This window comes from Spongisporangium articulatum (assembly GCF_044465595.1).
Lineage (GTDB): Bacteria > Actinomycetota > Actinomycetes > Actinomycetales > Kineosporiaceae > Spongisporangium > Spongisporangium articulatum.
In genome coordinates this window covers 456,369-570,784 of record NZ_JBITLV010000003.1, presented here as the reverse complement: position 1 = coordinate 570,784, position 114,416 = coordinate 456,369, and the positions used below count along the sequence as shown (strand labels likewise).

The 114,416-nt window shown below is 73.1% G+C and carries 107 protein-coding genes and 2 tRNA genes (2 of these 109 cut by a window edge); 83 read left to right on the top strand and 26 right to left on the bottom strand.

Annotated features, from left to right (window positions below; all coding sequences use genetic code 11):
• Together glgX and ACIB24_RS12275 are read right to left on the bottom strand one after the other, a co-directional pair.
• Nucleotides 1-805, bottom strand: the beginning of a protein-coding gene (gene glgX / locus ACIB24_RS12280; RefSeq protein WP_398280267.1) for a glycogen debranching protein GlgX. It extends 1,328 nt beyond the left edge of the window; 805 of the gene's 2,133 nt are visible here — the first part of the coding sequence; the start codon lies at nt 803-805; the stop codon falls past the left edge of the window.
• A 116-nt stretch (nt 806-921) separates the two neighbouring features.
• On the bottom strand, nt 922-1,773 hold the full coding sequence (locus ACIB24_RS12275; RefSeq protein WP_398280264.1) for a hypothetical protein: 852 nt from the start codon (nt 1,771-1,773) through the stop codon (nt 922-924).
• 321 nt (nt 1,774-2,094) lie between these two features.
• On the opposite strand from ACIB24_RS12275, the gene ACIB24_RS12270 reads away from it, so the two are divergent.
• From ACIB24_RS12270 to ACIB24_RS12250, 5 genes are all read left to right on the top strand, one after another.
• Nucleotides 2,095-2,553, top strand: a complete 459-nt coding sequence (locus ACIB24_RS12270; protein WP_398280261.1) for a T3SS (YopN, CesT) and YbjN peptide-binding chaperone 1 — start codon at nt 2,095-2,097, stop codon at nt 2,551-2,553.
• 87 nt (nt 2,554-2,640) lie between these two features.
• Complete coding sequence (locus ACIB24_RS12265; RefSeq protein WP_398280258.1) at nt 2,641-3,420, top strand: enoyl-CoA hydratase/isomerase family protein; 780 nt, start codon at nt 2,641-2,643, stop codon at nt 3,418-3,420.
• A gap of 470 nt (nt 3,421-3,890) precedes the next feature.
• The gene (locus ACIB24_RS12260; protein ID WP_398280441.1) at nt 3,891-4,892 is read left to right on the top strand and encodes a class I SAM-dependent methyltransferase; all 1,002 of its coding nucleotides are present in this window, start codon (nt 3,891-3,893) and stop codon (nt 4,890-4,892) included.
• Nucleotides 4,893-5,036: 144 nt separating this feature from the next.
• Entirely contained in the window at nt 5,037-6,038 is a 1,002-nt protein-coding gene (locus ACIB24_RS12255; protein WP_398280255.1) for a hypothetical protein, read from the top strand.
• Nucleotides 6,039-6,060: 22 nt separating this feature from the next.
• Nucleotides 6,061-6,768, top strand: coding sequence for an acyltransferase (locus ACIB24_RS12250; RefSeq protein WP_398280252.1), 708 nt, complete (start codon nt 6,061-6,063; stop codon nt 6,766-6,768).
• 81 nt (nt 6,769-6,849) lie between these two features.
• On the opposite strand, the gene ACIB24_RS12245 is transcribed toward ACIB24_RS12250, so the two are convergent.
• Genes ACIB24_RS12245 through ACIB24_RS12235 form a run of 3 tightly spaced genes read right to left on the bottom strand, consistent with a single transcriptional unit; the run spans nt 6,850 to nt 10,533 of the window.
• Nucleotides 6,850-8,154 (bottom strand): glycosyltransferase family 4 protein, encoded by a 1,305-nt coding sequence (locus tag ACIB24_RS12245; RefSeq protein WP_398280249.1) that lies wholly within the window; start codon nt 8,152-8,154, stop codon nt 6,850-6,852.
• A 13-nt stretch (nt 8,155-8,167) separates the two neighbouring features.
• A complete protein-coding gene (locus ACIB24_RS12240; protein WP_398280247.1) occupies nt 8,168-9,703 on the bottom strand; it encodes a 1,4-alpha-glucan branching protein domain-containing protein in 1,536 nt (511 codons plus the stop codon).
• On the bottom strand, nt 9,700-10,533 hold the full coding sequence (locus ACIB24_RS12235) for a class I SAM-dependent methyltransferase (protein ID WP_398280244.1): 834 nt from the start codon (nt 10,531-10,533) through the stop codon (nt 9,700-9,702). The genes ACIB24_RS12240 and ACIB24_RS12235 overlap by 4 nt, the downstream gene beginning before the upstream one ends.
• A gap of 290 nt (nt 10,534-10,823) precedes the next feature.
• Here ACIB24_RS12235 and ACIB24_RS12230 point away from each other — a divergent pair, with 290 nt between their 5' ends.
• The 5 genes from ACIB24_RS12230 (at nt 10,824) to mnmA (ending at nt 15,794) form a co-directional block, all read left to right on the top strand.
• Nucleotides 10,824-11,597 carry an electron transfer flavoprotein subunit beta/FixA family protein gene (locus ACIB24_RS12230; protein WP_398280241.1) on the top strand — a complete coding sequence of 258 codons (774 nt, stop codon included), beginning with the start codon at nt 10,824-10,826 and terminating at the stop codon, nt 11,595-11,597.
• Nucleotides 11,598-11,627: 30 nt separating this feature from the next.
• Complete coding sequence (locus tag ACIB24_RS12225; protein ID WP_398280238.1) at nt 11,628-12,587, top strand: electron transfer flavoprotein subunit alpha/FixB family protein; 960 nt, start codon at nt 11,628-11,630, stop codon at nt 12,585-12,587.
• Between the two features lie 99 nt (nt 12,588-12,686).
• Complete coding sequence (locus ACIB24_RS12220) at nt 12,687-13,271, top strand: DUF6318 family protein (protein WP_398280235.1); 585 nt, start codon at nt 12,687-12,689, stop codon at nt 13,269-13,271.
• A gap of 304 nt (nt 13,272-13,575) precedes the next feature.
• Entirely contained in the window at nt 13,576-14,733 is a 1,158-nt protein-coding gene (locus ACIB24_RS12215; RefSeq protein WP_398280438.1) for a cysteine desulfurase family protein, read from the top strand.
• Nucleotides 14,730-15,794, top strand: coding sequence for a tRNA 2-thiouridine(34) synthase MnmA (gene mnmA, locus ACIB24_RS12210; protein WP_398280232.1), 1,065 nt, complete (start codon nt 14,730-14,732; stop codon nt 15,792-15,794). The genes ACIB24_RS12215 and mnmA overlap by 4 nt, the downstream gene beginning before the upstream one ends.
• Before the next feature lie 118 nt (nt 15,795-15,912).
• Here the strand turns inward: mnmA and hrpB are convergent, their stop codons facing one another.
• A complete protein-coding gene (gene hrpB / locus ACIB24_RS12205; RefSeq protein ID WP_398280436.1) occupies nt 15,913-18,432 on the bottom strand; it encodes an ATP-dependent helicase HrpB in 2,520 nt (839 codons plus the stop codon).
• 30 nt (nt 18,433-18,462) lie between these two features.
• On the opposite strand from hrpB, the gene ACIB24_RS12200 reads away from it, so the two are divergent.
• Genes ACIB24_RS12200 through ligA form a run of 3 tightly spaced genes read left to right on the top strand, consistent with a single transcriptional unit; the run spans nt 18,463 to nt 21,812 of the window.
• Complete coding sequence (locus ACIB24_RS12200; protein ID WP_398280229.1) at nt 18,463-18,675, top strand: RNA-binding S4 domain-containing protein; 213 nt, start codon at nt 18,463-18,465, stop codon at nt 18,673-18,675.
• Nucleotides 18,676-18,678: 3 nt separating this feature from the next.
• Nucleotides 18,679-19,686, top strand: coding sequence for a methionine synthase (locus ACIB24_RS12195; protein ID WP_398280226.1), 1,008 nt, complete (start codon nt 18,679-18,681; stop codon nt 19,684-19,686).
• Between the two features lie 20 nt (nt 19,687-19,706).
• Nucleotides 19,707-21,812, top strand: coding sequence for an NAD-dependent DNA ligase LigA (ligA, locus tag ACIB24_RS12190; RefSeq protein ID WP_398280223.1), 2,106 nt, complete (start codon nt 19,707-19,709; stop codon nt 21,810-21,812).
• A gap of 72 nt (nt 21,813-21,884) precedes the next feature.
• On the opposite strand, the gene ACIB24_RS12185 is transcribed toward ligA, so the two are convergent.
• A complete protein-coding gene (locus tag ACIB24_RS12185; protein ID WP_398280220.1) occupies nt 21,885-22,619 on the bottom strand; it encodes a DUF559 domain-containing protein in 735 nt (244 codons plus the stop codon).
• Between the two features lie 301 nt (nt 22,620-22,920).
• A complete protein-coding gene (locus tag ACIB24_RS12180) occupies nt 22,921-23,310 on the bottom strand; it encodes a MerR family transcriptional regulator (RefSeq protein WP_398280217.1) in 390 nt (129 codons plus the stop codon).
• 122 nt (nt 23,311-23,432) lie between these two features.
• Between ACIB24_RS12180 and ACIB24_RS12175 the strand changes: the two genes are divergently transcribed.
• A complete protein-coding gene (locus ACIB24_RS12175; protein ID WP_398280214.1) occupies nt 23,433-23,861 on the top strand; it encodes an Hsp20/alpha crystallin family protein in 429 nt (142 codons plus the stop codon).
• A gap of 39 nt (nt 23,862-23,900) precedes the next feature.
• Here ACIB24_RS12175 and ACIB24_RS12170 read toward each other — a convergent pair whose 3' ends face one another.
• Both ACIB24_RS12170 and ACIB24_RS12165 read right to left on the bottom strand, forming a co-directional pair.
• On the bottom strand, nt 23,901-25,157 hold the full coding sequence (locus ACIB24_RS12170; protein WP_398280212.1) for an FAD-binding protein: 1,257 nt from the start codon (nt 25,155-25,157) through the stop codon (nt 23,901-23,903).
• Nucleotides 25,158-25,179: 22 nt separating this feature from the next.
• Nucleotides 25,180-25,770 carry a YdeI family protein gene (locus ACIB24_RS12165; RefSeq protein WP_398280209.1) on the bottom strand — a complete coding sequence of 197 codons (591 nt, stop codon included), beginning with the start codon at nt 25,768-25,770 and terminating at the stop codon, nt 25,180-25,182.
• Nucleotides 25,771-25,821: 51 nt separating this feature from the next.
• Here ACIB24_RS12165 and gatC point away from each other — a divergent pair, with 51 nt between their 5' ends.
• From gatC to ACIB24_RS12145, 4 genes are all read left to right on the top strand, one after another.
• Nucleotides 25,822-26,118 carry an Asp-tRNA(Asn)/Glu-tRNA(Gln) amidotransferase subunit GatC gene (gene gatC / locus ACIB24_RS12160; protein WP_398280206.1) on the top strand — a complete coding sequence of 99 codons (297 nt, stop codon included), beginning with the start codon at nt 25,822-25,824 and terminating at the stop codon, nt 26,116-26,118.
• A 2-nt stretch (nt 26,119-26,120) separates the two neighbouring features.
• Nucleotides 26,121-27,677: an Asp-tRNA(Asn)/Glu-tRNA(Gln) amidotransferase subunit GatA gene (gene gatA, locus ACIB24_RS12155; protein ID WP_398280203.1), complete on the top strand. Its 1,557-nt coding sequence runs from the start codon at nt 26,121-26,123 to the stop codon at nt 27,675-27,677.
• Nucleotides 27,674-29,224 (top strand): Asp-tRNA(Asn)/Glu-tRNA(Gln) amidotransferase subunit GatB, encoded by a 1,551-nt coding sequence (gene gatB / locus ACIB24_RS12150; protein ID WP_398280200.1) that lies wholly within the window; start codon nt 27,674-27,676, stop codon nt 29,222-29,224. Before gatA ends, gatB begins: the two co-directional genes overlap by 4 nt.
• Nucleotides 29,225-29,287: 63 nt before the next feature.
• Complete coding sequence (locus tag ACIB24_RS12145) at nt 29,288-31,753, top strand: putative bifunctional diguanylate cyclase/phosphodiesterase (RefSeq protein ID WP_398280197.1); 2,466 nt, start codon at nt 29,288-29,290, stop codon at nt 31,751-31,753.
• 74 nt (nt 31,754-31,827) lie between these two features.
• Here ACIB24_RS12145 and ACIB24_RS12140 read toward each other — a convergent pair whose 3' ends face one another.
• On the bottom strand, nt 31,828-32,928 hold the full coding sequence (locus tag ACIB24_RS12140; protein ID WP_398280194.1) for a PQQ-dependent sugar dehydrogenase: 1,101 nt from the start codon (nt 32,926-32,928) through the stop codon (nt 31,828-31,830).
• 169 nt (nt 32,929-33,097) lie between these two features.
• Nucleotides 33,098-33,814 carry a sirohydrochlorin chelatase gene (locus ACIB24_RS12135; protein ID WP_398280191.1) on the bottom strand — a complete coding sequence of 239 codons (717 nt, stop codon included), beginning with the start codon at nt 33,812-33,814 and terminating at the stop codon, nt 33,098-33,100.
• 91 nt (nt 33,815-33,905) lie between these two features.
• On the opposite strand from ACIB24_RS12135, the gene ilvD reads away from it, so the two are divergent.
• The 8 genes from ilvD (at nt 33,906) to cimA (ending at nt 46,399) form a co-directional block, all read left to right on the top strand.
• Nucleotides 33,906-35,603 (top strand): dihydroxy-acid dehydratase, encoded by a 1,698-nt coding sequence (ilvD, locus tag ACIB24_RS12130; RefSeq protein ID WP_398280188.1) that lies wholly within the window; start codon nt 33,906-33,908, stop codon nt 35,601-35,603.
• Between the two features lie 48 nt (nt 35,604-35,651).
• Nucleotides 35,652-38,648 (top strand): putative bifunctional diguanylate cyclase/phosphodiesterase, encoded by a 2,997-nt coding sequence (locus ACIB24_RS12125; protein WP_398280185.1) that lies wholly within the window; start codon nt 35,652-35,654, stop codon nt 38,646-38,648.
• Nucleotides 38,649-38,838: 190 nt separating this feature from the next.
• Entirely contained in the window at nt 38,839-40,620 is a 1,782-nt protein-coding gene (locus tag ACIB24_RS12120) for an acetolactate synthase large subunit (RefSeq protein ID WP_398280182.1), read from the top strand.
• A 5-nt stretch (nt 40,621-40,625) separates the two neighbouring features.
• Nucleotides 40,626-41,141 (top strand): acetolactate synthase small subunit, encoded by a 516-nt coding sequence (ilvN, locus tag ACIB24_RS12115; RefSeq protein ID WP_398280179.1) that lies wholly within the window; start codon nt 40,626-40,628, stop codon nt 41,139-41,141.
• 52 nt (nt 41,142-41,193) lie between these two features.
• Nucleotides 41,194-42,225, top strand: coding sequence for a ketol-acid reductoisomerase (gene ilvC / locus ACIB24_RS12110; protein ID WP_398280176.1), 1,032 nt, complete (start codon nt 41,194-41,196; stop codon nt 42,223-42,225).
• A gap of 127 nt (nt 42,226-42,352) precedes the next feature.
• Nucleotides 42,353-43,426 (top strand): 3-isopropylmalate dehydrogenase, encoded by a 1,074-nt coding sequence (locus ACIB24_RS12105; protein ID WP_398280173.1) that lies wholly within the window; start codon nt 42,353-42,355, stop codon nt 43,424-43,426.
• A gap of 114 nt (nt 43,427-43,540) precedes the next feature.
• Nucleotides 43,541-44,620, top strand: coding sequence for a branched-chain amino acid aminotransferase (locus ACIB24_RS12100; RefSeq protein WP_398280170.1), 1,080 nt, complete (start codon nt 43,541-43,543; stop codon nt 44,618-44,620).
• A gap of 195 nt (nt 44,621-44,815) precedes the next feature.
• A complete protein-coding gene (cimA, locus tag ACIB24_RS12095) occupies nt 44,816-46,399 on the top strand; it encodes a citramalate synthase (RefSeq protein WP_398280167.1) in 1,584 nt (527 codons plus the stop codon).
• Here cimA and ACIB24_RS12090 read toward each other — a convergent pair.
• Nucleotides 46,363-47,169 (bottom strand): 3-methyladenine DNA glycosylase, encoded by an 807-nt coding sequence (locus ACIB24_RS12090; protein WP_398280164.1) that lies wholly within the window; start codon nt 47,167-47,169, stop codon nt 46,363-46,365. The genes cimA and ACIB24_RS12090 overlap by 37 nt on opposite strands.
• Before the next feature lie 445 nt (nt 47,170-47,614).
• On the opposite strand from ACIB24_RS12090, the gene ACIB24_RS12085 reads away from it, so the two are divergent.
• From ACIB24_RS12085 to ACIB24_RS12055, 7 genes are all read left to right on the top strand, one after another.
• Nucleotides 47,615-48,010, top strand: coding sequence for a group 1 truncated hemoglobin (locus ACIB24_RS12085; protein ID WP_398280161.1), 396 nt, complete (start codon nt 47,615-47,617; stop codon nt 48,008-48,010).
• 5 nt (nt 48,011-48,015) lie between these two features.
• A complete protein-coding gene (locus tag ACIB24_RS12080) occupies nt 48,016-49,269 on the top strand; it encodes a globin domain-containing protein (RefSeq protein WP_398280433.1) in 1,254 nt (417 codons plus the stop codon).
• Nucleotides 49,266-50,027, top strand: coding sequence for a DivIVA domain-containing protein (locus ACIB24_RS12075; RefSeq protein WP_398280158.1), 762 nt, complete (start codon nt 49,266-49,268; stop codon nt 50,025-50,027). Before ACIB24_RS12080 ends, ACIB24_RS12075 begins: the two co-directional genes overlap by 4 nt.
• An 18-nt stretch (nt 50,028-50,045) precedes the next feature.
• Nucleotides 50,046-50,822, top strand: a complete 777-nt coding sequence (locus tag ACIB24_RS12070; protein WP_398280155.1) for a fumarylacetoacetate hydrolase family protein — start codon at nt 50,046-50,048, stop codon at nt 50,820-50,822.
• Nucleotides 50,823-50,846: 24 nt separating this feature from the next.
• The gene (gltX, locus tag ACIB24_RS12065; RefSeq protein WP_398280152.1) at nt 50,847-52,358 is read left to right on the top strand and encodes a glutamate--tRNA ligase; all 1,512 of its coding nucleotides are present in this window, start codon (nt 50,847-50,849) and stop codon (nt 52,356-52,358) included.
• Between the two features lie 94 nt (nt 52,359-52,452).
• Nucleotides 52,453-52,524 (top strand) — tRNA-Gln (locus tag ACIB24_RS12060).
• A 1-nt stretch (nt 52,525) separates the two neighbouring features.
• A tRNA-Glu gene (locus ACIB24_RS12055) sits at nt 52,526-52,598 on the top strand.
• 136 nt (nt 52,599-52,734) lie between these two features.
• On the opposite strand, the gene ACIB24_RS12050 is transcribed toward ACIB24_RS12055, so the two are convergent.
• Nucleotides 52,735-53,451 (bottom strand): IclR family transcriptional regulator, encoded by a 717-nt coding sequence (locus ACIB24_RS12050; RefSeq protein ID WP_398280149.1) that lies wholly within the window; start codon nt 53,449-53,451, stop codon nt 52,735-52,737.
• Nucleotides 53,452-53,521: 70 nt separating this feature from the next.
• Between ACIB24_RS12050 and leuC the strand changes: the two genes are divergently transcribed.
• The 4 genes from leuC (at nt 53,522) to murA (ending at nt 57,990) form a co-directional block, all read left to right on the top strand.
• Nucleotides 53,522-54,937, top strand: a complete 1,416-nt coding sequence (gene leuC, locus ACIB24_RS12045) for a 3-isopropylmalate dehydratase large subunit (RefSeq protein WP_398280146.1) — start codon at nt 53,522-53,524, stop codon at nt 54,935-54,937.
• 25 nt (nt 54,938-54,962) lie between these two features.
• Nucleotides 54,963-55,559 (top strand): 3-isopropylmalate dehydratase small subunit, encoded by a 597-nt coding sequence (gene leuD / locus ACIB24_RS12040; protein ID WP_398280143.1) that lies wholly within the window; start codon nt 54,963-54,965, stop codon nt 55,557-55,559.
• A 240-nt stretch (nt 55,560-55,799) separates the two neighbouring features.
• A complete protein-coding gene (locus ACIB24_RS12035; RefSeq protein ID WP_398280140.1) occupies nt 55,800-56,501 on the top strand; it encodes an HU family DNA-binding protein in 702 nt (233 codons plus the stop codon).
• 169 nt (nt 56,502-56,670) lie between these two features.
• Nucleotides 56,671-57,990, top strand: coding sequence for a UDP-N-acetylglucosamine 1-carboxyvinyltransferase (gene murA / locus ACIB24_RS12030; protein WP_398280137.1), 1,320 nt, complete (start codon nt 56,671-56,673; stop codon nt 57,988-57,990).
• Between the two features lie 4 nt (nt 57,991-57,994).
• Here murA and ACIB24_RS12025 read toward each other — a convergent pair whose 3' ends face one another.
• The gene (locus ACIB24_RS12025; RefSeq protein ID WP_398280134.1) at nt 57,995-58,207 is read right to left on the bottom strand and encodes a hypothetical protein; all 213 of its coding nucleotides are present in this window, start codon (nt 58,205-58,207) and stop codon (nt 57,995-57,997) included.
• Nucleotides 58,208-58,217: 10 nt separating this feature from the next.
• Entirely contained in the window at nt 58,218-58,811 is a 594-nt protein-coding gene (gene cofC / locus ACIB24_RS12020; RefSeq protein WP_398280131.1) for a 2-phospho-L-lactate guanylyltransferase, read from the bottom strand.
• A 123-nt stretch (nt 58,812-58,934) separates the two neighbouring features.
• Here cofC and ACIB24_RS12015 point away from each other — a divergent pair, with 123 nt between their 5' ends.
• Together ACIB24_RS12015 and ACIB24_RS12010 are read left to right on the top strand one after the other, a co-directional pair.
• The gene (locus ACIB24_RS12015) at nt 58,935-59,708 is read left to right on the top strand and encodes a lysophospholipid acyltransferase family protein (protein ID WP_398280128.1); all 774 of its coding nucleotides are present in this window, start codon (nt 58,935-58,937) and stop codon (nt 59,706-59,708) included.
• Nucleotides 59,705-60,706 (top strand): NAD(P)H-dependent glycerol-3-phosphate dehydrogenase, encoded by a 1,002-nt coding sequence (locus tag ACIB24_RS12010; protein WP_398280126.1) that lies wholly within the window; start codon nt 59,705-59,707, stop codon nt 60,704-60,706. Before ACIB24_RS12015 ends, ACIB24_RS12010 begins: the two co-directional genes overlap by 4 nt.
• Before the next feature lie 24 nt (nt 60,707-60,730).
• Here ACIB24_RS12010 and ACIB24_RS12005 read toward each other — a convergent pair whose 3' ends face one another.
• From ACIB24_RS12005 to ACIB24_RS11995, 3 genes are read right to left on the bottom strand one after another with little or no spacing between them, the layout of a single operon-like run.
• Nucleotides 60,731-61,933 (bottom strand): trans-sulfuration enzyme family protein, encoded by a 1,203-nt coding sequence (locus tag ACIB24_RS12005; RefSeq protein ID WP_398280123.1) that lies wholly within the window; start codon nt 61,931-61,933, stop codon nt 60,731-60,733.
• 55 nt (nt 61,934-61,988) lie between these two features.
• Nucleotides 61,989-62,468, bottom strand: coding sequence for a DUF3515 family protein (locus ACIB24_RS12000; RefSeq protein ID WP_398280120.1), 480 nt, complete (start codon nt 62,466-62,468; stop codon nt 61,989-61,991).
• Nucleotides 62,469-62,473: 5 nt separating this feature from the next.
• The gene (locus ACIB24_RS11995; RefSeq protein ID WP_398280117.1) at nt 62,474-62,710 is read right to left on the bottom strand and encodes an Lrp/AsnC family transcriptional regulator; all 237 of its coding nucleotides are present in this window, start codon (nt 62,708-62,710) and stop codon (nt 62,474-62,476) included.
• A gap of 86 nt (nt 62,711-62,796) precedes the next feature.
• Between ACIB24_RS11995 and ACIB24_RS11990 the strand changes: the two genes are divergently transcribed.
• Nucleotides 62,797-63,798: a thiamine-phosphate kinase gene (locus ACIB24_RS11990; protein WP_398280114.1), complete on the top strand. Its 1,002-nt coding sequence runs from the start codon at nt 62,797-62,799 to the stop codon at nt 63,796-63,798.
• Nucleotides 63,799-64,071: 273 nt separating this feature from the next.
• On the opposite strand, the gene rpmB is transcribed toward ACIB24_RS11990, so the two are convergent.
• Entirely contained in the window at nt 64,072-64,257 is a 186-nt protein-coding gene (rpmB, locus tag ACIB24_RS11985) for a 50S ribosomal protein L28 (RefSeq protein ID WP_398280111.1), read from the bottom strand.
• 229 nt (nt 64,258-64,486) lie between these two features.
• Between rpmB and ACIB24_RS11980 the strand changes: the two genes are divergently transcribed.
• The 10 genes from ACIB24_RS11980 to ACIB24_RS11935 all read left to right on the top strand — a co-directional run bounded on the left by ACIB24_RS11980 (nt 64,487) and on the right by ACIB24_RS11935 (nt 74,126).
• Nucleotides 64,487-66,136 carry a DAK2 domain-containing protein gene (locus tag ACIB24_RS11980; RefSeq protein ID WP_398280108.1) on the top strand — a complete coding sequence of 550 codons (1,650 nt, stop codon included), beginning with the start codon at nt 64,487-64,489 and terminating at the stop codon, nt 66,134-66,136.
• Complete coding sequence (locus ACIB24_RS11975) at nt 66,133-68,385, top strand: ATP-dependent DNA helicase RecG (RefSeq protein ID WP_398280105.1); 2,253 nt, start codon at nt 66,133-66,135, stop codon at nt 68,383-68,385. The genes ACIB24_RS11980 and ACIB24_RS11975 overlap by 4 nt, the downstream gene beginning before the upstream one ends.
• Nucleotides 68,386-68,411: 26 nt before the next feature.
• Nucleotides 68,412-68,972 carry a 16S rRNA (guanine(966)-N(2))-methyltransferase RsmD gene (gene rsmD, locus ACIB24_RS11970; RefSeq protein WP_398280102.1) on the top strand — a complete coding sequence of 187 codons (561 nt, stop codon included), beginning with the start codon at nt 68,412-68,414 and terminating at the stop codon, nt 68,970-68,972.
• The gene (gene coaD / locus ACIB24_RS11965; RefSeq protein WP_398280099.1) at nt 68,969-69,460 is read left to right on the top strand and encodes a pantetheine-phosphate adenylyltransferase; all 492 of its coding nucleotides are present in this window, start codon (nt 68,969-68,971) and stop codon (nt 69,458-69,460) included. Before rsmD ends, coaD begins: the two co-directional genes overlap by 4 nt.
• 65 nt (nt 69,461-69,525) lie before the next feature.
• The gene (locus tag ACIB24_RS11960; RefSeq protein WP_398280096.1) at nt 69,526-70,290 is read left to right on the top strand and encodes a hypothetical protein; all 765 of its coding nucleotides are present in this window, start codon (nt 69,526-69,528) and stop codon (nt 70,288-70,290) included.
• 140 nt (nt 70,291-70,430) lie between these two features.
• Complete coding sequence (locus tag ACIB24_RS11955) at nt 70,431-70,958, top strand: YceD family protein (protein WP_398280093.1); 528 nt, start codon at nt 70,431-70,433, stop codon at nt 70,956-70,958.
• A gap of 4 nt (nt 70,959-70,962) precedes the next feature.
• Nucleotides 70,963-71,166: a 50S ribosomal protein L32 gene (gene rpmF / locus ACIB24_RS11950; protein WP_398280090.1), complete on the top strand. Its 204-nt coding sequence runs from the start codon at nt 70,963-70,965 to the stop codon at nt 71,164-71,166.
• 7 nt (nt 71,167-71,173) lie between these two features.
• On the top strand, nt 71,174-72,004 hold the full coding sequence (gene rnc / locus ACIB24_RS11945) for a ribonuclease III (RefSeq protein ID WP_398280087.1): 831 nt from the start codon (nt 71,174-71,176) through the stop codon (nt 72,002-72,004).
• Nucleotides 71,997-72,914 (top strand): bifunctional DNA-formamidopyrimidine glycosylase/DNA-(apurinic or apyrimidinic site) lyase, encoded by a 918-nt coding sequence (mutM, locus tag ACIB24_RS11940; RefSeq protein WP_398280430.1) that lies wholly within the window; start codon nt 71,997-71,999, stop codon nt 72,912-72,914. The genes rnc and mutM overlap by 8 nt, the downstream gene beginning before the upstream one ends.
• A 258-nt stretch (nt 72,915-73,172) precedes the next feature.
• Entirely contained in the window at nt 73,173-74,126 is a 954-nt protein-coding gene (locus tag ACIB24_RS11935) for a sulfotransferase family protein (protein WP_398280084.1), read from the top strand.
• Nucleotides 74,127-74,222: 96 nt separating this feature from the next.
• On the opposite strand, the gene ACIB24_RS11930 is transcribed toward ACIB24_RS11935, so the two are convergent.
• Entirely contained in the window at nt 74,223-75,161 is a 939-nt protein-coding gene (locus ACIB24_RS11930; RefSeq protein WP_398280081.1) for a hypothetical protein, read from the bottom strand.
• Between the two features lie 114 nt (nt 75,162-75,275).
• Here ACIB24_RS11930 and smc point away from each other — a divergent pair, with 114 nt between their 5' ends.
• The 23 genes from smc to whiG all read left to right on the top strand — a co-directional run bounded on the left by smc (nt 75,276) and on the right by whiG (nt 100,180).
• Nucleotides 75,276-79,043 (top strand): chromosome segregation protein SMC, encoded by a 3,768-nt coding sequence (gene smc, locus ACIB24_RS11925; RefSeq protein ID WP_398280078.1) that lies wholly within the window; start codon nt 75,276-75,278, stop codon nt 79,041-79,043.
• Nucleotides 79,044-79,147: 104 nt separating this feature from the next.
• Nucleotides 79,148-79,555 carry a hypothetical protein gene (locus ACIB24_RS11920; RefSeq protein WP_398280075.1) on the top strand — a complete coding sequence of 136 codons (408 nt, stop codon included), beginning with the start codon at nt 79,148-79,150 and terminating at the stop codon, nt 79,553-79,555.
• 48 nt (nt 79,556-79,603) lie between these two features.
• Complete coding sequence (gene ftsY, locus ACIB24_RS11915) at nt 79,604-80,788, top strand: signal recognition particle-docking protein FtsY (protein ID WP_398280072.1); 1,185 nt, start codon at nt 79,604-79,606, stop codon at nt 80,786-80,788.
• A 191-nt stretch (nt 80,789-80,979) separates the two neighbouring features.
• Nucleotides 80,980-82,314 carry an ammonium transporter gene (locus ACIB24_RS11910; RefSeq protein ID WP_398280069.1) on the top strand — a complete coding sequence of 445 codons (1,335 nt, stop codon included), beginning with the start codon at nt 80,980-80,982 and terminating at the stop codon, nt 82,312-82,314.
• Complete coding sequence (locus tag ACIB24_RS11905) at nt 82,311-82,649, top strand: P-II family nitrogen regulator (protein WP_398280066.1); 339 nt, start codon at nt 82,311-82,313, stop codon at nt 82,647-82,649. The genes ACIB24_RS11910 and ACIB24_RS11905 overlap by 4 nt, the downstream gene beginning before the upstream one ends.
• Before the next feature lie 94 nt (nt 82,650-82,743).
• Nucleotides 82,744-85,251, top strand: coding sequence for a [protein-PII] uridylyltransferase (locus tag ACIB24_RS11900; protein ID WP_398280063.1), 2,508 nt, complete (start codon nt 82,744-82,746; stop codon nt 85,249-85,251).
• Between the two features lie 257 nt (nt 85,252-85,508).
• A complete protein-coding gene (locus ACIB24_RS11895) occupies nt 85,509-86,471 on the top strand; it encodes a type IV toxin-antitoxin system AbiEi family antitoxin domain-containing protein (RefSeq protein ID WP_398280060.1) in 963 nt (320 codons plus the stop codon).
• Between the two features lie 63 nt (nt 86,472-86,534).
• Nucleotides 86,535-88,133 (top strand): signal recognition particle protein, encoded by a 1,599-nt coding sequence (ffh, locus tag ACIB24_RS11890; protein ID WP_398280057.1) that lies wholly within the window; start codon nt 86,535-86,537, stop codon nt 88,131-88,133.
• Nucleotides 88,130-89,206, top strand: coding sequence for an amidohydrolase family protein (locus ACIB24_RS11885; RefSeq protein ID WP_398280054.1), 1,077 nt, complete (start codon nt 88,130-88,132; stop codon nt 89,204-89,206). The genes ffh and ACIB24_RS11885 overlap by 4 nt, the downstream gene beginning before the upstream one ends.
• Before the next feature lie 167 nt (nt 89,207-89,373).
• Entirely contained in the window at nt 89,374-89,880 is a 507-nt protein-coding gene (gene rpsP, locus ACIB24_RS11880) for a 30S ribosomal protein S16 (RefSeq protein ID WP_398280051.1), read from the top strand.
• 2 nt (nt 89,881-89,882) lie between these two features.
• A complete protein-coding gene (locus tag ACIB24_RS11875) occupies nt 89,883-90,125 on the top strand; it encodes an RNA-binding protein (protein ID WP_398280048.1) in 243 nt (80 codons plus the stop codon).
• A gap of 23 nt (nt 90,126-90,148) precedes the next feature.
• Entirely contained in the window at nt 90,149-90,664 is a 516-nt protein-coding gene (gene rimM, locus ACIB24_RS11870) for a ribosome maturation factor RimM (protein ID WP_398280045.1), read from the top strand.
• Nucleotides 90,654-91,451, top strand: coding sequence for a tRNA (guanosine(37)-N1)-methyltransferase TrmD (trmD, locus tag ACIB24_RS11865; RefSeq protein WP_398280042.1), 798 nt, complete (start codon nt 90,654-90,656; stop codon nt 91,449-91,451). The genes rimM and trmD overlap by 11 nt, the downstream gene beginning before the upstream one ends.
• 137 nt (nt 91,452-91,588) lie before the next feature.
• The gene (rplS, locus tag ACIB24_RS11860) at nt 91,589-91,948 is read left to right on the top strand and encodes a 50S ribosomal protein L19 (RefSeq protein WP_398280039.1); all 360 of its coding nucleotides are present in this window, start codon (nt 91,589-91,591) and stop codon (nt 91,946-91,948) included.
• Nucleotides 91,949-92,102: 154 nt separating this feature from the next.
• Nucleotides 92,103-92,843 carry a signal peptidase I gene (gene lepB, locus ACIB24_RS11855; RefSeq protein WP_398280036.1) on the top strand — a complete coding sequence of 247 codons (741 nt, stop codon included), beginning with the start codon at nt 92,103-92,105 and terminating at the stop codon, nt 92,841-92,843.
• On the top strand, nt 92,844-93,626 hold the full coding sequence (gene lepB, locus ACIB24_RS11850; RefSeq protein WP_398280033.1) for a signal peptidase I: 783 nt from the start codon (nt 92,844-92,846) through the stop codon (nt 93,624-93,626).
• Nucleotides 93,627-93,629: 3 nt separating this feature from the next.
• Nucleotides 93,630-94,493 (top strand): ribonuclease HII, encoded by an 864-nt coding sequence (locus ACIB24_RS11845; protein ID WP_398280030.1) that lies wholly within the window; start codon nt 93,630-93,632, stop codon nt 94,491-94,493.
• A 33-nt stretch (nt 94,494-94,526) separates the two neighbouring features.
• Nucleotides 94,527-94,856: a DUF2469 domain-containing protein gene (locus ACIB24_RS11840; RefSeq protein WP_398280027.1), complete on the top strand. Its 330-nt coding sequence runs from the start codon at nt 94,527-94,529 to the stop codon at nt 94,854-94,856.
• 213 nt (nt 94,857-95,069) lie between these two features.
• Entirely contained in the window at nt 95,070-95,456 is a 387-nt protein-coding gene (locus tag ACIB24_RS11835; protein WP_398280024.1) for a YraN family protein, read from the top strand.
• 1 nt (nt 95,457) lies between these two features.
• Nucleotides 95,458-97,053, top strand: coding sequence for a YifB family Mg chelatase-like AAA ATPase (locus ACIB24_RS11830; RefSeq protein WP_398280021.1), 1,596 nt, complete (start codon nt 95,458-95,460; stop codon nt 97,051-97,053).
• A complete protein-coding gene (gene dprA / locus ACIB24_RS11825; protein ID WP_398280018.1) occupies nt 97,050-98,192 on the top strand; it encodes a DNA-processing protein DprA in 1,143 nt (380 codons plus the stop codon). The genes ACIB24_RS11830 and dprA overlap by 4 nt, the downstream gene beginning before the upstream one ends.
• A 115-nt stretch (nt 98,193-98,307) precedes the next feature.
• A complete protein-coding gene (locus ACIB24_RS11820) occupies nt 98,308-99,312 on the top strand; it encodes a tyrosine recombinase XerC (protein ID WP_398280014.1) in 1,005 nt (334 codons plus the stop codon).
• A gap of 97 nt (nt 99,313-99,409) precedes the next feature.
• Nucleotides 99,410-100,180 (top strand): RNA polymerase sigma factor WhiG, encoded by a 771-nt coding sequence (whiG, locus tag ACIB24_RS11815; RefSeq protein ID WP_398280427.1) that lies wholly within the window; start codon nt 99,410-99,412, stop codon nt 100,178-100,180.
• Between the two features lie 67 nt (nt 100,181-100,247).
• Here whiG and ACIB24_RS11810 read toward each other — a convergent pair whose 3' ends face one another.
• The 4 genes from ACIB24_RS11810 to ACIB24_RS11795 all read right to left on the bottom strand — a co-directional run bounded on the left by ACIB24_RS11810 (nt 100,248) and on the right by ACIB24_RS11795 (nt 103,197).
• A complete protein-coding gene (locus tag ACIB24_RS11810) occupies nt 100,248-100,736 on the bottom strand; it encodes a MarR family winged helix-turn-helix transcriptional regulator (protein WP_398280011.1) in 489 nt (162 codons plus the stop codon).
• Nucleotides 100,733-101,374, bottom strand: a complete 642-nt coding sequence (locus ACIB24_RS11805) for a DJ-1/PfpI family protein (protein ID WP_398280008.1) — start codon at nt 101,372-101,374, stop codon at nt 100,733-100,735. Before ACIB24_RS11805 ends, ACIB24_RS11810 begins: the two co-directional genes overlap by 4 nt.
• 39 nt (nt 101,375-101,413) lie before the next feature.
• The gene (locus ACIB24_RS11800; protein ID WP_398280005.1) at nt 101,414-101,890 is read right to left on the bottom strand and encodes a murein hydrolase activator EnvC family protein; all 477 of its coding nucleotides are present in this window, start codon (nt 101,888-101,890) and stop codon (nt 101,414-101,416) included.
• Nucleotides 101,891-101,994: 104 nt separating this feature from the next.
• Nucleotides 101,995-103,197 carry an aminotransferase class I/II-fold pyridoxal phosphate-dependent enzyme gene (locus ACIB24_RS11795; RefSeq protein WP_398280002.1) on the bottom strand — a complete coding sequence of 401 codons (1,203 nt, stop codon included), beginning with the start codon at nt 103,195-103,197 and terminating at the stop codon, nt 101,995-101,997.
• 245 nt (nt 103,198-103,442) lie between these two features.
• On the opposite strand from ACIB24_RS11795, the gene rpsB reads away from it, so the two are divergent.
• From rpsB to ACIB24_RS11745, 10 genes are all read left to right on the top strand, one after another.
• Nucleotides 103,443-104,336: a 30S ribosomal protein S2 gene (rpsB, locus tag ACIB24_RS11790; RefSeq protein WP_398279999.1), complete on the top strand. Its 894-nt coding sequence runs from the start codon at nt 103,443-103,445 to the stop codon at nt 104,334-104,336.
• Nucleotides 104,337-104,388: 52 nt separating this feature from the next.
• A complete protein-coding gene (tsf, locus tag ACIB24_RS11785) occupies nt 104,389-105,216 on the top strand; it encodes a translation elongation factor Ts (protein ID WP_398279996.1) in 828 nt (275 codons plus the stop codon).
• Nucleotides 105,217-105,393: 177 nt separating this feature from the next.
• A complete protein-coding gene (pyrH, locus tag ACIB24_RS11780; protein ID WP_398279993.1) occupies nt 105,394-106,182 on the top strand; it encodes a UMP kinase in 789 nt (262 codons plus the stop codon).
• A 52-nt stretch (nt 106,183-106,234) separates the two neighbouring features.
• On the top strand, nt 106,235-106,792 hold the full coding sequence (gene frr, locus ACIB24_RS11775) for a ribosome recycling factor (RefSeq protein ID WP_398279990.1): 558 nt from the start codon (nt 106,235-106,237) through the stop codon (nt 106,790-106,792).
• A gap of 7 nt (nt 106,793-106,799) precedes the next feature.
• On the top strand, nt 106,800-109,676 hold the full coding sequence (locus tag ACIB24_RS11770; protein WP_398279987.1) for a phosphatidate cytidylyltransferase: 2,877 nt from the start codon (nt 106,800-106,802) through the stop codon (nt 109,674-109,676).
• On the top strand, nt 109,673-110,812 hold the full coding sequence (gene rlmN, locus ACIB24_RS11765) for a 23S rRNA (adenine(2503)-C(2))-methyltransferase RlmN (protein ID WP_398279984.1): 1,140 nt from the start codon (nt 109,673-109,675) through the stop codon (nt 110,810-110,812). The genes ACIB24_RS11770 and rlmN overlap by 4 nt, the downstream gene beginning before the upstream one ends.
• Before the next feature lie 100 nt (nt 110,813-110,912).
• Entirely contained in the window at nt 110,913-111,470 is a 558-nt protein-coding gene (locus tag ACIB24_RS11760; protein ID WP_398279981.1) for a DivIVA domain-containing protein, read from the top strand.
• A 106-nt stretch (nt 111,471-111,576) separates the two neighbouring features.
• Nucleotides 111,577-112,017 carry a hypothetical protein gene (locus tag ACIB24_RS11755; RefSeq protein WP_398279978.1) on the top strand — a complete coding sequence of 147 codons (441 nt, stop codon included), beginning with the start codon at nt 111,577-111,579 and terminating at the stop codon, nt 112,015-112,017.
• A 7-nt stretch (nt 112,018-112,024) separates the two neighbouring features.
• Entirely contained in the window at nt 112,025-113,530 is a 1,506-nt protein-coding gene (locus ACIB24_RS11750) for a multicopper oxidase family protein (protein ID WP_398279975.1), read from the top strand.
• A gap of 98 nt (nt 113,531-113,628) precedes the next feature.
• The gene (locus ACIB24_RS11745) at nt 113,629-114,054 is read left to right on the top strand and encodes a hypothetical protein (protein WP_398279972.1); all 426 of its coding nucleotides are present in this window, start codon (nt 113,629-113,631) and stop codon (nt 114,052-114,054) included.
• Between the two features lie 7 nt (nt 114,055-114,061).
• On the opposite strand, the gene ACIB24_RS11740 is transcribed toward ACIB24_RS11745, so the two are convergent.
• A protein-coding gene (locus tag ACIB24_RS11740) for an aldo/keto reductase (protein WP_398279969.1) crosses the window boundary here: on the bottom strand, nt 114,062-114,416 show its end. It continues 626 nt past the right edge of the window; only the last 355 of its 981 coding nucleotides appear in the window; its start codon lies beyond the right edge, outside the window — the gene reads right to left on this strand; the stop codon is at nt 114,062-114,064.

The following is a 114,416-nucleotide window of genomic DNA, read 5'->3' as shown; positions in this document are numbered from 1 at the left end:
CCGCGTGCAGGGCCTGGACCATGGCCTTGAACTCGTCCAGCACGCCCTGCGGGTCGGTCGCCGCCGCGTAGTTCGGATTCGGGGCGAAGAAGTTCAGCGTCGAGTAGCCCCAGTAGTTCGGCAGGCCGCGGCGGGCCAGGTGGGGTTCGGCCAGGCTGACGTGCACGGGCAGGAGCTCGACGGTCGTGACGCCCAGCCCCTTCAGGTGCTCGAGGGTCGCCTCGTGGGCCAGACCCGCGTACGTGCCCCGCAGCTCCTCGGGTACGTCGGGTAGCCGCTTCGTGAGACCTCGCACGTGGGCCTCGTAGACCACCGTGTCCCGCCACGGCACATGGGGTTTCGTGCTGTGCCGGTGCTTCGGGGCGTTCGTGACGACGCCGTGCGCGGCGAAGGGGGCGCTGTCCCGCTCGTCCATCACGCGGTGGTTGCCCTCGAACTGCTCGTCGACGGTGTGCCCGAACAGTTCCGGGGCCAGCATCGCGGGCGGCACGACGGCCCGGGCGTACGGGTCGAGGAGGAACTTGTGCGGGTTGTGCCGCAGCCCGTGCCGTGGGTCCCACCGGCCGTGCACGCGGAACCCGTAGCGGGCGCCCAGCGGGACGTCCGGTACGAACCCGTGCCACACCCCGTGCGTCCGCCCGGTGAGCTCGACCCGGCGCTCCTTCCACGCCGCCCCGTCGCGCGCTCCGGCCCCGAGCACGCAGAACTCGACGGCGTCGGCGTGCCCGGCGAACACCGCCACGTCCACCCCGCCGTCGCGCGGTCGGACGCCCAGCGGGTGCGGGCGGGTCGGCTGCGTGCTCATCCGGCCATCCTGCCCCACGCCACCGACCGCGTCGCCCTTCCGCGGAGGTGGTGGGGCAGCGCTGGTGGCAGCCACCGCACCATCCGACGGCGCCTGGGCTGCCATCAGCCCTGCCATCACGCTGCCCTCGGAGTGGCGATCACGTCCGGTCGGCCAGTGCGGGCCGCTGACCGGTGGGCGCGTTCGATGCGGGCCAGGCAGCGGTCGGGTTCCCGCTCCACTCGCGCCGGCGTCAGCCGCACGACCGGCACGCTGAACTCCCCGAGCAGCGAATCGCCCATCACGGTTCCGTCCCAGTCGTCGTCGCGGGCGTGGTATCGGCGCGAGTGCAGTTGCACCGCGAGACCGACATCGTCGAACCAGAGATCAGGCGTGGGCAGCCGCAGGCCGTCGAACGAGCAGAGGTCGGCGTTGGGCCACGGTGTCGGCAGGTAGCGGCTGCTCGCGACCAGCGCGATCAGGTCGACCTCGGCGACGGACCAGGCGTTGGTCTCGGCCGTGACGAGTGCGGCGCGGGCGGGTCGGGAGCCGCGGTGCGGGCTGCGTTCCAGTTCGTGCTGCAGGAGCGGCAGGGTGACCAGCCGGCGCTGCACGGCCTCGATCACGATCGCGGTCGCGCCCGCCTCGGAGCCGGTGTCGCGGGCGGCATCGATGACGGCCCGGGCCGGGCTGGCGAACCGGAGCGGCGGCCGCCACCGTGACCCCGGATCCGCGCGCGTCGTGCGGGTGACGACGGCGAAACCGGCTCGACGCGAGCTGCTGGACCGCGGGACGAACAGCCGGACGGGATCCGCCCGGGCCGCCTCCACGCCGTGCCAGGCCGCTGCCGTGGTGGAGCCGATGATCGCCTCCGGCCCGGCGTAGAGCTGCGCGGCGATCAACCGTTGGCGTGGGGTGGGGGCTCCGGTGAAGGTGGCGACCACTCCGGGTAGCGGCGCTCGCCAGTCACGGGCGAGTCGACGCCGCACGACCGCTGCGCCTATGCCCTGTTCCGTCAGCTGACGGCGGGTCACGAGACCTTCCTGGAGGTCCAGCACGGCGCGCAGTCCTGGAGGTATGTGCATGGTGGGAGAGTGCCCGTGTCACCACGGGTTGCCGGACGGCGGACCTGCGGCCTGTGGACACGTCGTCGGTCCTGCCGGGTGGGGGCGGCAGGACCGGCACATCACCGCTGACGGCAGATGTGGTGGCAGCAGAAGTGCTGTTCGCTGACGCGCCGTCTGCCACCACGTCTGCCACCAGTACCGACCACACTGCTGGGACCACGGGTAAGCACTACGGTGGACGACGTGAGCGACCCGACGTCCCTCCCCTCCTTCCCGCCTCCCGAGGACGAGCACCCCCTGCGCGGCCGGGTGCTGGACGCCCTGCTGGACGAGGGTTTCGCCCCGGACATCGACGAGGACGGTGACGTCGCGGTCCGCATCCAGGACCAGCTGGTGTTCGCCCGCTGCCTCGACACCCAGCCCGCGATGATGCGGGTGTTCGGCCAGTGGCTGCTCGACGACTCCCTCGAGGGCGACGAACTCACCCGGCTGCGGGCGGCCAACGCGGTCACCGGGGCGCTGAACCTGGTCAAGGTCACGGTGCACGAGAACCGGCTGGTGGTGGCGGTCGACCTGATCGTGGGGGAGGAGACCGAGCTGCGGTCCCTGCTGATGGCCACGCTGGACGCCGTGCTGGGCTCGGTCCGGACGTGGCACGCGACGGTCACGGAGATCCTCGAGGGTGGCCTGGGCGGCGAGTGAGGCGAGGGACACATGAGCCGCCGGTGGCACGTGCACCCCGCCGAGTAGGCTCACGCGCACAGCGCACCAGGTGAGGGAGCAGAATTCGTGACTGACGTCGTCCGGCTCGAGGTGGAGGCCGGGATCGGGACGATCCGGCTGGCCCGGCCCCCGATGAACGCCCTGGACATCGAGGTGCAGGAGGGCATCCGCGCCGCCGCGCAGGAGGCCGACGCCCGCCGCGATGTCGCCGCCGTGATCGTCTACGGCGGCGAGAAGGTGTTCGCGGCCGGGGCTGACGTCAAGCAGATGTCGACCATGTCCTACACGGAGATGATCGACCGCTCCCGCGCGCTGCAGTCGGCCTTCACGGCGGTCGCCGAGATCGGCAAGCCCACCGTGGCCGCGGTCACCGGGTACGCCCTGGGCGGCGGCTGCGAGCTGGCGCTGTGCTGCGACTTCCGGGTGGCCGGGGACAACGCGAAGCTGGGGCAGCCGGAGATCCTGCTCGGCATCATCCCCGGGGCGGGCGGCACCCAGCGGCTGAGCCGCCTGGTCGGCCCGGCCAAGGCGAAGGACCTGATCTTCAGCGGCCGGTTCGTGGACGCGGCCGAGGCGCTGAGCATCGGGCTGGTCGACGAGGTGGTCGGGGCGGACGACGTGTACGCCGCCGCCCGGCGCCGCGTCGAGCGGTACGTGGGTGGCCCGGCGTACGCGCTCAAGGCCGCCAAGGAAGCCGTCGACCGCGGTCTGGAGACCGACCTGACGACCGGCCTGGAGATCGAGCGCATGCTCTTCGCCGGGCTGTTCGCCACGGAGGACCGCGAGATCGGCATGACCTCATTCGTGAACGACGGGCCCGGCAAGGCCCAGTTCCAGGGACGATGATGAGCGAGAACACCCCGGCCAAGAAGACCGCAGCCAAGAAGGCACCCGCGAAGAAGGCCGCGCCGCCGGCGTTCCAGGAACCGGTGCCGGCTGCGCCGGTGCCCGGCGACGTGGTGCAGCCCGATCCGGAGCGTGCGGAGCAGGTCGCCGCGGTGAAGGCCGCCGCCGACAAGGCCGCCGCGAAGGCGCCGGCCACGAAGGCGCCGGCGAAGAAGGCCACCACCAAGGCGCCGGCGAAGAAGGCCGCTCCGGCCAAGAAGGCGGCTCCCGCGAAGAAGGCGGCGACGAAGAAGGCCGCACCGGCCACGAAGACCGCGCGGACGCCGTCCCGCACCACCCTGGACACCGGCGCCCTCGCCGGCCTCGAGGCCGGCTCCGAGCAGGAGCTGGCCGGTCACGACCTGGAGAACACCATCGACGAGCAGTTGACCGTCGACCCGAGCCACGAGCCGGTCGACGTCGAGGCCGGGATCGCCGCCTTCAGCAGGTCCGTGGGGAAGCGCGAGATCCCGACCAGCGACGGCCCGGCGTCCGCCGACGACGTCGAGAAGGCTTGGAACGACAACACTCTCGCCCAGGTGCTGTACCACGACTGGGAGGCGCAGACCTACGACGAAAAGTGGTCGATCAGCTTCGACGAGCGCTGCATCTCCTACGCCAAGGAGCGGTTCGAGCACCTGCTCGGGCCCGAGATCCTGGCCGCGGAGCCGCACCCGTACGGCAAGAGCCTCGAGATCGGCGGCGGCACGGGCTTCTTCAGCCTGAACCTGAAGCAGGCGGGCATCCTCGACGAGGTCACGGTCACGGACGTGTCCCCGGGCATGGTGGAGGCGGCCAAGGAGAACGCCCGCAAGCTCGGGTTCGAGGTCGAGGGCCAGGCGGCGTTCGCCGAGGACCTGCCCTACCCCGACGACACCTTCGACGTGGTCATCGGGCACGCCGTCATCCACCACATCCCGGACGTGGAGGCCGCGTTCCGCGACGTCCTGCGGGTGCTGAAGCCGGGCGGCCGGTTCGTGATCGCCGGTGAGCCCACGCGGGTGGGCGACTGGTACGCCCGCCGCCTGGGCCGGGTGACCTGGAAGCTGACCACCGCGGTCACGCACACGGCGCCGCTGCGTGAGCGGTGGGCCAAGTCGAAGGAGGAGCTCGACGCGAGTTCCCGCGCGGCGGCCCTGGAGTCGATCGTCGACCTGCACACGTTCGTCCCGGACGAGCTCGAGGCGATGGCCGTGCGGGCCGGGGCGGCCGACGTGAAGACCCAGACCGAGGAGTTCCTCGCGGCGCTGCTGGGCTGGCCGGTGCGCACGTTCGAGGCGGCGGTGAACCCCGAGCGGCTCGGCTGGGGCTGGGCGATGTTCGCCTACAAGTCCTGGCTGCGGCTGTCGGCGGTCGACCGGGTGCTGTCCAAGGGGTTGCCGAAGGGCGTGTTCTACAACGTCGGGATCACGGGGACGAAACCGCTCCGGTGAGCCCGTCGCCACGCTGCGCGTGGTCGCTGGGGACATTGGTCCGCCAATCGTGTGAATTCACGCGAACTACACGGACTGTGATCGTCCGGTCACGGGGATGCCGGTAGGCTCAACGACCATGCCGCGCCTGCCGATAGTCCACGGGTGAGCCAGTCCCCGGACGACATCCCCAGTGACCTGCGACGTCACTGGAGTCGAGCGCTGGCCGGAGCCGGGCTGTTCGACGAGTCGTTGCAGGTGCACCCCGCGCAGACCCCGGCCGACACGCTGCGCCGCGGTGAACTGGCGGTCCTGGCCCTCGACCACGCGACCGCGCTGCGTGAGCTGAAGGAGCTCGACGGCGACCGCGACCCCGGGCTGGCCCCCGACCCCTGGCTGGAGCTGCTGCTGCGCGCCGCGAAGGTGATGTCCGGCGAGCCCGACGGGATGCTCGCGCTGCGTACCGCGCGCACCGAGATGCCCGCGGAGGCCACGGTGCACTGGGTGGTGGCCCTGGCCGCGCAGTCCGTGGGGGCGCTGGCCGAGGCCGGCGAGGCGGCGGCCGCCGCCCGCGCGGGGGGCAGCCGCGACCCGCGCCTGCTGGCGATCGAGGCCGCAGCCGTGGTGGGCGTCTCGCCGGAGGGGGCCGAGGGGCCGGGGCCGGACGACGTCCGCCGGGCCCTCGAGCTCGTCGGCAAGGCCCAGCACGTCGCCCTGGCCGACGAGGACCCCGCCGCCTTCGCCGCTGACCTGCTGGTCAAGGCCGGACGGCCGGACGCCGCCGGCCGGCTCGCGATGGCCGGCGCCGGTGAGCGCAGCCTGCCGCCCGAGGGGCGCCAGAAGTGGCACGCGGTCGCCCGGGGCCTGGGGGCCAGTGGTCGCCGGCTGACCCCGACCGGGGGCATCAACGTGGTGCGCGCCCTGACCGGACGCCGCGAGGCCGCCCGCCGTCGCGAGGTCGAGCGCAGCCTGGTCTGCCGCTGCTACGGGTCGACCGGCTGGCTGGGCCCGGCCCGGCAGCACTACGTCGACAACCACCTGACCGTCGTCGTCCCGGAACCCGTGGCGGGGCTGTCCGCCCGGCTGCTGCGCTGCCCGGCGACCGCCATCCTGTTCCTGGACTTCCCGGCCCGCCAGATCACGCTGCCCGTCTCGATCGGCGGCTGAACCCCGTCGCTAGGGTGCTCGCATGTTCCGCGCCTGGGCCTACCGCCTCCGTCACGGCCGTGACCCCCGTCAGGCCCGTTACCTGACGCTGGGGTCGCTGCGCTGGATCGTGAAGAACCGGGCCTGGACGCCGTTCTTCCTGGTCCGCTACTGGCGGCTGTTCGTGCTGCGACTGCGCCGCCCGGACGTCGTGCTCGAGGGCATGGTCTTCCTGGGCAAGGGCTGCACCGTCTACGCGCACACCGGGTACGGGCGGCTGGTCATCGGGAAGTTCGTGCACCTGGGCGACATGACCCGGCTGCGCGCCCACGACGGCACGCTGCGCATCGGCGACCACACCGTGTTCGGCAGCGACAACACGGTCAACTGCTTCCTCGACATCGAGATCGGCGCCGGCACGCTGATCTCCGACTGGACGTACATCTGCGACTTCGACCACGTGATCGACGACGTGCACTCGTGGATCATGCACCAGGGCATCGTGAAGACGCCGGTGCGGATCGGCCCGGGTACGTGGATGGGCGTGAAGTCGAGCGTCCTACGCGGCACGATCATCGGCGAGGGCTCGGTGCTCGCCGCGCACGCCGTGGCCCGCGGGGTCTACCCGGACCGGGCCATCATCGCCGGCGTGCCGGGCAAGGTCGTGGCCGACCGCGACGAGCGCTACCGCGAGGCGGCGGCGCAGCGGGCCGCCCTGGCCGACATGGCCCGCAAGCACGCCGCCTTCTAGCTCGTGATCATGGAAACTTCTACTCTCGCTCGGAGCATCCCCGCCGCGCCGGGCGGCCCGGCAGAGTAGAAGTTTCCATGATCACGAGGGGTAGAGGGCGAGGGTGCGGGCGGCGACGTCGGGCCAGGTCAGGCTCTGCACGGCCACCCGCCCGGCGTCGGCCAGCCCGTGGGCCCGTACGGGGTCGCGGACGAGTTGGGCCAGGGTGTCGTGCAGGCCGTGCACGTCACCGACCTTCACCCGCTCGCCGGTCCGGCCCGGCACGACCGCGTCGGCCAGCCCGCCGACGTCCGTCGTGACGACCGTCGCGCCGGCGGCCTGCGCCTCGCGGGCGACCAGCCCGGACGGCTCGTACCGGGAGGGGACGACGACCGCGTCCGAGGCCGCGTAGAGCGCGGCCAGGTCACGGCCCGCCAGCCAGCCGGGCATCACCAGCGAGTCCAGCACCCCCAGGTCGGCGGCCAGCTCGCACAACCGGCCCGCGTAGCCGCCCCGCCCGGCCAGGACCACCCGCAGACCGGGGAACTGCTTGCGCAGCGACGGCATGGCCCGGATCAGGGTGGAGAACCCCTTCTCCCACTCCAGGCGCCCGGCCGCCACGATGAGTGGCCCGTCCTCGGTGCCCGTCGGGGCGCCGGGACGACCTGCGGCGCGCGGGTTCTCGCCGACGTCCGGCCGGGCGCCGCCGACGGTGGCGCCCGTCAGCCAGTAGCGGCGGGCCTCGCGCACGGACGCCCGCCCGCAGCGCCAGGCGTCGGCGTCGACCGCGTTGGGGACGACGTGCACGCGGGCCGGGTCGGCGTCCAGCACCGCGACCACCTCGTCGCGCATCGCGTTCGAGCACACGATCACGGCGGCGGCCGCGACCACCGCCTGCCGTTCGAGGGCGTGCACGAGTGCCGTCTCGGTCGAGGCCGGGTCGCCCGCCTCGCGGTCCGTCGGGCCGATCCGCCCGGCGTGGCGGCCCCACTCGGTGGCGTGCACGGTCACCACCAGCGGCACGCCGGCCCGCCGGGCCAGGACGGCGGCGGCCCGGGCGCCGATCCAGTCGTGCGCGTGCACGACGCTCACGCCGTCCATCAGCGCGGTGCCGGTGGCCAGCAGGGCGTCCTCGAGTTCCCCCGCGGCGGTGAGCAGGTCGTCCCAGCCGGTCCGGGGTCGGCGGCGCCGGGCTCGGTGCACGGTGATCCCGCGGCGGTGCGTCGTCCCGCCCGGGACCCGGCGCTCGGGCTGGGTGACGTCCTCGGCCGCGGTCAGCACGTGCACGTCCCAGCCGGCGTCGGCCTGGGCCCGGGTGAGGGCTTCCGCGTGCCGAGCCAGGCCGCCGTAGATGACCGGCGGGTACTCCCAGACGACGTGCAGCACGCGACCTTTCGCGGTCGTCATCCGTTCCGGGGCCTCATCGGTTCAGGACGTCGACGAGCGACCGGGCGTCGAGGTGCGGGAAGGGCGCACCCCCGTTGGCCACGGCCCGGGCGGCGGCCACCCCGTCCTCGAGGCCGCGGCCGATCGCGTCGGCGATCCAGTGCACGGCGTCGCGGTGCCCGGCCGAACGCCGCCAGGCGTAGTCGGGGGCCTGGTCGCGGCTGATCATGAAGGCCCAGTCGCCGGACAGGTGCATCAGCGTCTCGCGGACCAGCTGGTCGAGGTCGGTCCGGCGCGAGCGCAGCCGCCCGGCCGACAGCTCGTGCTCCAGGACGCCGAGCAGCCGCTTCTGCACGTGCGTCCCGTCGGCCAGCAGCTCGCCGACCGCGTCACCGGCCCACAGCCGGAAGTCCTTGCCCGCCCCCCAGGTCCCGGCGGGCGGCAGCACCGGTTCGTCGGCGACCAGGCCGGCCTCGACGGCCCCGCGCAGCGTGTTCAGCCGGATCCCGGCCTCGGGCAGCAGGCGCAGCACCCGGTCCAGGAACGCCGGACCCTCGTGCCACCAGTGCCCGAACAGTTCGGTGTCGTAGGCGGCCACGACCAGCCCGGGCCTCCCGTCGCGGGCGGCGACCTGGGCCAGCTTCGCCCGCACGTGGTCGACGAAGTCGTGCGCATCCCGCTCGATCGACGCCGCCGCGGAAGCCGGCTCGTAGGGCGCCTTCTCGGAGCCCGGGCCGGTCACCCGCCACAGGCGCAGGCCGTCGACGGGGTGCACGGCGTGGAAGTCGCGGTAGTACGGCCCGGTCGGGTACCCGGCCCGCGACGACCAGATCCGGTTGGTGATGGACAGGTCGCGGCCGAAGGCCACGACGTCCGTGTCGCCCAGGCGGTGCCCCCGGCTGGTGGTGCGGCCGGCGAGGGTCTCCTCGTCCATCACGAGGTGGCCGATACCGGCCTCGGCGTACAGCTTCTCGAGGCCCGGCTGCCAGCCGCACTCGGGCGCCCAGATCCCCGCGGGGGCCGACCCGAACCGCGAGCGGGCGTCGTCCAGCCCGACCGCCAGCGCGATCCGCGCGACGTCGGTCTCGAGCAGCGGCAGCACGGGGTGCGTGGCCGGGCCGCCGAGCAGCTCGATCGCCCCGGCGTCGGCCAGGGCCCGCCAGCGGGGCGACCCACCGACCCGCCAGCCGGTGCTCCACTCCTCGAGAGCCTGTGCCGCGCTGCGGAACTCGCCGCGGGCCAGCTCGCGCACGGCCGGGTCCGGGTCGCTCGCGGCGACCTTCGTGGCCCGCAGCTGCCAGTCGGCCAGCCAGGCGCCCATCGCCTCGACGCAGTACGGGTCGTCGAGCTGGTCGGCCAGGATCGGCGTGACGCCCAGGGTGACCAGGTCTCGCCGGCCTTCGGCGGCCAGCCCGTCGAGCACCCGCACCAGGGGCAGGTAGCTGCCGGCCCAGGCCTGGTACAGCCACTCCTCGCCGACCGGCCAGCGGCCGTGGTGCGGCAGCCAGGGCAGGTGCGTGTGCAGCACCAGGCAGAAGGTGCCGATCTCGTGCTCGCGCGGGCCGCTCACGAGTCCTCCCGGCGGGCCACGACCACCAGATCGAGCACGTCGTCGGCCACCGGCACGAGCTTGAAGTCCTCGGCCGTCACCGAGGTCACGAACTCGGCCAGGCCGGGCGCCCACCCGGCGGGCGACGTGGCCAGCTGCGCGGCGATCAGGTCGCCGTGGTCGGCCTCCCAGGCCCGCAGCCGGGGCCCGTGGACGACGCCCAGCACCTCCTCGACGGCCAGTCCACTCGAGCCGTCGGCCGACTGGACGGTGCCCACCAGTTCCTCGGTGTCGAACTCCTTGACGTGGAACGGGTTCTGCGGCTTCTCGCCGCGGCCCAGGCCGGGGGAGAAGGTCAGCCGGTTCGGCGTGGTCACCAGCAGCACGCCGCCGGGCGCCAGCACCCGTCGGCACTCGGCCAGGAACTCCCACGGCGTCCAGAGGTGCTCGATCACCTGGAAGTTCACGACCGCGGCCACCGCGGCGTCCGGCAGCGGCAGGTGGGCCAGGTTGGTGCGGGCGACCCCGGTGCCCGGGCCGCCGTACGCGCGCAGCGCGTGGGCCGCGGCGGCCGCGTCGTAGTCCAGCCCGACGATCCGGGCCCCCGGCACCGCGGCCAACCCCCGCTCGAGGAGGGGCATCCCGTACCCCTCACCACAGCCTGCCTCGACGACCAGCGGGGCGGACGTCGTCCCCCTGGTCGTCCGCGCGGTCGCCCGGGCCGCGTCCCGCACCCGCCCGGCCAGGGCGAGGTAGGCGATCTCGTGCCGGCGGAACCAGTAGTTCTCGTGCCACAGCTGCGGCACGGTGCGTTCACCGACCAGCTGCTCGAGAGTCGTCGAGGAGGTCACGTCTCCAGGAACTCCTCTCGCGGCTCAGCGGAACACAGACGCAGGATCGTGCCGTACCGGACGGTCCAGGCGTACAACTTACGCCCGGTGAGCGATGTCACAGGACGTAACCTGCCCGCAATGCTACCGGCCGGTAACGTGGGCTGGGCCTCATCCACCGATGCGGGAACCCCGGACGGGTGATGAGACGCTGTACCTGCAGCAACACCCGCAAGTAACCGAACCAGGCGTGACCGCCCGTCCCTGCCGGCCGGAGCGCGCCCCTGGAACTGAGATCCCGAGAGGCGCTCATGAACATCGTGGTTTGCGTCAAGTACGTGCCTGACGCGCAGGCGGACCCCCACTTCGCGTCCGACAACACCGTGGACCGGGCCGGCGAGGGCCTGCTGTCGGAGCTCGACGAGTACGCGGTGGAAGAGGCCCTCAAGCTGGCCGAGGCCGACGGCGGTTCGGTGACCGTCCTGACCGTGGGCCCGGACGACGCGGTCGACGCCGCGCGCAAGGCCCTGCAGATGGGCGCCGACGAGGCCGTGCACGTCGTCGACGACGCGATTCACGGGTCCGACTACCTGGCGACCTCGAAGATCCTCGCGGCCGCCCTCGGCACCCTGGAGTACGACGCGGTCATCACCGGCATGGCCTCCACCGACGGCGCCGGCGGCGTCGTGCCCGCGATGGTGGCCGAGCGTCTGGGCATCCCCGCGGTGACCTTCGCCAGCGAGCTGACGGTCGAGGGTGGCGTGGCGAAGATCCGCCGCGACAACGACGCCAACACCGACACCGTCGAGGCGTCCCTGCCCGCGCTGATCAGCGTGACCGACCAGATCAACGAGCCCCGGTACCCGAACTTCAAGGGGATCATGGCGGCCAAGAAGAAGCCGGTGAAGACGCTGTCGCTGTCCGACCTGGGCCTCGCGGCCGACGAGGTGGGCTCCGGCGCCGCCACGACCGCCGTCGCCGACGTGACCGCGCGCCCGCCGCGCCAGGCCGGCGAGATCATCACCGACGAGGGGGACGGCGGCGCCAAGCTCGTCGCGTTCCTCGCCGGCGCCAAGCTCGTCTGACCGATCGACTCACACGAAAGGACACTGAAGATGTCGCAGGTTCTCGTGCTCGTCGATCACATCGACGGCGCCGTCCGCAAGACCACCAACGAACTGCTCACCATCGCCGCCCGGCTGGGTGAGCCGGCCGCCGTGTTCATCGGCAAGGGCTACGACAACGCCGCCGGCCAGCTCGGCGAGTACGGCGCCAAGACGGCCTACGTCGTCGACGGCGAGGGGCTCGACGAGTTCCTGGTCGCCCCCAAGGCCGAGGCCCTGAAGGCCGTCGTCGACCAGGCGTCCCCGGCCGCGGTGCTGGTGGCCAGCAGCGCGGAGAACAAGGAGGTGGCCGCCCGCCTCGCGGTGAAGCTCGACTCGGGCCTCATCACCGACGCGGTCGACGTCCAGGCCGGTGACTCCGGCCCGGTGACCAGCCAGTCCGTGTTCGCCGCCGCCTTCACCGTGAAGGCCGGCGTCAGCAAGGGCACCCCGGTCATCACCGTCAAGCCGAACTCGGCCACCCCCGAGGCCGTCGGTGGCGGCGCCCCCGAGGTCGTCAACGTCTCGGTGACCGTCTCCGACGCCGCCAAGGGCGCCAAGATCGTCGACCGCAAGCCGAAGGAGAAGTCGGGTCGCCCCGACCTCGCCGAGGCCGCGATCGTGGTCTCCGGCGGCCGCGGCACCAACGGCGACTTCTCCAAGGTCGAGGAGTTCGCCGACGCCGTGGGTGCGGCCGTCGGTGCCTCCCGCGCTGCGGTGGACGCCGGCTGGTACCCGCACAGCAGCCAGGTCGGCCAGACCGGTAAGCAGGTCTCCCCGACGCTGTACGTCGCCGCCGGGATCTCCGGCGCGATCCAGCACCGGGCCGGCATGCAGACCTCCAAGACGATCGTCGCCGTCAACAAGGACGCGGAGGCGCCGATCTTCGAGCTCGTCGACTTCGGTGTCGTCGGCGACCTCTTCACGGTGCTGCCGCAGGCCACCGAGGAGGTCGTCAAGCGCAAGGGCTGACCACCTTGGCTTGACCCGCTCAGCACCGAACGCGCCGGGAGCCGCCCGTCCAGGGTGGCTCCCGGTGCGCTTTTGGCCCGGCCGTCCTACCGTTGGATCATGTTCGCGAAGGCGCGGAACACGGGGCTGGCCGTCGCCACCGTCCTGGTGGTCCTCGGCCTGAGCGCCTGCGCCTCGGGTTCCGCATCGCACCAGGTCGTCCCCGACTTCACCGGAGACCTCACCCGGCCGCTCGACGCCCCGGCCGGGACGGGCGCCCCGGCGAACCCCAAGCCGGCCGCCCCCGTCGCCGAGCACACGGCGCACGGGGCCGCGGACGTCGTCCGGTACTTCTGGAACGCCTACAACTACGCCTACGACACCTACGACACGGCGCCGCTGGAGTCGGTCTCCCGACCCGGGTGCAGCGTCTGCTCCGAGGTGAGTTCCGACGTCCGGCTGATCCAGGCCGCGGGCACCCAGGTACGCGGGCACCGGATGCAGCTGATCGACATCGACCAGATCGTTGGGGCGGACGGGACGTCGGTCCGGGTCGAGGCGCGGATCAGCCGCGAGGACGGGGTGGCCGTCGAGGCCGACGGGTCGCAGACCGAGCTGCCGGGGTTGGACCCCAGGCACTCGACCGCCACGTTGACCTGGGAGGACGGCGCCTGGAAGGTGGACTCGATCCGGACGTCGGCCTGAGGGCCGTCGAGCATCGGAGAGCCGGGCGGGACGTCAAGCCCTTGACTGCTGAGACCGGGCGACGCCGTCACGGGGGGGAACGGCGCCGCCCGGCACGCCTGAGCTTACGAGACCATTCTGTGTGCCCCGCACAGGGGTACCCCGTTCGGCGCAATATGTGGCCCACTACACACGCGGGAGGTGTGCGGCTGCGGCGGCCGTCGGTCGGCGTCCGAGCGGCGTCCGGTCGGCGTCCGGTCGGCGTCGGGTCGGCTCATACACTGGACCGGTGAGCGCCTACCTGGACCACGCGGCGACCACGCCGATGCTCCCCGAGGCGATCGCGGCGATGGCCGAGGAACTGGCCCGTACCGGTAACGCCTCGTCCCTGCACGCGTCCGGTCGGCGGGCCCGCGCGGTGGTCGAGGAGGCCCGGGAGACCGTGGCCGCCGCCCTCGGCGCGCACCCCCTGGAGGTCGTGTTCACCTCGGGCGGGACCGAGGCCGACAACCTGGCCGTGACCGGGTTGTACCGGGCCCGCCGGGCCGAGGACCCGCGCCGGGTACGGGTTCTGGCCTCGGCCGTCGAGCACCACGCGGTGCTCGACCCCGTGCAGGCGCTGGCCGCCGAGGGGGCGACGGTCGAGCTGCTGCCCGTCGACGCCCTCGGCCGTCTGCGGCTCGACGCGCTCGAGGCCGCGCTGACCGCCGACCCGGAATCCGTCGCCCTGGTCAGCGTGATGTGGGCCAACAACGAGGTCGGCACCGTGCAGCCGGTGGCCGAGGTGGTGGCCCTGGCCGAGCCGTACGGGATCCCGGTGCACAGCGACGCCGTGCAGGCCGCGGGCACCCTGCCGGTCGACTTCACCGGGTCGGGGCTGCACTGCTTGAGCGTGAGCGCGCACAAGTTCGGCGGACCGGTCGGCTCGGGTGCGCTGCTGGTGCGCCGGGGGACGGCGCTCGCCCCCGTCCTGCACGGCGGCGGCCAGGAGGGCGGGGTCCGGTCCGGGACGCTGGATCCGCCTGCGGTGCGTGGGTTCTCGGTGGCGCTGGCGGCGGCGGTCGAGGCGTCGGTGGCGACGTCCGCGCGGGTCGCGGGGCTGCGTGACCGGTTGGTGGCGGGGGTGCTCGCCGCGGTCCCCACGGCGGTGCCGCACGGCGATCCGGCGCCCGGTGGGCGGCTGCCCGGCATCGCCCACTTCACGTTCCCCGGCTGCGACGGCGACTCGTTGCTGTACCTGCTGGACGCGCGCGGCATCGAGTGCTCGACCGGCTCGGCGTGCCAGGCCGGCGTGCAGCAGGCCAGTCACGTCCTGCTGGCGATGGGGCTGTCCGACGCGCAGGCCCGGGGCGCGCTGCGGTTCTCGCTCGGGCACACGTCGACCGAGGCCGACGTGGACGCGGTGCTGGAGGCGATCGGGCCGGTGGTCGAGCGCGCGTCCGCCGCGTCGATCGCCGCGTCGGTGGCGGGGGTGGGGGCGTGAAGGTCCTGGCCGCGATGAGCGGGGGCGTCGACTCGGCCGTGGCCGCGGCGCGTGTCGCCGAGGCCGGGCACGAGGTCGTGGGCGTGCACCTGGCGCTGTCGCGCAACCCGGCCTCGCACCGTGTGGGCGCCCGGGGGTGCTGCACCGTCGAGGACGCGGGCGACGCCCGCCGCGCCGCCGACCGGATCGGGATCCCGTTCTACGTCTGGGATCTCGCCGAGCAGTTCGAGCGCGACGTGATCGAGGACTTCGTCGCCGAGTACTCGGCCGGGCGCACCCCGAACCCGTGCGTGAAGTGCAACGAGAAGATCAAGTTCTCGGCGTTGCTGGACAAGGCGCTCGCTCTGGGCTTCGACGCGGTGGCCACCGGGCACTACGCGCAGGTGCTCCCGGGCGTGGACGGCCCCGAGCTGCACCGGGCGGTCGATGAGGCCAAGGACCAGTCGTACGTGCTGGCCGTGCTCGGCCCGGAGCGGTTGTCCCGCGCGCTCTTCCCGCTCGGCGACACCCCGAAGGAGGCGGTGCGCGAGGAGGCCGAGGCTCGCGGGCTGCGCGTCGCGACCAAGCCCGACAGCCACGACATCTGCTTCATCGCCGACGGGGACACCGCGGGCTTCCTGGCCGAACGGCTCGGTACCCGGGAGGGGCCGATCGTGGACTCGTCCGGGGCCGTGCTCGGCACGCACGAGGGGGCGTACGCCTTCACCGTCGGGCAGCGCAAGGGGCTCGGGCTGTCGCGTCCCGAGCCCGGCGGGCGCCCGCGGTACGTGCTGTCGATCGAGCCGGTCTCGAACACCGTCGTCGTCGGTTCCGTCGAGGAGCTGTCCGTCTCGTCGCTGTCGGCGGGGGCACCGACGTGGTGCGGGGCGCCGCCGGCGGTCGGGGACCGGGTGGGTGTGCAGGTGCGCGCCCACGGCGCCGAGGTGCCGGCCGTGCTGACCGGGCTGGACGCCGCCGGCGTGGCCGTGGAGCTCGAGTCGCCGGTGCGCGGGGTCGCCGCCGGTCAGACCCTAGCCCTCTACTCCGGCACCCGCGTCCTGGGCTCGGCCACCCTCACCTGACCCCCGCCACCCCCCCCCGGGGTGATCATGCGCAAACGCATGACTCCTGCGTCGATCATGCGCAAACGCATCATGCGTTTGCGCATGATCACCGTGAGAGTGCTGCGTTCGTGCATGATCAACGGGGAGGTTTGGTGCGGGCCGTCGGGGGCGCGGTGGTGGGGTCGGCGGGCCAGGGGTGCTTGGGGTAGCGGCCCCGCAGCTCGGCGCGCACTGACGGATACCCGTTCGGCCAGAAGGATTCCAGGTCGCTGGTGACGGCGGCGGGGCGGCCGGCGGGGGAGAGCAGGTGCAGGACGACGGGCACGCGCCCGCCGCCGATCCGGGGCCCGGACCGCGCCCCGAACATCTCCTGCAGCTTCACCGCCAGCACCGGGGCGTCAGGCTCGGCGAGGTTCTGCGAATAGGCGACGCGCAGTTGCGAACCGCTGGGCACGGTGATCCGTTCGGGGGCCAGTTCATCGAGCCGGGCGGCCTGGCGGTGGTCGAGCAGCCGGCGCAGCGCCGAGGCCGTGTCCACCCGGGCCAGGTCGGCGCGGCGGCGGGCGCGGGACAGCTCCGGGGCGAGCCAGTCGTCGATCCGGGCCAGCAGGGCGTCGTCGGTGACCGCCGGCCACTCCTCGCCCAGCGTGGCGTGCAGGAAGGCCAGCCGGGCCCGCAGCGCGGCCGCGCCCGGCGTCCAGGTGAGCAGCGACAACCCCTCCCGGCGCAGGCCCTCGGCCAGTGCGGCCGCCAGCAGTTCGCGCGCCGGGTCGCGCAGCGGGCGTTCGGTGAGCGTGATCGCGCCGAGCCGCTCGACCTCGCGGGCCACCACGTCGCCGTCCACCCAGGCGACCTCCTCCTCCAGACGCAGCAGGTGGGCGCCGACCTCGCGGGCGGTGGCCTCGTCGATCACCGCGGCCAGCCGGACCCGGGCCGTCGGTGCCCCGGCCTGCCGCTGGGCCACCGCGACCGCGAGCCAGGCCGACGTGGACAGCCGCGAGCCGGGGGCCGCCTCTGCGCCGGTGCCGCCCGCCATGAGGAAGTGACCGGACGCCGAGTTCCGGCTCCGGGCCAGGCGTTCCGGGTACGCCAGCCCGGCCACGAGCCCCGCGGCCAGGTCGTCGGGCACCGCCGGGCCGCCGGCCTCCTCGGGACGTAGCCGCTCGACCTCGGCCCGCCACCGCGCCGTCGCCGCCCGGTCGTGGCCGTCCCGCAACCGGCGCCAGGCGTGCGCGAGGTCGTCCGTCCCACCCGCGAGCGCGTCGTCGGCCAGGATCGCCACCACCTCGGCCGCCCGCCGGCCACCCACCAGCCCCGCGCCGTCCAGCAGCGCCCGGGCCAGCCGCGGATGTACCCCGACCGTCGCCAGCCGGCGCCCGCGGTCCGTGACCCGGCCGTCGTCGTCCACCGCGCCCAGCGCCTGCAGGGTCTGCCGGGCGACCGCCATCGACGCCGCCGGCGGGACGTCGAGCAGCGGCACCGACGCGCCGTCCGGGTCACCCCACCGGGCCAGCGCGAGCGCGAACCCGCACAGGTCGGCGACCGCGACCTCCGGGTCGGGGTGCGCGGGCAACCGGGCGTGCTCGGCCTCGGACCAGCAGCGGTACACCCGGCCGGGCGCCTCGCGCCCGGCCCGCCCGGCGCGTTGGTGCGCCGACGACCGCGACACCCGCACGGTGGCCAGCCCGTTCAGCCCGCGGGACAGGTCCGTGCGCGGCACCCGCGCCAGACCCGCGTCGACGACGGTGCGCACGCCGGGGACGGTGAGGCTGCTCTCGGCGACGGCGCTGGCCAGCACCACCCGTCGCCGGGCCCCGGGGCGTAGCGCGGCGTCCTGGTCGGCGGCGGACAGGCGGCCGTGCAGCCGCAGCACGTCGACCCCGTCGATCGCCCCGAGACGGGTTGCGACACCGTTGATCTCACCGGCACCGGGCAGGAACACGAGCACGTCGCCGCTCGTCTCGCTGAGCGCCCGACGCACCACCGACGCGACGTGGTCGAGCAGCCGGGGATCGACCCGCAGGCCGTGGGGCGGGTCCACCGGCCCGGCCGGCGGGCACCACACCGGCGTCACGTCGAACAGCGGCGCGTCGGCGCCGATCACCGGGCCGTCGAGGAGCGAGGCCAGCCGGTCGGCATCGGCCGTCGCCGAGGTGGCCAGCACCAGCAGGTCGGGGCGCAGGGCCGCCCGGCTCTCGAGCGCGAACGCGACGGCCAGATCGGTGTCCAGGTGCCGTTCGTGGCACTCGTCGAGCACGACCGCGCCCACCCCGGGCAGTTCCGCGTCGCGTTCCAGGCGCCGGACCAGGACGCCGGTCGTCACCACCTCGACGCGGGTCGCCGCGCCCGTGCGGGAGTCGCCGCGCACCGTGTACCCGACCCGGGCCCCGACCGGTTCGCCGAGCAGGTCGGCCATCCGGCGGGCGGCGGCCCGCGCCGCGATCCGGCGGGGTTCCGCGACGACCACCCGCGCCCCGTCGTCCAGCGCGTCGGCCAGCGCGAGCGGGACCAATGTCGTCTTGCCGGTGCCCGGCGGCGAGACCAGCACGGCGGCCCCGGCGCGCGTCAGGCGGTCGACCAGGTCGGGCAGCACGGCCGAGATGGGCAGCGGCTCGGGAAGCGCGGCCTCGGCGCGGGCCGACATCCCGGGGAGCATGCCCCCAGTCTCGCGCGTCATGATGGGTGGGTGAGTGAGGACATCGCAGTCAGCGGCGGCATCCGCCTCGGTCAGTTCCTGAAGCTCGGCGGGGTCGTGGACGGCGGTGGCGACGTCAAGGGCCTGCTGGCCGCCGGGCTGGTCCGGGTCAACGAGCAGGTGGAGACCCGGCGCGGGCGGCAGCTGGCCGCCGGGGACGTCGTCCAGGTGGCCGGCCGCTCGTTGCGGATCACCGAGGCCTGAGGCGTGGGCGAGCCGGTCCACGGCCGGGCGACCGGGGTCGGGTCGTGGCCCGGTACGGACGTCGTCGAGACGATGCGCCTGACCTTCGGCGAGCTCGGCGACCCGCCGCACCTGCCCTACCTGCCGGAACTGCCCGCGCGGGGGCCGGGCGCCGACATGCTCGGCCGCTCGGCGGCGCTCCTGGTCGACCTGCCCGTCGACCTGCAGCCGTCGGGATGGCGGCTCGTCGATCGCCCCGGGCGGGACCTGCAGCGCGCGCAGGCGTGGCTGCGGCAGGACCTCGACGTGCTGGCCGAGGTCGCCGACGGCTACTCCGGGCCGGTGAAGGTGCAGGTCACCGGCCCGTGGACGCTGGCCGCCGGGTTGTGGCTGCCGCGCCTGGAGCGGGTCGTGGTGGACGCCGGGGCCTGCCGCGACCTCGTCGCCTCGCTCGCCGAGGGCGTCGCCCGCCACGTCGAGGAGGTGCGGCGCCTCGTGCCCGGGGCGGACGTCGTCCTGCAGCTCGACGAACCCGGCCTGAACGCCGTCCTCGACGGAACCATCCGCACCGCAAGCGGTTTCGGTCGCCTGCGAGCGGTCGAGGAACCGCTCGTCGAGGACGGCGTGCGCGCCGTCCTCGAGGCCGCCGCGGGGGCGGGGGCGGCCACCGCCGTCCACTCGTGCGCCGCCCGGCCGCCCGTGGAGCTGCTGGCCAAGGCGGGCGCGCAGGCGCTGTCCATCGACGTGGCCCAGCTCGGGACGCCCGGCTGGGAGCGGGTCGCGGCCGCGGTCGAGGGCGGGGTCGCGCTGTGGGCCGGTTGCGTGCCGACGTCCGGTTCCACCTCCCCGGAGACGGCGGCGGACGCCGTGTGGCGGCCGTGGCGGCAGCTGGGCCTGGACGCCGGGAGCGCGGCGTCCGTGGTCGTGTCGCCGGCGTGCGGGCTGGCCGGGGTGTCGCCGGAGCAGGCACGGGAGGCGCTCGCCACGGCGAAGAAGGCCGCGGCGATCCTCGCCGACAGGGCGTTGTCGTAGCCGTCGGGCAGGATGAGCCCGTGGACGAGGTTGAGGTCGACTCAGCAGATGACGTAGCGGCACGGCACCGGTGGGACGAACTGGCAGAACTCCTACGGGACGCCCGGTTCAACTACTACGTGCGGGACGCGCCGACGCTGTCGGACGCGGAGTTCGACGTCCACATGCGCGAGCTGGAGGCGCTGGAGGAGCGGTTCCCGGGTCTGCGCACGCCCGACTCGCCGACCCAGGTCGTCGGCGGGGCCGTGTCCACGGACTTCCAGGCCGTCGAGCACGTCGAACGCATGCTCAGCCTCGACAACGTGTTTAGCCTCGAGGAGCTCCAGGCCTGGTGCGAGCGGGTCGAGAAGGAGCTCGGGCCGGGCGTGCGGTACCTGTGCGAGCCGAAGATCGACGGGCTGGCGATGAACCTGCTCTACGAGAACGGCCGCCTGGTCCGGGGGGCCACCCGGGGCGACGGCCGGGTCGGGGAGGACGTGACGAACAACGTCCGGACCATCGAGGGCGTGCCGCACCGACTGAACCGGCTCGACACGACCGACACGCCGTTCCCCGAACGGCTCGAGGTGCGCGGCGAGGTCTTCTTCCCGATCGAGGGTTTCGAGGCGCTGAACGCCTCGCTGGTCGAGGCCGGGAAGGCGCCGTTCGCCAACCCGCGCAACACCGCCGCCGGCTCGTTGCGGCAGAAGGACCCGCGGGTGACGGCGTCGCGCAAGCTGCAGATGCTCGTGCACGGCATCGGCGCGCGGGTCGGGTTCGACATCGACAGCCAGTCGCACGGGTACGAGCTGCTGAAGGCGTGGGGCCTGCCGGTGTCCACGACCTACCGGGTGGTCGACTCGATCGCCGCGGTCCAGGAGTACGTGCAGTACTACGGCGAGCACCGGCACGACCAGGTGCACGAGATCGACGGCGTGGTGGTCAAGGTCGACTCGGTCGCCGCGCAGCGCCGGCTCGGGTCGACGTCGCGGGCGCCGCGCTGGGCGATCGCCTTCAAGTACCCGCCGGAGGAGGTCAACACCAAGCTCCTCGACATCCAGGTCAACGTCGGGCGTACCGGCCGGGTCACGCCGTTCGGGGTGATGGAGCCGGTCGTGGTGGCCGGGTCGACCGTCGGGATGGCCACGCTGCACAACGCCTCCGAGGTGAAGCGCAAGGGCGTGCTGATCGGCGACACGGTCGTGCTGCGCAAGGCGGGCGACGTGATCCCCGAGATCGTCGGGCCGGTCGTGGCCGCCCGCGACGGCAGCGAGCGCGAGTTCGTGATGCCGACGGACTGCCCCGCGTGCGGGACGCCGCTGGCCTACGAGAAGGAGGGCGACGCCGACATCCGCTGCCCGAACGCCCGCTCCTGCCCGGCGCAGCTGCGGGAACGGCTGTTCCACGTCGCCAGCCGGGGGGCGTTCGACATCGAGGCGGTCGGCGAGAAGGCCGCGGTCGCGCTGCTCGAGGCCGGGGCGGTCGCCGACGAGGGGGACCTGTTCACGCTCACCGAGGCGCACCTGCTCTCGGTGCCGCTGTTCACCAACAAGGACGGGTCGCTGTCGGCCAACGGCCGCCGGCTCCTGGAGAACCTGGAGGCGGTCAAGCAGCAGCCGCTGTGGCGGGTGCTCGTCGCGCTGTCGATCCGGCACGTCGGCCCCACCGCGGCGCGGGCGCTGGCCCAGGCGTTCGGGTCGATCGACCGCATCCGGGCGGCGTCGGAGGAGGAGCTGGCCGGGGCCGAGGGCGTCGGGCCCACCATCGCCGTGGCGGTCAAGGAGTGGTTCGAGGTCGACTGGCACGCCGAGGTGGTGCGCAAGTGGGCCGAGGCCGGTGTGCGGATGGCGGACGAGGTCGACGAGTCGACGCCGCGCACGCTCGAGGGGCTGACGATCGTCGTCACGGGGTCGCTCGAGGGCTTCAGCCGCGACGAGGCCAAGGAGGCGGTCCTGTCACGCGGTGGCAAGGCGTCCGGCAGCGTCTCGAAGAAGACGTCGTTCGTCGTGGTCGGTGAGAACGCCGGGTCGAAGTACGACAAGGCCGTGCAGCTGAAGGTCCCGGTCCTCGACGAGGCCGGCTTCCGGGTGCTGCTCGCCGACGGTCCCGATGCGGTCACGCCGCTGGCGACGCCCGAAGAACCGTGATCACCGCGATCGCGTCATGTCTCCGGGTCTGGCCCTGAGAATCGACCGGCTTCCGGTGATCATGGAACGGATCTACGCCACGACCTGGTCCGGACGGTCGCGGAGGTCAACCCAGGTGTAGCGCAGGACCCGGTAGCCGGCCGCAATGAGGATGTTCTGGCGTCGCCGGTCGGCAGTCAGTTGTCCCGGGGTCCGATGTGCCGTCAGCCCGTCGACCTCCACGACCAGTCCGGCGCCCCCGAACAGGACGTCGGCGACGGCCACGATCCGGCCGTCGACCAGCACGGGCGCGTTCGCGCTCCATCCGGTCACTCCGGCCTTACGCAGCAAGTCGTGAAGTCGCCGCTCAGCGACGCTCACCGCGCCGCCGGCCGTCACTCGGAGGATCCACAGGAGGTTGGGTGTCCCGGGCCGTCCGAGTCGCGACCGCGCTGCGGCGGACAACCGCCCCCGGTCGAGGATGCGCCGCGTACTGACCCAGGCCCACAGGGCCAGGCCGGCGTCGGGTGGGAGCAGGGCGAGGCAGTCGACGGCCGTCCGGCCCTCGCTGGTCACCGCGAGACCACCGGCGAACCGGAACACGTCGGCGGGCGTCAGGTCCGCCGTGTGCAGGACGATGTCCGGACGACGACACGAGGTTGCAGATGCAGGCGTGCGGGTGGCATGTCCCTGGGTGAGGTGTACGTCGTCGAGCGGGAACCCGTGCCACTGCGCGGCCGTGCAGTGGCTGACGACCGCCCCCGGAACCGTGAGCTGCGTCGCCCAGGCCCGGCTGCGGTTGGTCGCTGGGTGATCGCGATGAATCATTCCGCGACCTAAGAGGTTTCGCCACTCTCCGGTCCGCCGCCGCTGCGTGATCCGATCCGGTGACCACCCCTCGGCGAGAGCCTGGGCACGGGTGAACACTCCGGCCTGGCAGACGGCGACAGCGGGCATCGACATGTCTCGACCGTGGCGCTTCCCGGGTCGGTCGAAGGCTCGGGCGGGTACGACCTGTGGAGAAGCCAACCGTCCTCAGGGGTGTGGACGGCGCGATCAGCACACCATGATCACCGTGATCGCGTCGTTCGTGCGGGTCGAACCCAGAGGATCGACGCGATTGCGGTGATCATGGGGAAGGCCTCCGCCGGAGCCGGTCGTTCTCGGCCGTCAGGTCGGCGTTGGCCTCCGTCAGGTCGGCGTTGGCCTCCGTCAGGTCGGCGTTGGCCTCCGTCAGGTCGGCGTTGGCCTCCGTCAGGTCGGCGTTGGTCGACTCGAGGGCCAGGACGTGCGTCACGCCGGCCAGGTTGACCCCGTCGGCCATGAGTTCCTTGATCCGGCGCAGTCGCCGGACGTCGTCGGAGCTGTACCGGCGCGTGCCCCCGTCGCTGCGAGCGGGCTGCAGCAGGCCCCGGCGCTCGTACAGCCGCAGGCTCTGCGGGTCGAGGCCCACGAGTTCGGCGGCCACCGAGATCCCGTACAGGCCACGACCGGCCTCGGCTTCGGGCGGCTCAGCCATCGTCACCCACCTGCACCTCCGCATCTTGCATCGACCTGACGAGAATGCTATAAGAAATCTGTCTCAAACAACATAGATTTCGGTGCGGAGCCGGAATCTCGATCATGGAGGTGGGATCTCCCATGTTGGTTCGTACCGACCCGTTCCGTGAGCTGGAGCGCCTCTCGCAGCAGGTCTTCGCCGGCCCGGGCACGCTTGCGCGGCCCTCGGGCATGCCGATGGACGCCTGGCGTGACGGCGAGGAGTTCGTCGTCGAGTTCGACCTGCCGGGCATCGAGCTGGACGCCGTCGACCTCGACGTCGAGCGCAACGTGCTGACCGTACGGGCCGAGCGGCCGCTGCTGCCCAGCGACCACGAGGTCCTGGTGGCCGAGCGGCCCCGGGGCGTCTTCAGCCGACAGATCATCCTCGGCGACAACCTCGACACCGGGGCGATCCGGGCGTCGTACGCCGGGGGCGTCCTGACGCTGCGCATCCCCGTCGCCGAGCAGGCCAAGCCGCGCAAGATCGAGATCAGCACCGCCGAGGAGAAGACCGCCATCCACGCCTGAACCGCCTGAGGAGCCCCGACCGTCCGGGCGCCACCCGGTTCACCGTCCCAGGTGGCGCCCGGTCCAGGCGTTGGCGAAGGCCCCGCGCGGGTCGAGTCGTCCCGCGAGGGAGAGGAACTCGGGCACGCGCGGGTAGACCTCGACCAGTCGGTCGGCGGTCATCGGGAACACCTTGCCCCAGTGCGGGCGGGCGTCGAACGGGGCCAGCGCGGCCTCGATCCGTTCGAGCACGGGCAGGACGGCGGCCAGGTCGGGCACCCACGTGAAGTGGAACGCGGCGCTGTCCCGGCCGCCGCTGGGGGACAGCCACAGGTCGTCGGCCGCGATCCGGCGCAGCTCGCAGACCTGCAGGACCGGATGGATCAGGTCGGCCAGCGGGGCGAGGGCGGCCAGCGCGGCCGGGCCGTCGGCGGCCGCCACGAAGTACTCCGACTGCAGCTCCTCGCCGTTGCTGGGCACCATCTCCAGCCGGAAGTGCGGCAATCGTTGGAACGACGGCCCCGGGACGCCGCCCTGCTGCACCGCGTTCTCCGCCGAGATCCCCGGCACCGGGTTGCGCGGTCCGGCCTCGGCCGCAGCGAACCAGGGTTCGTCCACGACCCCCGGCGCCCCGTCGTCCACCCGGTGCTTGAGCCACACCTGGCCGCGCAGCGGCCGGGACCAGTCCAGGAACACCGACACGCTGTACGCGGCCGCCAGCACCGCCTCGTAGTGCTCGAGCAGGACGTCGAACGGCAGCCACTCGTGCACGCTCACCGCGACCTCGAAGGCCGGGACGACGTCCAGTTCCACCGCCGTGACCACCCCGAGCGCGCCCAGGCCGACCACGGCCCCGGCGAAGTCGTCCTCCCCCCGGCGCAGGGTCACGAGCTCGCCCGTCGACGTGACGAGGTCGAGCGCCGCGACGTGCGTCGCGAGGCTGCGGTTGCCGACCCCCGACCCGTGCGTCCCGGTGGCGACCGTGCCGGCCACGCTGATGTGCGGCAACGAGGCCAGGTTGGCGCTGGCCAGGCCGTACCGGTCGAGCTCGAGCGCCAGCTCGCCGTACCGGACGCCGGCCGCCACCCGGACCCGGTGGGGCCCGAGCCTCTCGACGTCCCGGGGGAGGGCGGCGGTCGAGACGAGAAGCCCCGCCGTGTCGGCGATGTCGCTGAACGAGTGGCCCGACCCGACGGCCTTGACCCGCTCGGCCCCGGCGACCAGGGCCTGCAGCTCGGCGACCGACTCGGGGGCCGCGAACCGCTCCGCGTGCCACGTGATGTTCCCGGCCCAGTTCCGCCTCGACACCGCAGTCATGAGGTCAGTGTGCCCCGGCCGGTCAGTAGATCGTCCGGCCGGCGGCCAGGTCGGCCACGAAGTTCGCGATCCGGCGCGCCCGGGTCTCGGCCCGCTTGGCGTCGCCCACCCGGTACAGGATCGCGAACCGGTTCTGGCTGCTCAGGGTGAGGAAGAACGCGGCGGCGGCCGGGTTCGCGTTGAGCGCGGCCTGCAGGTCGTCGGGGACGGTGGCCCGCGACGGCGGGGCGTAGGCCGCCGCCCAGCGCCCGTCGGCCCGGGCCCGTTCGACCTCGGCCAGCCCGGAGGGGCGCATCAGGCCGGCCTCGGTCAGCTCCCCGACGCGGGCGACGTTGACCTGTGACCAGCGGCTGCGGGCCCGCCGGGGCGTGTACCGCTGCCGGAAGAAGTGCTCGTCCCACGTCTTGCGGATGGCGTCGATCCAGCCGAAGCAGAGCATCAGGTCGAGCGTCTCGCGGTGCGTCACGCTCGGCTCGGGACAGCCCTTCTTGGGCAGCAGCAGCCACAACTCGGGGGCGCTCGCGTGGTGCGCCTCCAGCCACGCCTCGAGCGACGCGGCGTCGGGGAAGCCGACCGGGGCGTCTTCAGTTCCATCCGGCTCACGGGTCGCCATGGGGCACAGCGTGCCAAAGACCACCGACAACCAGCCCTAGACTCAGGGACCATGTCAGCGATCTCCCGCGACGAGGTGGCCCACCTCGCCCACCTGGCCCGCATCGACCTCACCCCCGAGGAACTCGACCGGATGGCCGGCCAGCTCGACGTCATCCTCGGCGCGGTGGCCACCGTGACGCAGGTGGCCGGCGACGACGTCCCCGCGACCTCGCACCCGATGCCCCTGGTCAACGTGACCCGCCCCGACGAGCCGCGCCCGTCCCTGTCGGCTGCCGACGCGCTGGCCGGCGCCCCGGCGGCGCAGGAGCAGCGATTCCGGGTGCCGCGCATCCTGGAGGAGGACTGACCATGTCGGAGCTCATCAAGCAGACCGCGGCGGCCCTCGCCGAGAAGCTGAGCGCGGGCGAGGTGTCGTCGGTCGAGGTCACGCAGGCGCACCTCGACCGCATCGCGGCCGTCGACGGCACCGCCGAGGCCGGGGTGCACGCCTTCCTGCACGTGGCCGCCGAACGCGCGCTGGCGCAGGCCAAGCGGGTGGACGACGACCGCGCGGCCGGGGTGCCCCTGCCTCCGCTCGCCGGGGTCCCGATCGCGGTCAAGGACGTCATGACCACGCGGGGGCTGCCGACGACGGCCGGTTCGCGGATCCTCGAGGGGTGGGTGCCGCCCTACGACGCGACCGTCGTGCAGAAGATCGACGCGGCCCGGCTCGTGACCCTCGGCAAGACGAACATGGACGAGTTCGCGATGGGCTCCTCCACCGAGCACTCGGCGTACGGGCCGACCCGCAACCCGTGGGACTTCACCCGCATCCCCGGTGGTTCGGGCGGCGGCTCGGCGGCCGCGCTCGCCGCGTTCGAGGCGCCACTGGCCACCGGCACCGACACCGGTGGGTCGATCCGGCAGCCGGCGTCCGTGACCGGCACGGTCGGCGTGAAGCCGACCTACGGCGGGGTGTCCCGTTACGGGCTGATCGCGCTGGCCTCCAGCCTCGACCAGGCCGGACCGTGCGCCCGCACGGTGCTCGACGCCGCGCTGCTGCACGAGGTGATGGCGGGCTACGACCCGTGCGACTCGACGTCCCTGACCGACCCGACCCCGCCGGTGGTGGCGGCCGCCCGGGAGGGCGCGCACGGTGACCTGTCCGGCGTCCGGGTCGGCGTCATCCGCGAGCTGCACGGGAATTCGAGCGGTGACGCGAGCGGCGGAAGTGGTTACCAGGCGGGCGTTCTCGCGCGCTTCGACGAGTCGCTGAACCTGCTCCAGAAGGCCGGGGCCGAGGTCGTCGAGGTGAGCTGTCCGAGCTTCACTGCCGCCCTCGCCGCCTACTACCTGATCCTGCCCAGCGAGGCGAGCAGCAACCTCGCGAAGTTCGACGCGATGCGCTACGGCCTGCGGGTCACTCCCGAGGGTGCCCCGAGCGCGGAGACCGTGATGGCCGCGACCCGCGAGGCCGGGTTCGGCGACGAGGTGAAGCGCCGCATCATCCTCGGCACGTACGCGCTCAGCAGCGGCTACTACGACGCCTACTACGGCTCCGCGCAGAAGGTGCGCACGCTGATCCAGCGTGACTTCGCGAAGGCGTTCGAGCAGGCCGACGTGCTGGTCTCGCCGACGTCGCCGACGACCGCGTTCCCGCTCGGCGAGAAGCTCGACGACCCGCTGTCGATGTACCTGCAGGACGTGGCCACCATCCCGGCCAACCTGGCCGGCATCCCCGGCATGTCCCTGCCCAGCGGCATCGCCGACGAGGACGGGCTGCCGACTGGCATCCAGCTGCTGGCCCCGGCCCGCGCCGACGAGCGGCTGTACCGGGTCGGGGCGGCGCTCGAAGCCTTGCTTCACGAGCGCTGGGGCGGCACGATCCTTGATCGCGCACCGGAGATTGAGGGGGTCACCCGATGACCGCGGCCACGCACGGCCACGTCGAGCTCGTCGACTTCGACGAGGCGCTGGAGTCGTACGACCCGGTCCTCGGGCTCGAGGTGCACGTCGAGCTGAACACGGCGACCAAGATGTTCTGCGGTTGCTCGACGGAGTTCGGCGCCGAGCCGAACACCCAGGTCTGCCCGGTCTGCCTCGGCCTGCCGGGCGCGCTGCCGGTGCTCAACGAGAAGGGCCTGGAGAGCGCCATCCGGATCGGCCTGGCGCTGAACTGCTCGATCGCCTCGTGGTGTCGGTTCGCGCGGAAGAACTACTTCTACCCGGACATGCCGAAGAACTTCCAGACCTCGCAGTACGACGAGCCGATCGCCTTCGACGGTCACCTCGACGTCCAGCTCGAGGGCGGCGACACCTACCGGGTCGAGATCGAACGTGCCCACATGGAGGAGGACACCGGCAAGGCGACGCACGTGGGCGGCGCCACCGGGCGCATCCACGGGGCCGAGTACTCGCTGGTCGACTACAACCGGGCCGGCATCCCGCTGATCGAGATCGTCACGAAACCGCTGACGGGCGCGGGTTCCCGCGCGCCGGAGGTGGCCCGCGCCTACGTGGCGGCGTTGCGTGACCTGCTGCGTGCGCTCGAGGTCAGCGACGTGAAGATGGAGCAGGGCTCGCTGCGCTGCGACGTGAACGTCTCGCTGCGGCGCAAGGTCGACGGCGACGACGCCGACCAGGCGTCGGTGCCGCTGGGCACCCGCACCGAGACCAAGAACGTCAACTCGCTGCGCAGCGTCGAGCGAGCCGTCCGATACGAGATCTCCCGGCACGCGGCGGTTCTCAACAGCGGGGCGAAGATCCTGCAGGAGACCCGGCACTGGCACGAGGACACGGGCATCACGACGTCGGGCCGGGAGAAGTCCGACGCCGAGGACTACCGCTACTTCCCCGAGCCCGACCTCGTGCCCATCGCGCCCGAGGCGGCGTGGGTCGAGGAGCTGCGGGCCACGCTGCCCGAGCCGCCCGCCGAGCGCCGGCGCCGGCTGCAGGGTGCGTGGGGGTTCTCCGACAAGGAGATGCAGGACCTGCTCAACGCCGGTGCGGTGGAACTGGTCGAGGCCACGGTGGCGGCGGGGGCGGCGCCGGCCGCGGCCCGCAAGTGGTGGAGCGGCGAACTGGCCCGGCGGGCCAACGCGGCCGGCGTCGCGCTGACCGACCTGCCGGTCACGCCCGAGCAGGTCGTGGAGCTGCAGGCCCTGGTGGACGCCGGGAAGCTCACCGACACGCTCGCCCGGCAGACGCTGGACGGCGTGCTCGCGGGCGAGGGCGACCCGGCCGACGTGGTCGCCTCCCGCGGGCTGGAGGTCGTCTCGGACGACGGCGCGCTCGGTGAGGCCGTCGACCGGGCCATCCAGGCCAACCCCGACGTGGCGGAGAAGATCCGGGGCGGGAAGGTGCAGGCGGCCGGGGCGCTGATCGGCTCCGTGATGAAGGAGATGCGCGGTAAGGCGGACGCGGCGAAGGTGCGTGCGCTGCTGCTGGAGAAGCTGGGCGTGGACGAGAGCTAGACGCGGCAGGACTGCCCCAGGAGGGGCATCGACCGCCCTGCGGGGCACGACGAGGTGGCAGCCATGGATGGCGCGGTGTCGATGGAGATCCGCGGTCCGGCCGGAGCCGTGACCGGGCTCCGTCCGAGTGCCTCCTGCCTGCCCTCGATCGCCGTCAGCGTGGCCGGCGCGCTCGTCGTCCTGGCGCTGTACTGGCAGGACGTCGCCCACATGGAGGAGATCGCCGGGTTGGTGCCCGCGGTGTTCGCCGGGGCCGGTGGCGTCGCCCTGGTCGTGAACGGCGCGCGGGCCGGCCTGCGGTCCCCGGACGGGTTCCGGGTCGTCCTGGGGGCCGCGCTGCTGGTCTGGGCGGCCGGGCAGACGGTGAACGGTCTGACGCCGGGTGGTCCGTTTCCCGGCGTCGGTGACCTCGTCTCGATGCTGGCCGGGCCCCTGGCGGTGGTCGGCGGGCTGCTCATGCTGCGCACCGCGTTCAGTGTCGGCGGGCTGCGGCAGTTCGCGCTGGACTCGGTGCTGCTCGGGGCGGCGATCACGTTGCCGGTGTGGCAGTTCGGCTTCGCCCGCACGCTGCCCGCGCCGGGTGGGGTCTGGTCGGCGCGCTCGCAGCTGGCGTCGATCGGCATCGTCATGGTGCTCGCGGTGCTGGTCGGTGGCGCGTTCCTGGGCTACCTGCGCGACCTGGACCAGAACCTGCTGCTGCTGACCGCCGGCCTGGCGATCTTCGCGGTCGGCGAGCTGCTGATCATGCGCTGGGTGATCGCCGAGGACTGGTCGCTGCTCGGTGCGGTGCTCAACTGCCTGGCCTGGCCGAAGATCGCCGGCGGGCTGCTGGCCTACGACCCGGTGCGGGCGGCCGCGCGCCGGTCGGAGCGGCTCGACCGGGGCGGGTACACCGACAACCGCGGGATGCGGGTCACCACCGTCGCGACGATCGCCCTGCTGCTGGTGGCCGTCGTCTCGCTGCTGTTCGACCCCTCCCCGGCCCGCAGCTCGATCAGCCTGGTCGCCGTGGCGATCGGCGTGTTCGGGGTGCGCGAGCTGGTGAACGCCGCGACCCGGCGGACGTTGCTGGCCCGGCTGCACGACGAGGCCGCCGAGGACCCGCTGACCGGGCTGGCCAACCGGCGGGTGCTCGCCGCCCGGATGGGTCGCATCCCCGAGGGCGAGCCCTGGTGCCTGCTCACGGTCGACCTGGACGGCTTCAAGGACGTGAACGACCTGCTCGGGCACGCGGTCGGCGACGACCTGCTGTCGGCGGTGGGCCGCCGGCTGGTCGAGGCCGCCCCGCCGAAGGCGCTGGTCTGCCGCATCGGCGGGGACGAGTTCGCCGTCCTGCTGCGCGGCGACATCGACGCCGGGGCCCGGGTCGGCGCCAACATTGTGACCGCGGTCCGGCAGTCGGCCGCGGACGTCGACGGCGTGGCCCGCGTCGAGGTCTCGGCCAGCGTCGGGGTCGCCGCCGTGCACCGTGACGGCGCCGGGGTCCGGACCGCCCCGGTGGCCACGCCCACCGTCATCGACCTGCGCGACGGGGGCGCGCCCATCCTCACCGGGGTGGCGAATCCGGGATCGACCCCCGGATCGAACACGGGATCGAACACCGGATCGAACACCGGGGAGACCCCGGCCGTGACGTCGGTCGACCCGCTGGGGGCGCTGTCGGCGTCCGGGGCCGCGCTGCGGGTCGCGAAGGCCGCGGGCCGCAACCGGGTGGAGGTCTACGACGAGCAGATCGCCCGGATCCGGCGGCGCCGGTTGCTGGTCGAGGACCGGCTGCGCCGTGCGGTCGACACCGACGCCATCAAGGTCCGGTTCCAGCCGATCATGGACCTGCGCCGGGGTGTCGTGGCCGGGGCCGAGGCGCTGGCCCGGTGGGTCGACCCGGAGCTCGGGCCGGTCGACCCGGGCGAGTTCATCACGGTCGCCGAGCAGACCGGGCTGGTCGTCGCGCTCGGGGAACGGGTGCTGGACGAGGCGCTGACCACCGCCAACCGGGAGGGGCTGTTCGCGCGGGGCCTGCGCCTGAGCTGGAACGTCTCGCCGGTGCAGCTGCGCGTGGCCGGGTTCCCGCGGGTGGTGGCCGAGACCATCAAGGCGCACAACGTGCCGCGCGAGCTGCTGGTCATGGAGGTCACCGAGAACGTCCTGGTCGAGGAGGGGGAGGCGGCGCAGACGCTGCACCGGCTGGCCCGGCTCGGCGTGACCATCGCGATCGATGACTTCGGGACCGGCTACTCGGCGCTGGGCTACCTGCACCGGCTGCCCGCCGACATCCTGAAGATCGACCGCTCCCTGACCTCGAGCCTGGTCGCCGAACCGCGCTCGCGGGCGATCACGCGGGCCGTGCTCGACCTGGGCCGCACCGTCGGGCTGAGCGTGGTGGTCGAGGGGGTGGAGTCCGACCAGATCGACGACCTGGTCCGGCGCATGGGTGTGGGCTACGGCCAGGGGATGCTGTACGGCGCGGCGATGACCGGCCGCGAGCTCGGCGCCCTGGCCGACCGACTGACCAAGCCCATCCGTTCGTGATCATGGAAACTTCCACTCTGACCCGCGGAGTTCATCGGGTCTCTCAGCCTGCCGAGAAGTAGAAGTTTCCTTGATCACGAGCTGAGGGGGACGCGCAGGATCCGGTCGTCGGCGGCGACGGGGGACCCGCGCCCGTCGCGGTTGGACGTCGTCAGCCAGAGTCTTCCACCGGGAGCCGCGACCACGGTCCGGATCCGGCCGAACTCGTTGCGGAAGAACGACTTCGGGGTGCCCACGGCGGTCCCGTCCAGCGGCACCTGCCACAGGCGCTCGCCGCGCAGCGCGCCCAGGTACGCGACGTCGTCGACGATCGCCAGCCCGCTGGGCGACGCCTGCGACGTCGGCCACTGCACCTTCGGGTCGACGTACCCCTTCTTCCCTTCCCGGCCCTCGACGACGGGCCAGCCGTAGTTCGCGCCCTTCTCGATCAGGTTCAGCTCGTCGTACGTGTTCTGCCCGAATTCGGTGGCCCAGGTCCGCCCGGCGCTGTCGAACGCGATGCCCTGCACGTTGCGGTGCCCGTACGAGTAGACCGGCGAACCGCGGAACGGATTGTCGGCCGGGACCTTTCCGCTCGTGGTGATCCGCAGGACCTTCCCGTTCAGGTTCGTCCGCTGCTGCGAGCGCGCCGTGTTCCCGGCGTCGCCGGTGCCGATCCAGAGGTCACCGTCGGGGCCGATCGCCAGCGCGCCGCCGTTGTGGTGGTCCGCGGACGCGATGCCCTTCAGCAGCACCTTCTGCGTGCCGAGCCGCCCGCCGCGGTAGGTCATCGACACGACCCGGTTGTCGTCGGACGTCGACGTGTAGTAGGCGAAAAGCGTTGTGGCCGAACCCTTCTGACGCGCGGCGAGGCCGAGCAGCCCACCCTCGCCGTCCTCGCTCACCCCGCGCACGGTGCCGACCGTCGTCCGCTTCCCGGTGGCCGACACGTGCGAGACGCGGCCGGCGCGCTCGCCGACCAGGGCGCTGCCGTCGGCCAGGAAGGCGACGCCCCACGGCACCCGTAGCTTCGTGGTCAGGACCTTCGCGTCGCCCACCCGGGGGCGAGGCGTGCCCGGGTTCGACGTGCTCGTGGGCGACGGGGTGCCGGCCCCCGCGGTCGAGGTGACCCCGGAGGAGCCGCCGGTGCACCCGGCAAGCAGGGCGGCGGCCAGCGTGACGGTCACGGTGCGCATCGCCACATCGTGACCCGCGGTCCGCGGTCGCGACAGCGGAGCCGCCGTCCGGCCCATGCTCATGCTGTCGAAATGCACAGGAAAGGGGCTGCTCGAACCGTCGCGAACGTGCATTTGGACAGCATGAGCGTTGGGGAACTACTGGGTGAGTGGTTCGTTGGAGCACTCGTCAGGGAACGAAGGTGGCGGCCACCTGGTCGAACCGGCGAAGGACGAGCCGGGTCAGGGACGGTGCCGGGGCCAAGGTGGCCGCCACCCTCCCGACCGTCCCGTCCTCCGCCAACCGGGCCAGGCGGGTGGCGAAGTGCCCGGGGGCGAGCAGGTAGTTGGCCACCGAGACCGGCTCCCCCGGCCGGTGCTCCTTCAGCCGGGCCACAGCCTCCTCGACCGTCGGCCGGGCCGCCGCCAGGTACCCGCACACCACCTCGACGCCGCGCTCGCGGCCGAGCCACTCACCGACTGCCTCCACGTCACCCACCGCGCGCGGGTCGCTCGAGCCGGCCGCCGCGAGGACGATCCCGTCCTCCGGCCCCGCCCCGGCCTCGGCCAGCCGCTGCTGCAGCAGGTCGACCAGCAACCGGTCCGGACCCAGCGCGGGCGCGGCCACGAGCAGCCCGGACGACGCCGCGACCACGCGTTCGACGTCCACCTGCACGTGGTAGCCGGTCGACAGCAGCAGCGGGACGACGACCGCGCGCCGGCCGCGCTCGACGCACCCACCGGCCACGTCGGCGAGCGTCGGCTCCTGCACGTCCACGAAGGCGGGCAGGACGTCGAGTTCCGGGCGGGCGTCCGCGAGGGCCCGCACCCAGGCCGACATGACCGCCTGGCCCTCGGGCGAGCGGGTGCCGTGGCCACAGGCGATCAGGGCTGGATGCTGGCTCACCCCGACATCTTGGCGAATTCTGTGCGCGAGGAAACCTCGACAGGCCCAGGACGCGTCTATGGGGTTCCACCCGCGGGCGTAGCATCACGCCGTGAGCGAGACACCTGACATCAAGCCCCGCAGCCGTGACGTCACCGACGGTCTGGAGAAGACCGCCTCCCGGGGGATGCTCCGCGCGGTAGGCATGGGCGACGAGGACTGGGGCAAGTCGCAGATCGGCGTGGCCAGCTCGTGGAACGAGATCACGCCCTGCAACCTGAGCCTCGACCGGCTGGCCAAGGCCAGCAAGGACGGCGTGCACGCGGCGGGTGGGTACCCGCTGGAGTTCGGCACCATCTCCGTCTCCGACGGCATCTCGATGGGCCACGAGGGGATGCACTTCTCGCTGGTCAGCCGGGAGATCATCGCCGACAGCGTCGAGGCCGTGATGATGGCCGAGCGCCTGGACGGCAGCGTCCTGCTCGCGGGCTGCGACAAGAGCCTGCCCGGCATGCTGATGGCCGCGGCCCGGCTCGACCTGGCGAGTGTCTTCCTCTACGCGGGGTCGATCCTGCCCGGCAAGGCCAAGCTCTCCGACGGCACGGAGAAGAACGTCACGATCATCGACGCCTTCGAGGCGGTCGGGGCGTGCGCCCGCGGGCTGATGAGCCGCGAGGACGTCGACGCGATCGAGCGCGCGATCTGTCCCGGCGAGGGCGCGTGCGGCGGGATGTACACGGCGAACACGATGGCCAGCGCGGCCGAGGCGCTCGGCATGAGCCTGCCGGGGTCCGCGGCGCCGCCGGCCACCGACCGCCGTCGGGACGGGTTCGCCCGTCGCTCGGGCGAGGCCGTCGTCGAGCTGCTGAAGAAGGGCATCACCGCGCGGGACATCATGACCCGCGAGGCGTTCGAGAACGCGATCGCCGTCGTCATGGCGTTCGGCGGCTCGACCAACGCGGTGCTGCACCTGCTGGCCATCGCCCACGAGGCCGAAGTCCCGCTCACGCTGGACGATTTCACCAAGATCGGCGAGCGCGTGCCGCACCTGGCCGACGTGAAGCCGTTCGGCCGGCACGTGATGACCGACGTCGACCGGATCGGCGGCGTCCCGGTGGTGATGCGCGCCCTGCTCGACGCGGGCCTGCTGCACGGCGACGTGATGACCGTGACGGGGAAGACGATGGCCGAGAACCTGGCCGAGATCGCACCCCCGGACCTGGACGGCAAGGTGCTGCGCTCCATGCAGGAGCCGATCCACCGCTCGGGCGGCATCACGATCCTGCACGGCTCGCTGGCCCCCGAGGGGGCCGTGGTCAAGAGCGCCGGCTTCGACGAGGACGTCTTCGAGGGCACCGCCCGCGTCTTCGACCGCGAGCGGGCCGCCATGGACGCCCTCGAGGACGGCACCATCACCGCCGGGGACGTCGTGGTCATCCGCTACGAGGGCCCGAAGGGGGGCCCGGGGATGCGCGAGATGCTGGCCATCACGGGCGCCATCAAGGGCGCCGGGCTGGGCAAGGACGTGCTGCTCCTGACCGACGGCCGGTTCTCGGGCGGGACGACGGGTCTGTGCGTCGGCCACGTCGCCCCCGAGGCGGTGGACGCCGGCCCGATCGCCTTCGTCCGGGACGGCGACCGGATTCGGCTGGACGTCGCGCACGGCACCCTCGACCTGCTCGTGGACTCCGACGAGATCGCGCGCCGCAAGGAGGGCTGGGAGCCCGTGCCGCACAAGTGGACCCGGGGCGTGCTGGCCAAGTACACGCGGCTGGTGCAGTCCGCCTCGAAGGGCGCCGTCTGCCACTGACTTTGTGCATGATCACCACCAAAAAGGATTACGAGCTAGCCTCGACCCGTGCTGCTCGACCTCCTGCTCATCGCGACGGCGACCGCCGCCGGGTGTGCGTGGTGGCGGGCGGCTGAGGTCGAGCACCCGTTCAACCGGCGCGAGGCCCAGCTCGTGGTGGCCACGTGCACCCTGCAGGGCGCCGCGCGGGTCGCCGGCCTGTTCGCCGGCCCGGGCGTCGGCGACGGGTTCGGCGTCGTCCGGGACGTCCTGCTGCTGGTCGCGGCCTGCGCGGTCCTGGTGATGGCGGCGGGCGTCGTCCGCCGGATCACCGCGCTCATCGGCGGCCTCGGGGTGGCCATCGCCGAGTCGGTCCTCGTCGCGGCCTCCTGCACCACGATCGTCTGGGTGCTGGCCCACGCGCCGGTCTCACCGCGGCCCAGCGCCGTGCTGCACGCCGCGCCCGCGATGGTCGACCTGGCCGTCCTGGCCCTGCTGCTGCGGCTGTCCGTGCTCGTCCCCGAGACCCTGCGGGTGGGCAGCAACCGGCAGATCTTCGCGGTGGCGTCGGCCGCGGTCCTCCTGCTCTTCGGCGGCGACGCGCTGGCCGCCTGGGACGGTCTGGCCGGCACCGTGCCCTACGCCCTGCAGGCCGTGGTGGTCCTGGCCGGTGGCCTGGTCTCCATCGCCCTGACCCGCGTGCCCCGCCCGCCGCGGGCCGCCGACCAGCCGCTGCCGCGGGTCCGGGCCCTGCCCTACGTGCTGGCCAGCAGCGCGGTCGTGATCGTCTGCGTGCAGGCCCTGTTCGGCACCACCGGGCCGATGCACGTCGTCCTGGTCAGTGCCGTGGTGGCCGGTCTCGTCGTGCTCCAGGCCTTCACCCTGCGCGAGAACCTCGCCCTGGTAGGCAGTCTCACCGCCTCCCGGCAGCGGATGGCGGCTCTGGTGGAGAACACGTCCGACCTGATCGTCCGGCTCGACGCCAACGGGCGCGTGCAGTCGGCCAACGCGGCCGCCGTCCGCCTGCTGCACCGCACCCCGGCCTCGCTGACCGGCCGGTCGTTCGACGACCTGGCCCGGGCCGAGGACCGCCGCTCGGTGCGTGAGGCCGTGCTGGCGGTGACCCGGGGCCGCACCGACTCCGCGCAGGTGGAGCTGCGCCTGGCCCCACCGGCCACCGGTACCGCCCAGCTGCGGTTGCGGGCCGTGCCCGGCGGCGCGGTCGCCAACCTGAACGACGTCACCGACTCCGTGGAGCTGCGCCAGCGGCTGGAGCGGCTGGCCCGCTACGACCACATGACCGGCCTGGTGAACCGCGCGCACCTGCTGGAGGTGGTCGGCTCCTGGCTCGCCGAACCCAGCGAGGCGCCGGCCGGCGCGCAGCCCGCCGGGCCGGACGTCGTCGTCCTGTACGCCGACCTCGACGGGTTCAAGGCGGTCAACGACCGGTTCGGCCACGGCGCCGGCGACCGCGTGCTGACCGAGGTCGCCGGCCGGTTCGAGGCGATCGCCGGGGCCCTGGACGCCCGCCGCACGATCGTCGGCCGGTTCGGCGGCGACGAGTTCGTGATGGGGCTGGAGGGGCTCGGCCCGGAGGAGGCCGAGCTGGCCGCCCGGCGCGTGGTCGAGGCGATCAGCCCGCCGTTCGCCGTCGGCCACCGCACGGTGACCCTCGGCGTGAGCGTCGGGGTCAGCGGCGCGGGCCTGCCGGCGGGCCGGCGGGCCAGCACCGCGCAGGACCAGGCGGCCGAACTCGTGCACCAGGCCGACCTCGCGATGTACGAGGCCAAGGCCCGCGGCCGGGCCGGGGTCGGGCGGTGGACGCCGGAACTCGAGGAGAGCGCGCGGCGTCGGGTCGACATCGCGATCGGGCTGCGCGAGGCGCTGGACGCCGGGCGCCTGGCGGTCGCCTACCAGCCGATCGTCCGGCTGGCCGACGGTCTCGTGGTCGGGGCGGAGGCGTTGCTGCGGCTGCCGCCCGGGGTGAATCTCACGTCCGGCGACGGGTCCGGCTCACCGGCCGAGCCGGACCGCCCGGACGACCTGGTCAGCCCGGCCGAACTGGTCGCGGTCGCCGAGGACACCGGGATCATCCTGGAGATGGGGGAGTGGGTCCTCACCCAGGCCGTGCAGCAGGCGGCCGAGTGGGTGGACGCCGGGACGCCGGCCAGCGTCAGCGTGAACATGTCGGTGCACCAGCTGCTCAGCCCGTCGTTCGTCGGGTCGGTGACCTCGATCCTGACCGCCTGCGGGCTTCCCCCCTCGCACCTCGTCCTCGAACTGACCGAGAGCCAGCTGGCCGGGCAGACCGGGCCCGCCGTCGAGGCGCTGGAACGGCTGCGGGCCGCGGGGGTCCGGGTGGCGATCGACGACTTCGGCACCGGCTACTCGTCGTTGTCGTACCTGCGTCGCATGCCGGTGCAGCTGGTCAAGCTCGACCGCACCCTGCTGGACGACGTCGGCGTCGACCCGCGCGCCACCGCCTTCGCCCGGTCGGTCGTCTCGATGGCCCGCGACCTGGGCCTGCTCGTCGTGGCCGAGGGGATGGAGGAGCTGGAGTCCGTGCGGCAGCTGCGCGAACTCGGCGCCTACGCCGGCCAGGGCTTCGCGCTCTCCCCGGCCCTGCCGCCGCAGGCCATGCGTGAGGTGCTGGCCGGTCCGCCCATGCCGGTCGGGGCCCGCCCGGGCGAGCTCACCGCGGGGGGTGCGGACGACGTCCCGCTGCTCATCGACCTGGTCGCCCTCGAACCGGCGGACGCCCGCTCGCCGGCCGCCGTCGCGGCGGCGGCCACCTCGACCGGTGGCGCGCAGTGGCCCGACCGGAACGGCAGCACCGATGCCGCGGACGGCGCCGACCGGGCTCATCCTGCCGAACCCGGCGAGGGGGCCGACGGGGCCGATCGGGCCGCCCGGCCCCCGGTCACCGGGCCGTTCCTGCACCCGATGCCGAGCCGGCCCAGCCGCCCGTACCGCCCGGGGTCCGGCTCCGACCGTCCGGCCAGCGGCCTGACCTCCGGCCGGCCGGAGCAGCCGGTCGACCGGCACGCGGACGCCGCGTCTCACTAAGCGAGACGCACGGTTCGGCGATTGACACCGCGGAACCGGCGCGGGAAGGTGAGACCATGAGTCTGGTCCTCGTACTCGGACAGCGCGCCGGCTGACGGTCTTCACGACCCGCCGCGCGCGCGACCCCTTGTGCCCCTAGGGCCGAGGGGTTTTTTCGTCCCCACCATCCATCGTCAAGGAGAGGCCCGCGATGTCCGGCCCACGCAGTAGCGAACCGACCACCACGTCCGAGATGACCGGCTCCCAAAGCCTCGTCCGCTCGCTCGAGGCGGTAGGCGTCGACGTCGTCTTCGGCATCCCCGGTGGGGCGATCCTCCCGCTCTACGACCCGCTGATGGACTCGGAGAAGGTCCGGCACATCCTGGTCCGGCACGAACAGGGCGCCGGGCACGCGGCCGAGGGCTACGCCCACGCGACCGGCCGGGTGGGGGTCTGCATGGCCACCTCCGGTCCGGGGGCCACGAACCTGGTCACGCCCATAGCCGACGCCTACATGGACTCCGTCCCGATGGTGGCCATCACCGGCCAGGTGCCCAGCAAGTCGATCGGGACGGACGCCTTCCAGGAGGCGGACATCAGCGGCATCACGCTGCCGATCACCAAGCACAACTACCTGGTCACCGACCCGGCCGAGATCCCGCGGACCATCGCCGAGGCCTTCCACATCGCCTCGACCGGGCGGCCCGGGCCGGTGCTGGTGGACGTGTCCAAGGACGCTCTGCAGGCCATGACCCGGTTCAGCTGGCCCGACCGGATCGACCTGCCCGGCTACCGGCCGGTGGCCAAGCCGCACAGCAAGCAGGTCCGCGAGGCGGCCCGGCTGCTGGCCGAGGCCAAACGGCCGGTGCTCTACGTCGGCGGCGGCGTCATCAAGGCGCGGGCCGCGGCGGAGCTGCGCCAGCTGGTCGAGCTGACCGGGGCCCCCGTCGTCACCACGCTGATGGCCCGCGGGGCCCTGCCCGACACCCACCCGGCCCACCTGGGCATGCCCGGCATGCACGGCTCGGTCGCCGCGGTGACCGCGCTGCAGAAGGCCGACCTGCTGGTCAGCCTGGGGGCCCGGTTCGACGACCGGGTCACCGGCAAGCTCGACTCGTTCGCCCCGCACGCGGCGATCGTGCACGCCGACATCGACCCGGCCGAGATCTCCAAGAACCGGACGGCGGACGTGCCGATCGTCGGCGACGCGAAGGATGTGATCAGCGAGCTGATCGTGGCCGTCGGCGCCGAGTTCGCCGCCGGGCACCGGGCCGACCTGACCGGCTGGTGGAAGCAGCTGAACGACTGGCGCGAGACGTACCCGCTGGGCTACGCCGAGCCGCCGGCCGGTGAGGTGTCGCCGCAGCGCGTGATCGAGCGGATCGGGAAGATCGCCGGGCCCGAGGCCCTGTACGTCGCGGGCGTCGGTCAGCACCAGATGTGGGCTGCGCAGCACATCCAGTACGAGAACCCGAACACGTGGATCAACTCCGGCGGCGCGGGCACCATGGGCTTCGCGGTGCCGGCGGCGATGGGCGCCAAGGTCGGGATGCCCGACCGGACGGTCTGGGCGATCGACGGCGACGGCTGCTTCCAGATGACGAACCAGGAGCTCGCGACCTGCGTCATCAACGACATCCCGATCAAGGTCGCGGTGATCAACAACAGCAGCCTGGGCATGGTCCGGCAGTGGCAGACCCTCTTCTACAACGAGCGGTACTCCAACACCGACCTGCACACCTCGGTCGGCAGCCGGGTCCCCGACTTCGTGAAGCTGGCCGACGCGTACGGTTGCGTCGGGCTGCGCTGCGAGAGCCCGGAGGACGTGGACGCCACCATCGAGAAGGCCATGGAGATCAACGACGTGCCAGTGGTGGTCGACTTCGTCGTGCACCGCGACGCGATGGTCTGGCCGATGGTCGCGGCCGGGGTCAGCAACGACGAGATCCAGGTGGCCCGCGACACGGCGCCGCAGTGGGACCGGGAGGACTGAGAGAGATGTCGCAGAAGCACACGCTGTCCGTGCTGGTCGAGAACCGGCCGGGCGTGCTCACTCGTGTCGCAGGGTTGTTCGCGCGCCGAGGGTTCAACATCCACTCGTTGGCCGTCGGGCCCACGGAGCACCCGGACATCTCCCGGATCACCGTGGTCGTCGACGTCGACGAGCTCCCGCTGGAGCAGGTCACCAAGCAGCTGAACAAGCTCGTGAACGTGATCAAGATCGTCGAGCTGGAGCCCACCGCCTCGGTCCAGCGCGAGATGCTGCTCGTGAAGGTCCGGGCCGACCTGCAGACCCGGTCGCACGTCCTCGAGACGGCCGAGCTGTTCCGGGCCCGCGTGATCGACGTGGCCCCGGACGCGGTGACCATCGAGGCCACGGGCAGCCCCGACAAGATCGAGGCCTTCCTGCGGGTGCTGGAACCCTTCGGCATCCGCGAGCTCGTCCAGTCGGGCCTGGTCGGTATTGGGCGGGGCAGCCGCTCGATCACCGACCGCGCCCTGCGGTCGGCCTGACCTTCCCCGAGTTCCCCCAACCCCCGCACCATCTGAAGGAGACAAGAGCACTGTGGCAGCAGAGATGTACTACGACGACGACGCCGACCTCTCGGTGATCCAGAACCGCCAGGTCGCGGTGATCGGCTACGGGAGCCAGGGCCACGCCCACTCGCTCTCGCTGCGCGACTCCGGCGTCGACGTCCGGGTCGGTCTGCCCGACGCCAGCAAGAGCCGGGCGAAGGCGGAGGCCGAGGGCCTGCGCGTCGTCACCCCGGCCCAGGCGGTCGAGGAGGCGGACGTGATCATGCTGCTCACGCCCGACCACGTGCAGCGGCACGTGTACGAGGAGGCCATCGCGCCGAACATCGCCGAGGGCGACGCGCTGTTCTTCGGGCACGGCTTCAACATCCGGTTCAACTACATCACCCCGCCCGAGGGCGTCGACGTGTGCATGGTCGCGCCGAAGGGTCCCGGACACCTGGTGCGCCGCGAGTTCGAGGCCGGGCGCGGCGTCCCGGTGCTCGTCGCCGTCGAGAAGGACGCGACCGGCAACGCCTGGTCGAACGCGCTCTCGTACGCCAAGGGCATCGGCGGCCTGCGGGCCGGCGGCATCAAGACCACGTTCACCGAGGAGTGCGAGACCGACCTCTTCGGCGAGCAGGCCGTGCTCTGCGGCGGGGCGTCGCAGCTGGTCCAGTACGGGTTCGAGACGCTGATCGAGGCCGGCTACCAGCCCGAGGTCGCGTACTTCGAGTGCCTGCACGAGCTGAAGCTGATCGTCGACCTGATGTACGAGGGTGGCATCGCCAAGCAGCGCTGGAGCGTCTCCGACACCGCCGAGTACGGCGACTACGTGTCGGGCCCGCGGGTCATCGACCCGCACGTGAAGGAGAACATGAAGGGCGTGCTGGCCGACATCCAGTCGGGCGCCTTCGCCAAGCGGTTCATCGACGACCAGGACGCCGGCGCGCCGGAGTTCAAGGCCCTGCGCGCCAAGGGCGAGCAGCACCCGATCGAGGCCACCGGCCGCGAGCTGCGCAAGCTGATGAGCTGGGTCAAGTCCGACGACAGCGACTACGTCGAGGGCAGCGCCCAGCGCTAGTCCTCGTGGTCGTGATCAAGGAATTCTCTGCCGACCCGCAGCAGGGAATTCCTTGATCACAACCGATGCGTCTCGCATGGTGAGATATGTAGCCCATCATGCGGATGGTCGCGCTATTGTCGACGGCATGGTCGACGCTCCCGCCGCTCTGAAGATCGCCGTCATCGCGGGTGACGGCATCGGCCCCGAGGTCGTCGCGGAGGGCCTGAAGGTCCTGCACGCGGCGGTCGCCGGTGAGGGCACGACCGTCGAGACCACCGAGTTCGACCTCGGTGCCAACCGGTGGCACGCCACCGGCGAGACGCTCCCGGAGTCGGAGCTGGCCGCGATCCGGCAGCACGACGTGATCCTGCTCGGCGCGGTCGGCGATCCCGGCGTCCCGAGCGGAGTCCTGGAGCGGGGCCTGCTGCTGAAGCTGCGCTTCGAGCTCGACCACTACGTCAACCTGCGCCCGGCCCGCCTGTACCCGGGTGTCGCCACCCCGCTGGCGCCGCACGTGCTGGAGGGCAAGGAGCTCGACTTCGTCGTCGTCCGCGAGGGCACCGAGGGCCCCTACGTCGGCAACGGTGGGGCGATCCGGGTGGGCACCCCGCACGAGATCGCGACCGAGGTCAGCATCAACACCGCGTTCGGGGTCGAGCGTGTCGTGCGCGACGCGTTCACCCGCGCCGCGGCCCGCCCGCGCAAGAAGCTCACCCTGGTGCACAAGCACAACGTGCTCAGCAACGCGGGCCACCTGTGGCGCCGCACCGTCGAGGCCGTGAACGCGGAGTTCCCCGACGTCACGACCGACTACCTGCACGTCGACGCCGCGACCATCTTCATGGTCACCGACCCGGCCCGGTTCGACGTGATCGTCACCGACAACCTGTTCGGCGACATCGTCACCGACCTGGCGGCCGCCATCGCCGGGGGCATCGGCCTGGCCGCGAGCGGCAACGTGAACCCCGACCGCACCGCGCCCAGCATGTTCGAGCCGGTGCACGGCTCCGCGCCCGACATCGCGGGCCAGCAGAAGGCCGACCCGACGGCGACCATCCTCTCCGTCGCGATGCTCCTGGAGCACGTCGGCCTCGACAAGGCCGCCGCCCGAGTAGAGCAGGCCGTCGCCGCCGACCTGGCCGAACGCCAGGGCGCCGACGGCCGCCCCCGCTCGACGGCGGAGATCGGCGACGCGATCGCCGCGCGCATCACCGGCTAGCCTCCACCCCTCCCGGGGCGGGGCCCGGGGAGCGCGTCTCCGCTGGTACGGTCCGATTTAGACTTGACCCGGCGAGCCCGCGCAGCGCGCCGGAGACGCGAGGGAGCATCCGCGATGGAGATCAGCTACACCCCCAACCCCAACCCGGCCACGCCCGAGGCGCGCGACGCCGTCCTGGCCGCCCCCGGTTTCGGCAAGCACTTCACCGACCACATGTTCAAGGCCACGTGGACGGCCGACGCGGGCTGGCACGACGCCGGCGTCATCCCCTACGGCCCGCTGCAGCTCGACCCGGCCTCCGCCGTCCTGCACTACGCGCAGGAGATCTTCGAGGGGCTCAAGGCGTACAAGCACGCCGACGGCACGATCCGGGCGTTCCGGCCCGAGGCCAACGGCGAGCGGCTGGTCCGCTCGGCCCGCCGGCTGGCCCTGCCCGAACTGCCGGTCGAGGACTTCGTGGCTGCGGTCGAGGCGCTGGTGAAGACCGACCGGGCGTGGGTCGACGACCGGCCCGAGGCGTCGCTGTACCTGCGGCCGTTCATGTTCGCCTCCGAGGTCTTCCTCGGGGTGCGGCCCGCCGCCGAGGTCACCTTCATGGTCATCGCCTCGCCCGCCGCGGCCTACTTCAAGGGCGGCGCCAAGCCGGTCTCGATCTGGCTGTCGTCCGAGTACACCCGGGCCGCGCCCGGCGGGACCGGCGCGGCCAAGTGCGGCGGCAACTACGCGGCCTCCCTGGCGGCCATGACCGAGGCGGCCGAGCACGGCTGCGAGCAGGTCTGCTTCCTCGACGCGGCCGAGTCGAAGTACATCGAGGAGCTCGGCGGGATGAACATCTTCCTCGTGCACCGCGACGGGAAGCTCATCACCCCCGAGCTGAACGGGTCGATCCTCGAGGGGGTCACCCGCTCGTCGATCCTCACGCTCGGCAAGGAGCTCGGGCTGGACGTCGAGGAGCGCCGGGTCACGATCGACGAGTGGCGCGACGGCGTGGCCGACGGGACGATCACCGAGGTCTTCGCCTGCGGGACGGCGGCCGTCGTCACCCCGGTCGGGCAGCTCAGCTGGGACGGCGGGTCGGTCGGCGACTCGAGCGCGCCGGCCGGTGAGATCACGTCCAGGATCCGGGACACGTTGGTGGACATCCAGTTCGGGCGGGCGGCCGACCCGTACGGGTGGATGCGGACACTCGCCTGAGCAGGTAGGACGGCCGAGAGTGGTACTCTCGCTGACGATGTGCACCGCTGAGATCATTATCAGCAGGCGCGTCGGCACAGCCTGAGACCACTCTCGGTCGAATCCCCGGGCACCGTCGACGCGCAGACCTCTCGTTCTCAGCGAGGGGTCTTTTTCGTGTCGGCGGTGCCTGAACCCACCCGAAATGAGCGAACCATGAGCGACTTCCAGGTCTACGACACGACGTTGCGCGACGGGGCCCAGCAGGAGGGCATCTCGCTGTCCGTGCAGGACAAGCTCGTCATCGCGGGTCACCTGGACGACCTGGGGGTGGGGTTCATCGAGGGCGGGTGGCCGGGGGCCATTCCGAAGGACACCGAGTTCTTCCGCCGCGCCGCCACCGACCTGCGGCTCAAGCACGCCCAGCTGGCCGCGTTCGGCGCGACCCGCAAGGCGGGTGTTCGGGTCGAGGAGGACGCACAGGTCCAGGCCCTCGTCGACTCGCTGGCCCCCGTCGTCACGCTGGTCGCCAAGAGCGACATCCGGCACGTCGAGCGGGCGCTGCGGACGACGGGTGCCGAGAACCTGGCGATGGTCGCCGACACCGTGCGGCACCTGCGCGAGCACGGACGGCGCGTCTTCCTGGACGCCGAGCACTTCTTCGACGGGTACCGGGCCGACCCGGCCTACGCCGTCGAGGTGCTGCGCACGGCCGCCGAGGCCGGGGCCGAGGTGGTCGCCCTGTGCGACACCAACGGCGGCATGCTGCCCGCGGAACTGGCGGACGTCGTCCACGCGGTGGTCTCGGCGAGCGGGGCCCGCGTGGGCATCCACTGCCACAACGACACCGGCTGTGCGGTCGCGAACACGCTGGCCGCGGTCGACGCGGGCGCGACGCACGTGCAGGGCACGCTGAACGGGTACGGCGAGCGCACCGGCAACGCCGACCTGGTCACGGTCGTGGCGAACCTCGAGATCAAGCGCGGTCAGCAGGTCCTGCCGACCGGGCGGATCGCGGAGGCCACCCGCATCGCGCACGCCGTCGACGAGATCACCAACGTAACGCCGTACCACCGCCGCCCCTACACGGGCGCGTCGTCCTTCGCGCACAAGGCCGGGCTGCACGCGAGCGCGATCAAGGTCGACCCCGAGCTGTACAACCACACCGACCCGCTGCGGGTCGGCAACGACATGCGGATGCTCGTCTCCGACATGGCCGGCCGCGCGTCGATCGAGTTGAAGGGCCGGGAGCTGGGTTTCGATCTGGCGGGGGACCGGGAGCTGCTGGGCCGGATCACCGACCGGGTCAAGGCGCTGGAGGCCGAGGGCTACACCTTCGAGGCCGCCGACGCGAGCTTCGTGCTGCTGCTGCACGAAGAGGTCTACGGGTTCCGGCCCTCGTACTGCTCGGTCGAGAGCTGGCGGGTCATCACCGAGGCGAGAACCGATGCGGGCGAGGCGGTCTCGGAGGCGACCGTGAAGCTCCACGCGGGCGGACGGCGGCACGTGGCCACGGCCGAGGGCAACGGCCCGGTCTCGGCGCTGGACCACGCCCTGCGCTCGGCCCTGCTGCCTGTGTACCCGGAGCTGGACGGGATCCGGCTGTCGGACTTCAAGGTCCGGATCATCGATGCGTCCATCGGCACCGATGCGGTGACCCGGGTGCTGATCGAGACCCGCGGCCCCAACAGCGTCTGGGAGACCGTCGGGGTCGGCCCGAACATCGTCGAGGCGTCCTGGAAGGCGTTGCTCGACGGCTTCACCTACGGCCTGCTGACCCAGGACGTCCCCTCCCGCTGACCCCTTCGCAGCGGTTCGAGGGCGCCGGCGAGGACCTCGGCCAGGCGAGCTCGGACGGGCGCTGCTCGCTGAGCGAACTCGCGCTGGAGCCGGGCGTATTCGCGTTTGCCCTCGGCGGTCTCGATCGGGATGGGCGTCCACTCGATCCCGTAGGGGTCGATGGTGATGCCACTCATGTCGTACGGCGCGGCTCGCATGTCCATGATCCGCACGTCCCACGCGAGTTCGAAGGCGTCGGCGACGAGGTCGGAGCCGACGACGTCGGCGAGCCGGTAGGCGTGCTTGTAGAGATCCATGGTGGCGTGCAGGCAGGCCGGCTGTTCGAAGTCGGGGCGGTCGTCGCTGGACGGTCCCAGGCTGTTGAGCGGTCGTGCCGGCGCGGTGAAGAAACGCACGGCGTCCCAGTGACTGCACGTGACGCGGTGCCCTTCGACCACCTTGTCGGTCTCCGCGTGGCCCAGGCGGAGGGGCTGCGGGTGCCGGGGCCGCGGGGCCCGGTAGACCATCGCCCATTCGTGCAGTCCGAAGCAGCCGAAGTTGCCCTCGCGGTCGATGGTCGCCTGCAGCAGCTTGAGGATGGCCTCCACCAGCGGGCGCTTGGCCGTGCTGAGCTGCCCGGGCGGTTGCCAGCGCATCAGCTGGGCCGGTCGGTACGAGTAGTACTGGAACAGGAAGTCGTGGATCGGGTGCTTGGTGCCGGCCCGACGCCTGGCGAGGTGCGGCTCGACGTAGGGCGCCAGCCGTGCGGCATGAGCTGCTGCCGGGTCCATCGTTTCCTCCGCGCGGCGCCGCCCTCTACGGCAGCGGGATCTTCCCGTCGGGCCTTCGTCTTCGACGGTGGAAGACGACCATCCGGCGTCGAGCGAGACTGCGTCAAGTTCGGGGCCGGTCAGCGTCGTGTCGGGCCCCTTCCGGTTCGATGAAGGCAGTCCTGGTGGCATCGAACGCTGCGTGATCAGGGGCGGATGCTGCCACCAGAGCTGCCACCACGACCCGGGCGGGCGGCGGTGTGACCCGTGGGGCTGAGGCGCGGACGAAGTTGCTCGCAACCCGTTCATCGGCGGGGCGGAGGTCACCCGCCGGGACGGAGGCGACACGCGGGAAAAATCAGGAATGGTGACCTTGGGTGGATTGGGGGTAACCTAACGTGCACCATGAATCGTGCGTATCCGGTCATAACGGGCTGGTACGCCCGACGGCAAGGAGCGCCCTGAAGTGACCTCTCCCACCAGCACCCTGTACGAGACCATCGGCGGCGTCGACGCGGTACGGGCCGCCGTCGACGACTTCTACGTCACGGTCCTGGCCGACCCCCGGCTGGCGCACTACTTCGAGGGCGTCGACGTGAACCGCGTGAAGGCTCACCAGGTCCGCCTGTTCACCGGGCTGCTCGGCGGCCCGGAGGCCTACGAGGGGATGGGGCTGGCCGCCGCGCACCAGCCGCTGCACATCCCGCCGGACGACTACGAGCTGGTGGTGGGCCATCTCGTCGCCACGCTGCAGAAGTTCGCGGTCGGTGACGAGGTGATCGCGGCGTTCGGAGCCGCGGCCACGGCCGTGCGGCCCGACATCGTCGACCAGGGACTCGTGCAGGCCGACGGAGGGCATTGACCGACGTGGTCGACACGGACGCGCTGCAGCGCAGTTTCGGCCTCGTCGCGCGCCACGGTGACGAGGTCCCCCTGTACTTCTACTCCCACCTGTTCCTGCGCTACCCGCAGACCCGGCCCATGTTCCCGGCCGCGATGTCGGCGCAACGGGACCGGTTGGTGGGCGCGCTGGTCCGGGTGGTCAGCAACGTGCACCAGGTGCAGACGGTCGTCCCGTACCTGCAGCAGCTGGCCCGCGACCACCGCAAGTACGGCGTCACCGATGATCACTACCCGATGGTCGGGGCCGCGCTGCTGGCCACGCTCGAGCACTTCCTCGGTGAGGAGTGGACGCCGGAACTGGCCGCCGACTGGACCGCCGCCTACGGGGTGATCGCCTCGGTGATGACGGAGGCCTCGGCCGAGGCGTCGGGCACGGCGCCGGCCTGGTACGACGCCGAGGTGGTCGACCACGAGTCCCGCGGACCGGGGGTCGCGGTGCTCACCGTGCGCCCCGACCGGCGGGTGGAATACCGAGCCGGACAGTCGCTCTCGGTGCAGACCCCGGCCGCGCCGCGGATCTGGCGGTACTTCTCCCCGGCCAACGCGCCCCGCGCCGACGACACCCTGGAGTTCCACGTGCGGGCGGTCGACGGCGGCTGGGTCAGCCCGAACCTCGTGGCGCGCACCGGGAAGGGTGACATCCTGCGGCTCGGCGCCCCCGTCGGCGAGGGGCTGCACGTGCCGAGCAGCCAGACCGCGCGACCCGTGCTGATGCTGGCCGGCGGCACCGGGCTGGCGCCGCTACGAGCCATCGTCGAGGAACTGGCCCGACAGCAGGACGACGCCGGACCGGGCCACGTGCCCCGGCCGGTGGGGCTTTTCGTCGGCGCCCGGACCGAGCAGGAGCTGTACGACCTGCCGTACCTGCGTCGGCTGGAGGCCCAGCTCTCCTGGCTGGACGTCGTCCCCGTCGTCGCGCGCGCCGCGCACCTGACGAGCACGGCCCGCACCGGGCACGTCGCGGAGGTGGCGCTGCACGCGGCGGTCGCCGCCGCCCGGGCTTCGGGCTCCGCGGAACCACCCGAGATCTACGTCTGCGGTTCCGACCAGATGGTGGCCGGATGCCTGGAGGTCCTGGCCCAGGGCGGGATCGACACCCGGGAGGTGCGCCGGGAGCTGTACGGCTACGAGCGGCACACGACCATCGGCACGCTCGACGTCCCCGAGGAAGCACCGCACCAGCAGCAGGACCCGGTTGAATCGGAGGCCCGAGCGTGACCGCGATCAGCGACCCGACCGAACTCGAGACCGTGCTCCCCGACGGCTACGACGCGGGATTCCGCAGCCGGCTGAGCCCGGAGATCGTGCGGCAGACCGACTTCCCGCGCACCCAGCTGGGCCGCCGCGGCTACAACGAGGCGGACGTCGAGCGGTTCCGCAACCGGGTGATCATGGAACTGGTCTCGGGGGCGCAGGAGAAGGCCGAGCTGCGCCAGGAGATCCAGCGCCTGCGCGACTACTACCGCCGGCAGGGGGTCGACCCGGTGGCCGCCCAGGAGGGCGCCCGGGAGGGGACCCGGGCGCGCCGCCGCGAGGCGGCGGCCCACAACCAGGCGGCCGAGAACCAGGCGGGTGGGCCGTCGTCCGCCGACCTGGTCCCGACCGTCGAGGCGGTCAACGTGATGTCGCGGGCCCAGCAGGTCGCCGACCAGCACGTCGCCCAGGCCGAGGACTACGCCCGGCGGCTGGTGGCCAACGCCCGCGAGCAGTACGAGGAGATCCTCGTGCAGGCCCACGAGACGGCCGAGCGCGCCGAGGCCGAGGTGCGGGCGGCGGAGGAGGAGCGCGCGATGCTGCTGGCCCGCTCCATCAACAGCGACGGACGCCTCGACCCGGGCGAGGTGGAGAACCTGCGCGAGCTGGCTTCCCGGCTGGCCTACATGCGCACGTTCGCCCAGGTCACGCAGGTGCAGCTGCGCTCGATCCTGGACGCGCTCAGCGACGAGCTGGGCCAGTTGGCGCCGGTCAATCCGTAGGGGCCTACGTTAGGCGTCGTGCGTATCGCGAGATTCACGACCGGTGAGGACCCCCGCTACGGCCTGATCGACGGCGAGCCCGGGGCCGAGGAACTGGTGGCCATCACCGGCGACCCGATGTACATGCCCGTGCAGCCCACGGGAGAGCGGCTGAAGCTGGACGACGTGCGCCTGCTGGCGCCCGTCATCCCCCGCTCGAAGGTGGTGTGCGTCGGGCGCAACTACGCCGAGCACGCCGCCGAGATGGGCAACGACGTGCCCGACAAGCCGCTGCTGTTCCTGAAGCCGAACACCTCGGTGATCGGCCCGGGGGACCCGGTGCGCTACCCGTGGCAGAGCGAGAACGTGCACTTCGAGGGCGAGCTCGCGGTCGTGATCGGGCGGCTGTGCAAGGACGTGCCGGCCGACCGGGTCGAGGAGGTCGTGCTCGGCTACACGATCGCCAACGACGTCACCGCGCGGGATCTGCAGAAGAGCGACGGGCAGTGGGCCCGGGCCAAGGGGTTCGACACGTTCTGCCCGCTCGGGCCGTGGATCGAGACCGAGCTCGACGTCACCGACCTGCAGCTGACCACCCGGCTCAACGGCGAGGTCAAGCAGCAGAGCAGCACCGCCCTGATGGTGCATGACGTGCGGGCCCTGGTGGCCTACATCAGCGAGGCGTTCACGCTGCTGCCGGGGGACGTCATCCTGACCGGCACGCCCGCCGGGGTCGGCCCGATGCAGGTCGGCGACCGGGTCGAGGTCGAGATCGAGGGCCTGGGCACGCTGGGCAACCCGATCGTGGCCCAGTAGCGCACCACTAGGGTTGGCCGCACCATGAGCGACAGCACGAGCACCAGCGAAAACCCGTCCATCAGGGTCCGGTTCTGCCCGTCCCCGACCGGCACGCCCCACGTCGGGCTGATCCGGACCGCGTTGTTCAACTGGGCCTACGCCCGGCACACCGGCGGGACGCTGGTCCTGCGGATCGAGGACACCGACGCCGCCCGGGACAGCGAGGAGAGTTACCAGCAGCTGCTGGAGGCCCTGCGCTGGCTCGGCATCGACTGGGACGAGGGGGTCGAGGTCGGCGGTCCGCACGGACCGTACCGGCAGTCGCAGCGCGGCGAGATCTACCGCGAGGTGATCGAGAAGCTGGTCGCCGGCGGGTACCTGTACGAGTCGTTCTCGACGCCCGCCGAGGTCGAGGCCCGGCACGAGGCGGCCGGCCGCGACAAGAAGCTCGGTTACGACAACTTCGACCGGTCGCTCACGCCGCAGCAGCGGGCCGCGTACGTGGCCGAGGGCCGCGAGCCGGTGTGGCGGATGCGCCTGCCCGACACCGACACGACGGTCGAGGACCTGATCCGCGGGCCGGTCACCTTCCCGGCCGGCAGCGTGCCCGACTTCGTGGTGGTCCGGGCCGACGGCAGCCCGCTCTACGCGCTGGTCAACGCGATCGACGACGCCCTGATGGGCATCACCCACGTCCTGCGCGGCGAGGACCTGCTGCCTTCGACGCCTCGCCAGCTGGCCATCTGGACGGCCCTGGTCGAGCTCGGGATCGCTTCGCGCACACCTCTTTTCGGCCACCTGCCCTACGTGATGGGGGAGGGCAACCGGAAGCTGTCCAAGCGGGACCCGCAGTCGAACCTGTTCCACCACCGCGACCGCGGGTTCATCCCCGAGGGCCTGCTGAACTACCTGGCCCTGCTCGGCTGGTCGATCGCCGAGGACCGGGACGTGTTCTCGATGGCCGAGATGGTGGCGGCCTTCGACATCGCCGACGTCAACGCCAACCCGGCCCGGTTCGACGAGAAGAAGGCCGAGGCGATCAATGCCGAGCACGTGCGGCTCCTGCCCCCCGAGGTCTTCCGCGACCGGCTGGTGCCCTACCTGCAGGCGGCCGACGTCCTGCCCGACTCCCCGTCGTCCGAGCAGTTCGCGGTCCTCGACGCGGCGGCACCGCTGGTCCAGACCCGGATGCAGCTGCTGGGCGAGGCGCCGGGCCTGCTCGGCTTCCTCTTCCGCGCCGCCGTCGAGCCGGAGGAGGACGCGCTGGCACAGGTGAGCAAGGACGCCGCCCAGTCGGTCGCCGTCCTCGACGCGGCGCTCGCCGTGCTCGGCTCGGGGGAGTGGACGGCGCCCGCCCTGGAGGAGCGACTGCGCGCGGCCCTGGTCGACGGGCTGGGGATCAAGCCCAAGTTCGCGTTCGGCCCGCTGCGGGTGGCGGTCAGCGGCCGCCGGGTGTCGCCGCCGCTGTTCGAGTCGATGGAGATCCTCGGCCTGGAGGTGTCCCGCACGCGACTCGAGGCGCTGCGGGGGCGACTCGCTGCTGATTTGGGGTGAGGTGTCGCCGACCGCTAGCATCCTTCCTCGGGTCCCTACCGGGTCCCGAGCCTGCTCGCGCAGAGGCGGAACGGCCCGGTTTCAGGTACCCCCATGGGGTATGGTGTAATTGGCAGCACGACTGATTCTGGTTCAGTTAGTCTAGGTTCGAGTCCTGGTACCCCAGCGGCCCCGTTGTGTAGTGGCCTAGCACGCCGCCCTCTCAAGGCGGTAGCGCGGGTTCGAATCCCGTCGGGGCTACATGGAGAAGGCCCCCGGTCCCGTCAGGGACCGGGGGCCTTCTGCTGTCCCTTCCCCTCCGTCGTGATCATGCAGAAACCTCGCGCCGATCATGCAGAAACCTCGCGTCCGTCGGATGCGCGAGGTTTCTGCATGATCACGACGGGCGGCGGAGGGCGTCGGTGAGGCGCTGGGCCGCGGCCAGCACGGCGGTGGCGTGCTGGCGGCCGGGCTGCCGGCTCAGGCGCTCGACGGGCCCGGAGATCGACACCGCGGCGACGACCTTCCCCGACGGGCCGCGGACCGGCGCCGACACCGAGGCGACCCCCGCCTCGCGCTCGCCGACGCTCTGCGCCCACCCGCGCCGGCGCACGGCCGAGAGCGTGGTGGCGGTGAACCGGGCGCCGGTCAGGCCGCGGTGCAGGCGGTCCGGCTCCTCCCAGGCCAGCAGCACCTGGGCGGCCGACCCGGCCAGCATGCTCAGCGCCGACCCGACGGGGATCGAGTCCCGCAGCCCCATCGGACGTTCCGCGGCGGCCACGCAGATGCGCTGGTCGCCCTGACGGCGGAACAGCTGCGCGCTCTCCCCGGTGTGGTCGCGCAGCGAGATGAGCACGGGGCCGGCGGTGGCCAGCAGGCGGTCCTCACCCGCCGCGGCCGCGAGTTCGGCCAGTCGGGGCCCGAGCACGAAACGCCCTTGGACGTCGCGGGTGACGAGCCGATGATGCTCCAGGGCGACCGCCAGCCGGTGGGTCGTCGGCCGGGCGTACCCGGTGGCGGCGACCAGCTGGGCCAGCGTCGCCGGACCGGCCTCCAGGGCGTCGAGCAGCCCCGCGGCCTTGTCCAGCACGCCGACTCCGCTATTGTTGTCCATGTAGCGATATTGACGTCTCATACTCTGAGACGCAACCCCTGCGAACGTACCAACCACGAGGTGATGGGAAATGGGCCGCACGCTGGCCGAGAAGGTCTGGGATCAGCACGTCGTACGTCGGGGCGAGGACGGGGCGCCCGACCTGCTCTACATCGACCTGCACCTGCTCCACGAGGTGACCAGCCCGCAGGCGTTCGAGGGGCTGCGGATGGCCGGCCGCCCGGTCCGGCGGCCCGACCTCACCATCGCCACCGAGGACCACAACACCCCGACCCTGAACATCGACCAGCCGATCGCGGACCCGGTGTCCCGCACGCAGATCGACACGCTGCGCAAGAACTGTGCCGAGTTCGGCGTCCGGCTGCACCCGCTGGGTGACGTCGAGCAGGGCATCGTGCACGTCGTCGGCCCGCAGCTGGGCCTGACCCAGCCCGGTCTGACCGTGGTCTGCGGCGACTCTCACACGTCGACGCACGGCGCGTTCGGCGGGCTGGCGTTCGGCATCGGCACGAGCGAGGTGGAGCACGTGCTGGCCACGCAGACGCTGCCGCTGAAGCCGTTCAAGACCATGGCGATCACCGTGAACGGCAGTCTCCCCGAGGGTTCCACCGCCAAGGACATCATCCTCGCGGTGATCGCGCGGATCGGGACCGGCGGCGGCCAGGGCTACGTCCTGGAGTACCGCGGCCAGGCCATCCGCGAGCTCTCGATGGAGGGCCGGATGACGATCTGCAACATGTCGATCGAGGCCGGGGCCCGGGCGGGCATGGTCGCGCCGGACGAGAAGACCTTCGAGTACCTCAAGGGCCGCCCGCACGCCCCGCAGGGCGCCGACTGGGATGCGGCGCTCGCCGCGTGGAGCGAGCTGCACACCGACGAGGACGCCACGTTCGACGCCGAAGTCGTGCTCGACGCGGCCACTCTCGAGCCGTTCGTCACCTGGGGCACCAACCCGGGGCAGGGCCTGCCGCTGTCCGGCCAGGTGCCCGATCCGGCGGCCATCGCGGACGACGACGAGCGGGGCGCGGCCGAGCGCGCGTTGGAGTACATGGACCTGAAGGCCGGGACGCCGCTGCGCGACATCTCCGTGGACACGGTCTTCATCGGCTCCTGCACCAACGGCCGGATCGAGGACCTGCGCGCCGCTGCGGCCGTCGTCGAGGGGCGGCACAAGGCGGACAGCGTGCGGGTTCTCGTCGTGCCCGGTTCGGCCCGGGTGCGCCTGCAGGCCGAGGCCGAGGGGCTGGACAAGGTGTTCACCGAGTTCGGTGCCGAGTGGCGCCAGGCCGGGTGCTCGATGTGCCTGGGCATGAACCCGGACCAGCTCGCGCCGGGGGAGCGCAGCGCCTCCACCTCCAACCGCAACTTCGAGGGTCGGCAGGGCAAGGGTGGTCGTACGCACCTGGTCTCGCCGCTGGTGGCGGCCGCGACCGCCGTGCGGGGCACCCTGTCCTCGCCCGCCGACCTCGTCGACAGCACGCACTGACCACGAGAACTGAACGGAGCAGACGATGGAGAAGTTCACCACCCACACCGGGATCGGCGTCCCGCTGCGGCGTTCCAACGTGGACACCGACCAGATCATCCCGGCCGTGTACCTGAAGCGGGTCACCCGAACCGGTTTCGAGGACGGGCTGTTCGCCGCCTGGCGCAACGACCCCGGTTTCGTGCTCAACCAGGCGCCCTACCGGAACGGTTCCGTGCTCGTGGCCGGGCCCGACTTCGGTACGGGATCCTCTCGGGAGCACGCGGTCTGGGCCCTGAAGGACTACGGCTTCCGGGCCGTGCTGTCCCCGCGCTTCGCCGACATCTTCCGCGGCAACTCCGGTAAGCAGGGCCTGCTGACCGGGGTCGTCTCGAACGAGGACGTCGAGAAGCTGTGGACGGCGCTGGAGGCGGACCCCGGTGCCGAGGTGACGGTCGACCTCGTCGAGCGGGTCGCGACATGCGGCGGCCTGGCGGTGCCTTTCGAGGTCGACGACTACACCCGCTGGCGGCTGATGGAGGGTCTGGACGACATCGGGCTCACCCTGCAGCACGTGTCGGACATCGATTCCTATGAATCTTCGCGGCCCACGTTCAAGCCGAAAACGCTGCCGATTCCCTGACCGCATCCCCTGTGCCGCAGCCATTTTCCCTGTGAAAATGGCTGCGGCACAGTGCTTTACCGATGCGTACCGATTTGCCGGGCCCGTCGGGGGCGGCGCGCCGGGCGGCCTGGGGATGCGCGGATGTGCTTGACACGCAACGAATTTATGTCCCGTCCTGTTGGATTTCTGCACCCCTACACCCGTACCTTCGTCTCCGACAACGGGCGCAGGCCCGGAACCGCCCCCCGGAGGAAGACCGTGAACAAGGCAGACATCGTCGAGGCACTGCACGCGAAGTTGGGCAGCCGCCAGGCCGCCAACGACGCCCTCGACGCCGTGATCGACACCATCACCCGCGCCGTGGTCCGTGGCGAGAAGGTGACGATCAGCGGCTTCGGGTCGTTCGAGAAGGCCGTGCGCAACGCGCGGACCGGTCGTAACCCGCGCACCGGCGAGCGAGTTCGCATCCGCAAGACCTCCGTGCCGCGCTTCCGCGCCGGCACGTCGTTCAAGCAGTTCGTCGCCGAGCCGCGCACGCTGCCCAAGGCCACCGCCGAGGGTCGCGCGGTCACGACCCGGGGCGCCACCGCGGCCCCGGCGCCGGCGAAGACGACGGCGAAGAAGACCACGACCAAGGCCGCCGTGAAGAAGACGGCGACCAAGGCGCCGGCCAAGAAGGTCGCCACCAAGGCCACCCCGGCCAAGACCACCGTCAAGAAGGTCGCCGCCAAGGCGCCGGCCAAGAAGGTCGCCACCAAGGCCACCGCCACGAAGACGACGACGGCGCGCAAGACCACCGCCACGAAGGCCCCGGCCAAGAAGGTCGCGACCAAGGCCACCCCGGCGAAGACCACCGTCAAGAAGGTCGCCGCCAAGGCTCCGGCCAAGAAGGCGCCCGCGAAGACCGTGGCCAAGAAGGCCCCGGCCAAGCGCACGCCGGCCAAGCGCACCGCTCGCTGAGAGGGTTCTGAGCCCCGGCTCTGGGGCACAGCTCTGCCGCAGCACTGCACGAGTGCGACCGCCGTGGGTAGTACTCCCACGGCGGTCGCACTACTTTGGCGACCCGTTCAGGCGGTGGGACGGGCGTGGGATTGGGAACCCGGCGGGAAGGTGCGCGAGTATGGCGGGCATGAACGACGTCCTCACCGTCCACGGTGGAACTCCGCTGGTGGGCAGCCTGGCCGTGCGCGGCGCCAAGAACTTCGTCTCGAAGGCCATGGTGGCCGCCCTGCTGGGGGAGGGGCCGAGCGTGCTGCGCAACGTCCCGCAGATCCGGGACGTGACCGTGGTCACCGGGCTGCTGGAACTGCACGGCGTCCAGGTGGAGGACGTTCAGGGCCCGGAGAGCGAACTGCGCCTCGACCCGGCCAACGTCGACCACGCCCACGTCGCCGACATCGACGCCCACGCCGGCTCCAGCCGCATCCCGATCCTGTTCTGCGGCCCCCTGTTGCACCGACTGGGTGAGGCGTTCATCCCCGACCTCGGCGGCTGCCGGATCGGCGACCGGCCGATCAACTACCACCTCGACGTGCTGCGCCAGTTCGGCGCCGTGGTCGACAAGATGCCCAACGGCATCTCGCTGAAGGCCCCGAACGGCCTGCAGGGCACCAAGCTCGAGCTGCCCTACCCCAGCGTCGGGAGCACCGAGCAGGTGCTGCTGACCGCCGTGCGGGCCGAGGGCGTCACGGAGTTGCGCAACGCGGCCATCGAGCCCGAGATCATGGACCTGATCGCGGTGCTGCAGAAGATGGGCGCCATCATCAGCGTCGACACCGACCGGACCATCCGGATCGAGGGGGTCGACCGGCTCAGCGGTTTCACGCACACGGCGCTGCCCGACCGGATCGAGGCCGCCTCCTGGGCGTGCGCCGCGCTGGCCACCAAGGGCGACATCATGGTCCACGGCGCCCGGCAGACCGAGATGATGACGTTCCTCAACGTGTTCCGGAAGGTCGGCGGCGAGCTCGACATCCGCGACGAGGGCATCCGGTTCTCCCACCCCGGCGGCGCCCTGAACTCGCTGGTCCTCGAGACCGACGTCCACCCGGGCTTCATGACCGACTGGCAGCAGCCGCTGGTCGTCGCCCTGACCCAGGCCTCGGGCCTGTCGATCGTGCACGAGACGGTCTACGAGAACCGGTTCGGGTTCACGGCCGCCCTGCGCGACATGGGCGCCCAGATCCAGCTGTACCGCGAGTGCCTCGGTGGGCGGGCCTGCCGGTTCGGGGCGCGCAACTTCCAGCACTCCGCGGTGATCAGCGGTCCGGCCAAGCTGCACGGCGCCGACATCACCGTGCCCGACCTGCGCGGCGGGTTCAGCCACCTGATCGCCGCGCTGGCCGCCGAGGGCACGTCGCGGGTGCGCGGGATCGGGCTGATCGACCGGGGTTACGAGCACTTCCAGACCAAACTGGAGTCGCTCGGTGCCAACTACGAGCGCGGCTGAGGCGTCACAGTTCGCGGCGGGGGACGGTCTCCAGCCACATCTCGTCGACCGCGTCACCCGCCGGCGACAGCTCGACGGCCAGGCGCTGACCGACCCGCAGCCGCCGTAACCCGCTGCGCAGGAACGTGCCCAGGTCGAACGGGAGCACCAGCCCGGCGTCCGTGATCACCGCGCCGCTGCCGCTCGCCTCGTCGAACCGGTGCACCGTCGCCTGCATGCGGGCCAACCTACTGCCCGGCGAGCGCCTCCCGGGTCCGCGGGCCGAGCCCGAGGCGGGCGGCGGCGTCCAGGTCGGCGGGCGTGTCGACGTCCCGGCGCAGCCCCGGCAGGTCGAGCGCCAGCTCGACGGCCCCGACGGCCCGGTGGGCGGCCGCGGAATCCGCGCCGAAGCGGGGCACGAGCGCGTCCGGACGACGTCCCGCCAGCAGGACCGTCCCCTCGCCGTCCGCGTCGGGCACGAACGCCAGGGGATGGGCCGCGCAGGCGGCCAGGGCCGCGTCCAGGTCGCCCGGGCGCAGGGCGGGCAGGTCGCCGAGCAGGACGGCGGTCGCGCCCTGCGCAACGGCCGCGCCGGCCGCCACCGCACCGTTCAGGCCCCCGTGGGCCGGTTCCTCGACCACCTGCGCGCTCAGGGACACCGCCTCCGCGCCCAGCCCGGCGTCCGGGGTGACCACGAGGACGCGGGCCACGGTGGAGGCCGCCAGGACCGACGTGAGGCAGTCCAGCGCGATGGCGCGGGCCAGGCCGGTGGGCGCGTGCAGCCGGGACTTGGCATGCGGGCCGCCCTTGAGCGGGAGGATGACGGTCCAGGTGCGCGGCACGCCCCGATCATCACCCGAGACGTCGCTCACGGCGCGCGCGGGGCCCGTCCAGGGCGTATATGTCATGCTCATCTGCGCGCCCGGTGGGCCGCGAGGGACCGACGACGGAGTCAGGAGAGGTGCGTGCCACGCCGTAAGCCGCGCAAGATCGGCGCCGGGTACCGGATCGCCGTCCTCGTGCTGCGGCCTCTGCTGATGGCGCTCACCCGGCGGCACTGGCGGGGGAGTGAGAACCTGCCGGCCCACGGCGGGTTCATCATCGTGGTGAACCACATCTCGCACGCCGACCCGTTCACGTTCGGGCACTTCCTGTACGACAACGGCCACCTGCCGCGCTACTTGACGAAGTCGACCGTCTTCGAGACCCCGTTCTTCGGCTGGATCGTGCGCAACGCCCAGCAGATCCCGGTGTACCGCGAGACCGCCGACGCGCAGAAGGCCTACCGGGCGGCCATCGAGGCCCTCGACCGGGGGCAGTGCGTCGCGATCTACCCCGAGGGGACCCTGACCCGCGACCCGCAGCTGTGGCCGATGTCCGGCAAGACCGGGGCGGCCCGGCTGGCGCTGGCCACCGGGTACCCGTTGCTGCCGGCCGCGCAGTGGGGTGCGCACGAGATCCTGCCGCCGTACGCGCACCGGCCCCGCCTGCTGCCTCGCCACGACGTGTACGTGACGTTGGGACCGCCCGTCGACCTGTCGGCGTTCGAGGGGCAGGAGCTGACCGGCCCCGTCCTGACCGCCGCCACCGACACGGTGATGGACGCGATCACCGCGTTGCTGGCCGAGATCCGGCAGGAGCCGCCCCCCGCCGTCCGGTGGGACCCACGCACCAGCGCACTGCCCCGCACGGGAAATCCAGCTCGACGAGCCAACACACGACGGAAGGCGGCCGGATGACCCGGGTTGCGGTGATGGGGACCGGTTCCTGGGGGACGACGTTCGGGATGGTGCTCGCGGACGCCGGCGCGCAGGTGACGATGTGGGGTCGCCGGTCCGTGGTCTGCGAGGAGATCGAGAAGGAGCACCGCAACAGCGAGTACCTGGGCGAGCTGACGCTGCCCGACGCCGTGCGGGCCAGCACCGACCCCGCGGCGGCCCTGGACGGCGCCGACATCGTGGTGCTCGCCGTCCCGTCCCAGAAGCTGCGCGAGAACCTCGCGCACTGGCGGGATCTCGTGCCGGCGGAGGCCGTCCTGGTCAGCCTGATGAAGGGCGTCGAGCACGGCTCGCTGCTGCGGATGAGCGAGGTGATCGTCGCGGGGCTGGGGGCGCACCAGGACCGCGTGGCGGTCGTCTCCGGCCCGAACCTGGCCCGCGAGATCGCCGCCCGGCAGCCGACCGCCACGGTCGTCGCCTGCCCCGACCAGGACGTCGCCGAGCACGTCGCCGAGGCCTGCTCCACGGGCTACTTCCGGCCCTACACCAATCACGACGTGATCGGGGTGGAGCTCGGCGGGGCGGTGAAGAACGTGATCGGCCTGGCCGTGGGCATCGCCGACGGGATGGGCCTGGGCGACAACTCGAAGGCCTCGATCATCACCCGCGGGCTGGTCGAGACCACCCGGCTGGGTGTGGCTCTCGGCGCCGAGCCCGGCACGTTCGCGGGGTTGGCCGGGATGGGCGACCTGGTGGCCACGTGCGCGTCGCCGCTGTCCCGGAACCGGACCTTCGGCGAGCACCTGGGCCAGGGGATGAGCGTGGAGGAGGTCGTCAAGATCACGAAACAGACCGCCGAGGGCGTGAAGTCGTGCGGGCCGATCCTCGAGCTGGCCACCGCGCACGGCGTCGAGATGCCGATCGTGCAGCAGGTCACCGAGCTGATCGAGGGCCGCGTGACGCTCGACCAGATGATCCCGCGGATGTTCTCCCGGGCCCGCAAACCCGAGCTCCAGTAGGGGCCTCGGCCGTCGGGCCTCCGGCTACCCGCGCGAGTGGTCGAGGGCCTGGGACAGGTCCGCCCACAGGTCCTCGACGTCCTCGACCCCCACGGACAGCCGGATCAGCGCGTCGGGCACCGCGGGCGACTCGGCCGGGTACCGGCGCCGCCGCTCCAGCGACGACTCCACCCCGCCCAGGCTGGTCGCGTGCATCCACAGCCGGGTTTCCGCGCAGACCCGTTCGGCCGCCTCGGCCCCGCCGTACACCTCGACGCTGACGATGGCGCCGTAGCCGGACATCTGCGCGCTCGCCCGGGCGTGCCCCGGGTCGTCGGGCAGGGACGGGTGCCGCACCCGCTCCACCGCGTCGTGCCCCTGCAGCCGGCGGGCCAGCTCGGCCGCGTTGGCCCCGGCCCGCTCGACCCGCAGGGCCAGCGTCCGCAGCCCGCGCAGCACCAGCCACGCCTCCCACGGGCCGGCCAGCGCCCCGCCGAGAGTCCGCTGCCCGTAGAGCTTCTCGTACAGCGCGTCGTCCCGGACGACGGCGGCGCCGAGCAGCACGTCGGAGTGCCCGCCGAGGTACTTCGTGGCCGAGTGCAGGCTGACGTCGGCGCCCAGGTCGAGCGGGCGCTGCAGCAGCGGGGTGGCGAACGTGTTGTCGACCGCGACCCGGCAGCCGACCTCGTGCGCCGCCTCGATCAGGGCGGGCAGCTCCGCGACCTCGAGCAGCGGGTTGGTCGGGCTCTCCAGCAGCAGGAGGTCCGCCGGGGCCGGGTCGTCGGCGGAGGCGGCGGGGGCGAGGGCGGCCAGCACGGCGGACGTATCCGCGATCGGCACCTCCCGGTGCCGCACCCGGCCGCTCGTGTGCAGCTGGGCCAGGAGGGCGGCCGTGCCGGAGTAGGGCGCCCGCGGGGCGACCACGACCCCGCCGACCGGCACCAGGTCGACCACGGCGCTGATCGCGGCCATCCCCGACCCGAAGGCCAGCGCCCGCCCGCCGCCCTCGAGGGCGGCCAGCGCCTCCTCCAGGGCGGTCCAGGTCGGGTTGTCGAACCGGCCGTAGACCATCGACCAGTCGTCGCCGGTGCCGATCGCGCCGGGCCGGGCCCGGTAGGTCGAGGTGAGGACGACGGGCGCGTTGACCGGGTTGCCGGTCTCGGCGGCGGGCCGCCCCGCGGTGACGGCGAGCGTCGCGGGGGCAAGGGACGAGGGGGCCGCCGGCCGGTCGCCGGGCGTCTCGGTCATGGTCTTGAGCTAAGCAGAGTCGCGGGCTCCTGGCGCCCGCACCCGGCCGGACGGGTCAGCTCGAGGAGGGCACGTCGTCCAGGTCGGTGCAGTGCCTGCCCTGCGGCAACGGCTTCACGGCGCCCGCCAGGGCGGCCATCGCCCCGGGGGCCTGCTCGCGGCTGATGGACTTCGGCACGCTGACCTCGACGGCGGGTTCCCGACCGAAGGTGGTGAACACGTAGGCGGTGCCGGTCTCGTCGAAGATCCAGTCGACGTCGTCCGTGGTGATGCACGGCGAGGTGGTGGCCGTCGGCGGGGTCACGCCGCAGCGCAGGACGATGGTGTGCCCGGCGTGCTCCCCCCAGGCGGTGGCCCCCCGCGCGGCCGAGTCGGCGTGCTTCAGACCGAGCAGGGTCGCGGGCACCTTGTTCAGGAGGCGCGTGCAGGCGGGGGCGCTGGAGCTCGGCCCGGGCTGGACGGCGGCGGAACCGGACGACGAGCCGGAGCACCCGGCCAGGACCAGGACGGCCACCGACGCGACGAGCGCCCTCACGGCGCTCAGAGGTGGACGACGGTGCAGGTCAGCGTTCGGGTGATGCCCTTGACGTCCTGGATCCGGGCGATCACCAGTTGGCCCAGCGCGTCCATGCTGGGGGCCTCGACGCGGGCGATCACGTCGTAGGGGCCGGTGACGTCCTCGGCCATCGTCACGCCGGACAGCGAGCGGATCTCGTCGGCCACCTGGGACGACTGCCCCACCTCGGTCTGGATGAGTACGTAGGCCTGAACGAGCACTGTCTTCTCCCTCTTCTTCTACCCCCGAAAAGCCCGGAACCGTCGAGAACGGTGCCCGACCGACCGGTCACGCTACCGTGTGCCGCGTGGCGGCAGAATCGGTGGGGTCGCCGGCTGAATCCGCGGGGTCGCTGGGGGAGGACCGCCTGGTCGCCTCCGTGCTGGCCCGGGTGACCGGTGCGGACGCCCCGGCCGGGGTCGGCCTCGTCGTCGGGCCCGGCGACGACGCCGCCGTGCTCGCCCCGCCGGTGGGCGGACTCGTGCTGAGCACCGACACCCTCGTCGAGGGCCAGGACTTCCGGACGGCGTGGAGCTCGGGCGCGGACGTCGGGGCCAAGGCGGCCGCACAGAATTTCGCCGACATCGCGGCGATGGGGGCCCGGCCGGTCGCGCTGCTGGTCAGCCTCTCGATGCCGGGCGGGACCCCTGCCGGGTGGGTGGAGGATCTGTCGGCCGGGGTCGCGGCCGAGTGCGCGCGGGCCGGGGCTGCGCTGGTGGGGGGCGACGTCTCGGCGGCCTCGGAGGTCGTCGTCACCGGGACGGCGGTCGGCGCCACCGACGGTGTCGCGCCGGTGCTGCGCTCGGGGGCCCGGGTCGGGGACGTCGTCGCTCTCTGCGGCGAGACGGGGCCGGCTGCAGCGGGTCTCGCGTTGCTCGAGACCGGCACCACGCACAGCGAGGAGTTCGCGCGGCTGCTGGCCGCGCAACGCCGTCCGGTACCGCCCTACGCGGCGGGGCCGGCGGCCGCCCGGGCCGGCGCCACGGCCCTGATCGACACCAGCGACGGGCTCGTCCGCGATGCCGCCCGCATCGCCCGCGCGTCCGGCGTCCGGCTCGACCTGGACCCGGCCGCGCTCGAGCCGGCCCCCGACCTGGTCGCGCCGGCGGAGAGGCTCGGCGCCGACGCGCGCACCTGGGTGCTCACGGGTGGCGAGGACCACGCCCTCCTCGCGTGCTTCCCGGCCGGGACGGCGCTGCCGCCCGGCTACCGCGCGATCGGGACGGTGGTCGAGGGCTCGGACGGCCCACCGGTCCTGTTCGGCGGCCTGCCCTGGCGAGGTGGCTCGGGCTGGACCCACTGGGCCTGACCCGCTGACCAGGTCGGGACATCGGGCTGGTGGCAGGTCTGGTGGCAGCTGACACACCGTCCTGGTGCACGCAGCCTGCCACCAGGGCTGCCATCACGGGACGAGCACTTCATGATCGCTGCAGGGGTGACTGAACGATTCGTGCAGCCACGACGACCGGATCATCCAGTGATCTACGCAGATCGCCCGGGTGGCCTGACGAACGACGAACAGCCCGCCCACCGCGACGGGTGGAACGGGCTGGACGTGCGGGTGGTGCCGGCGACCCGAAGGTCAGCGAGCGACCTTGCCGGCCTTCAGGCAGGAGGTGCACACGTTGACGCGCTTGGGGGTGCCGCCGACGACGGTGCGGACCCGCTGGATGTTCGGGTTCCAGCGACGCTTCGTGCGGCGGTGGGAGTGGGAGATGCTGTGACCGAAGCTCGGTCCCTTGCCGCAGACCTCGCAGTTGGCAGCCACGGTTAACTCCTGAACGTCGAGCGGTAGTCGATAGGTGCTGCCCAGGCGGCCCTGGCCGGGCGCGAGCAACCGGTACAGGCTAGCCGAGGGGGGCCGTCTCGCCCAAACCGCGGTCCGGTGGGGTGCCGCTTGGCACTCGCTCCGCTCGCCGGGCGGCGCCAGATACAGTCCCCGGAACATCCGGGGACGGGCTGGAGGGCATTCTGAGAGGCCAAAGATGCTGCACGCGGTGAGCACGGTCTCGGCCCGGCGGTGGGCCGTCGCCGCCCTGGGGGCGCTCGGCGAGGCGCGCGAGGAGATCGACGCCCTGAACGTGTTCCCGGTTCCCGACGGCGACACCGGTACCAACATGTACCTGACCCTGGAGGCGGCCGTGATGGCCGCGGCCACCGTGCCCGAGGACGCTCCCGTGGGCCGCCTGGCCGACGCCTTCGCCCGCGGCGCGCTGCTGGGCGCCCGGGGCAACTCGGGCGTGATCGGGGCTCAGATGCTGCGGGGCTGGGCCGACGTCCTGGCCGACCGGGACCGGCTCGACGCGGCGGCCGCCGTCCAGGGCCTGCAACGGGCCGACGAGCAGGCCTGGAAGGCCGTCAACGACCCGGTCGAGGGCACCATTCTGAGCGTGAGCCGGGCGGCGGCCCAGGCCGCGGCGGAGGCCCTGCGCGGCGGCGGCGAGGGCGGCCGGCTGCGCGAGGTGGTCGAGGCGGCGGTCGGGGCGGCCCGGGCGGCGCTGGCCCGCACTCCCGAGCAGCTGCCCGCGCTGGCCGCGGCCGGGGTGGTGGACGCCGGGGGCCGGGGCTTCGTCGTCGTCCTGGAGAGCCTGCTCGACATGCTGAGCGGCGCCTCCCGCAACCGCCCGTCCCGGGCCCGCGGTGGGCGTCCGGCGTCGAGGGGCCTGCGGCCCGCGCTGCCCGCCGTCCCCCTGTCGACCTGCGACCACCTGACCGCCGGCGGCCCCGGCTACGAGGTGATGTACCTGCTGAACGCCGACGACGCGGCGATCGCCCGGCTGCGGCCCAGACTGTCGGAGCTCGGTGATTCCCTGGTCGTCGTGGGCGGCAGCGGGTTGTGGAACGTGCACGTGCACGTGCACGACCCGGGGGCGGCCATCGAGGCCGCGCTCGACTTCGGCCGGCCGCACCGCATCCGGGTCTCGCACTTCTCCGAGCACGACACCTCGCATCAGGGGCACGTGCCCGAGGAGCCCCGCCCCCTCGAGGGCAAGGGGCTCGTGGCCTGTGCCGCCGGCCCCGGGCTGGAGGAGCTGTTCGCCTCCGCCGGGGCGCTCGTCGTCCCGGGCGGGCCCGGGCGGCGCCCGTCGACCGCGCAGCTGCTGGCCGCCGTCCGGCGGACCGGGGCCCACGAGGTGGCGGTGCTGCCCAACGACGGCGACACGCACTCGGTCGCGCAGGCCGCCGCCGTGGCGGCCCGCGCCGAGGGGGTGCGGGTGACCGTGCTGCCCACCCGGGCGCAGGTGCAGGGGTTGGCCGCGGTCGCCGTCCACGACCCCGCGCGGGACTTCCAGGACGACGTGGTCGCCATGTCCTCGGCGGCCGGCCAGGCCCGCGACGGTGCGGTGACGGTGGCGGTCAAGGCCGGGCTGACGACGGCGGGGGAGTGCCGCGAGGGTGACGTGCTCGGCGTGGTGGACGGTGACTTCGCGGTCATCGGGTCCGACCTGGAGGCCGTGGCGGTGCAGGTGGTCGAGAACCTGCTGACCGGCGGTGGCGAGCTGGTGACGCTCGTGGTCGGCGCGGGTGGCCACGACGGGCTGGGCAAGGCCGTGGCCGCGCACCTGCACCGGACCAACCCGCGGGTCGAGGTGAGCGTGCTCGCGGGCGGTCAGCCGAGGTATCCCCTGCTGGTCGGTGTCGAGTGACCCCGACCGATCCGACCGATCCGAGCGATCCGGCCGACCAGCTCGCGCTCCCGCTGAAGCGTTCCGTCGCAGCCGGTTCCGCGGCCAAGCTGGAGAAGAGCCTCGGCCTGCACACGGTCGGCGACCTGTTGCGGCACTACCCGCGCCGGTACCTGAAGCTGAACGAGCTGACCCGCGTCGCGGACCTGCCGCTGGAGCAGCTCGTCACGATGGTCGGCGAGGTCGAGAGGGTCGACGTGCGCCAGATGCAGAGCCGGCGCGGCAAGATCATGAACGTCGTGGTCGGCGACGCCGACGGGCAACGCCTGAACCTGACCTTCTTCAACCGCATCCACTACTACGAGCGGGTGCTGAAACCCGGTGTGCGGGGCGTGTTCACGGGCAAGGTGAGCGTCTACCGGGGCAACCGGCAGCTGGCCCAGCCCACGTTCCAGGCCATCGAAGACACGTTCGGGGAGACCTGGCGCGAGGGCGTCCCGTTGAACCAGGTGCTGCCCGTTTACCCGGCCTCCGAGAAGGGCGGCCTCGACTCGGGCGCGATCCAGCGGACGGTCGCGCTGGTCCTCGACGGCCTGACCGAGCTGCCCGACCCGATCCCGGCGGACGTGCGCGCCCGCCACGGGCTGGTGGGGCTGCGGGAGGCCTTCGAGCTGGTGCACCGGCCGCCGTCGATCGAGGCCGCCTACGAGCAGGGCCTGCACCGGCTCCGCTTCGAGGAGGCCTACGTCATGCAGGCCGCCCTGGCCCGGCGGCGCGTGGTGGACGGCGCGCAGCCGGCGGTGCCGCGCCGGGCCGTGGCCGGCGGGCTGGTCGAGGCGCTCGATGCGAAGTTGCCGTTCGCGCTGACCACCGGGCAGGCGGAGATCGGGGCGACGATTGCGGCGGACCTGGCGGAGGCGCACCCGATGCACCGCCTGCTGCAGGGTGAGGTCGGCTCGGGCAAGACGCTCGTCGCGCTGCGCGCGATGCTCGCGGTGGTGGACGCCGGGGGTCAGGCCGCGCTGCTGGCCCCCACCGAGGTGCTCGCCGCCCAGCACCACCGGTCGATCTCCGGACTGCTCGGTGACCTCGCCCTGGGTGGCCTGGCGGGGCTGGGCACGCGGGTGACGCTGCTGACCGGGTCGCTCAACGCGGCGTCGCGGCGGCGCGCGCTGCTGGAGGCGGCGTCGGGAGAGGCGGGCATCGTGGTCGGTACGCACGCGCTGCTGGCCGACAAGGTGCAGTTCGCCGACCTCGGCCTGGTGGTCGTCGACGAGCAGCACCGGTTCGGCGTCGAGCAGCGGGATGCGTTGCGGGGCAAGGGTTCCGGTGATGACCCGGCCGTTCCGCACCTGCTGGTGATGACCGCGACGCCGATCCCGCGGACAGTCGCGATGACGGTCTTCGGCGACCTCGAGGTGTCGAGCCTGACGGAGCTGCCGAAGGGCCGGGCGCCGATTGCGACACACGTCGTCCCGGAGGGGGACCGGCGCTGGGTGGGCCGGGTCTGGCAGCGGGTCGCGGAGGAGGCCGGCCAGGGGCACCAGGCCTTCGTGGTGTGCCCCCGCATCGGCGAGGACGAGGGCCCCGACGACCCGGACGACGCGGACGAGCTGGAGCCGGTGGCCGAGGATCCCGGCGGCGCGGCGGCGCGGCGCCCCGCCCGCGGCTGTGTGGCCGTCCTGGCCGAGCTGCGCGAGCGCCCGGAACTGGCCGGGTTGTCGATCGAGCTGCTGCACGGGCGGATGGCCGCCGAGGCGCGGGACGACGTGATGCGCCGGTTCGCCGCCGGGCAGGTCGACGTGCTCGTCGCCACCACGGTGATCGAGGTCGGGGTCGACGTGCCGAACGCGACCGTGATGGTCGTGGTGGACGCCGACCGCTTCGGCGTCTCGCAGCTGCACCAGCTGCGCGGGCGCATCGGTCGCGGGTCGGCGCCCGGGCTGGCCCTGCTCATCACCGAGGTCGACGAGGGACCGGCGCGGGAGCGGCTCGACGCGGTGGCCGCGACCACCGACGGCTTCGAGCTGGCCCGCGTCGACCTGGAGCAGCGCCGCGAGGGTGACGTGCTCGGCAACCGCCAGTCGGGCGGCCGGTCGTCCCTGCGGCTCCTGCGGGTGTTGCGGGATGAGAAGCTGATCGAGGAGGCGCGGCACGAGGCGGTCGCCGTGGTCGGTGCCGACCCCGAGCTGCGCGGGCAGCCGGAACTGCGCGACGCGATGCAGGTCTGGCTGGACGCCGAGCGCGAGATCTACCTCGAACGCGGCTGACGGAACGGCCGGAGGAACGGAGAGGGATGACCCGGATCGTGGCGGGCAGCGTGGGCGGCCGCCGGTTGGTGACGCCCAAGGGCGAGACCACCCGGCCGACGAGCGAGCGGGTGCGCGAGGCGTTGTTCGGCTCGATCGAGTCGCAGGGGCTGCTGAACGGCGCGACCGTGCTCGACCTCTACTGCGGGTCGGGGGCGCTGGCGCTGGAGGCGATCAGCCGCGGCGCGGCGTCCGCCGTCCTCGTCGATGCCTCCCGGGAGGCGGTGCAGGCGGCCCGGGAGAACGTGGCCGCCCTCGGCGTCCAGCGGGTGACGGTCGTCCTGTCGTCGGTGCAGCGCTACCTGGCCAACCCGGCCGGCACCCCGTCGTCCCTCGTGTTCGCCGACCCGCCCTACGCGATGCCCCAGGACGAGTTGTCCGGCGTCCTGGCCGACCTGGTCGGTCACGGCTGGCTGGCGGCCGGGGGCCGGCTGCTCGTCGAGCGCAGCTCGCGGTCGGTGGAGCCGGTCTGGCCGGCGGGCGTCGTGCGTCACGACGTGCGCCGCTACGGCGAGACGGCCGTGTGGCACGGGAGACTGACCTCGTGAGCGAGCAGAGCCTGCACCGTGCCGTCTGCCCGGGTAGCTACGACCCGGTGACCAACGGGCACATCGACGTCGTCCGCCGCGCCGCCGCGCTGTTCGACGAGGTGGTGGTCGCGGTGTTGACCAACCCCGCCAAGCGCCCGACCTTCACGCTCGAGGAGCGGCTCGACCTGCTGCAGCAGACGGTGGGCGACCTCGACGGCGTGTCCGTGGCCGCGGTGCACGACGGCCTGCTGGTCGACTACTGCACGAAGATCGGCGCCCAGGCGGTGGTGAAGGGCCTGCGCAGCGGCACCGACTTCGCCTACGAGCTGCCGATGGCACTGATGAACCGGCACCTCACGGGCCTGGAGACCGTCTTCCTGCCCGGGGAGCCTGCCTTCGAGCACGTGTCCTCGAGCCTCGTGAAGGAGGTGGCCGGCCACGGCGGTGACGTGTCCGGCCTGGTGCCCGACGTCGTCCTGGCGCGCCTCCTGGAACGTCTGGGCTGATATCGCCACACTGGTGGTGGTCGATGACGCTTGCCCGTCCGTGGGCGATTCAGGAGGTGTGCCCGGTGAGTCTGCGCCGAACCCTCGACACGCTGTCGGCGACCGTGGGGCGCGCGGCCTCGGTGCCGCTGTCGGCGTCCTGCATCGTCAACCGCGCCGAGATCCTCTCGCTGGTCGAGCGGGCCAAGGCCGAGCTGCCCGCCGAGCTCGACGAGGCGGCGGCCCTGCTGGTGGCCCACCAGCAGGTGATCGAGGATGCCGAGAACGACCGTGACCAGCTGCTGGCCGACGCCCGCGCCCAGGTCGAGGAACTCGTCTCCGAGGCGGCGGTCGTGGCCACGGCCAACGCCCGCGCCCAGCAGATCCTCGACGCGGCCCGCGAGGAGGCGGCCCGCCTGCTGCGCCAGGCCGACGAGTACTGCGACGGCAAGCTGGCCGCGTTCGAGACCGACCTGGAGCGCCTGACCGGCCAGGTCCGGCGCGGCCGCGACCGGTTGCGCGAGCGCAGCGACCTCGACGACCTGCGTCGGGGCCTCGCCCCCCAGGGCCGTGAGGCTCAGGGCCGCGAGCCCGAGGTCGAGGGGAAGACGGTGCTGCCGGTCACGGGGGCGATCGACATGGCCGCCGTGGCCCGGGCCACCCGCCCGGCCGCCCGTGGGGCCTCCGCCGCCGACGAGCCGTACGACGGGCAGGCCCAGGCCAGCCCCGGTTCGGAGCACGACGACGACATTCCGGACGACCCGTTCCCGACCCAGGGGGGCCGGCGCGAGGGTGCGAGCCGGGTGATCGACCTGACCGCCGTGGAGGAGGGCGCCACGACGGGAAGGTGAGCAGATTTGGGTAGGCGTGCACGGCTGCCCTAAACTGCTCCTTCGGTTCTGCCAGCACCACACAGGAGCACCCCATCCGCCTCGACCCGCGCTCACCCCTGGTTCTCGACACCCGCGAACTGGGGCGGCGCCCCGGTCAGATGCGGGTGGTCCAGCGCGCCGTGCACGCGCCGGCGGAACTCGGTACCGAGTTCGTCGGGGTGCCCGAAGGCGCCGACATCGAGCTGGATCTGCGGCTCGAGGCGGTGATGGAGGGCGTCCTGGTCAGCGGTTCGGTGCACGCGCCGGTCCTCGGCGAGTGCGTCCGGTGCCTCGGCGAGGTCAGTTTCGACCTCGACGTCGAGCTGACCGAGCTCTTCGCCTACCCGGACCGGGTGGTCGAGGACGAGGACGACGAGGTGCGCGAGCTGCAGGACGAGCTGATCGACCTGGAGCCCGCCCTGCGCGACGCGGTGGTGCTCGCACTGCCGTTCCAACCGGTGTGCCGGGAGGACTGCGCCGGCCTGTGCTCCGAATGCGGAGTACGGCTGGACGACCACCCGGGGCACGTGCACGACGTGGCCGACCCCCGGTGGGCCGCCCTGGAGGGTCTGCTCGCCGAGAGTGGGCCCGCCACCCAGAACGCACCGTCCGGGCCGGAAGCCCCGGACGAGACGAAGGAGAGCTGACAGCGTGGCCGTTCCGAAGCGGAAGATGTCCCGCAGCAACACGCGGTCCCGCCGCGCCCAGTGGAAGGCGACGCCGACCACCCTGACCGAGACGGTCGTGGGCAGCGCCGTCGAGTACTCGCGCCCGCACCAGGCCAAGGTCGTCACCGACTCCGCCGGCACCCCGCTGTATCTCGAGTACAAGGGCCGGAAGGTCAAGGACCTCTGATCCACCCGTGACTACCGGGGAGGCCGCCGGGACCCACGGCGGCAACGGGACCGGTTCGGGCTCGGCAGCGGACCCGGCCGGTCTGCTCGCGTCGCTGCAGGTCGACCTGCCCGCGGAGCTCGTGGTGATGGCGCTGACCCACCGCTCGTACGCCTACGAGCACGGCGGCCTGCCCACCAACGAGCGCCTGGAGTTCCTGGGCGACTCGGTCCTGGGCGTGGTGGTCACCGACGCGCTGTACCGGCGGCACCCCGAGATGTCCGAGGGCCAGCTGGCCAAGCTGCGGGCCGCCGTGGTGAACATGCGGGCGTTGGCCGGAGTGGGCCGCGAACTCGGCCTCGGCGCCTACCTGCTGCTGGGCCGGGGCGAGGAGGCCAGCGGCGGGAGGGACAAGTCGTCGATCCTGGCCGACACCGTCGAGGCCCTGCTCGGGGCCGTCTACTACGAGCACGGCACCGACGTCGCCCGCGCCCTCGTGCACCGGCTCGTCGACCCGCTGCTGGAGTCCAGCGCGCGGCTGGGCGCCGGCCTGGACTGGAAGACCAGCCTGCAGGAGCTGACCGCCTCGTCCTCCCGAGGGGTGCCCGAGTACCGGGTCACCGAGGAGGGGCCCGACCACGCCAAGCTGTTCCACGCCTCCGCCCTGGTGCAGGGGGAGGCCCGGGGCACCGGCAGCGGCCGCAGCAAGAAGGAGGCCGAGCAGGCCGCCGCGGCCGCCGCGTTCGGCAGCCTCACCGAGGAACTGGCGGCGCAGAGCGCGGCCAACGGCGCCGCCGACGGCACCGTGGACGCCGCAGATGCCGTGGACGCTGCGGCCGACGGAGTCCAGCCTGCCTGAGCTGCCCGAGGTCGAGGTCGTCCGCGCCGGCCTGGCCCGCTGGGTCCTCGACACCGAGATCTCCGCGGTCGAGGTCCACCATCCGCGCCCGGTCCGCAACCACGCCGCCGGTCCCGACGACTTCGTCGCCCGCCTGCTGGGCGTGCGCATCCTGGACGCCGTGCGCCGCGGCAAGTTCCTGTGGCTCACCCTCGACTCGGGGGAGGCGCTGCTCGCGCACCTCGGGATGAGCGGCCAGCTGGTGCTGGTCCCGCCGGACAGCGAGCCCGAGCGGCACCTGCGGGTGCGGCTGGGACTGGCGGGCGGCGTCCCCGAGCGCGAGGGGCGCGAGCTGCGGTTCGTGGACCAGCGGATGTTCGGCGGGCTGTCGGTCGTACCGCTCGTACCCACGCCGGACGGCGGCCCCGGCGGGGCGTCCGAGCGGGCGCCGGAACCCCTCGTGCCGCAACCGGTCGCGCACATCGCCCGGGACGCGCTCGACCCCTCGCTCGACGAGGAGGCGCTGGTCGCGCGTCTGCGCAGACGGCGCACCGGGCTGAAACGCGCCCTGCTGGACCAGGGGCTGGTCTCGGGGGTGGGCAACATCTACGCCGACGAGGCGCTGTGGCGGGCGCGGCTGCACTACGCGCGGCCCACCGAGACGTTGACCCGGCCGGTGGTCCGCTCGGTGCTGGCCGAGTGCCGGGCGGTGATGGGCGACGCCCTGCGCGCCGGGGGCACGAGTTTCGACAGCCTCTACGTCGACGTGAACGGCAGCGCGGGGTACTTCGAGCGCTCGCTGGCGGTGTACGGGCGGGCCGGACTGCCGTGCCTGCGGTGCGGGACGCCGGTCGTGCGCGAGCAGTTCATGAACCGGTCATCCCACTTCTGCCCGACCTGCCAGAAGCGTCCGCGAAACGCTCGCTGGTGACGCGCGAAAACCCTTAGTGACCAAGGCGTTCACGGCAGTGACGGACGGCCTCCCGAAGGCTGATCACGTGGAATTCCTCACACCGAGGTAATAGTCACTTATCACTGGCCGCCGTAACATGTCCTGCAAATTGGACCGAAACGCTAGACAATGTCCGTGTGGGCTTCACCACCCCCATGGGCGACCAGGCACCATCCGCTGTACCCCTGCACGGCACCCCCTGACCCAGCGAAGCCATGACCACGGAAGGCTCCCCTGATGGCCCTGCCGGATTTCTTCGTCATGGGCGCGCCCAAAGCCGGTACCACCGCGCTGCACGCCGCCCTGACGCAGCACCCGCAACTGTTCCTGCCCAACCCCAAGGAGACGAAGTTCTACCTCACGGGTGAGCGCCGCCCGCCGCGCTCGACCCAGCGCGGTCCCGGTGACGCGCACAGCGCCCAGGAGTGGATCTGGAGGCGCAAGCAGTACGAGGCCCTGTTCGAGGCCGCCCCCGCGGGAAAGCTGCGCGGGGAGAGCACGCCCTTCTACCTCTACGACCTCGACTCCCACCGACGCATCGCCGACGACAACCCGCGGGCCAAGCTGATCGTCGTCATCCGCGACCCGATCGACCGGGCCTACTCGAACTGGATGCACCTGCGCTCCGACGGCCTCGAACCGATCGCCGACTTCGCCGAGGCGCTGGCCGCCGAGGACGAGCGGGTCGAGCGCGGGTTCGCCCCCTTCTGGCACTACAGCCGGCTCGGGATGTACGGGGAACAGCTCGACCACCTGTACAAGCACTTCCCGCGCGAGCAGGTGCACGTCCTGCGTTACCGCGACCTGGTCAACGACGCGGCCGTCGCGGTGGACGCCGTGTGCGAGTTCCTGGGCGTCGAGACCGGCCGGGTGGGGTCGGTACCGCGAGAGAACTCGCGGCCCTACGTCGACGACACCCCGCGGCACCGGGCGCTCAGCCGGGTGGCCCGTGGTGGTGCGTGGCTGGGCTCGTTCGCCCCTCCGCAGGTCTGGCGCCGGGCCAGCGTCCCGCTGCTGAGGGCGCTGCACACCGGCGACGCCCGCCGTCCGGTGCTGGACCCCGCGGTCCGGGCCGAGCTGGTGAAGCCGTTCGCCGAGGACAACGCGCTCCTCGCCCGCCTGCTGGAGCGCGACTTCAGCGACTGGCTGGGCGCCACCTCCCGCGGGCAGTTCCAGGAGTCGACGCGCTAGCGTCGCTCCTGGCCGTTCGTGATCATGGAAACTTCTACCGCCGGCTCCGGCGCGGGACGATCCGGTCCCGCGCCGGGGCAGTAGAAGTTTCCATGATCACGAACTGGGGGGGATGAGCTGGGTGCGCAGCTGGTGGGTGCCGTCGGCGTCGCTGCTCTCGAAGTAGAAGCGCTGGGCGCCGTCGGGTAGCGCGGCGATGGCCAGGTAGCGCAGCGCGCCGTCGCCCTCGGGTGAGCGTGCGAACGGCTCGGTCCCCAGCGCGGTGAACGTGCCGTCCCCGCCGCCCGTGGCGACCCCGGTGGTCTCGTGCCAGTTCTGCTCCGCCGTGGCCCGTCCGTCGTAGTAGGCGACCAGGTCGCCCGGGGACGACGGGTGCGCCACCACCGCGGTCACCCGCGCCCCGCGCGCGTCCCACCGCCCGGGTCGCGCGGCCAGGGCGACCGGGCCGACGTCCCAGCGCAGACCGTCCTCGCTCGTGGCCAGGTACGTCGTCATCCGGTCGGTGGCGTCCGGGTCGTCGAGCGGGTGGACGCAGACCCACATCCGCCAGGCGTCGCCGTCCCGCATCACGACCGGGTCCTTCACGGCGGTCAGGTCGTCGCCCGGCAGCACCATGGACCGCTTGCCCTGGGGCAGGTCGGCGACGGTGTCGGCGTCCAGGGCCTCGATCCACCAGTGCTTCGACCCGGGGGTGGAGCACGAGACGTACAGCCGCCACCCGCCGTCCGGGCGCCGCACCAGTGCGGGGCGCTCCAGCGAGGCGGCGCCGAACATGTCCCGGTCGACGACCGCGACCTCCCGGAAGTGCACGCCGTCGGTGCTGGCCGCGATCACGGAGGCGACGCCGCGGCCGGCCTCCACGGGGCGTCGCAGCCGGTAGCAGAGCCAGTACGTACCGTCCTCGTAGGCGACCCCCGCGGCTCCCGCCCACCACCCCGGACCGGAGCCGGGCGCGCGGACCGCCACCTGCGAGGCCGAGTGGTCGGGGAGCGGGACAGGGCTGGTCGCAGCGGTGTTCTCGGTGGCGGAAGGCACGGCTGCCAGTGTGCCAGCGGGCGGTTACGGACATAGCGCCCCGGGCGTTCGTACTACCTGCTCATCGGCTCATCGGTGGCAAGGACACGCCGGTGGGGCGGGTATGGTCTTGACGTGCATTTGAAGACGCTGACCCTCCGCGGCTTCAAGTCCTTCGCCTCCGCGACGACGCTGCGGCTGGAGCCCGGCATCACGTGCGTGGTGGGCCCCAACGGCTCCGGCAAGTCGAACGTCGTCGACGCCCTGTCCTGGGTGATGGGGGAGCAGGGCGCGAAGTCCCTGCGCGGCGGCAAGATGGAGGACGTCATCTTCGCCGGCACCTCCGGCCGCCCGCCGCTGGGCCGCGCCGAGGTCAGCCTGACCATCGACAACACCGACGGCGCGCTGCCGATCGACTACACCGAGGTCACGATCAGCCGGACGATGTTCCGTTCGGGCGGCTCGGAGTACGCGATCAACGGCACGCCCTGCCGGTTGCTCGACATCCAGGAGCTGCTGAGCGACTCGGGCATCGGCCGCGAGATGCACGTCATCGTCGGCCAGGGCCAGCTGGACGCCGTGCTGCACGCCTCCCCGGAGGACCGGCGCGCGTTCATCGAGGAGGCGGCCGGCGTCCTGAAGCACCGCAAGCGCAAGGAGAAGGCGGTCCGCAAGCTCGAGGCGATGCAGGCCAACCTGACCCGCATCGCGGACCTGACGTCGGAGATCCGCCGCCAGCTGAAGCCCCTCGGCCGCCAGGCCGAGGTCGCCCGCCGGGCGGTCGTCGTCCAGGCCGACCTGCGCGACGCCCGGCTGCGGCTGCTGGCCGACGACCTGGTCACCGCGCAGACGACGCTGGCCGAGGAGGTCGCCGACGAGACCCAGCTGCGCGAACGGCGCGACGCGGTCGAGGCCCAGCTGGCCGAGACCCGTTCGGCCATGGCCGAACTCGACGAGCGGCTGACCGCCGCCGTCCCGCAGCTGAGCCGCGCGCAGGAGACCTGGTACCGGCTGTCCAGCCTGCGCGAGCGCACCCGCGGCACGGCCAGCCTGGCCGCCGACCGGATGCGCCTGCTGTCGGAGGCCGAACCCGAGCGCACCCCGGGCCGCGACCCCGACGACCTCGAAGCCCAGGCCGCCCTGGTCCGCGAGCAGGAGACCCAGCTGCAGGTCGAGGTCGACGCCGCCCAGGAGGTGCTGTCGAACGCGGTCGCGACCCGGCAGCGCGCCGAGGAGGCCGCGGCCACCGAGGAGCGCCGCCTGACCGCGCTGGCCAAGGCCGCCGCCGACCGCCGCGAGGGCCTGGCCCGCCTGGCCGGGAAGGTCGCCGCCCAGCGCAGCACCGTGACCGCGGCGCAGGACCAGGTGGCCCGCCTCGGCACCGCGATCGAGGAGGCCGCGGCCCGCGCCGAGCGGGCCGCCGCCGCCGTCGCCGAGCTGGACGCGCAGGTCGAGGAGCTGGCCGGTGCGTCCGGCGGCCCCAGCGACCTGACCGAGTCGATCGACGAGCTGCGCCGCGAGGCCGAGCGCCTGGCCGCCCTGGTGCCGGTGCTCGAGGGCGAGCTCGACCTGGCCAACTCCGAATTGGCCGCCGCCGACGCCCGGCTGGAGTCGCTGCGCCGGGCCGAGCGGGAGGCGCACGTCGCCGCCCAGGCGGCCACGGTCCGGCGGCAGACGCTCGAGACGCAGCTGCAGAGCAAGGACGGCGCGGGCACGCTGCTCGCCGAGGCCGCCGCCGACCCGGGCCGCGTGCCCGGGCTCGTCGGCTCCCTGGCCGCGGCGCTGTCGGTGCAGCCCGGCTTCGAGACGGCGGTGGCCGCCGCGCTCGGCCCGGCCGCCGAGGCGATCGTCGTGGGCGACGTCGAGGGCGCCGTCGGCGCGCTGCGCCTGCTTGCGGACGGCGACGCGGGGCAGGCGACGGTGGTCCCGGTCCGCAGTGCCGGGACGACGGGCGCGGCCCGGGACGCGGACCCCGCCGGGTGGCCGGGGCTGCCGGCCGGGGCGCGCTGGGCGCGCACGCTCGTGCAGGTGCCGGCCGACCTGGTCCCGGCGCTGGACCGGTTGCTCTACCGGGTCGCGGTGGCGCCCGACCTCGGATCGGCCGCCGACCTGCTCAGGCTGTGGCCCGACGTCCGGGTGGTCACGACCGCCGGGGACGTCGTCGGCTCCGACTACCTGCGGGGTGGTTCCGCCTCCGCGCCGTCGCGGATCGAGGTGCAGGCCGCGGTCGAGCAGGCCGGGGACGAGGCCCGCGAGGCCGGCGCGGCGGCCGAGCAGGCCCGCACCGCGCTGGCCGCCGCCACCGAACACCGCACGGCCGCGCAGGGCCGGGTCCGTGAGGTGCAGGAGCAGGTCAAGCAGGCGCAGCAGCAGGCCCGCCGGGCACAGGCCGAACTCGGCGCCCAGGAGCAGCGCCGGGCCGCCGCCGAGAACAAGCTCGCGCAGCAGCGCGGTCAGCTGGCCGGTACCGCCCGGGCCGCCGAGGCCGAGGTCGAGCGGCTGGAAAGGCAACGGGCGCAAGCGGAATCGACGTTGACCGAGGGGCGCGCCGCGCTGTCCGACGTCGAGGAGCGCCTCGCGCTGGCCGAGCAGACCGCCGAGCAGGACGACGCGGTGGAACCCTCGACCGAGGAGCGGGACCGGCTGGCCGCGGCGGCCACGGCCGCCCGGGCGACCGAGACCGAGGCCCGGCTGGCCCTGCGCACCGCGGAGGAGCGGGCGCGGGCGGTGGCCGGTCGCGCCGACGGGCTGATCCGGCGCGCCCAGGAGGAGCGGGCCGCGCGGGCCCGGGCCGTGGCCCGCGAGGAGCGCCGCCGGCGGCAGCTGGCCATCGCCGAGGCCGTGCTGACCGGCGCCCGGTACGCGCTGGAACTGCTCGAGACCGCCCTGACCCGAGCCGAATCCGTGCGCGCCGCGGCCCAGGCCGAACGGGAGCGGCTCGACGCCGCCGTGCACGCCACCCGGGAGCAGGAGCACCGGCTGGCCTCGGAACAGGCCCGGCTGATCGACTCCGTGCACCGCGACGAGGTGGCCCGCGCGGAGCAGCGGATGCGGATCGACGCGTTGCGCACGCGCAGCCTCGAGGAGCTCGGCGTCGACCCCGAGATCCTGATCGAGGAGTACGGCCCGCACCAGTTGGTGCCCCCGTCGATGCCGGTCCCGACGGCGTCGGGTGACGAACAGCCCGACGCCACAACGGGTCTGGAGCAGGAGGCGCTGGAGCCCGAGGGCGTCCCGTTCGACCGCAAGGAGCAGGAGAAGCGGTTGCGGGCCGCCGAGCGCGCCCTGAACCTGCTCGGCACGGTGAACCCGCTGGCGCTGGAGGAGTTCGCGGCGCTGGAGGAGCGGCACACGTTCCTGACCCGGCAGCTCGACGACCTCAAAGCGTCCCGCAAGGACCTGATGGACATCATCAAGGAGGTCGACGAGCGGGTCGAGCAGGTGTTCGCCGAGGCGTTCGCCGACACCGCCCGCGAGTTCGAAGGCGTCTTCGCCCGGCTCTTCCCCGGGGGCGAGGGCAAGCTGATCCTCACCGACCCGTCGAACATGCTGACCACCGGTCTGGACGTCGAGGCCCGCCCGCCCGGCAAGAAGGTGAAGCGGCTGTCGCTGCTGTCGGGCGGCGAGCGCTCGCTGACCGCCGTGGCGCTGCTCGTGGCCATCTTCAAGGCCCGCCCCTCGCCCTTCTACGTGATGGACGAGGTGGAGGCCGCCCTCGACGACACCAACCTGGGCCGTCTGATCGCGATCTTCGAGGAGCTGCGGGAGAGCTCGCAGCTGATCGTCATCACGCACCAGAAGCGGACCATGGAGGTCGCCGACGCCCTCTACGGCGTCACTATGCGTGGCGACGGGGTGACTACCGTCATCAGTCAGCGGCTGCGCGAGGAACAACCCGCCTGACCTGCCCCGACATAGGGCTCAGTCGGGCAAAGTTGCCGAAACGCAACGTGGTCGAAGCCGTGCCGACATTCCTTCCCGCGGCCCGATCGGGCACGGTGGGTGACGTGTTCGCGATCGTCGTCGCTCTGCTGATCTCGCTCGTCACCGCCGCCGGTGTCGTGCTCGTCGTCGCCATGCCCCACGTGCGGTCCGGCCGCGCGTTGCTGACGGACGACGGGCGCCTGACGGTCAGACGGGCGCGGCGGGTCGTCGAGGCTCCGGTCGCCGCCGTCCAGCGGGTCCAGGAGGCGGTCCGGCCGATGGGCGAGGCGCTGCACACCCAGCTCGACCGGCTGGAGGAACGCGACCGTGCCGTGCAGGCCGAGGGCAGGCGCAGCGCGGAACTGCTCTCGCAGCTGGTCGGGCCCCGGCCGATGCCCGCCACGTCGGGGCCGATCCCCGAGGTCCAGGTGCCCAAGGTGATCGACCTGCGCGACCGGGAGGACTCCCGGCCCAGGTCGGGGCTGAGCTGACCACTGGTCGGTCACTGATCGGTGCGCGTCACCGGGTAGGTTCGGCGGGTGGGTACCGGAGAACTGATCGTCATCGTCGCGGTCGTCGTCCTGCTGGTGGCGGCCGTCCTGGCCGGCCTTCTCCTGCGGGGGCGCGGGACCTCGCAGCCGCGTGGCGGAGGTCCGGCCGGGCACGCCGGGCACGCCGGCACGGTCGCGGCCCCGCCGCCGAGCGCGACGGACGTCGCGCCGGCCGATCAGATCCCGCCGTCCGACCTCGAGGTCGACGAGCCTGAGGTCGACGAGCCTGAGGCGCCCGTCCTCGAACGTCCCGCCCCGGCGGCGGGCCGGCTGGTCCGGCTCCGGGCCCGGTTGGCCCGCTCCAACAGCACCCTGGGCCGGGGACTGCTGACCCTGCTCTCGGGTGACAAGCTCACGGCCGACGTCTGGGACGAGGTCGAAGAGACCCTGCTGCTGGCCGATCTCGGCGTCGACCCGACCACCGAACTGGTCGACCGGCTCCGTGAGCGGGTGTCGGTCGAGGGGGTGGCGGGGGAGGACGGCGTCCGGGCGCTGCTGCGCGAGGAGCTGCTCGCGCTCGTCGACCCGGGCCTGGACCGCTCGCTGGCGGTCGAGCAGGTGGGGCGGCCGGCCGTCGTCCTGGTGGTCGGCGTGAACGGGACCGGCAAGACCACCACCTGCGGGAAGCTGGCCCGGGTGCTCGTGGCCGAGGACCGCGACGTCGTCCTCGGCGCCGCCGACACGTTCCGCGCGGCGGCGGCCGACCAGCTGGAGACCTGGGGCGCCCGCGTCGGGGTGCCCACCGTGCGCTCGGACCGGGACGGGGCCGACCCGGCCGCGGTGGCCTTCGACGCCGTCAAGGCGGCGACCGAAGTGGAGGCGGACGTCGTCCTGATCGACACCGCCGGCCGGTTGCAGAACAAGGCCGGGCTGATGGACGAGCTGGGCAAGGTCAAGCGGGTGGTCGAGAAGCAGAGCCCGGTCGACGAGGTGCTGCTCGTGCTCGACGCCACCACCGGCCAGAACGGCATGCAGCAGGCCAAGGTGTTCGGCGAGGTCGTCGCCGTCACCGGCATCGTGCTGACCAAGCTGGACGGCACCGCCAAGGGCGGGATCGTCGTCGCGGTGCAGCGGGCGCTGGGGGTTCCCGTGAAGCTCGTGGGGCTCGGCGAGGGCCCGGACGACCTGGCGCCGTTCGATCCGGAGGCGTTCGTCGACGCTCTCCTCCAGTGACATCCGTTCACTCTGTGGAAACATGCTGGCGGCAAATGTCACGGCAGGGAAACTGATCGCGCGGCGGCCGGAAACGCGTCCACAGCAAGTTTCTTCCAGCGATCCCGTGGGCCAACCCACGTGGGGCTGGTCGCATCACGTTCCGATGGTGTCCCGAAAACACGGGCGCCACCCGAAATGAAGGGGTACGGATGGATTCCGGAGATACCGCATGGGTGTTGACGAGCGCCGCGCTCGTCCTGCTCATGACGCCCGGTCTGGCGTTCTTCTACGGCGGCATGGTCAGGACGAAGTCGGTCCTGAACATGATCATGATGAGCTTCTCGTCGTTGGGGATCGTCACCGTTCTGTGGGTGCTCTACGGCTACTCGGAGGCGTTCGGTGACGACCTGGGCAGCGGCCTGCTCGGTGACCCCACCCAGTTCGCCGGCCTGAAGGGCCTGATCGGCATCGACGACAACTACGCGGCGACGCACCTGGTGGGCACCGTGCCCGCCACCGCGTTCGTGGCGTTCCAGCTCGTCTTCGCCATCATCACCGTCGCCCTGATCTCGGGTGCCATCGCCGACCGCGCCAAGTTCGGCACCTGGTGCATCTTCTCGGTCATCTGGGCGACCGTCGTGTACTTCCCGGTCGCGCACTGGGTCTTCGCCTTCGACGGCTTCACCGCCGGCGAGGACAGCGCCGGTGGCTGGATCGCCAACAAGCTGCTGGCGATCGACTTCGCCGGTGGTACCGCGGTCCACATCAACGCCGGTGCGGCGGGCCTGGCCCTCGCGCTCGTCCTCGGCAAGCGGGTCGGCTGGCCCAAGGAGCCGATGCGCCCGCACAACCTGCCCCTCGTGATGCTGGGTGCCGGTCTGCTGTGGTTCGGCTGGTTCGGCTTCAACGCCGGTTCGGCCGTCGCCGCCAACGGCAGCGCCGCGGTCGTCTGGGTCAACACGGTGGCCGCCACGGCCGCCGCGGAGATCGGCTGGCTGCTGACGGAGAAGATCCGGGACGGTCACGCCACCTCGCTGGGTGCCGCCTCCGGCATCGTCGCGGGTCTGGTCGCCATCACCCCGGCCTGTTCCTCGGTCAGCCCGGTCGGTGCCCTGATCCTGGGCGTCGTCGCCGGTGTCCTCTGCGCGCTGGCCGTCGGCCTGAAGTACAAGCTGGGCTACGACGACTCGCTCGACGTCGTCGGCGTCCACCTCGTCGGTGGTGTCTTCGGCACCATCGCGATCGGCTTCCTGGCCACCGCGGACGCCCCGGCGGGGGTCGACGGTCTCTTCTACGGCGGCGGGACCGACCAGCTCTGGCGGCAGGCCGTCGGTGCGGGCGCGGTGCTGGCCTTCTCCTTCATCGTCACGTACATCATCGGCTTCCTCCTCGAGAAGACGATCGGCTTCCGCCTGGACGAGGAGGACGAGGTGTCCGGCATCGACCTCGCCGACCACGCCGAGGCCGCGTACGACTTCAACCCCGCGGGTGGCGGCGTCTTCCGTCCGTCCGTCTCCGCCAAGACTGAGGAGGTGTCGGCGTGAAGCTGATCACCGCAGTCATCAAGCCGCACAAGCTCGACGAGGTGAAGGCTGCACTGGAGGCGTTCGGCGTCCAGGGCATGACCGTCTCCGAGGCGAGCGGCTACGGCCGCCAGCGCGGTCACACGGAGGTGTACCGCGGTGCCGAGTACACCGTGGACCTGGTGCCGAAGTCGCGGCTCGAGGTCCTGGTGGACGACACCGACCTGACCGACGTCATCGACGTCATCGTCAAGGCGGCGGCGACCGGCCGGATCGGCGACGGCAAGGTGTGGTCCACCACCGTCGACGACGTGGTCCGGGTCCGCACGGGTGAGCACGGGGTCGACGCGCTGTAGAACCTGCGACAGCACACGACCGGTACTCGGTGGCCGCCCGTCCTCGCGAGAGGGTGGGCGGCCACCGGGCTTTCCAGCGGAAGAAGGCAGAGGCGTGGCGCCGCACCAGGACAGCGACACCGACGACACCGAGGACAGCGACGAGACACCCGAGGACCTGTCCCGGGCGGCCCTTGTGGCGGCGCGGGACCTGCGCAAGGACCGGATCGCCCTGGCGGTCCGCTCCGGCACCTCTGGTCCCGACCGGCGCCGGGCCCTGGCCGGTCTCGTCGAGGACGCCCTGGTCCGGGCCTGGAAGGCCGCGGTCGCGGAGGTGCCCGTGCGGCGCAACCGGCGTCCGGCCGCCGAGGGGCTCGCTCTCGCCGCGGTCGGCAGCGTCGCCCGCGGCGACGCCGGGCCGGCCAGCGACCTCGACCTGGTGCTCCTGCACGACGGTCGGCAGCTCTCGGCCTCCGACGTCGGCGAGCTGGCCCAGCGCCTCTGGTACCCGTTGTGGGACGCGGGTCTTCGGGTCGACCACTCGGTGCGCACCCCCGGGCAGAGCCGCGAGGTGGCGGCCTCCGACCTGTCCGCCGCGATCGGCCTGCTCGACCTGCGGGTGATCGCCGGTGACGCCGCGCTCGTGGTGCGGACCCGCACGTCCCTGCTCGGCGACTGGCGCAACGGCATCCGGCGCCGGCTGCCGCAGGTGTTGGAGTCCCTCGGTGAGCGCGCCGCCCGCTTCGGTGAGGCCGCGCACCTGCTCGAACCCGACCTGAAGGAGGCCCGCGGCGGCCTGCGCGACGTCACCGTCCTGCGCGCTCTCGCGGCCAGCTGGGTCACCGACCGTCCGCACGGCGAGGTGGACGACGCCCACACCCGCCTGCTCGACATCCGCGATGCGCTGCAGGCGGTCACCGGCCGCGCCGTCGACCGGCTGCTGCTGCCCGACCAGGACTCGGTCGCCGTGGCCTGCGGCCTGACCGATGCCGACGAGCTGCTCGCCGAGGTCAGCGACGCGACCCGGACCATCGCTTACGCCGTCGACGTCACGATGCGCGCGGCCCGCCAGTCGCTGCCGCCGCGCCGGTTGCGGCCCGGGCCCCGGCGCCCGCGGCTGCGCCCGCTCGGCCACGGGCTGGTCGAGCACGACGGCGAGGTGGTGCTCGGCGTCGGGGTCCGCGCCGCGGAGGACCCGGTGCTGCCGCTGCGGGCGGCCGCGACCGCCGTCCGTTCCGGGCTGCCCCTGTCGCCGGTGACGGTCCGGCACCTGGCCGACGACTGCCCGCCGCTGCCCGATCCGTGGCCCGCCCCGGCCCGGGAGGCGTTCGTGGCGATGCTGGCCGGCGGCGGTCCCGCGCTGGCCGGGGTGTGGGAGTCGCTCGACCGCGCCGGGCTGATCGTGAAGTGGATCCCCGAGTGGGCGGGGGTGCGCAACCGCCCGCAGCGCAACGCGGTCCACCGGCACACGGTCGACCGGCACATGATCGAGACGGTGATCATGATCCAGGGCGCGTTGCGGGACGTGAGCCGCCCCGACCTGCTGGTGCTGGCCGCGCTGTTGCACGACCTGGGCAAGGTCGCCGGTGCCCTCGACCACTCGGTGACCGGGGCGCCGCGGGCCGCCCGGGTGGCCCGGCGGCTCGGACTGCCGCCGGAGGACTGCGAGGTGATCGAGCGCCTGGTCCGCGAGCACCTGACCCTGATCGAGCTGGCCACCCGCCGCGACCCTGACGACCCGCACACGGTCGAGGAGCTGGTGAAGGCGGTCGACGGCCGGCTGGAGACGCTGTCCATGCTCCGCGCGCTGACCGAGGCCGACGCCGTCTCGGTCGGCTCGGTGGCCTGGACGGCGTGGCGGGCCCGGCTGGTCAACGATCTCACCGCCCGGGCCCGGACGGCGCTGCGCGGGGAGGAGCCGCCCGGCCCGGCCCCGATCGGGGAGGCCGAGTCCGACCTGGTGCGTTCGGTGCTGGCCGACGGCCGTCCCCGGGTGGCCATCGGCGCGATGGATGAGCTGCACGTCGTCACCGTGGTCGCCGCCGACCGGCCCGGCCTGCTGGCCGACATCGCCGGCGTCCTGGCCAGTCAGCGGCTGACCGTGAAATCCGCTCTGGTGCGGACGGTTTCGAGTGACGACGGGGATCACGCCCAGGACATCGCCGTGGACACCTGGTGGGTCGACAACGGGGCGGGCGACGCCCCCGAGCCGGCCGCCGTCGAACTGGCGCTGCGCCGGCTCGGTGACGGTGACCAGACCGTGCTCGACCCGCTGCACCGGCGGGAGGCCGGCTACCGGGCGCCGTCCGGGGCCCCCGCGCGCCCGCGGGTCGTGCTGCTGCCCGGCGCGTCGGCCGAGGCGACCGTGCTCGAGGTGCGGGCCGCCGACCGTCCGGGGCTGATGCACGCCATCGGCTCGGCCCTGGCCCGGGTCGGGGTCGACCTGCGCTCGGCGCACGTGGCCACGCATGCGGGCCAGGCCGTCGACGTCCTGTACGTCAGCGAGCCGGGCGGCGGCCAGCTCAGCCCGCCCCGGGTCGCCGAGACGGTGTCGGCTCTGGTGGACGCCGGCTCGCTGCCGGGCGGCGAGACCGAGCACGCCGCCCGGGTCCTCCCCTTCTGAGAAATCCATTCGGAACGAGGCAACCGATCCCCGGGACCGGGGCGTCGGTACAGGTGGGCGCGGATGCGTCGCGGTACGGCTGGCGGGGGCAGCCTCAGGGGGCCGCGACGCATCCGCGACGGGCTCGGGTCGGGCAGGTGTGACCGTTTCGGTCGCCACGAGTGCGATTTCTGCTGCTGTGGCAACCAGAACGGTCGCGGATCCGCACCTGTGGACAACTTCGAAGCTGCGCCGCCGGGTGCGGAAGGCTTGTCCGGGTGCGCCGGACGGATACCGCAGCCCTGGAGGCGGTCGCCGCATGCCATCACGGCCTGATCACCCGGCCCGACGCGGCGGCCCACGGCATCACCCCGGCGACACTGCGGTGGGCGCTCGCCTCGGGCCGCCTGCACCGCGTGATGACCGGCGTCTTCACGATGGCCGACCACTGGGAACGGCTGACCCCGCGTGACCGGCATCTGCTGGTGCTCCTGGCTGCGCAGCGCCGTTCGCCGCGGTCGGTCGTCTGCGGTCTGAGCGCCGCCGTCGCCTGGCAGTTGCCACTGCCCGAGGTGGGGGCGCCCACGCTCATGAGCGCTCAGCGTCGAGGGCAGCAGGCGGGCATCCGCTGGCGGCGGCTCGCGGTGAACCGGGCACGCCGGGTCGGGGCGCTGGTGGTCACCTCACCGGCCCGCACAGTCCTCGACTGCGCGCGCGAACTCGACCGTCCGTGGGGTCTGGCCGTCGCCGACGCCGCACTGCATGCCGGGCTCTGCACCCGGGAGGAGTTGACCGCGGAACTGGTCGGTGCCGAACCGGCGGCGGGGCTGTCGAAGGCGCGATGGGTGATCAAGCGGGCTCGCAGCGAGCCCGAGTCCCCTCTCGAGTCCCTGGGCCGCGCCGACCTCGACCTCGCCGGACTAGCCGTGCCCGAGCCGCAGTCCTGGGTGCCCACCGAGCGCGGCTGGTTCCGGGTCGACCTCCTGGACGGGGAGAGCCGGGTCGTGACGGAGGCCGACGGCAAGGTCAAGTACGAGGGGAGGCCCGCGGTGTGGGCCGAGAAGCTGCGCCAGGACGACATCCGCGACCTGCAGCTCGAGGTCGTGCGGTTCACGATGTACGACCACCATCACCAGGCCCCCTGGCTGGCCCAGTACCGACGCGCCTTGGTGCGCGGCCGCCGCACGGCGGAACTCCTCGGCCCGATGCCGACGGATCTGCGTCCGGACTGGTTGCCATGAGCGCCGTACGCCTCGTGGTGGCGACCGAAACGGTCGCACGTGCTCAACGGATAGGCTGAGCACGTGTTCGCGACCCTCTCTGACCGCCTCACCGCCACCTTCCGGTCCCTGCGCGGCAAGGGCCGGCTCTCGGAGGCGGACGTCGACGCGACGATCCGCGAGATCCGCCGGGCCCTGCTCGACGCCGACGTGGCCGTGCCCGTCGTCCGGCAGTTCACCGGCGCCATCCGCGAACGGGCGCTGGGCGCCGAGGTCTCACAGGCGCTGAACCCCGGCCAGCAGGTCGTCAAGATCGTCAACGAGGAGCTCATCGCCGTCCTCGGCGGCGAGACCCGCCGGCTGCAGTTCGCGAAGAACCCGCCGACCGTCGTCCTGCTCGCGGGCCTCCAGGGCGCCGGTAAGACGACGCTGGCCGGCAAGCTCGCGCGCTGGCTGCGGGAGCAGGGACACACCCCCCTGCTGGTGGCCTGCGACCTGCAGCGCCCCAACGCCGTCACCCAGCTGAAGGTCGTCGGCGAGCGGGCCGGCGTCCCCGTGTTCGCCCCGCACCCCGGCGCCCAGGGGGAGGCCGACGACACGGCCGACCCGGTGCCCGTCGCGCGGGCCGGGGTCGAGTTCGCGCGCGAGAAGCAGCACGACATCGTCATCGTCGACACCGCCGGGCGGCTGGGCGTCGACGAGGTGCTGATGAAGCAGGCCGCCGACATCCGCGACGCCACGCGGCCCGACGAGATCCTGTTCGTCCTCGACGCGATGATCGGTCAGGACGCGGTGACCACCGCCCAGGCGTTCCAGGAGGGCGTCGGCTTCACCGGCGTCGTCCTGACCAAGCTGGACGGCGACGCGCGCGGTGGTGCCGCGCTCTCGGTGCGCGGGGTCACCGGTAAGCCGGTGATGTTCGCCTCGACCGGGGAGAAGCTCGAGGACTTCGAGCCGTTCCACCCCGACCGGATGGCCTCGCGCATCCTCGACATGGGCGACATCCTCACCCTGATCGAGCAGGCCGAGAAGGCGTTCGACGCCGAGCAGGCCGAGAAGATGGCGGCGAAACTCGCCGCCGACGAGGACTTCACGCTCGAGGACTTCCTCGCGCAGATGAGCGCCCTGAAGAACATGGGCTCGATGAAGTCGCTGCTCAAGATGCTTCCCGGGATGGGTGAGATCCGGCAGCAGCTGGAGAATTTCGACGAGCGCGAGCTCGACCGGGTCGAGGCCATCGTGCAGTCGATGACGCCGCTCGAGCGCCGCCAGCCGCGCATCCTGAACGGCTCGCGCCGGGCCCGCATCGCGCGCGGCTCGGGCACCCAGGTCTCCGACGTCAACCAGCTCGTCGAGCGGTTCGGCGAGGCCCAGAAGATGATGCGCGCGATGCGCCGCGGCGGGAACATCCCGGGGATGCCGCCGGGCATGGCCGGGTTGCCCGGCCTGGGCGGCGGCAAGAAGGGCCGCGGCAAGAGCGCGCCGCCGCCCCGCAAGGGGAAGGCCAAGTCCGGCAACCCCGCGAAGCGCGCCCAGCAGGAACGCGAGGCCGCCGCGCGCCGCGAGGGCGGTCCGGCCGCCCCGGCCCCGAAGGGCGGCGCGTTCGGCCTGGGCGGCGCCCGCCAGGGGCCGGACCCGGCCGACCTGCAGCTGCCTCCGGGCTTCGACAAGTTCCTGAAGTGAGCGCGCTCCGGCTGTCCGGGCCGGTGCTCGTCGGGCCGCAGCAGCAGCTGGACGGCGCGTGGGTGGTCGGCGGCCGGCTCACCTTCGACGCCCCGTCCGGGCCGGTGGACGGCGAGATCGAGGGCTGGGTGCTGCCCGGGCTCGTCGACGCCCACTGCCACGTCGGGCTGGCGGCGGGCGGCGCCGTCGACGAGGCCACGGCGCAGCGCCAGGCCGAGACCGACCGGGACGCCGGGACGCTGCTGATCCGTGACGCGGGCTCGCCGGCGGACACCCGCTGGATGGACGAGCGCGACGACCTGCCGGTGATCGTCCGGGCCGGGCAGCACATCGCGCGGTCGAAGCGGTACATCCGCAACTTCGGCTACGAGGTCGAGCCCGACGCCCTGGTGGCCGCGGTGCGGTTCCAGGCGGCCCGCGGCGACGGCTGGGTGAAGCTGGTCGGCGACTGGATCGACCGGGCCGTCGGTGACCTCGCCCCGTGCTGGCCGGCGGACGCGCTGCACGCCGCGATCGCCGCCGCGCACGAGGCCGGGGCCCGGGTGACCGCGCACTGCTTCGGCGAGGACTGCCTGCCCGACCTGCTGGCCGCCGGGATCGACTGCATCGAGCACGCGACCGGGCTGAGCGACGAGACCCGCGCGGTGGCGGCCGCCCGCGGCGTGCCGATCGTCCCGACCCTGGTCAACATCGGTACCTTCCCGCGGATCGCCGCCCAGGCGGGGGAGAAGTTCCCCGTCTACGCGGCGCACATGCGAGCCCTCTTCGCCCGCCGCTACGCGGGAGTCGCGCAGGCCCACGAGGCGGGCGTGCCGATCTTCGTCGGCACCGACGCGGGCGGGTCCCTGCCGCACGGACTGGTCGCCCAGGAGGTCGGCGAACTGGTCTGCGCCGGGCTCACCCCGGTGCAGGCGCTGGACGCCGCCACCTGGGCCGCGCGGGCCTGGCTGGGTCGCGCCGGGCTCGAGGAGGGTGCCCAGGCCGACCTCGTCGTCTACCCGGAGGACCCGCGGGCCGACGTCCGGGTGCTCGCCGCCCCGCGGGCCGTCGTCCTGCGGGGGCGGGCCTTCTGATCGGGTGGTCGGGGGGCGCCTGAGTTTCTGGCACAATGGCCTGCTGTACCGGACCGCCCAGGGCCCCTCTCTCCCCGGGTGCCGTCCAGTCCGAGCTTTCCCGCTCCGGCCGGTCCCCACCTGTCCGGGGCGGGCGAACAACCCGAAAACGTAGGAGTTCCGTACTCGTGTCTGTCAAGATCCGCCTCAAGCGCATGGGCAAGATCCGTAGCCCGCACTACCGCATCGTCGTCGCCGACTCCCGCACCAAGCGTGACGGTCGCGCGATCGAGGAGATCGGCCTGTACCACCCCACCCGCGAGCCGTCGCTGATCGAGATCGAGAGCGAGCGCGTCCAGTACTGGCTGGGTGTCGGCGCGCAGCCGACCGAGCAGGTCCTGGCGCTGCTGAAGGTCAAGGGCGAGTGGCAGAAGTTCAAGGGCGAGCCGGGTGCCGAGGGCACCTACCGGGCGCCGGGCGTCAAGGAGGAGGACCGGTCCGGCTTCGCCGAGGCCAAGGCCCTCAACGAGAACGAGGCCAAGACGCTCAAGGCCAAGAAGTCGGCCGAGAAGGCCGAGAAGAAGGCTGAGCCCCAGGCCGACGAGGCGCCCGCCGAGGAGCCGAAGGCCGCCGAGGCCGCCCCGGCCGCCGACGAGGCCCCGGCCGCCGAGGCGACCGAGTCCACCGAGGCCTGACCGTGCTGATCGAGGCGCTGGAGCACCTGGTCCGCGGCATCGTGGCGCACCCGGACGACGTCACCGTGCGCAGCAAGTCGCTGCGTCGGGGCTCGCTGCTGGAGGTCCGGGTGCACCCCGAGGACCTCGGCCGCGTGATCGGCCGCTCGGGCCGGACGGCGACCGCGCTGCGCACGGTCGTGAAGGCGATCTCCGGCGGCGAGCCGGTCCGCGTCGACGTCGTGGACGTCGACCGCGGTCGCTGAGCCCGCCACCGATCGGCGGGAGCGTGCGACTCGTCGTCGCCCGGATCGGCCGCGCCCACGGGATCCGGGGCGAGGTCAGCATCGAAGTACGCACGGACAGCCCCGGTGACCGGTTCGTCGCCGGGGCCGTCCTGTACCCGGTGGACGGCCGGCCGCCCTTGACCGTGCGCACCGTGCGCGACCACAACGGCACCGTGCTGCTCACGTTCGCCGAGATCGGCGACCGGACCGCCGCCGAGGGCCTGCGCGACGTCGTCCTCGAGGCCGACGTGCCCGACAGCACGGGTGAGGACGACGCCTGGTACCCGCACGAGCTCGTCGGTCTGGCCGTCGTGGCTCCGGACGGCGAACCGCTGGGCGAGGTGGTCGGCCTCCAGAACGGCGGGGCGCAGGACCTGCTCGTGGTGCGGCGCCCGGACGGCGAGCGGCGGCTGGTCCCCTTCGTCACCACGCTCGTGCCCGAGGTGGACGTCGCGGGCGGCCGGGTCGTCGTCGACGCGCCCCCCGGCCTCCTCGAGGACCTCCCCGATGAGGATTGACGTCGTCACGATCTTCCCGGAATACCTTGCCCCGCTTGAACTCTCGCTGATCGGCAAGGCCCGGCGCACGGGTCTGCTGGACCTTCGGGTGCACGACCTGCGCACGTTCACCCACGACCGGCACCGCACCGTCGACGACGCCCCCGCGGGCGGCGGCGCCGGGATGGTGATGCGGCCCGAACCCTGGGGCGAGGCCCTCGACAGCCTGCTCGAGGGCGCGCAGCCCGCGCCCGTCGTCCTGGTGCCCAGCCCCTCGGGAACGCCCTTCACCCAGGCGTTCGCCCACCAACTGGCCGCGCAGCCGTGGCTGGTGTTCGCCTGCGGGCGCTACGAGGGCATCGACGAGCGGGTCTTCGAGGAATACGGCGAACGGGCCCGGCTGGTCCCGGTCAGCCTGGGCGACTACGTGCTCAACGGCGGCGAGGTCGCCGTGCTGGCGATCGTCGAGGCGGTGGCCCGGCTGCTGCCCGGGGTGATCGGCAACGCGGAGAGCCTGGTCGAGGAGAGTCACGCCGACGGGCTGCTGGAGTATCCCGTGTACACCCGGCCGGCTAGCTGGCGGGGCCGTGACGTGCCGGCCGTGCTGGGCTCGGGACACCACGCCCAGGTCACCCGCTGGCGTCGCGACCAGCAGCTGCGCCGCACCAGCGAGCGGCGGCCCGACCTGATCGAGCGGCTGGACCCGGTCGACACGGATCCGCAGGACCGGGCCACGCTCGCGGCGCTGGGCTGGGAGCCGGACGACGGTGGCGGATTTCGGCGTCACCTGCCCCCTGTGGCAGACTGAACCCGAAGATTGCCGGCGGCCTGCCCGCGCCCCTGCCACAGGGGGGTCTGCGCAGGGCGAGTGCCCAGCCGGCGCACACGTAGCCAGACACCGACCTGCGCCGATGACCTGTGGCATCTGCCGGAAAGCGACCGATCATGCACGCGCTCGACAGCCTTGACGCCGCCTCTCTGCGCGACGACATCCCCGACTTCCGCGCCGGCGACACCCTGAAGGTGCACGTGCGGGTCGTCGAGGGCAACCGCTCCCGCGTCCAGCTCTTCCAGGGCGTCGTGATCCGCCGCTCCGGCGGCGGCGTGCGCGAGACCTTCACGGTCCGCAAGATCAGCTTCGGCGTCGGCGTGGAGCGCACCTTCCCGGTGCACACCCCGATCATCGAGAAGATCGAGGTCGCGACCCGCGGTGACGTCCGCCGGGCCAAGCTCTACTACCTCCGGTCGCTGCGCGGCAAGGCCGCGAAGATCAAGGAGAAGCGCGACGCGGTTCCCGCCCGCTGAGCGTTCCTGAGCGTTCCTGAGCATCCCCCGTCCGGTGGAGGCGTCGGCCGACACGCGACCGACTTCTCCCCGGACGCCCGTTCGGGCACAGGGTCGCGTGGAAGTATGACCGCGCAGTGACCGGGACAGGCAGGCGAGCCGCGGGAGAGGTGACGTGCTGATCGGGGAACCCGCGCGCGTCGCTGCCGGGGTCCGGCCCCGGCCCCGACCCGAGTCCTACCGCGTCCCGCGGTCCCGCCGGTACGCCGTGCTGGCCGTGGCCGGTCTGGTGACGATCGCGCTGGTGCGGGGGCTCGTCGTCCAGTCGTTCGTGGTGCCCACCGGGTCGATGGACCCGACGGTCCGGGCCGGCGACCGGGTCCTGGTCTCCCGGATGAGCTACACGCTGGGCGAGATCCACCGGGGCGACGTGATCGTCTTCGACGGCAACGGCACCTTCGACCCGGCCCCCGCCCCGGCCCGCAACGGCCTGGCCGAGCTCGGCCGCACCGTGGCCGCGGCGTTCAGCCTGCCGGTCGGTTCCCAGGACTACGTGAAACGGGTGGTCGGCCTGCCCGGTGAACGGGTGGTCTGCTGCGACGCCCAGGGGCATCTGACGGTGAACGGGGTGCCCCTCACCGAGCCGTACGTGAACCCGCAGGACGTGCCCAGCGTCGAGAGGTTCGACGTCACGGTGCCCGCCGGGCGCCTCTGGGTGATGGGTGACCACCGCAGTGCATCGGCCGACTCCCGGGCCCACCGCAATCTTCCCGGGGGCGGTACCGTTCCCCTGGAGCGTGTCGTCGGCAAGGTCGTCGGTATCTACTGGCCGCCGGCGCACGCAGGGGGTATCTCGTCGGATTCCGGGTCGTCGAAGTCCTCCATGCAGTCTCTCGCCCGGCCGAAGGAACGGTAGATGACCCAGTCGAGTCACCAGGCGTCCAGCGCGGCGGAGGGCGAGCCCGTGAGCGAGAAAGACCTTCAGGCCCCGGGGGCCGACGCCGACGACGAGCAGGACCCGGTCCGCGCGTTCCTGTCGATGATCCGCGAGATCGTGCTCGTGCTGGTCATCGCGCTCGGACTGTCGCTGCTGATCAAGACCTTCCTGATGCAGGCCTTCTTCATCCCGTCGCCGTCGATGGAGAACACGCTGATCGTCGGCGACCGGGTACTGGTCAGCAAGCTGACGCCGGGGCCGTTCGAGCTCAAGCGCGGCGACATCGTCGTGTTCTCCGACCCGGGCAACTGGCTGCCGGCCACCACGGAGGTCGACGAGGGCGCCGTGCGCAACGGCATCCGCGCCGGTCTGACGTTCGTCGGCCTCCTGCCCGCCAACTCCGACGAGCACCTGATCAAGCGCGTCATCGGGCTGCCGGGCGACAAGATCTCCTGCTGCGACAGCGCCGGCCGGCTGCTGGTCAACGGCAAGCCGATCAACGAGCCGTACGTCTACCCGAACGACAACCCGAGCGACAAGCCGTTCTCGGTCACGGTCCCGGCCGGGCACCTGTGGGTGATGGGCGACCACCGGTCGGTCTCGGCCGACTCCCGGGCCCACCTGAAGGAGTCGACGCAGGGCTTCGTGCCGATCGACGACGTGGTCGGCAAGGCGTTCGTCCTGGTCTGGCCGCTGAACCGGGCGACGTTGCTGCACAACCCGTCGTCGACGTTCGCGGGCGTTCCGGCCGCCGGGAAGTAGTCCATGGCCACGGCCACCCGGAAGGCGCCGCCGCGGGCCCGGAAGGCCCCGTCGCGTTCGTCGTCCCCCTCGCTGCGGGAGGAGCGGCGGCTGTTGCGCGACGGCGGGCACCGGCTGCTCGCGGCCGTCGACGAGGTGGGGCGCGGGGCCCTGGCCGGGCCGGTCACCGTGGGCGTGGTGCTGATCGACGAGGCGACGCGGTCCGCGCCGTCGGGGGTGCGCGACTCCAAGTTGCTCACGCCGGCCGCCCGGCAGGCCCTGGTGCCGAAGCTGCGCCGGTGGGCGCCGCGGCACGCCGTGGGCCACGCCGAGCCGGCCGAGATCGACCGGTTCGGGATCATCGCGGCGCTGCGGCTGGCCGCCCGGCGGGCCCTGGCCGCGTTGCCCGAGGCGCCCGACTGCGTGCTGCTGGACGGCTCGCACGACTGGCTCAGCGTCCCCGTGACGGTGCTGCCCGAACCCGAACGGCCGGTCCAGGTCGAGGCGCTGTTCGACCTCCCGCCCGAGGCGGCTCGACTCGGGCCGGTGGCGCCCGCGATCGACCTGCGCGCAGGAGGCGCCCAGCTGGACCTGAGTGCGGTGCGCGAGACGCCCGACCTGCCCGGAGCTTTCGCCGCCCCCGTAGTCACCCGGGTGAAGGCCGACATGCGGTGCGCGGCCGTGGCCGCGGCCAGCGTGCTGGCCAAGGTCGAGCGGGACGCGATCATGGTCGAGCTGGCCGGGCGGCACCCCGAGTACGCCTGGCACGAGAACAAGGGCTACTCGGCGCCCGAGCACATCGAGGCGCTGCGCCGGTTCGGGGCCACCCCGTTGCACCGCCGGTCGTGGAGCCTGCCGGGCACCGAGCACGCCGTCCTGCCCTTCTGAGCCGTAAACTCTTTCCGTGGGTGATCAGGCGCGATGAGTACAGAGGATCTCGAGAACTACGAGACCGAGATGGAGCTGCAGCTCTATCGCGAGTACCGGGACGTGGTCAGCCTCTTCAGCTACGTCGTGGAGACCGAGCGCCGGTTCTACCTGGCCAACCAGGTCGACCTGAAGGTCCGCTCGGCCGACGGCGAGGTCTACTTCGAGGTCACCATGACCGACGCCTGGGTCTGGGACGTGTACCGCCCCGCCCGGTTCGTGAAGTCGGTCCGGGTCGTCACCTTCAAGGACGTGAACGTCGAGGAGCTCAGCCCGAGCGAGCTGGAGCTGCCCAAGAACGGTGGATTCCGGGCGGGGGCCTGACCCCCACCCCCTAACCCCCCCCGTACGTCGGTGGCGTGCTGACCGTGTCCTCCACACCCGGCAGGACGGGCGGTTCGCCCACAGCCTGACCGGACGCCGCCGCTCACCGCCCGCGGAGGCCGTCACCTTTGCCGGGTGCGCTGGCGCCCGGTGGAATCCCCCTCCCGGGCGCCAGGCACCACCGATGGTGGGTCCGGCGGACGGGTGGGAGCAGTGGGCGCGACGACGAGGGTGGGCCGGTCCCGGCAGGCGGTCGGCCGGGACGGCGAGGAGCTGGTGGCGCGGCTGGTCGTGGCCGCCGGGTGGCGGGTGCTGGCCCGCAACTGGCGGTGCCGGTACGGCGAGCTGGACCTGGTCGCCCTGGACGGCGACTGCCTGGTGTTCTGCGAGGTGAAGACCCGGCGCTCGGTGCGGGCCGGTCACCCCCTGGAGGCGGTGACGCCCGACAAGGTCCGGCGGCTGCGCCGGCTGACCGGGGTGTGGCTGCAGCAGTACGACGGCCCGTTCGACGCCGTGCGGATCGACGTGTTCGCGGTGCTCCACCGCGGCGCCGGGGGCGGGCGGCTGCCCCTGGTCGAGCACCTGCGGGCGGTGGGCTGACGTGGCGGTGGGCCGGGCGCTGGCGGTCGCCGTGGTCGGGTTGCGCGGGCACCTCGTCGAGGTGGAGGCCGACGTGTCCAGCGGGCTGCCGGCGTTCGGGCTGGTCGGTCTGCCGGACGCGTCGCTGCTGGAGTCGCGGGACCGGGTCCGGGCGGCCTGCAACAACCTGTACTTCCACCTGCCGACCGGGCGGATCACCGTCAACCTGTCGCCGGCCGCCCTGCCCAAGGCGGGCACGGGCTTCGACCTGGCCGTCGCGGTGGCCCTGCTGGCCGCCGCCGGTGACGCCCCGGCCCCCACGGCCGGGCAGTACGTGCACATCGGCGAGCTGTCGCTCGACGGTCGGGTCCGGCCGGTCCGGGGCGTGCTGCCCGCGGTGCTGGCCGCGGTGCGCGCCGGCCGCTGCGACGTGGTGGTGGCGAGCCGGAACCGGGCCGAGGCCGAACTGGTGCCGGGGGCCCGCGTGCACCCCGTCGCGACCGTGGCCGACGTCGTGGAGCTGCACGGCGGCAACCCGTGCGGTCGCAACGCCGACGGCACGCCACGCACGGCCCGCCTGGTGCTGCCCGCCGTGGCGGACCTCGTGGGGGCCGCGGGTCCCGGCGGGCCCGGCGGCACGCTGCGCCCGCCCGGGCCGCCGCCGGACCTGGCCGACGTGCTGGGGCAGGCGGAGGCGCGGCGGGCCCTGGAGGTCGCGGCCGCCGGGGCGCACCACTTGCTCCTGATGGGCCCGCCGGGGGCCGGCAAGACCCTGCTCGCGGCCCGGCTGCCCGGCCTGTTGCCCGACCTGGACGACGCGGCGGCCGTCGAGGTGACGTCGGTGCACTCGCTGGCCGGAACGCTCGATCCCGCGGCCGGGCTGATGCGCCGCCCGCCGTTCGTCGACCCGCACCACACGGCGTCGGTCGCCTCCCTCGTGGGCGGCGGCAGCGGACTGCCGGTGCCGGGCGCGGCCTCGCGGGCCCATCGCGGCGTCCTGTTCCTGGACGAGGCGGCCGAGTTCGAGGCCCGCGTGCTGGACGCGTTGCGCCAGCCGCTCGAACACGGCGAGCTGACCATCCACCGCGCCCAGGGCGCCGAACGGTTCCCGGCCCGGTTCCAGCTGGTGCTGGCCAGCAACCCCTGCCCGTGCGGGATGGCCACGGGTGACGGCCTGTCCTGCGTGTGCCCGGCCACCGTGCGCCGTCGCTACCTGGCGCGGTTGTCCGGGCCGTTGCTCGACCGGGTCGACGTGCAGGTCGACGTGGCCGGCGTGACCCGGCTCGACCTGGAGTCCGGCGGGTCGCCCGAACCGACCTCGGTCGTCGCGGCCCGGGTGGGGGCGGCCCGCGCCGCGCAGACCGCCCGTCTGGCCGGGACGCCCTGGCGGTGCAACGGCGAGGTGTCCGGGGCCTGGTTGCGCGGCCCGTTGCGGCTGCCCGCGGCCGTGACCCGCGAGCTCGACCAGGCGCTGGACGCCTCCCGGTTGACCGTACGCGGGTACGACCGCGTGCTGCGGGTGGCCTGGACGGTGGCCGACCTGGCCGGGCGGGACAGCCCCGGGCACGACGAGGTGGGGCTGGCCCTCATGCTGCGGCAGCGGGGGCGGACGTCGTGAGCGGGGGCCTGCTGGAGGGGGTGCCGGGGCCAGCGTCCGTGCGGTTCGACGTGGACGACGAGCGGCTGGCCCGGGCGGCGTGGAGCCGGCTGGCCGAGCCCGGCGACCTACCGGCCCGGCAGCTGGTCCAGGAGTTCGGGGCCTCGGCGGCGTTGCGCGGCCTGCTGCGCGGGCAGGGGCCCCCGCGGTGGCGGTCGCGGCTGTCCGACCTCGACCCGGTCCGCGACGTGCGGGCGCTGGAGCGGGTGGGGGCGCGGTTCGTGGTGCCGTCCGACCCCGAGTGGCCGGGCGAGCCGCTGTCCCGGCTGGGCGTCGAGCAGCCGTTCGGGCTGTGGGTCCGCGGGCCGCTCGACCTCGGTGAGGCGTGTGAACGGGCGATCGCCGTGGTCGGGTCGCGCAACTGCACGGCCTACGGCGAGCGGGTCGCCCTGGAACTGGCCGCCGACTGCGCCCGGGACGGGGTGACCGTCGTGTCGGGCGGGGCCTACGGCATCGACGGCGCCGCGCACCGCGGCGCCCTGCAGGTCGCGGGCCGCACGGTCACGGTGCTGGCCTGCGGGGTCGACCGCATCTACCCGACCGGTCACGACCAGCTCTTCGACCGGATCCGGCAGGTGGGGGCCGTGGTCAGCGAGGTGCCGCCGGGCAGCTCACCCACGCGCTGGCGCTTCGTCGAACGCAACCGGTTGATCGCCTGCCTCAGCCGGCTGGCCGTGGTGGTGGAGGCGACCGACCGCTCGGGGGCCTCCAGCACCGCCGCCCGGGCCGCGAAGCACGGGGTGCCGGTCGGGGCGGTACCGGGCCCGGTGTACTCGCCGACCTCGTACGGCCCGCACCAGCTGCTGCGCACGGGCGCCGTCTGCATCACCTCGGCGGGGGACGCGCTGGACGAGATCCAGCGGCTGGGGGAGGCGCCGTCCCGCCCGGCGCCGCCCCGCAGGCGGGCCGCGCACGACGACCTGCCGCCGGCCGACCTGCGCGTGTTCGACGCGCTGCCGGTGCGCACCACGGCGCCGGTGGCGTCGCTGGCCAAGGTGGCCGGGCTGGACGAGTCGACGGTGCTAGCCGCGCTCGGCCGGCTCGAGCTGCGGAACCTGGCCGTCCGCTCGGGCGCCGGCTGGCGGCGCGCCCGTACCTGACCATGATCATCGCGTGAGTGCGCGTTGGGTGAGCGAGACTCGCGATCGGCGCACCCTCGCGATGATCTTGCTCGGGTGCGCGGCAATCCGAGCCGTACGTGGCACCGTGTGCGGTGTGACCGGTACGTCCGCGGGCGAATCAGCGGGGGAGACCCTGCGGCTGTTCGTGCGCCACCTGGGGCCGGAGCGCGGGCTGTCCCAGCACACGATCCGGGCCTACCGGGGCGACGTCGAGGCGCTGCTGCGGTTCGTGGTCGGCCCGGGGGACACGCCCGAGACGCCGGGCGTGCTCGAATCGTCGCCGACCCCGACGCTGGACCTGGCCACCCTGCGGGCCTGGCTGGCCTCGATGGCCGCCGACGGCGCCGCGCGCTCGACCCTCGGCCGGCGGGCCGCGGCCGCCCGGACGTTCACCGCGTGGCTGCACCGCACGGGCCGGGCCACCGAGGACCCGGGGCTGCGCCTGCGCTCGCCCAAACGCGGCCGCCCGCTGCCGGCGGTGCTGCGCGCCGACCAGGCCGGTGCGCTGCTGGCGGCCGCCGGAACGGCCCGCAGCGCCGAAAAACGCCCCGAACCGGGTGAAATCGACGACAACGCAGCGAAACTGTCTGCCGCTGTGACCCTTCGGGACCGGGCGATGCTGGAGTTGCTGTACGCGACCGGCGTCCGAGTGGGTGAACTGTGCGGCCTCAACGTCACGGACGTCGACGACGAACGACGTCTGGTGCGGGTGTTCGGTAAGGGCGGCAAGGAGCGCGTCGTCCCCTACGGGTTGCCTGCCCGCAACGCCCTCGATGTCTACTTCGCTCAGGCCCGGCCCGTTCTCGCGAGAACCGGCTCCCCACCTGCGGTTTTCCTCGGAGCGAGGGGCGGTCGGATCGATCAGCGGCGGGTCCGGCAGGTCGTCTACGACGCTGCGGAGGCGGTCGACGGCGCGCCCGCGGTTGGGCCGCACGGGTTAAGACACAGCGCGGCGACGCATCTTTTGGACGGCGGCGCGGACCTTCGTAGCGTACAGGAGTTGCTCGGTCACGCTACGCTCTCGACAACGCAGGTCTACACCCACGTCTCCGTGGACAGGCTGCGCGCGAGTTACCGTCAGGCCCACCCACGGGCCTGACGGAAGAACGGTCGGGAGAACGGCATTCGGCACGGATGCCCAGGGGAGGGGTTCGGTGGCAACCGAGAGCGTGGACACCATCGACGCGCAGGACGAGGTGGCGGCCAACGAGGCTGCCCTGCGCGCGTTGTGGGAGCAGTTCAAGCTCACCGCCGACCCGGGGGCTCGCGAGCGGCTGATCCTGCACTACTCGCCGCTGGTCAAGTACGTCGCCGGCCGCGTCGGGGTGGGGCTGCCGCCGAACATCGAGCAGGCCGACCTGGTCTCCTACGGCATCTTCGGGCTGATCGACGCGATCGAGAAGTTCGACATCGACCGCTCGATCAAGTTCGAGACCTACGCGATCTCCCGCATCCGCGGCGCGATCATCGATGAGCTGCGGGCCATCGACTGGATCCCGCGCAGCGTCCGCTACAAGGCCCGCGAGGTCGAGCGGGCCTACTCCACGCTCGAGGGTGAGCTGCACCGCACGCCCACCGAGGCCGAGGTCGCCGAGTGGCTCGGGATGAGCCTTGACGAGCTGCACGCCGTCTTCTCCCAGGTCTCCTACGTCAACGTCGTCGCGCTCGACGAGCTGCTGACCGTCGGCGGGGAGAAGGGCGACAAGCTCTCCCTGATCGACACCCTCGAGGACACGAAGGCGGAGGACCCGGTCGCCGCCTTCGAGAGCGAGGAGACCAAGTTCCTGCTGTCGCGGGCGATCAACCAGCTGCCCGAGCGGGAGAAGATCGTCGTCACGCTCTACTACTACGAGGGCCTGACGCTGGCCGAGATCGGCCGCGTCCTCGGCGTGACCGAGTCCCGCATCTGTCAGATGCACACGAAGGCCGTGCTGCAGCTACGGGCGAAGCTGGCCGAGGTGAGCTGAATCCCGACCGACGAGCCACACACCTGAACGACGTGCGCTGAGCGCGCCGCCGCGATCTGCGGGAAGGTCAGTCGGCAGCGGGATCCAGATCCGCTGCGGCCGTGATCACCCGGTTCAGGGTCGCGACGCACGCCCTCAGCTCCTCCTCGCCGACCGAGTCGGCGAGCGCCTGCGCCCACCGGCGCTGGCCGGGCGCGATGCGCGAGATGGCCTCGCGCCCGGCCGGTGTCGGCGCGAGCAGCTTCGCGCGCCGGTGGCCCGGGTTCGCCCGGAACTCCGCCAGCTCGGCGGCCACCAGGGCGTTGGCCATGGGCAGCACGGTCTGCCGTGCGATGCCCATCTCGCGGGCGATGCCGGCCACCGTCATCGGCGTGCGCAGTACGGCCCCGAGCACCTGCCAGCGCACGGCCGTCAGCCCGTGCGGCCGGGCCAGCGCCTCCCCGACCGTGAGGAAGACGCCGTTGAGCCGGAAGGTCCGCATCACCAGTTCGGTGACCGGGTCCCAGTTCCGGGCCCGGGCGTCCTCCTCGAGCCGCGCCGTGACGTCGACGCTCATGCGGACGCCCCGGCCGGGGTCAGCCCGGCGAGCCCGCTCGGGTCGTGGTCGTTGAAGAGCCGGAACCAGGCGTCCAGCACGGCCGGCTCGTACAGGTCGAGCACGGCCAGCGCCTCGCGGGCGAAGGGGATCGGCTCGAGGGGGCCCGCGGTGATCAGCCCGCCGTCGTTGACCACGTCGGCCTCGACGTAACCGTCCGCACCCGCGTAGCCGGTCGCCGTGAGGTACGCGGGTGCGGAGCTGGTGTGCCGGACGCCGTCCAGCAGGCCCGCCCGCGCCAGCCCCCGCGTCGCGCCGCAGATCGCCGCGACCGGCGTGCCCGCGGCCCGGAACCGGGCCGCGAGTTCCGCGGCCCAGGGCAGCCCGGCCTCCGTCTCCCAGGCGTCGGCCCCGGGCAGCACCAGCATCGCGCTGGTCACCGGGTCGACCTCGTGGACGCTCAGGTCGGGCAGCACGCGCAGGCCGCCCATCGTCGTCACCGGATCGAGCGTCCGGCCGATGGTCCGGACCCGCACCGTGCCGGGGGAGCGCTGCCAGGCCGGGTTGTTCACCCGCGCCGTCAGGTAGCTCGCCTCCCAGTCGGCGAGCGTGTCGTAGACCGCCACGTGAACGGTGCGCACCTGCTGCGTCTCAATCATGACAGTACACTGTCAAAGTGACAGGATGCTGTCAACAATTCATCGGACGGCGCCCAGCGGCTTCAGCACGATCGGCCGCCGCCCGCTCAGCAGGGCCAGCGGGTCGACGTAGGCCCCGTCCCGGCGCACGCCCCAGTGCAGGCAGGACGCCGGGGCGCAGTGCCCGGGCAGCGCGGACAGGCGCCCCACGACCTGCCCGGCGGCCACGGCCGTGCCGGGGCGAAGCGTGCCGACCACGGGTTCGAAACTGCTGGTCAGTCCGCCGCCCAGATCGACCGACACCACCGGCTTGCCGGCCACCACACCGGCGAACCGGACGACGCCCGCGGCGGGAGAGCGCACCGCGGCGCCCGGGGCCGCGGCCAGGTCGGTCCCGCGATGACCGGGCGACCAGGGGGACGGACCGACCTCGAACCGCTGGACCACGGCCGGCTGCGGCCGCAGCGGCCACTGCCAGGCGGGTGCCGTGGGGACCGTCAGGGCGAGCGCCGCGGCGACCAGCGGGGTCAGAGCCATGCGGCCGAGAGTGGCACCGACCCGCCCACCCGGGCGGGCGTCGTCCCGAAGCCTGTGGACGGCACCGCCTGTGGAGGGCGCGACGAGCGCGCCACCGGGACGCCCTAGCCGGCCAGCCGGGCCAGCCGGGCCGAGGCCTCGGCGATCACCTCGGGCCGCTTGCAGAACGCGAACCGGACCAGCGAGGACGCCGCAGCCCCCGGGCGCAGGAAGGCCTGGAACGGCACTCCGACCACCCCGCACAGCGTGGGCAGTTGCGCGCACAACGCCCGCCCGTCCGCGAAACCCAGACCGGCGGCGTCCGCGATCACGAAGTACCCACCCTCGGGCACGGACACCTCGAACCCGGCGGCCGACAACCCGCCGACCAGCAGGTCGCGGCCCGCGCGCAGCGAGTCCGCGGCCGAGACGAACCAGTCCTCCAGTGTCAGCGCCCGCGCGACCGCCGGCTGGAACGGCGACCCGTTCACATAGGTCAGGTACTGCTTCACGGCCAGGACGGCGTCCACCAGGTCGGCCCGCGCGTGCAGCCAGCCGATCTTCCAGCCGGTCACGGAGAACGTCTTGCCCGCCGACGACACAGAGATCGTCCGCTCCGCCATCCCGGGCCGGGTCGCGATCGGCACGTGCGGGGCGTCGTAGGTCAGGTGCTCGTACACCTCGTCCGACAGCACGAGCAGGTCGTGGGCGACGGCGAGGCGCGCCACGGCGTCCAGCTCGGCGACCGACAGCACCCGCCCGGTCGGGTTGTGGGGCGAGTTGAGCACGAGCAGCCGGGCCCGGGGCGTCACGGCGGCGGCCAGCGCGGCCTCGTCGACGGTGAACGACGGCCACTGCAGCGGAACCGGGACGGGCGTCGCCCCGGCCAGCGCGACGGCCGCCACGTACGAGTCGTAGTACGGCTCCAGCAGCAGGACCTCGTCGCCCGGCCCGCACAGGGCCAGGATGCTCGCGGTCAGCGCCTCGGTCGCCCCGGCCGTGACCAGCACCTCCGTGTCGGGGTCGAGGTCGAACCCGTACCGCGTGCGGTGCGCCGCGACGGCCGCCCGCAGCTCGGGGACGCCGCGACCCGGCGGGTACTGGTTGGCGCCGCCGGCGATGGCCGCGGCCGCGTCGGCCAGCAGGGACGCCGGGCCGTCGGTGTCGGGGAAGCCCTGGCCGAGGTTGATCGCGCCCGTGCGGGCGGCGAGGGCGCTCATCTCCGCGAAGATCGTGGGGGACGGCGCCCCGCGGTCGTCGTGCGGGCCCAGCAGACCCGCGGCCCGGGCCACCCGTCGCCACGGTTCGTCGTGGCCGTCGAGATTCACGCGACTCACCTTAGGGCGGCGATTTGGGCCGGGTGCGGGGCCCGGACTACCCTGCTACCAGCACCCGACTCCGGTCGGGTGACTTCGCGTGGCCTCTCCCCGCCCTCGGCGGGGGTTCGCACCGATCGGTCCGGGTTCGCCCGGCCGGCTCGAACCGGCCACCAGGCACGGCCCCGCCCGGGTGCCGTGAAGAACCGAGGGTGCTCCGCCTTCTACTCGGCGGGGTGCCACAGGAGTGTGCCCACATGGCAGTCGTCACCATGCGCCAGCTGCTCGGCAGCGGCGTCCACTTCGGTCACCAGACCCGTCGCTGGAACCCGAAGATGAAGCGCTTCATCCTCACGGAGCGCAACGGCATCTACATCATCGACCTGCAGCAGTCGCTGTCGTTCATCGACAACGCCTTCGACTTCGTCAAGGAGACCGTCGCCCACGGCGGCACCATCCTCTTCGTCGGCACGAAGAAGCAGGCCCAGGAGCCCATCGCCGAGCAGGCCACCCGCGTGGGCATGCCCTACGTGAACCAGCGCTGGCTGGGCGGCATGCTGACCAACTTCCAGACCGTGCACAAGCGGCTGCAGCGCCTCAAGGAGCTCGAGCTCCTCGACTTCGACGACGTGGCCGGCAGCGGCATGACGAAGAAGGAACTGCTGGTCCTGCGCCGCGAGAAGGACAAGCTGGAGAAGACGCTCGGCGGTATCCGCGACATGGCCAAGGTGCCGAGCGCGGTGTGGATCGTCGACACCAAGAAGGAGCACCTGGCCGTCGACGAGGCCCGCAAGCTGGGCATCCCGGTCGTGGCGATCCTCGACACCAACTGCGACCCCGACGAGGTCGACTACAAGATCCCGGGCAACGACGACGCGATCCGGTCGGTCACGCTGCTGACCCGCGTGGTCGCCGACGCCGTGGCCGAGGGTCTGATCAGCCGTCAGGGTGGCGGCGAGGCCGTCGCCGCCGAGGGCGCCGTGGCCGTCGACGAGCCGCTGCCCGAGTGGGAGCGCGACCTGCTGGCCGGTCAGGCGGAGACGCCGGCCGCCGAGGCCGTCGCCACCGAGGGCACCGCGGCGGAGACCTCCGCGGCGGAGGCGTCCGCGCCCGAGGCGTCCGCGCCCGAGGCGGCTCCCGCCGAGGCCTGATCGGCTCCGGCACAAGAACTTTCCACCACATCACGAACGGAGAGATGGCGAGATGGCGAACTACACCGCCGCCGACATCAAGCAGCTTCGCGAGCAGACCGGCGCCGGCATGCTGGACGTCAAGAAGGCCCTCGACGAGGCTGACGGCGACCTGGCGAAGGCCGTCGAGATCCTGCGCGTGAAGGGCCAGAAGGGCGTGGCCAAGCGGGAGAGCCGCACCACGTCCAACGGGCTCGTCGCCGCGCACACCGAGGCCGGCCTCGGCGTCCTGCTGGAGCTGGACTGCGAGACCGACTTCGTGGCCAAGGGCGACAAGTTCCTGGCCCTGGCGGTCGACGTCCTCGCGCAGGCGGTGGCCTCGAAGGCCGCCACCCCGGAGGAGCTGCTGGCCAGCAGCCTGGCCGACGGCCGGACGGTGCAGCAGCTGATCGACGAGGGCAACGCGGCGATCGGCGAGAAGATCGTCGTCGCCAAGCTGGCCCGGATCGAGGCCACCCACGTGGCGAGCTACCTGCACCGCACCAGCCCGGACCTGCCCCCGCAGGTCGGTGTCCTGGTCGGCACGGACGGCATCCACGACGTCGCCCGCGACATCGCGCTGCACATCGCCGCCCTGCCGCCGAAGTACCTCTCCCGGGACGACGTCCCCGCCGAGGTGATCGAGGCCGAGAAGCGCGTCTTCGAGGCCAAGGCCAAGGAGGAGGGCAAGCCGGAGCAGGCCATCGCCCGCATCGTCGAGGGCCAGGTCAACGGCTTCTACAAGGAGAACGTCCTCCTGGAGCAGAAGTACGCGAAGGACCAGAGCACCACGGTGGAGAAGGTGCTGGCCGAGGCCGGCGTCTCCGTCCACGCCTTCGCCCGGTTCCGGGTCGGGGCCTGAGCAGGATCACGCCCCGGCCGCCGCGCCGACAGCACTGACGTCCGCACCCGCCGTCCGCGTGACGGCGGGTGCGACGCGTCGTCACCGGTTCTGCCGGACAGGTCGATAAGGCAGACTGGCTCCGGCCCATCGATCCATCGATGCCGACCGGTGGCCGCCGACGACAAGGAGCAGCGCATGGACGTGGCCGTGGAGGCCCAACCCGCCCCGGCCCCCCAGCCGGCCCCGCAGGCCGAGCTGTCGCCGTCCGGCACCCCGCTCTACCGCCGGGTGCTGCTGAAGCTCTCCGGTGAGGTGTTCGGCGGTGGCCGCCTCGGCCTCGACCCCGACGTGATCGGTCGGCTGTCCGACCAGATCGCCGAGGTGGTGCGCGAGGGTGTCCAGGTCGCGGTCGTGGTCGGCGGCGGCAACTTCTTCCGGGGCGCCGAGCTGTCCCAGAAGGGCATGGACCGGGCCCGGGCCGACTACATGGGCATGCTCGGCACCGTGATGAACTGTCTCGCGCTGCAGGACTTCCTCGAGCAGCGCGGGGTCGACACCCGGGTCCAGTCGGCGATCACGATGGGCCAGGTCGCGGAGCCGTACGTGCCCCGGCGGGCGATCCGGCACCTGGAGAAGGGCCGCGTGGTCATCTTCGGGGCCGGGCTCGGCGCACCGTACTTCTCCACCGACACCACGGCCGCCCAGCGGGCCCTGGAGATCAAGGCGCACGTCGTCCTGATGAGCAAGAACGGCGTGGACGGCGTGTACACGGCCGACCCGCGTACGGACCCGTCGGCGTCCAAGCTCGACGAGGTGACCTACGCCGACGCGCTGCGGCAGCGGCTGAAGGTCGTCGACGCCACGGCGTTCAGCTTGTGCATGGACAACCGGCTGCCCATGATCGTCTTCGGGATGGAGGGCGACGGAAACGTCGCCCGGGCCGTCCGGGGTGAGAGAATCGGGACGTTGGTGACGGCGGGCTGACGCCCGAGGCGCTCGTGCAGGGCCGATACAGGGACAGGGACAGGGAGTTACCGTGATCGACGAGACCCTCTTCGAGGCCGAAGAGAAGATGGACAAGGCCGTCGAGGTCGCGAAGGACGATTTCGCGACGCTGCGCACCGGCCGGGCCACGCCTGCGCTGTTCAGCAAGATCGTCGTCGACTACTACGGTTCGCCGACGCCGCTGCAGCAGCTCGCCTCGTTCAACGTGCCCGAGGCCCGCACGATCCTCATCACCCCGTACGACAAGAGCTCGCTGTCCGACGTCGAGAAGGCGCTGCGCGACTCCGACCTGGGCGTGAACCCAAGCAACGACGGTTCGGTCATCCGGGTGTCCCTGCCGCAGCTGACCGAGGAGCGCCGCCGCGACTACATCAAGCTCGCGCGCAGCAAGGCCGAGGACGCCCGCGTGTCGGTACGCAGCGTGCGTCGCCGGGCCAAGGACGAGATCGACCGGTTCGTGAAGGACGGCGAGGCCGGCGAGGACGAGGGCGCGCGTGCCGAGAAGGAGCTGGAGCAGGTCACCAAGCGGCACGTGGACACCATCGACGAGCTGCTGAAGCACAAGGAATCAGAGCTCTCCGAGGTCTAGTCCGTAGATGTCTCCTTCCCCAGACTCTGAGGACGTCTCCGGCCAGCAGCGCCGGAGGCGCGCTGGGCGTTCCTCGGGCTCTGAGTCGCCGGGCGCTGCGGACTCCTCCTGGGCCGACGCGATCGGCCTGCAGGGGGACGGCGGGGAGCCGGCTTCCTTCTTCGAGCCGCCGACGCGCCGGGACCGGTCGAACCGCCAGCCGGACGCCGCCGCCCCCGGTACGCCGCCGGGTGGCTCTCCCGCTGATCTCGACGCGCACCGGCCGTGGTGGGCGGGTGCCGGTGGGGCCGGGGCCGGCCAGCAGTCCTCGCCGTTCCAACCGGGTTCCGCGTTCGGGTCGGGGCCCGTCTTCGGCGCCGGGGCTCAGCCACCCGCCGCCCCGCCCGCCGCCCCGCCCGCCGCCCCGCCCGCCGCCCCGCCGCCCCCGGCCCCGGCGCCCGGCCCGGCGGTCAGCAGTGACTTCTTCACGCCCGCGACCCCGCCTGCCCCGCCGACCTACCAGCCGCCCGCCTACGAGCCTCCCCAGTACGAGCCTCCCCAGTACGAGGCTCCCCAGTACGAGGCTCCCCAGCCGTACGAGGCTCCCCAGCCGTACGAGCCGCCGCAGTCGTACGAGCTGCCGCGGTACGAGGCACCGCGGTACGAGCCGTCGCAGCCAGCACAGCCGCCGCAGCCGCCGCGGGTCGAGCCGCCCGCCGCGCCGCCGCCGGTGGCCGCGCCGTCCTCGCCGTTCGCGCCGCCACCGGTCGCGCCCGGCCCGTCGGCGTTCTCGGAGCCCACGGCGTTCCGGCCCTCGTCGGCCCCGGCGCCCTACGAGCCCCCGCCCAGTTTCGGCGCCCGGCGCGCGGAGGCGCCGCCCTCCTTCGGTCGCTCGGCCGGTCCTGAGACGCCCTCGCCGTCCGGGTCGCAGTCCCCGGCTCAATCGCCGGCGCAGTCCCCGGCGCCCGGTCCGGCGGCTCGTGAGCTGCCCGAGTACGACCGGCCGCGGCTCGGCGGCCCGGTGTACACGCCGCCCACCTACGACGAATTCCCGCGCGGGCGCAAGGAGTTCGACGAGGCGCCCCCGACCGGCATCACGCCGGTGGTGCACTCCGTCGACTTCCCGGCCCCGCTCGAGCCTCCGGCGCCCTTCCCCGACCTGATCGACTACTCGGGCCTGGCGGACCCCCTGGGGTCCCCGCCGCCCCTCAGCCCGCCCCCCGCCGGCCCGCCCCCCGCCAGCCCCGCGCCGATCATCCCGGCGGCCTCCTCGACGCCCGCAGCGTCCCCGGCGCCGGCACCGTCCCCGTCGAAGGACCCCGAGGAGACCGGCCCCATCGGCCTGCCGGCCGGGGCCGACCGTCCACCGCGCCGTTCGCTGGCCGACCGGGCCCGCGACGCCCGAGGGTCCGGCCTGACCGGTGGCCTGACCGGCGGGCTCGGTGCCCTGCGCCGGGCGGCCGGTACTGCGGCCGGGTCAGCCGCCGGGTCAGCCGCCGCGGCAGCCGCCGGTGGAGCTGCTGGTGCCGCCGGGTCAGCCGGAGCCGCCGGTGCCGCCGGCGCGGCCGCCCCCGGGATCGCTGCCGCGGGTGCGGCCGGCGCCCTGTCCGGCCCCCCGTCCGGCCCCCTGTCCGGCCCCCCGTCCGGGCCCCCGTCCGGCGCCCGCCCCGGCGGCGTCCCCGGGCCGGCATCCCCACCGCCGGACTCCCCGGCCGGGGGACAGCCGGTGGCCCGGGGCAGCGGCCGGAGCAAGGACGCCCCGCCGACCGGTGCGCTGCCGTCGTTCAACGACGTCCTGACCGGCCCGATCTCGCTGCCCTCGCTCGGCGGCCCGCCGACCGTGCCGGGAGGCCTCGCCGCGGCGGGCGGCCCGCCGTTGCGTCCGGGGGGCAAGGGGCCGAAGGGCGGCAAGGGCCGCCGTCCGCGCAACGACGAACCGATGCTGGAACGGATGGACGACACGATGCCCGGCGGTCTCGGCTACGGGGACACCATGCTCCCGCTGGACGAGGCGCACGAGCAGCAGCTCGAGGCCGAGGCGGCCGCGGCGCGCTCGCCGCACGACGCGTTGGGGCGGCCCGCCACCCCGGCGCCGACCACCGGCAAGGCGGGACGCAACCTGCCCGCCGCGATCGCCGTCGGGGTCGGGCTCGGCGCGCTCGCGGCGGCGTCGCTGTTCACCCGGCCCGAGGCGTTCGTGGCCGTCGTCAGCGTGGTGGCGGTGCTCGCGGTCTGGGAGCTGGCCGGGGCGATGGCCGCCAAGGACATCATGGTCCCGGTCGTGCCGCTGGCGGTCGGCTCGGTCGGCATGCTCGTGTCCGCGTACGTGGCGGGGCAGGAGGGTCTGCTCGTCTCGTTCACGCTGACCGGGTTCGGGCTCCTGCTGTGGCGGATCATCGACGGCGTCGAGGGAGCGGCTCGCGACGTCACGGCCGGGATCTTCGTCGCCGCGTACGTGCCGTTGCTGGCCGGCTTCGCCGTGCTGATGCTGGCCGACGGGCCGCTGTACGTCGTCACGTTCATCGCCGTCACGGTGTCCAGCGACATCGGCGGGTACGCGCTGGGCGTGGTCGCGGGCCGCCATCCGATGGCGCCGAAGGTCAGCCCGAAGAAGTCGTGGGAGGGCTTCGCCGGGTCGGCGATCGCGTGCGCACTGGTCGGGGTCGGCACGGTCACCCTGCTGTTGCACGGCGACCCGCTGGCCGGGCTCGCGCTGGGCGCCGCCACCGTCGTCTCGGCGACCCTCGGCGACCTGGCCGAATCGCTGCTCAAGCGCGACCTGAACGTGAAGGACATGGGCAACCTGCTGCCGGGCCACGGCGGGTTGATGGACCGCCTCGACTCCCTGCTGCCGACCGCGCCGCTGGCCTTCCTGATCCTGCACCAGCTGGTGTTCCTGGCATGAGCGAACCGCCCGCACCCGTCGTCCCCGAGGGCCGGCGAGGCCTGGTGATGGCCTCCCCGCGGCGGCCCAAGCCGCCCACCCACCTGGCCGACCTGACGTTGTCCGAGCGGATGGCGGCGGTCGCCGAACTCGGCGAGAAGCCGTTCCGCGGCCGGCAGCTGTCGGTGCACTACTTCGAACGTCTCGCGGACGTCGACCCGGCCTCGGCCGACGCGCTCACCGACCTGCCGGCCGGCGCCCGGCAGAAGCTCGCGGCGGCGATGTGCCCGCGGCTGCTGACTCCGGTGCGCGAACTGCAGGCGGACGCCGGGGCGACCGTGAAGACGGTCTGGCGGCTGTTCGACGGGGCGCTGGTCGAGAGCGTGCTGATGCGCTACCCGGACCGCGCCACGGTGTGCATCTCCAGCCAGGCGGGCTGCGGCATGAACTGCCCGTTCTGCGCGACCGGCCAGGCCGGGCTGACCCGCAACCTCTCGGCGGCCGAGATCGTCGAGCAGGTGGTGGCCGCCAAGCGCGTCCAGGCGGCCGAGGAGGCCGCGGGCCGGGTGACCAACGTCGTGTTCATGGGCATGGGGGAGGCGCTGGCCAACTACAAGGCGGCGATCACCGCCATCCGCCGGATGGTCGCGCCCGCGCCCGAGGGGCTGGGCATGAGCGCGCGCGGCATCACGATGTCGACGGTCGGCCTGGTCCCGGCGATCGGGAAGCTCGCCGCCGAGGGACTCCCCGTCACGCTGGCCCTCAGCCTGCACGCCCCGGACGACGAGCTGCGCGACGAGCTCGTCCCGATCAACTCCCGCTGGACGGTGGGGGAGGCGCTCGACGCCGCCCGCGCCTACTTCGACACCACGGGCCGCCGGGTCAGCATCGAGTACGCGCTGATCCGCGACGTGAACGACCAGGCGTGGCGGGCCGACCTGCTGGGCACCGAACTCAACCGGCGCGGCCGGGGCTGGGTGCACGTCAACCCGATCCCGCTGAACCCGACGCCCGGGTCGCGGTGGACGGCCAGCGATCCCCAGGTCGAGCGCACGTTCGTCGAACGGCTGCGGGCCCACGGCGTCCCGACCACCGTCCGCGACACGCGGGGCCGGGAGATCGACGGGGCCTGCGGGCAGCTGGCTGCGACCGTCTGATCGGGATCAGTGGGACGATTGGTGACCGGTCAATCACGATCTGGCACGCGTCACAGAGTCTTCATCCCCGCGGGGTCGGGATGTCGTGCAGAATGACCCCGTGAGCGACACCTTCCCTCGGGCCAGCCGGTTCGCCAAGGGTTACGACGTGGAGCAGGTCGAGTCCTTCCTCGGCCGGGCCCGCGTCGCGTACGAGGAGAACGGCCGGGGCCCCGCCATGACCTCCTGGCACGTCCGGACGGTCGGGTTCGACCTGGTCCGCGGCGGCTACGACGTCGACGCGGTGGACGCCGCCCTCGACCGCATCGAGGACGCGTTCGCCCGCCGTGAAAAGCAGCGCGGTGAGGAGCGCAGCGGGTCCGCCGCCTGGCAGACGCAGCTGCGCACGCAGGAGGCGTCGCTGCGCGCGCAGCTGGCCCGTCCCGACGGCGAGCGGTTCCCACGCGGCAGCGGCATGGAGCTCACCTACGACGTTGACGCGGTCGACAACCTGTGCCGCCGCATCGAGGAGGCGTTCAGCATGGGGCAGCCGCTCCCGCCGGACGCCGTGCGCCTGGCCGTCTTCAAGAGCCGCCGCGGGTCGCGCGGCTACCGCGAGGCCTCGGTCGACGCCTTCCTCGACCGCGTGGTCGAGCTGCTCGTCGTCCAGACCGTCTGAGCAGAACATGGGGGAAAACCCCGAGACACGGTAGGGATAGCCCCCTGCCGGGGACGAACGCCCACCCCCTAGAGTCCTGAGCGTCATCCGGACTTCTGGAGGGGTCATGCGCACCGCCTACGTCTTCACCTCGCGCGCCATCGCGCTGCTCGTGCTGTTCCAGGCCGCCGTGATCGCCTTCGGCGTCTTCGACCTGGCCAAGACCGTCGAGGACGACGGGTCGATCGACAAGTCCACCGCTGAGGACCTCGTGGGCCTCAGCTTGCATGGCATCGGTGCCATGGTCCTGTCGGTCCTGGTCATCCTGCTGCTCATCTTCTCGTTCTTCACGAAGGTCCCGGGCGCGGTCCGCTGGGCGCTGATCGTCTTCGGGGTGACGGTGCTGCAGTGGGTGTTCGCGATCGTGGCGTTCAGCGTCCCGGCGATCGGTCTTCTTCACGGCCTCAACGCCTTCGCTGTCGCGGCCACCGCCGGCATCGCCGGGCGGGTCGTCTCGACGGGCGGCGCCACCACTCCGGCCGCGGCCGAACCCGCGCCCGCCGCCTGACCCCCGGGTGAGCACCCTGGCCGCGCGGCTGCGGCTGGCCGCAGCCGTCGCGGTCACCCTCGCCATCGTCGTCCCGCTGGGCTGGATGTGGTGGGGGAGCCGGTTGCCGTCGTCCTACTCGATGGCCTCACTCGGGTACGTCGACGGCGGCGGTCGACCGGTCGAGACGCACGGAGCGCACGCGGGGCACGCCGGCACCGACGTCGCGACCCTGACCGGCCCACCCACGGGGACCCCTGCGGTGAACGTCACGCTCACCGCCCGCCAGGAGGACATCACGCTGGCGTCGGGCAAGGTGGTGAAGGCCGGATACACGCTGAACCACACGTCCCCCGGGCCGGCGATCGTCGCGCGCCAGGGCGAGCTGGTGCAGATCACGTTGCTCAACGAGTCGGTGCCGGGCGGGGTCACGCTGCACTGGCACGGCCTGGACGTGCCGAACGCGGAGGACGGCGTCGCCGGCGTCACGCAGGATGCCGTCGGGCCCGGGCAGCGACACGTGTACCGCTTCGTGCCCCAGCGGGCCGGCACCTACTGGTACCACTCCCACCAGGTGGCCGACGAGCAGGTGCGGCTCGGCTTGTACGGCAGTCTCGTGGTGACGCCGAGACGACCGGTGAGCCCGGCGCCCGACGTCGACGTGACCGCGCCCGTGCACACCTACCGCGGCACGCGCGCGGTGGGCGGCGTGCCCGGGCAGTTCCCCGTCCAGGCGAAACCCGGTGACCTGGTGCGCATCCGGGTCATCGACACGGACGATGGGTCGTTGCGCACGTGGGTGGCCGGGGCGTCGTACCGGCTCGTCGCGCTCGACGGCCGCGACTGGCACGGGCCCACCCCGGTGACCGGGAGGGCGGTACTGATCGGCGCCGGTGGGCGCGCCGACCTGGAGTTCACCATGCCGGGGGACGGCGCGCAGGTGCGGGTCGGCGTCGGGGGCGGGACGACGTCCGTCCTCGTGAGCCCACCCGCTGGTACCGGCGCACGGCCGCCCGCGCCGCCGGTCACCGCCCCGAAGGACGACCTCGACCTGCTCACCTACGGCACCCCGGCGGACGTGGGGTTCGACCCGCAGCGGCCCGACCGCACGTTCGACTACCGCATCGGGCGGCGGCCCGGCTTCGTCGACGGGAAGCCGGGCCTGTGGTGGAGCATCAACGGCCACCTGTTCCCCGACGTGCCGATGTTCCAGGTCTCGCTCGGCGACGTCGTGCGCATGCGCATCACCAACTCCAGCGGTCAGGCGCACCCGATGCACCTGCACGGGCACCACGTGCTGGTGCTGAGTCACAACGGGAGACCCTCGACGGGGTCACCGTGGTGGACCGACACCGTGCCGGTGAAGGACGGCGACACGTACGTCGTGGCCTTCGTCGCCGACAACCCGGGGGTCTGGGCCGACCACTGCCACAACCTGCAGCACGCGAGCCAGGGGTTGGTGACGCACCTGGAGTACACGGGGTACACCACGCACTTCCGGATCGGCGGGAAGGCCGGCAACACCCTCGGGTAGGCCGGCCCGGTTGATCGGCCGGCCGACCTGCCCTGTGGAAAAGCCTTACCTGTGGACAACTTCCGAGGGTAGCCCGCGCCGTGCGCGACGATCTAGGCATGTTCTACGACATGTTCCTGGAGGACGACGACCCGTCGGGTTTCGGCCCGGAGGGCACCGACCCGTTCGAGGTGAAACTGGCCCTCGACCCCGAAAGGGGCCGGATGGCGGCGGCTTACACGCTCGGCCTGGAGTACGTCGGGCTGCCCGAGCTGCTCATCCAGCCGCCCGACGACTTCGAACCGCCCGGCGGCCTCGACTGGGCCCACGCGTCGGTGCACCTGATGCGGGGGATGGGCCGGCTGGCCGAGGCCATGCTGCGGGCCGACAGCGAGGAGGTGGGGCCCGACGTCACCGAGATCGCCGGGGCGATGGTCGCCTTCCGGCTGCTGCCGGCCCACGAGTCGCGAGCGCGGCTACGGCTCGACCTGCCCGAGCACTTCGGTGACATGACCGAGGTGGCGTGTTCCTGGTGGCAGCCCTGAGGCCGGTTCACCACCGGTCGCCGATCTGCGGGGCGATCAGCTCGTCGTAGACGTGCTGCACTACGGAGCGCGTCTCGTCGTCCAGTGGCTCCAGATCGGCGGCCGCCGCATTGGCGCGCGCCTGCTCCGGATTGCGGGCTCCGGGGATGACCGTGGTGACCCCGGGCTGATCGATGATCCAGCGCAGTGCGAACTGAGCCATCGTGGCGCCGGCGGGCACGTGCGGGCGCAGCCGCGCGACCGCCTCGAGGCCGGCGTGGAAGTCGATGCCGGAGAACGTCTCGCCGACGTCGAAGGCCGAACCGTCGCGGTTGTAGGTGCGGTGGTCGTCGGCCGGGAACCGGGTGTCCGCGTCGTAGCGG

Coding starts and splice junctions, on each gene's coding strand:
- ACIB24_RS12250 (WP_398280252.1), top strand. CDS start 6,061: ATGTTCCGCGCCTGGGCCTACCGCCTCCGTCACGGCCGTGACCCCCGT.
- ACIB24_RS12245 (WP_398280249.1), bottom strand. CDS start 8,154: ATGACGACCGCGAAAGGTCGCGTGCTGCACGTCGTCTGGGAGTACCCG.
- ACIB24_RS12230 (WP_398280241.1), top strand. CDS start 10,824: ATGAACATCGTGGTTTGCGTCAAGTACGTGCCTGACGCGCAGGCGGAC.
- ACIB24_RS12225 (WP_398280238.1), top strand. CDS start 11,628: ATGTCGCAGGTTCTCGTGCTCGTCGATCACATCGACGGCGCCGTCCGC.
- ACIB24_RS12220 (WP_398280235.1), top strand. CDS start 12,687: ATGTTCGCGAAGGCGCGGAACACGGGGCTGGCCGTCGCCACCGTCCTG.
- ACIB24_RS12215 (WP_398280438.1), top strand. CDS start 13,576: ATGCTCCCCGAGGCGATCGCGGCGATGGCCGAGGAACTGGCCCGTACC.
- hrpB (WP_398280436.1), bottom strand. CDS start 18,432: ATGCTCCCCGGGATGTCGGCCCGCGCCGAGGCCGCGCTTCCCGAGCCG.
- ACIB24_RS12185 (WP_398280220.1), bottom strand. CDS start 22,619: ATGATTCATCGCGATCACCCAGCGACCAACCGCAGCCGGGCCTGGGCG.
- ACIB24_RS12180 (WP_398280217.1), bottom strand. CDS start 23,310: ATGGCTGAGCCGCCCGAAGCCGAGGCCGGTCGTGGCCTGTACGGGATC.
- ACIB24_RS12175 (WP_398280214.1), top strand. CDS start 23,433: ATGTTGGTTCGTACCGACCCGTTCCGTGAGCTGGAGCGCCTCTCGCAG.
- ACIB24_RS12170 (WP_398280212.1), bottom strand. CDS start 25,157: ATGACTGCGGTGTCGAGGCGGAACTGGGCCGGGAACATCACGTGGCAC.
- ACIB24_RS12165 (WP_398280209.1), bottom strand. CDS start 25,770: ATGGCGACCCGTGAGCCGGATGGAACTGAAGACGCCCCGGTCGGCTTC.
- gatC (WP_398280206.1), top strand. CDS start 25,822: ATGTCAGCGATCTCCCGCGACGAGGTGGCCCACCTCGCCCACCTGGCC.
- gatA (WP_398280203.1), top strand. CDS start 26,121: ATGTCGGAGCTCATCAAGCAGACCGCGGCGGCCCTCGCCGAGAAGCTG.
- gatB (WP_398280200.1), top strand. CDS start 27,674: ATGACCGCGGCCACGCACGGCCACGTCGAGCTCGTCGACTTCGACGAG.
- ACIB24_RS12145 (WP_398280197.1), top strand. CDS start 29,288: ATGGATGGCGCGGTGTCGATGGAGATCCGCGGTCCGGCCGGAGCCGTG.
- ACIB24_RS12140 (WP_398280194.1), bottom strand. CDS start 32,928: ATGCGCACCGTGACCGTCACGCTGGCCGCCGCCCTGCTTGCCGGGTGC.
- ACIB24_RS12120 (WP_398280182.1), top strand. CDS start 38,839: ATGTCCGGCCCACGCAGTAGCGAACCGACCACCACGTCCGAGATGACC.
- ilvN (WP_398280179.1), top strand. CDS start 40,626: ATGTCGCAGAAGCACACGCTGTCCGTGCTGGTCGAGAACCGGCCGGGC.
- ACIB24_RS12105 (WP_398280173.1), top strand. CDS start 42,353: ATGGTCGACGCTCCCGCCGCTCTGAAGATCGCCGTCATCGCGGGTGAC.
- ACIB24_RS12100 (WP_398280170.1), top strand. CDS start 43,541: ATGGAGATCAGCTACACCCCCAACCCCAACCCGGCCACGCCCGAGGCG.
- cimA (WP_398280167.1), top strand. CDS start 44,816: ATGAGCGACTTCCAGGTCTACGACACGACGTTGCGCGACGGGGCCCAG.
- ACIB24_RS12090 (WP_398280164.1), bottom strand. CDS start 47,169: ATGGACCCGGCAGCAGCTCATGCCGCACGGCTGGCGCCCTACGTCGAG.
- gltX (WP_398280152.1), top strand. CDS start 50,847: ATGAGCGACAGCACGAGCACCAGCGAAAACCCGTCCATCAGGGTCCGG.
- ACIB24_RS12050 (WP_398280149.1), bottom strand. CDS start 53,451: ATGGACAACAATAGCGGAGTCGGCGTGCTGGACAAGGCCGCGGGGCTG.
- leuC (WP_398280146.1), top strand. CDS start 53,522: ATGGGCCGCACGCTGGCCGAGAAGGTCTGGGATCAGCACGTCGTACGT.
- leuD (WP_398280143.1), top strand. CDS start 54,963: ATGGAGAAGTTCACCACCCACACCGGGATCGGCGTCCCGCTGCGGCGT.
- murA (WP_398280137.1), top strand. CDS start 56,671: ATGAACGACGTCCTCACCGTCCACGGTGGAACTCCGCTGGTGGGCAGC.
- ACIB24_RS12025 (WP_398280134.1), bottom strand. CDS start 58,207: ATGCAGGCGACGGTGCACCGGTTCGACGAGGCGAGCGGCAGCGGCGCG.
- ACIB24_RS12010 (WP_398280126.1), top strand. CDS start 59,705: ATGACCCGGGTTGCGGTGATGGGGACCGGTTCCTGGGGGACGACGTTC.
- ACIB24_RS12005 (WP_398280123.1), bottom strand. CDS start 61,933: ATGACCGAGACGCCCGGCGACCGGCCGGCGGCCCCCTCGTCCCTTGCC.
- rsmD (WP_398280102.1), top strand. CDS start 68,412: ATGACCCGGATCGTGGCGGGCAGCGTGGGCGGCCGCCGGTTGGTGACG.
- ACIB24_RS11955 (WP_398280093.1), top strand. CDS start 70,431: ATGCGGGTGGTCCAGCGCGCCGTGCACGCGCCGGCGGAACTCGGTACC.
- ACIB24_RS11935 (WP_398280084.1), top strand. CDS start 73,173: ATGGCCCTGCCGGATTTCTTCGTCATGGGCGCGCCCAAAGCCGGTACC.
- ACIB24_RS11910 (WP_398280069.1), top strand. CDS start 80,980: ATGGATTCCGGAGATACCGCATGGGTGTTGACGAGCGCCGCGCTCGTC.
- trmD (WP_398280042.1), top strand. CDS start 90,654: ATGAGGATTGACGTCGTCACGATCTTCCCGGAATACCTTGCCCCGCTT.
- rplS (WP_398280039.1), top strand. CDS start 91,589: ATGCACGCGCTCGACAGCCTTGACGCCGCCTCTCTGCGCGACGACATC.
- lepB (WP_398280033.1), top strand. CDS start 92,844: ATGACCCAGTCGAGTCACCAGGCGTCCAGCGCGGCGGAGGGCGAGCCC.
- ACIB24_RS11845 (WP_398280030.1), top strand. CDS start 93,630: ATGGCCACGGCCACCCGGAAGGCGCCGCCGCGGGCCCGGAAGGCCCCG.
- ACIB24_RS11840 (WP_398280027.1), top strand. CDS start 94,527: ATGAGTACAGAGGATCTCGAGAACTACGAGACCGAGATGGAGCTGCAG.
- ACIB24_RS11810 (WP_398280011.1), bottom strand. CDS start 100,736: ATGAGCGTCGACGTCACGGCGCGGCTCGAGGAGGACGCCCGGGCCCGG.
- ACIB24_RS11805 (WP_398280008.1), bottom strand. CDS start 101,374: ATGATTGAGACGCAGCAGGTGCGCACCGTTCACGTGGCGGTCTACGAC.
- ACIB24_RS11800 (WP_398280005.1), bottom strand. CDS start 101,890: ATGGCTCTGACCCCGCTGGTCGCCGCGGCGCTCGCCCTGACGGTCCCC.
- rpsB (WP_398279999.1), top strand. CDS start 103,443: ATGGCAGTCGTCACCATGCGCCAGCTGCTCGGCAGCGGCGTCCACTTC.
- tsf (WP_398279996.1), top strand. CDS start 104,389: ATGGCGAACTACACCGCCGCCGACATCAAGCAGCTTCGCGAGCAGACC.
- pyrH (WP_398279993.1), top strand. CDS start 105,394: ATGGACGTGGCCGTGGAGGCCCAACCCGCCCCGGCCCCCCAGCCGGCC.
- ACIB24_RS11770 (WP_398279987.1), top strand. CDS start 106,800: ATGTCTCCTTCCCCAGACTCTGAGGACGTCTCCGGCCAGCAGCGCCGG.
- rlmN (WP_398279984.1), top strand. CDS start 109,673: ATGAGCGAACCGCCCGCACCCGTCGTCCCCGAGGGCCGGCGAGGCCTG.
- ACIB24_RS11755 (WP_398279978.1), top strand. CDS start 111,577: ATGCGCACCGCCTACGTCTTCACCTCGCGCGCCATCGCGCTGCTCGTG.
- ACIB24_RS11745 (WP_398279972.1), top strand. CDS start 113,629: ATGTTCTACGACATGTTCCTGGAGGACGACGACCCGTCGGGTTTCGGC.